The following is a 115,343-nucleotide window of genomic DNA, read 5'->3' as shown; positions in this document are numbered from 1 at the left end:
CAGTCCCCAGAAAAAATGTGCCAGCTCCAAACGCGATAATTACAGCCCATAGAATAAACTTGATCAGCCAGGACTGGGAGTGTTTTCGAACAAAACTCAGCATGGATACGCCCTCAATAGTCTAGAAATTCCTGAAATAACACAACCTAAAATACTATCTAAACTGAGGCAAGTAAGCAAGTTTAGAAATCTTTTTGTTGTAAATGAGGGTGGATAAAGTGTCCCGGTGATGTCAGTGCCTGGAATAATTTAAACTGATTCTCCTCTCTCAATAGACGGAAAAAGAGTTTCATTATTTGACTTGCAATTGAGGGGTTCGATTGATATATAATAGGTATAGTAAAAACAAGAAGTTACCGCATTCCAACCCCGCTGATCCTTTAGGACATTCATTGTGTTCAACTTTTTCTGGGACCTGTTTTCCACAGAGCTTGCTATTGATCTTGGAACGGCCAACACCCTTATTTTTGTGAAAAACAAGGGGATTCTCCTGCGCGAACCCTCCGTGGTAGCCATTAACAATCAGACCAAGGAACCTCAGGCCGTCGGTGCCGAGGCCAAGCAGATGCTGGGGCGTGCTCCCGGAAGCATCGAAGCGATCCGCCCTATGAAGGATGGCGTCATCGCCAACTTTGATGTGACCGAAAAAATGATCAAACATTTTTTCGAGAAGGTGGGGAGCCGGAAAATGTTGGGCCGACCCCGGGTGGTGATTGCGGTCCCCTCAGGTATTACTCAGGTGGAGCGTCGCGCAGTACGTGACTCAGCCATCTCTGCAGGGGCACGGGAAGTTTTCCTGGTTGAAGAGCCCATGGCGGCTGCCATCGGTGTTGATCTCCCGATTGAAGAGCCCACTGGCAACATGATAATTGATATTGGTGGCGGTACCACTGAAGTGGCAATCATCTCCATGTCCGGGATCGTCTATAGTAAGTCGGTCCGGGTGGCAGGGGATGAAATGGATGAAGCTATCGTCAACTACGTAAAGCGAAAATACAATTTACTAATCGGTGAACGTACTGCCGAAGAAGTGAAAATCGAAATCGGATCCGCTTACCCCATGGAAAAGAGAATGACCAAAGAGGTCAAGGGGCGCGATCTGGTCGCGGGGATTCCCAAAACCTTGCTGATATCGGATGAAGAAGTGCGGGAAGCCCTCACTGAAACTTTCAGTACCATTGTTGAATCGGTCAAGATCGCGCTGGAACGCACACCCCCCGAGCTTGCGGCGGATATAGTCGACAAGGGTGTTGTCGTAGCAGGCGGAGGTTCCTTGATAAAAGGTCTTGAAATATTGCTTCGCGAGGCTACCGGCCTCCCCATTACTCTTGCAGAAGATCCCTTGTCAGCCGTGGCCTCAGGCGCAGGGAAACTGCTCAGCAATCACAAACTCCTAAAAAAAGTAACATTTTGACGTGTGGAAAAGAGGAATCAAAAGCAGGAAAAATACGATTGTCCTGATTTTGATTTTCCTGGTGGGATTTGCATTGATGACCGCAGACAGCAAGCGGCCAGATGGGGCCTATTTTTTTGAGTCTTTTATCCTCTTAGTTGTCTCACCCATCCAATCCGTAATAACCGGTACCCTCAGTTCTATTGAAGAAGTTTATGACCACTATTTTTCGCTCGTAGACGCCTCAAAAGAAAACGAACAACTCCATTCCGAGATAAACACCCTTAAGCGCGAAAACCATTTGTTAAAAGAAGAGGTTCGTCGGCTCAATCGAATAGGACAATTAATTGAGTACCAGGCCGCAAACTCTGGGGAATCTGTTGTAGCGACTGTGGTCGGCAAAGACGCGACGCAATGGGTGAAAACAATTTTCATAAACAAGGGAACCGATGACGGGGTTTACGAAAACCTGGCTGTAGTCACCAATTCCGGGGTGGTCGGGCATGTGATTCAGGCCGGGCCGCATTCCTCCAAGGTTTTGCTTCTCGTAGACAGGCGAAGCGCTGTGGATTCCCTTTTTCGAGAGTCCCGTGTCCCCGGGGTTGTTGTGGGTCTCGGTGTGGATACTTGCGAAATGAAATATGTTCCCATCACGGCCGATGTTAAGGCAGGAGATTGGGTCCTGTCCTCAGGACTGGGCGGTGTTTTTCCCAAAGGACTTGTGGTTGGGCGTGTGTTGAGTGTGGCCAAAAGCAAACAGGGATTGTTTCAGGAAATTAAAATCGCTCCCGGTGCGGATTTCTCCCGCCTGGAAGAGGTTTTGGTTCTGCTTCCCTGACGGAGAAAGTCGATGCCGGGTCTGATCCTTTTTGCATATGGAATCCTCTTGTTTTCAATACAGACCAGTCTCATGGACAAATTTGCTATCTCAGGGGTGACCCCGGATTTTGCCCTGATCGCGACTGTATTTTGTGCAGTGACATTTTCTCCCGGTCGTGGCTTTGCTGCAGGTTGTGTTCTCGGTTTTGTTCAGGATTGCCTTTCCGGCGGGTTGCTTGGAGTCAATACCCTTTCTAAAAGCCTCATTGCTCACACCTTCTGCCAATTAAAAGGAAAAATAATGGTGGAGGGACCTGTGCCGGTTTTTGTGTTTTTATTGGTTGCTTCCGTTTTTGATTCTCTAATATTTTTCGGTTCAACCCTGCTGTTGTTTCGTAATCCGCCTTCCCTGGAAACCTTTCTTGGTAACATGCCTGTTTACGTTTTATATAACGCAATAGTGGGTCCTTTTCTGATTTTGTTCTTTAACAGAAGTTTTCAGTGGTGGAACCAGAAACTCCAAACTTCATGAAGAATTCGACCTGATGGCCAATTATCTTTACAGCGCTGATGTTTCTGAAGGCGTACGCAAAAAAATCCGTATTTTTGTGATTCTGGTTGTGCTGTGTTTCATCATCCTCTGGACACGGGTCTGGTTTCTTCAAATATTGAAGGGAGAGGCTTTTAAAGGACAGTCGGAAAACAACCGGGTCCGCATGGTCTCCCTCCCAGCTTACCGTGGGAAGATATTGGACCGGAATGGTGAGACTCTGGTTTCAATCCGACCTTCTTTTAATTTATACATCACGCCAGAAGACACCCAGGATCTGGACAATACCCTGACCTATTTATCCAGTCAGGTGACTCTTGAAAAAGATGTTTTGATGAAAGAGATTGAGCGGGCAGCCCCTTTTCAAAACATTCTTGTTAAAAGAGACCTTCCCTGGAAACAAATTGCTTTCGTGGAAGAAAACAACCGGTTGTTACCTGGAGTCCATCTGAAAGTAGAACCACTTCGGGATTACGTTCATAAAGACCTGGCTGCTCATGTTCTGGGATACCTTGGGGAGGTGACCCGGAGCGGGCTCGAAGGCAAGGGGAAGGAAGATTATTCGCCTGGAGATTTAATTGGCAAAAAGGGAATGGAGTTATTGTTCGAAGATCAGTTGCGGGGGCAAAAAGGATATAAGGAGGTTGAAGTTGATGTGGCAGGACGCGAATTGGAAACACTACGCATGCTTCCGCCGCAAAGTGGCAACAACCTGACACTGACTCTTGATATTCGATTGCAACGGCTTGCAGAATCACTCATGACAGGTACGGAAGAAGAACCCAAACGCGGGTCTGTCGTTCTCATGAAAGTACAGACTGGAGAGGTGCTGGCCATGGTCAGCCAACCTTCTTTTGACCCTAACAGGTTCGCCTCTGGAATTTCGAGATCCGACTGGCGCGGCCTTTCCTTAAATAAAAACCATCCCCTGCAAAACCGCGCGATCGATGGCCAATATCCTCCCGGTTCGACTTTTAAGGTCGTCACCGCTTTGGCAGGCCTGGAAGAAAATATTGTAACCCCTGAAACCAGAATTTATTGTCCCGGTTCGTTCAGGCTGGGGCGTGGTTTTTATCGTTGCTGGAAAAGGGGAGGGCACGGACATGTTGATCTGCATGATGCATTGGTGCAGTCATGCGATGTTTATTTTTATACCGTTGGGCACCGGCTTGGAATTGATACTCTTGCAAAATACGCCCGAAAAATGGGTTTAGGCAGTCTGACAGGAATATTTTTGACAGGAGAAAAGCCGGGATTGGTCCCAACCTCCCAGTGGAAGTTAAACGCACGCAAGGAACCCTGGCAACCGGGAGAAACCATTTCAGTTTCTATTGGACAAGGTTTTAATCTGACAACCCCCATACAGCAGGCCCGTTTGATTGGAACGGTAGCAAACGGAGGAATGGTTCTTCGTCCTTACCTGATTCAAAAAGTAACAGACAATCAAGGTCGAACTTTAAAGGAAAACCTTCCGCAGATTCTTTACAGGATAGATGCCAATAAAAATTATTTTGAAAAGATACGAGAAGGTCTTCTCGGAGTAGTGAATGAGCCTCGGGGAACCGGGCGACGGGCTCGATTGAAAAATATCCAGGTTGCCGGAAAAACCGGGACCGCCCAGGTTGTCCGAATGAAAACCTACGAAAGTGAAGGTGAGAAGGGGGAGATTCCTTATGAGTTTAGAGATCATGCCTGGTTTTTTGCTTTTGCACCTTATGAGGAACCGGAAGTCGCGGTAGCGGTGATTGTAGAACATGGTGGACATGGTGGAGCTGCTGCTGCACCGATTGCCAAGGAACTTTTCTCTGAATACTTTAAGCATTACCCCCGTCCCACTGTAGAGCAAAATGTGACAAGTATGGCAATCAATCAGAATGTACAAAACAATATTCAGGAATAAAAATAATCCTTATTTGGTTTGCCCTTGAAAACGATGGGTGAATTGCGGACAATTGTAACCGATTCGGGGGCAGTCCGTTTTTATATAGTTTGATAGGGAGGATGAATCGTAGTGAAGGTAGTCACGAAAAACGGTCTTCCGCTTGGATTGGGTATCCGGGTTCAATCATCTGTCCGGGGAGAACAACATCGTGTGTCCATTCGTGGATGGATGGACAATCAATATATCATCGCAGATATCCCGAACTTCCATGGTGAGGTGATACGTCTTGCGCCCCAAACCGGGGTGACCATCAATTACACTATCGATGGGACATTTGTTTCCTTCAAGACTGCGGTTCTGCACACTTTCTACCAGGCAGTCAGCCTGATGATTCTGGATTTCCCCAGGAATTTTGAGACCTATAATCTACGCCGGCATCAGCGTCAAAGGGCGCATTTTCCGCTCGCATTTTCCATAGAGGAAAATGCGGTCTCGCCCAAGCAGGGGACCATTCGGGATATCAGCATTAAGGGGGCGCTTATTATTCATTCGGATATGTTGCAAAAAGGAGATCGTGTCTTTTTGAACTTCCAATTGCAAACTGGGAACCTGGCCAATTTACCCGCCGAGGTTCGCAACATCCGGGTAAATAAAAAGAATGGCAGTGAACAGTTTGTGTCCGGGCTTCAGTTCCTTCACCCGCACGACGACCAGGTCAGGGTTCTTCGAGAGTTTGTAGAAACCCGGTTGAACGACCGCCGCAACCTAAAACGAGCTTAACCCTCCCCGGCAACACCCAATTCACGATCGCGTATTTTTTTTACCCTGTCGCGTAATTCAGCAGCTCTTTCAAAATCCAGATCCTTGGCGGCCTGATACATCTGTTTTTCGAGCCGATCTGCCAGGGCAATCAGGTTTCCTCCGGATTCATATTCCTCCTCCTCTTCCTGAACTACCTGAACAGTAGCAGATGGTTCCATCATAGGCAGAATTTCCTGTATCGATTTTTTTATCGAAGCGGGCTTGATTCCGTGTTTCTTGTTGTATTCTTCCTGAATTGTCCTGCGGCGTTCCATTTCATCAATGGCTTTTTGCATTCCGGTGGTCACCTTGTCGGCATACATGATGACTCGCCCCGACACATTCCGAGCGGCACGACCCGAGGTCTGAATCAGCGACGTCGCCGAACGGAGGAAACCTTCCTTGTCCGCATCTAATATAGCAATGAGTGAGACTTCGGGAATGTCGAGACCTTCTCTTAACAGATTGATTCCGATGAGGGCATCGAATTCTCCAAGGCGCAGTTCCCGGATAATCTGCACACGTTCAATGGTGACGATGTCGGAGTGCAGGTATTTAACCTTCAAACCCATCTCCGTGTAGTGTTCAGTAAGATCTTCAGCAAAGCGTTTGGTGAGGGTTGTGATGAGGGTCCGTTCGTCTCGTTCAGCGCCTTTCAGAATTTCATTGTAAAGGTCGTCGACCTGACCTTTGACCGGACGGACATCTATAGGGGGATCAACCAGGCCAGTGGGTCTTACAATTAATTCAGCTACCTTTTTTCCCGATGTTTCGATTTCATATTCCCCCGGGGTGGCGGAAACGTAGATAACATGGTTCATTCGGTTTTCAAACTCTTCGTATTTTAGAGGCCTGTTGTCAAATGCGGAGGGAAGGCGAAAGCCGTATTTCACCAGGGTTTCTTTTCGCGCTCGATCGCCTTTATACATGGCGTTTAACTGCGGCAGAGTGACATGGCTTTCATCGATAATGATGAGTGCATCGTCTGGAAAATAATCCAGCAAGGTGGGTGGCGGTGTCCCGGGTTTGCGTCCGGTCAGGTGTCGCGAATAATTTTCGATTCCTGAGCAGTAACCCATCTCCCGGATCATTTCCAGGTCAAACATGGTTCTCTGTTCTATCCGTTGCGCTTCCAGTAATAAATTCTGTTGTCTGAATTCCTGGATGCGTTCCCGCAATTCCTCCTGGATCGCAACGATGGCTTCCTCAAGTTTATCCTTGGGGGTGGTGTAATGACTGGCCGGATAAATTGCAATACGATCGAGATCGCGCATGAAACTTCCCGTCAAGGGATCAAAAACCGACAGGCGTTCAATCTCGTCCCCAAAAAACTCGACTCTGATAGCCTCATTGCGTTCGTATACCGGTAGAATTTCCACCGTGTCTCCGCGTACCCGGAATGTTCCCCTCAAGAGATCAAAATCGTTTCGTTTGTATTGTATTTCGACCAGTTTTCGCAGGGCCTTGTCCCGGTCGAGGGTCATGCCGTTTTCAAGAAACAGCAGCATGCCATGATACGCTTCAGGTGAACCGAGGCCATAAATACAGGACACGCTGGCAACGATCACAACATCCCGCCTTTCAAAAAGGGCGTGTGTAGCGGAGTGGCGCATCTTGTCGATCTCATCGTTGATCGATGCGTCTTTCTCAATGAAAGTATCCGTTGTGGGCAGATACGCTTCTGGTTGGTAATAATCGTAATAACTGACAAAATACCCGGTGGAATTGTCGGGGAAAAATGTTTTAAACTCGTTGTAGAGTTGGGCGGCCAGGGTTTTATTATGGGCGATGACAATGGCTGGACGTTGCAGTTCCTGAATCACATTGGCGATCGTGAATGTCTTTCCTGAACCGGTTACTCCGAGAAGCGTTTGCCTGGAGGAACCCTCCTTCAGCCATTGTGTGAGTTGACGAATGGCGCCGGGTTGATCACCGTCGGGTTCGAAATCAGATACTATTTTGAAAGGATCCATGGAGTGCTTTGTCTGGCGTTGTGAGGGATAACGTGTTTATGCTAGAGTGTCCGGCTGGTGCCAGGAGTTTTATTCTCTCACATGGGGCGGGTGGTCCCGAAGGGAAAAATGACTACAGATATTGATGAATCACTAATAAAAACGGTCGAGGTTAACGGTACCCAGATCACGCTGGTAGGGACGGCGCATGTCTCCCATAAAAGTGTCGAACTGGTTGAGGCAAAAGTGGCCGAGGGTGGATACGATTGTATTGCCGTCGAGCTTTGTCCTCCTCGATATAAAAACCTGACCAACAATGATTGGTGGAAAAACCTGGATATATACCAGGTGCTGAAACAGGGACGGGGCAACCTCCTGTTGATCAATCTTGCCATGTCGGCCTATCAAAGAAGACTGGCGGATAAGGTAGGCATTGAACCTGGCCGTGAAATGTCCCGTGCGATTGAACTTGCCCAGGAAAATAATTTGCAGCTTGAAGTTGTGGACAGGGATATCTCGACTACCTTGTCTCGTATGTATCATCGCGTCACCTTCTGGCAGAAAATGAAGCTGGTCACCAGTCTCATTGCCAGTATTTTTGTTGGGGAAGAAGTGACCGAAGACCAGATCGAAGGCCTCAAGGAAGGTGACATGCTGCATTCCATGCTGGAGGAATTTGGTGAAGTGCTGCCTTCAGTCAAAACCGTTCTTATTGATGAACGTGATATTTATATGGTTGGAAAACTGGCAGCTCTTACCGAAGGTCCGGACGCCCCAAAGAGCATTCTTGCCATGGTGGGGGCAGGGCATCTTCCTGGAATGATGAAGGCTTTTGAAGCGATTCCCTCTACTGAAAAAATTGAAACGCTCGAACAAAAACCACCGCCTGGCAAAACAGGATATTACATTGGATGGGCCATTGCTATTGTGGTGCTCTCGATGTTTTTTGTCGGTTACAGCCGTTCGCCCGAAATGGGGTGGGATCTTGTGGTGACCTGGGTAGTGGTCAATGGCGGGATGAGTGCTCTAGGTGCAGCCATTGCACTGGCGCATCCCCTCACGATCTTGTCGGCTTTTGTTGCAGCCCCCATCACGTCGCTCAACCCGACTATTGGTGCCGGAATGGTGGTGGGGATCGTCGAGTCGCTGATCCGCAAACCTAAGGTCAGTGACTTTGAATCCATCAGGCAGGATGTGGCTCAATGGAGCCTTTGGTGGAAGAATGGAGTCATCCGGGTTTTTCTGATTTTCTTTCTGGCCAATCTGGGTTCCGCCATTGGTACCTGGGTCGCGGGTATTTCAATCGCTTCAAAAATTTTTGGGTGAGGCTCCATGAGGACCCTGTCGCCTAAAATTGCGGTGACTCCTCCAGCCATTTGTCGTATCCCTCATCTGCGAGATAATATCTCACGGCTTTTTCCTGAAACTGTGTTCAACGAATCTTCCCAGTATTTTGATGAAAAAGGACTGGTCCGTTTTGCGGGGGAAGCGGATGCATTACTGGTTGGTCGCGATCCGGTCACCGCCGCTGTTCTGGATCAGTTGCCCTCATTAAAAATTGTATCCAAATACGGAGTTGGTCTGGACAACATTGATGAGCCAGCCCTGGAGACCCGGAGTATTGCCCTGGGCTGGGAGGGAGGGGTGAATCGCCGTTCGGTTGCCGAGCTAACCCTCGCGTTTATGTTAAGCCTGTGTCACAACGTCTGGGTAACTGGCAGTTGTCTCAAGCAGGGTGAATGGTTTAAGGATGGCGGTACCGAACTAAGCGGAAAAACAATAGGCATTGTGGGATGCGGCAACGTTGGCCAGGAGGTGGTGCGCTTACTTAAACCTTTCGGATGCCGTGTTTTGGTAAGGGATATTCTGCCTATGTCTGATTTTTGCAGACAATTTTTGGCTGAAGAGGTTGGGTGGGAGCGGGTGATTTCAGAATCGGATATACTCACCTTGCATGTTCCGCTTGATGACAGCACGCGAAGCATGATTGATGAGCTCACTATCAATAAAATGAAACCGACCTCTTACCTGATCAATACCAGTCGAGGTGAGATTGTGGATGAATCGGCTTTGAAGGACGCCCTTTTAATTAAAAAACTGGGTGGTGCCGCCCTCGATGTTTTTTCACAGGAACCGCCCCAAGATTCTGAATTGATCTCTTTGCCCAATTTAATGGTGACCCCACATATAGGTGGCAATGCCAGGGAGGCGGTAGAGGCGATGGCACAGTCCGCTATCGCAAATCTACAAAAGTTTTTTGGAAAGGGTGAAGCGTGACAAGTGAGGACGATACTGAGCCAAAAGATGGCTATGAACGAGAGGATTGGCAAGGTTATTACGATCAGGATGATCTGCGGTGGGACCTGGGTGAAGTTTCCCCGCCTCTGAAACGTTTATGGGAAGAGGGGACACTCAAAACAGGACGGATGATCATCCCCGGATGTGGCCAGGGGCACGAAGTGATTTTTTTTGCACAACAGGGTTTTGATGTCACTGGTGTGGAGTATACCGAGGGTGGGATAAAGTTGTTGCAAGAAAACCTGGGGAAATCAAATCTCAATGCGGAAGTTGTGCATTCTGACTTTTTTGAACTCGATGCCTCTCACCATGGGCGCTACGACCTGATGCTGGAGCAAACTTTCTTTTGCGCGATTCACCCGCGAGATCGCACCCGATATGTTGAGATGGCTTTAAAGGTTTTGAAGCCCGGAGGGTTGCTTGCAGGCCTGTTTTATAATACCGGAGAAGAAGATGGCCCTCCATACAACACCACTGAAGAGGATGTGCGTCAAAACTTTTCCAACGGATTTGACATTGTTTGCCTCGAGAAATGTGATCATTCTATCGAACGCCGGGAAAATAAAGAGTTGCTGGCCGTCCTGCAAAAGCGTTGATTTTAAAAGACTCTCAAAAGCCTTGAAAACCCCCACCGAAATCTAAAGATAATATTTTTGGGTTGCTTCATCTGCTTGCTGTTGATAGTATCAATTGAACAGTTGATGAAATGAAAACTACTATCAAAGCTAAAAATAAACGAAATAAAAAGGTTCCGGTGGACGACTGTTCTTCCAGTCGCCACACTGGGAAAAAGAGGGAAAAGTTAACCGACTCCGTGATATTGGAGCGGGCGGCGGAGATATTTCGCGCTATTGGAGACACTCCTCGCCTGAGGATGCTGGAGCGCCTCGCTCATGAAGAGTGCTGTGTGACGGAACTGGCACAGGAATTTGAAGAGGAAATTTCGACGATCTCCCAACGATTACGGCTGTTGCGTCGGGAGAATCTGGTCAAACGTCGCCGGGAAGGTAAACATTATTTTTATAGCCTGGCGGATGGGCACGTGTTTAACCTTATTCAGACGGTGATTGAACACGCCAATGAAGACCATCGTTAAACCGGACTGAAGCGTTTCAGAGAAGTGATTTTAAGCAAAACCTCATTAACTCCAAAACTTGAGGAGGCTATCCATGAGTTGCGAAGAACATAAAGGACACGATCACCAGCATGGGGCCGACTGCGGTCATGTCGGTATCCGTCATGAAGGCCATGTCGATTATCTTCACGATGGGCACCTTCACAATGTCCATGAGGGGCACGTTGATGAGCATCGGCTGGAAGTAGGAAGTAGTAACCCTGCCGAATGCACACCGGATCATCGTTGTGACGATCATGACAGCGATCACCAGCATGGTGAGGGTTGTGGTCATGAAGCGGTTCCGCATGGCGACCATGTAGACTACCTGGTAGGCGGACACCTGCACCATCCGCATGGATCACATTGTGACAACCACGGACCTGTGCAGGTTGCTTAAAAAAATACAGGTTGTTTGGGGTTACTGCATTAACCGGGCGGCATCGATTGCACCGTAGGTGAACAGGATGTCAGCTCCTGCGCGGCGCATGCACATCAAGGATTCCAGCAGGCACTGGTCATAATCGAGCCAGCCTTTTTCCGCTGCTGCTTTCAACATAGCGTATTCACCGCTGACATGATAAGCCGCGATGGGGAGCTCAGAGTTCTCCCGCGCCATGCGAATGATGTCCAGGAAGGGCAGGCCCGGTTTAACCAGAAGCCAGTCTGCGCCTTCGGCTTCGTCCAGTTGAATTTCCCTTAATCCTTCCCTGTGATTGCGTACATCCATCTGGTAGGTTTTTTTATCGCCTCCACGTGGGGCCGAGTCGAGTGCGTCTCGAAACGGTCCATAAAAATAGGACGCGTATTTCAGACAATAGCTGCAGATTCCCACCTTGGTAAAATTTTCTTCATCCAGAGCTTCCCGAATAGCCAGGACGCGCCCATCCATCATGTCAGAAGGGGCGACGATATCGGCACCCGCGCGTGCCTGTTCCACTGCCATCCCGGCCAGGAGAGGCAGGGTTTCGTCGTTCAGGATTTCCCCGTCTTTCACCAGGCCATCGTGGCCGTCACTTGAATAAGGATCCAGCGCAACATCGGTGATGACCACCATATCCGGAATTTCAGATTTGATTTGCCTGATGGTTCGTTGCAGCAGCCCATCGGGATTCAAACTCTCCTTTCCATAAGGATCTTTCAGGGAATCCTCTATTACAGGGAATAGGGCGGTCCCGCGGATACCCAGGCTGTGGGCCTCCTTCAACTCTTTTATCAATTCATCCGGGCTGAGACGGCAAACTCCCGGCATGGAGCTGACTTCATTGCGGATGTTACTTCCTTCCTGGACAAAAGCCGGTAAAACCAGATTGTGGGGCGTCAGCCGGGTTTCTGCTACAAATTCACGAATACCCGGGCTGACCCGGTTTCTTCTGGGACGATCGATCATGGTGGCATCCTGATGAGATGTGATGGGCTGGACAAGTTGAGCACTGTTTCCTGCACCGATAGCTGAGTTTACAAAATATTCCGGTAAATACAAAACAGGAAAAGTAGTTCTAAAAACTTTACCTTTGATTTACCCGCACTTTGTTATTTTTTGAGATAAGTCCGGCAAATATTGACGAGGTGTTCTTTTGAAACTGGTTTTGTAAGGTATTCAGAAAATCCGGATTTAAGAGCCTTCTCCATGTCGGGTTTTTGTGCATTAGGACCCTTCAGATAATTTGTTGGTTCGGAACGGATCCGGTGTAGAGGATATTGCCCGATTCTTCCAGTGCTATTAAAGTTGCTTCCAGGACGGGTTCCTCACTGAAAGCCATGGTTCCTGTTCGAGAGAAAAGTAAACCCACCTTGATGGGGGCAGAATCCTTTCCCAACTCGGTGCAGGACACTGAGATAAAAAGTAAGGAGATACTTATTTTCCCGGAAAAATAATATTTGTATTGAGAAAGACTTTTTGAATAATGGGCCAAAAGGGGAATCTGGTTTTGGTTTTTCTTGATTTATAGTTTTATTCATTTAGGTTAAAGGAGGCTTATTGAAAAGCAAGGTTTTGATCAACTATGAATTACAGGGCGGATTTGGTCTTGTGACGCTGATTTTTCCGGAGGGAGGATTGTGAGAGTAATTCAAACTTGTATGGTTTTGTCTTTCACGATTTTTGTGCTGGCGTTGAGTGCCACGTTCTCTTTTGCAGATGAACCCGGAGATGCCGGGACGCAATGCAGTCAGGGGCATACCCTTTCCTGTATTACTCTTGGAATAGAAGCAGAAAAGCAAAAAGATCAGGACACCGCTCTTGCTTATTACCGGATGGCCTGCAAGGGCCACCCGACGACAAACCTCAGAGCCTGCACTCCACTACTGGCGTTGTCACGTGCCATGCGGGTCCTTAATAAGGAAGCAGAATTCCTGGAAGACCGTTGCGAAAAGGAAGGTTCGGATGTCTGTTTTTACCTTGGCAAAGAATATTACAGGATCAAGGAATTCAAGCGGGCTGTGAAGCACCTTGAGCCTCTATGCAAAGAAAGCTTTCAGCCAGCAGACAAACGTGACATCGGTCCCTGTTTTCACCTGGCGAGGAGTTTTCATTCCATGAATGATTACCGCAATGCACGGAAGTATTACCGGTTGGATTGCGGAGACAAAATCGAACGTGTGCACCCGAGCTGCGAGAATCTTAGAAATATCAATTTAATCTTTGCCCTCACACCTGAACGAGTAGGACCAAAGCCATTCCTTGTGAATACCAGTGAGCTTCTTTTTTTAGTCCTGTGTGGGCTACCAGGAATCGGTGTGCTGATCTGGTTTTTTGGGCGGCCTGGCGGACTCTGGTTTTTAAAATGGGGAGGACCCCTGGCTTTCATTGGATCCAGTATTACCTGGGGATTTTTTGTGGAGCGCCCGGATGTTATTGTCGGCGACCAGATCCTTCTCGTCCTGGTCCTGACTACGATGACAGGGCTCACTTTTTTTTCCTGGCAGGCACAACCAGAAACCATGAAAAAAGTTGAATCCTCTCCTTCCAGTTAGCTTGTAAATTCCCTGTTTATCTTTTTGGATTTGTCTGCTGGCAATCCTCCTTCAAGAGTGCTGACAAACTTCGCTTGAGGGCTCTATTCAGGTTGTATTGTTGCGCCCTGCTGGTAACCTGAAGGAACAAGTCTTTCTGGAGGTTGCCGCCATGTCTGTTCAATTTTCCCATTTGGATACCAGAGAAACCGAGACCACTGAATCTTTCTTCTTTCAAAATCTGATGGGCACGCGTTTGTCTGAAGATGTGCCTTCCAATGAAGGATACGATCCTATCCTTGAAGAGTCGCGGAGTGAAGAATGGCTTTCAGAACACTGGCGACAGCTTCGGGAAAACGACATGCAGTATGAAGAAGATGTTAACCAGTATCTTATTTTGACATTGGCGGAACTGGCAAATCCGAATTGTCTTGCGCGCGTCAACGAATGTATGGTCAGTCTGGATTCAGATGTCGGGCAGCAGGCGGTGGGTGAGCAGGAATCCACACGCCGTTATCAGTTGTATAAAATCAATGCAGATTTTTTACTGCTCTATCTTGGGTTGCTTGGGTCGGGACCCAGGACTCAAGGGGACGCCTATTTCGATAAAGGGCAGTGCTATTATTTTTCCGCCGCGACCAACCTTAAAGGAATGAAGGGAGGTCGGTCCGCATTGTCGGATGTGCTGGAAAAATTGTCCACGCGTTTTTCGCGCTATGTGAATATTTTACGCCTGATGAAAAACAGATCGGAAAACTATTTCAGCTTTTACAGCCGCATTTCCCAGGACAAACTCGACCGCCTCGGGGCTGACCTGACGCGTCAACTGCACGGACCGGGAAAGGCTTGAATTCTTTGTTTATGTGCTTTGAAATAAGGTTATTCCCAAGGATTAATTAACAAAGTACCTGTATTTTCAAATCCTGAAATGCTGCGCGTCATGATGTGCAGGCCGTTTTGCAAAGCGGTTGCGGCAATGAGGCTGTCACTAACGGGTGTCGATGTGCCTTTCCTCTGCGAAGCGACGAGAATCTCTCCCCAGATCTTCATAGTTTCGAAATCAACCTTCAAAATATTATTCGAATATTCAGTTTCAAGTAACGTGAGCTTGTTTTGCAGGTCTCGTTTTTTCTTACTTTCTTTTAGCAGATGAATTCCTTTGGTGATTTCGCCAATTGTTAAAACTGATAAATAGGTGTCGTTAGGTTTTAGTGCAGCAATGTGATTGCGTACCGTTTCAGAACCACCTTTGCGCCATAATTCTGAAACAACGCAGGTATCGAGCAAGACCTTCATAGGTCTATGTTTCGAGACGGAGATTTTTCGCGTTCAATATCCACTCCATTTAGGTCCACCTCGCAACCGAGTAGGAACTCGATGAAATTAGGTTTTTGGCTCGTCAGGTTTTGGTATTCATTTTCCGAAATCACAACGACCCGGGCATCCTCTAGGGATACAAGTTGTGGGCCTTCAGTCATGGCTTTGTTAACTAATTCACTGAAGCGGTTTTTGGCATCCGCCAGTATCCATTCCATTGCATAACCCTTAAATCCAAATCCAATCCAAGGCGAGGTTCTTCGCTTTGCTCAGAATGACATTGTGGTCCCAGTTTCTGACCTTTTAGAACGAAATTTGTCAAATTAAAGCCAATGCTTGAAAGATGCGCATTCAAAGTGAAAAAGGTCGCTTATTCGACTTAAATCTTTCTAGCGCCGCTCTTTTGCAGTTCTTTTGCAAAAATGACCGGTTTTCTTATATAATCAGGTACCGTATACAACTCTCGTTTATCAGCTTTATTGGGCTCGGTTGGGTATTGACGGGAAGTCATGTTTTGAATTTCTGGAGCAATATGAAAAGCACGTATTTTACCAAGTCCATAAGCGCGTTGATCGTTTTATTCTGGGTCTTTATCCCGGTTTCGGTGGTGTTTGCCAAGGGTGACCCGATTCGTGTGTCGGTCAGCATCCTGCCGCAGAAATATTTTGTTGAAAAGATCGGTGGTCAGCGGGTGACGGTTGAAGCTCTGGTGCGGCCAGGCCAGAAACCAGACACGCTCGATCTATCTCCGCGGCAAGTGGCGCATCTCGGTGACTCCCGCGTGTTTTTTCTGGTGGGTGTTCCATTTGAGAATCAATGGATCCCAAAAATCCAGGGTACACACCCTGACCTAAAGCTGGTGCCCCTTTATCAAGAGCACCGTGTTGCCAAGCGGACAGGCCGGGAAGAGGGTGAGCATTCGCATGCTGAAAACCCGCATCGGTGGCTCAATCCTCTCTGGGTAAAATCCGCAGCGAATATAATTTTAAAGACTCTGGTGGAAGAAGACCCGTCGTCAGCTTCTTATTTCAGAAGGAATCATCGCAAGTTCATAAAAGAGCTGGTCGGGCTGAATAAGGAAATCAAGGTGATGCTAAAGCCGGTGAAAGACAGGGCGTTTTTGACTTACCATCCCGCCTGGAATCATTTTGCAAATAGTTATGGCCTTAAAGAAATTCCAATCGAGATGGAAGGCCGAGAGCCGGGGCCTCGTGCCCTGAGCAAGGTGGTTCAATTGGGTCGCGACCACAATGTGAAAGTTATTTTTATTCAGAAACAATTTTCAAAAGATATTGTGGCCTCCGTGGCGCGTACTTTGGGTGCGAAGGTGGTCTCTGTGGACCCACTCGCGGAAAACTACACGACCAATATGCGGCAGGTGGCGCAGGCGTTTGTTGAGGCAATGCAGGAATGACCGACCCGATTGTTATACAAGAAGTATCTTTCAGTTATAACGGACCTCCTGTTCTGGAGCGCGTTAATCTCACAGTTCCTTCCGGAGAGTTTCTGGGACTTGTCGGCCCCAATGGTAGCGGCAAGAGTACTTTGCTCAAGCTGATTCTGGGTGTTCTGAAACCGCAAATTGGTGACATAAAACTGTTTGGGAAATCTCCCGAGCAGGGACGGGGTCGTATAGGCTACATGCCTCAGATCGCGCAGTTCGCACGCGATTTTCCGATCAGCGTAGAAGAAACGGTGCTGCTGGGTCGACTGGGCAAGACTTCCGCCTTTGGTTTTTTCCGCAAGCGTGACAAGGACATCGCCATGCAGGCGATGCGCGAAGTCGAAGTTGAGAACCTGCGCAAGCGGCCTATCGGAACACTTTCCGGTGGCCAGTTGCAGCGCGTTCTGATTGCCCGTGCTCTGGCCGGTGAGCCGGACCTTCTCATTCTCGATGAACCCACTGCCAACATCGATATGAGAAAAGAAGAAGATATTTTCGATCTTCTTCAAAAATTAAATGAGCGGGTGACGATCCTTGTGGTGTCGCATGACATCGGATTCATCTCTAAGTACATTCACCGGGTTGCCTGCCTCAACCGCACACTGCAGGTACACAAGACCACCGAAATCACCAACGACATCCTGCAAGGCATGTATGAACACCCGGTTCATCTGGTGGCGCATCAGCATCCCCCCTATGAAGGCCATTGATGGAGTTTTTTGACGCGCTTTCTGAATACGCGTTTATGCGTTATGCTCTGATTGGAGGGCTGCTGTCCAGCATCGCCTGCGGCATCGTCGGAACCTTTGTTGTCGTAAAGCGAATCAGCTACCTCGCCGGGGGAATTGCGCATTCAATTATCGGCGGGGTGGGGTTCGCTTATTTTCTGGAGTTCTCTCCAGTCATAGGGGCTTTGGGTGCTGCGGTCGGGTTTTCACTTTTACTGGGTATTGTCAGCCTGCGCCTCAAGGAATACGAAGACACGGTCATCAGTGCACTCTGGTCGCTTGGGATGGCCGTGGGTATTTTGTTCCTTTCCAAAACACCCGGCTACAATATGGACCTCATGCATTTCCTGTTTGGCAGTATACTGGTCATTGGCAACAGTGATCTGATGCTGATCATGGGGTTGGACCTTCTTGTTATCGTCGTTGTGCTGATGTTTTACAAACAGTTTGTGGCGGTATCTTTCGATGAAGAATTCGCGCGGTTACGTGGAGTCAACGTGGAACGGTTTTACCTTTTGTTCCTGATTCTGGTGGGATTGACCGTGGTCCTGTTCATCAAGATTGTTGGCGTAATTCTGGTGATAGCCTTGCTGACCCTGCCTGCAGCCATATCCGGTCATTATGTCCGCTCCATGAATAAAATGATGGTGATTGCGGTCATCTGTGGGATGGTGTTCACTTCAAGTGGTTTGTACGCATCCTATACCTATGACCTCCCTACCGGTTCCATGATTGTTGTGATAGCCGGAATTACTTACTTCTTATCTCTCGCCGGTTGTGCCTTGATGCGGCGAACACCCCTGCGTTAAAAAAAACAAACAATATGGGAAACAGACAATACAAGTCGGGTGAGTTACCAGTTACTCTTTTAGCAGGTTGCCTCGGAGCGGGGAAAACCACTCTGCTCAATCATATATTGACTCAGAACCATGGCAAGCGCATTGCCGTTGTTGAAAATGAATTTGGTGAGATACCGGTTGATCACGAACTGATTATTGGTGTCGACGATGATATTTTTGAAATGAGCAACGGCTGTATTTGCTGTTCCGTTCGAACCGATCTATTGGAAACCCTGGGCCGTCTTTTAAAAAAAGAAGACAGGTTCGATTACATATTAATTGAGGCCACAGGACTTGCTTCTCCCGGGCCCATTGCGCAGGCGTTTCTGGTGGATGAAGAAATGCCGCAGGAGTTGAAACTGGACGGTGTTGTCACTCTGGTGGATGCCCTGCATATCCAAACCCAATTGGAGGATATGGAAGTCGCTTGGGAGCAGATCGCTTTTTCCAGTGTTCTTGTGTTGAATAAGGTAAGTCTTGTGCCACCCCGAACCCTCCAGGAAGTTGAGCAAAAAATACGATCAATCAATCCGGAAGCTGCGATCCATAAAGTGAATCACGCCGAGGTGCCTCTGGATCAACTGCTCAACCTGGGTGGTTTTGAACTCACAGAAAGCATGTCCTTGGCCAAACCTGATGGTGAGCGTCTTGTCTGCGGAGAAGGGGATGGGCAGGCGGTGACTTCTGTCAGTCTGGAAATTCCCGGAAAGCTGGACGAGAACCGGTTCCAGATCTGGCTACAAATGCTGCTTATCGTTGAGGGAATGGACGTTTACCGTGCCAAGGGAATATTGGATTTACCTGAAAGCGATAGTCCTGCACTGTTTCAAAGTGTTTATCAAATGTACGAAAGCAGACCAGGTTCGGGCTGGAAAGGCAAAGAGCCGATGAATCGCGTTGTATTTATCGGGCGTCATCTGGATGCAGACAGGCTTTCAGCAGGTTTCCAGACTTGCCTTTTATAGTATTGGTTTTTTTATTGGCAATTGTTAGGAAACCGTTTGATTGGTCCCATCGGGTTGAAAAACGAACCTGAAACCGAATATCCTTTGAAAGTTATATGGTTCCTTGTTTGTCGACCCACAAGAAAATCTCATCTATGAAAAACAAAAAACAAATATTGGGAATCGTCCTGTTTCTGGGTTTATGCCTGTCCATTGGAGGGTGCAAGTCGCTCGAAACGGACCGGACCTTTAACAAGCCGGGCATGACGGTTTCGTTTCTCCGCCTTTACGAATTGGATGAAGACCTTGAAGATTTCCAGATTGACCATCCAGTAGAGGTCACGACCGAACAGGTACGCAATCACCTGCTTTCAATTTTTTATCAGGATATTTCCAGGCCTGATCAAAGGCCCATACCTGTTTTCACCATAGCCGATGTGAAAAAACTGGCAACAGGGCTGAAGGCGGCTCTCAACAGGGTAGAAGACGGTGACTATATCTATTTTGGATTCCAGGCGGAAAAAGGTGTGACCGAAGGAGAGATTTTTTCATCAGTAGGAAAAATACACTGGCGCTTCCTTCGTGTTAATGGGGTGGACTATTCAAACCATTTTCTGGGGACAACCAAGCCTACCTGGAGGTTGGTTAGGCGAACTTCAGGCCAATCGATCTATAAAGAAAAAACCGGGCTGATCAAGGTCACGAAAGAGAACTGGATCATTGTTGATATAAAGATGCCCAAATTCACTCGTAAACAGAAGTTAAGGAGCCGCAAGCCTGCATCGACCAAAAGGACTCCTTCAAAAAAACAAACTGAAATTCTCAATGTTCCCACTCATCAGTCCGGGCAGATCAAGGAAAAGTTGAAAAGCCTCAAAGAACTGTACGACAATGGTCTGATTGATGAGCAGGATTATCAGAAAAAGAAAAACGAAATTCTTAATCAAAATTTTTAAGTCTTTTGGTTTGTCCAGACATTAGCTTGTAACTCTCTCCCTCAACACATCGCTTCTTTTCCTGGATCCAGAAAAACCGCTTTTCCAAGACCTGTTCACCTGTAAACCATCGTAATTCCCTGATACTTTCACGCTCTCAATCAAATTAAATATAGCCCTAACACAGGGCTAACAAAATCTCTATAGCATCCGCTTGTGTTTAGTTATCCAGTGATTGGCCTGAAAATTGAATCAGGTCATTAATTCAAAGGAGGAAGGTTTTGACATGAGAACAACCTGGTTATGTTTGAGTATTTTGCTGGGTTCATTGGTTGCTGTTGTTCCGGTTCAAGCAGATATGTCTCAAGGAGAATTACGCTTGAAGGCGATGGAAGAAAAATTGAATGCCCTTCATGAACCGGATTTAAAAGTCAATTATGGGCCGCATGGAGTTAAATCGACAAAGGATGTGAAAGCCAGTTATGGGAAAAAGGGGTTTCGTTTGGAGACTGGCAACGAACTGTTTCAAACCAACCTGCAGTGGCGGGCACAAATGCGTTATTCCGGAGTTCATTCAAGCGATCCCAGGTCTCCTGGAGACTTCACCCGTCTGGGAACCAGTAATTTTGAACTGCGTCGGGTTCGAATGAAAATCGGAGGACATGGGTACAAGCCCTGGCTCAAATATTATTTTGAAGTTGATCTGCAGCCTTCCACCAACACCCTTGGCGGAAACCAGTCTCGCAACACCCGGTCCCGTGTTATCGACTGGCGTATCGATGTGCAGCCCTGGGATTTCCTGGGAATTCGCGTAGGTCAATGGAAGGTTAACTACAACCGTGAGCGTGTGGATTCATCTGGTCGTCAGCAGTTTGTTGAGCGGTCCATCGTCAATCGTCAATTCACCATCGATCGTCAGGTAGGTGTCATGGCACAGGGTCGTTTGTTTAAAGGCACCCATGCTGAATTGCGCTACTACGCTGGTGTATTTAATGGCGAAGGTAAAGGGGTAAACAACCCGGATGATAATCACATGTACATGGCCCGTATTCAATGGAACTTTCTGGGACGCGACCTTAAGTGGCGCCAGTCCGATGTCAAGTTTCATAAAAAACCTGCCGGAAGTCTGGCCTTCGCGACCGCCCACAACACGGGTGTTTGTACGCGCTGGAGCTCCAGTGGCTGTGGCAATCTCTCCCGCTATGTTGCTCCGGGAACTGCAGGGCAGCAGACTGAAGCGTATGAAATTGAGCAGTATTTAGAGGAGTTTGCATTTAAATGGCAGGGGCTTTCTCTTCAGCAGGAATACCATTGGAAGAATATCCGTGACACTGCGAACATCATCATGGTCAATAAGGACTATATGGATGGTGGTTATGGTCAGATCGGATATTTCCCACACGGCTTGATTTCGGCTGTCCCGGAAGGTCTGGAAGTGGCTTTCCGTTACGCTGTAGTCAATGAGCCTGACCGGAGCATCGTGCCCCAAGGTGTCTTCAACGAGAACATGCGTGAAGAATTCACCGGTGCTTTAAATTATTTCATAGCAGGACATAACAACAAGGTCACTTTGGATGTGTCCTACCTGAATCTACAGGATGCCTCTACCAATCGTTTTTATGACGATGGTCGTGTAAGGCTTCAGTGGGACATTTCCTTCTAATGAAACAGTAATTACAAACCCGGAGTTTTATTTCCGGTTTTAAAGCTTCACCTCCTCCTGAGAAGAGCCTGTATCCCTCACCGGGTACAGGCTCTTTTTTTTATTTTTGGAAAACTTTTTATATGAGTGGTGGATGGTAAAAACCTCTTGATTATGAAAGGGCTGTTGCATTATGATCCGCCCATGCGTATTTTTTTTATCGTATTAATATGGATACTCGGGCTTTCGTTGACTTCGCAGTCGGCCTTAGCCTCCCTTCATCATCACCATCCGGAGAAGGAAAAGAATCCATTTTCAAGGCCAGCCCATAAAATGGGGCATCTGCATTGCGTCCACAATGCGCTTCATCAGGGTAAACCCTGTCCCCATGTCAACGGGATGCCGATGGAGGCTCCGGTTGAACGCCGTTTGATTTCAAATTGTGGGGGGCCGGTTTCTGGTTTGCCCGTAAACCATTTTTCCTCCTTTTCGTTTTTCTGGGATGAAGTGTCATTGATATTGCTTGATAATCCCAGGCAGATCAATTTTGTCGTTTTTTGTGATCAACATCCGGGAAAATTAGTATTCGATCCTGCCATTCCCCCTCCGCAGCATTTCTAATTCTTTTTTTAAAATTTAGTTCTCCAAGTTAACGGGAAGGGCACGCCTAATTCCGCAATGCGCGGTTTTGTGCGTTCTTTCCTCCTCTTGAATTAGAAATGCATTTGTATCGAGTGAGGAAATTTCATGAAAACGAGACATATTGTTTGTGGGGTGATCTGCACCCTGGTTGCAGTGTTGTGTGCTTCCGCAGGATTCGCGGCTGACAAAGCTGCCAAAGTACAATCCATCCAGTTAAAAGAAGTATTTGTCACTGCCAACCGTGAAGAACAGCTTGAAAAGGATATTTCCCAATCTGTTGGTTCAGTGGGAACTGAAGCGATTGATGTGACCACCACTAATGGACTCCACGAGATAATGAACCGGATTCCCGGTGTGGTGGTCAAGAACCGTTTTGGATCAGATGACGTGGTTATTTCCGTTCGTGGTTCTGGTATTCGTTCGAACTTTGGCGTTCGAGGCGCGTTCATCATGATTGATGGAATTCCACTGACTGAGCCCGATGGCCAGACCCGGCTTGATGTAATTGACCTGGCTGCGGTTGAGCGGGTTGAGGTCGTCCGAGGGCCCGCTTCAATTATTTACGGAGGGAATACATCTGGTGGTGTTATCAATCTCATCACTAAAAAAGGTGAAGAGGGGTTTCATTCTGATAATCGCATTATGGGTGGCTCCTTTGGATTTTTCAAAGCCTACACCTCAGCGTATGGGACTGAAGGAAACTTTAGATACCACCTCGGCGCAAGCCACACACAAAAGGATGGGTATCGTGCCCATTCAAAGACAGAAGGGCAGCGCTTTAACGGTAACCTGGAATGGGAGCTTGACGATAAGTCTTCCCTGCAAATGATGTTGGCGGCTGCAGCAGTGGATATCAAAATTCCTGGAGGCATCACACGTGCGCAGATGCTGGCCAATCCAAGATCAGCTCTGGCTAATAACGTTACTAATGATTTCGCCAGGTATGATGACCGATTTCGTTATGGCGTAAAATACAGGCGGGAATTGACCGATCACCTCACCGGGTCCGTCACAGGTTACTGGGATTGGCGGAGATTGGACCATCCTATTTTCCAGTTTATTGAGATCGATCGCATAGCCACAGGTGGTGATTTCCGTTTGTCATATGACCGTCCTCTGTTTGGCCACGACAATAACATGGTGTTTGGGTACAACATCCAGTACCAATCGTCCGATACCCAGCGTTATCAAAATGCAGGTGGAAACCGGGGTGCCTTAACGGTTGATGAAGACACGGTTATTGATAACAGTGGTGTGTACTTCCAGGATCAGTTTTCCATCCTCCCCAATTTAAAACTCACAGGAGGGGCGCGCTGGAGTCTTGTTGAGTTTGATCTGACAGACGATTTCCCCGCAGATGGGAACCAGACTGGATTTCGGGATGTGGAAGAAGTGACGTATCATGTTGGTTTGAATTATCAACCGACAGAGGAAATCACCCTGTTTGCCAATCACAGCACTGCTTTTGAAACTCCAACGGAATCGGAATTCACCAGTGGTCTCACCGGTGGATTTATCAACCTCATGCCCATGCTGGTCGATAACTATGAAGTGGGTGTTCGGGCGGGGTTTGATGTTTTGGGAATGCCGGGCCAGGTTCAGGTGTCCTGGTTCCATATGGAGTTCGAAAACTTTCTTCTGCCGAGAACGGTGGGTTTTAGAACCACTTTTTCCAATGCTGGAACGGCTGAAAATGAAGGTGTCGAAGTGGGGTTGGCGATTGACCCTCTCCCGGACCTTCACTTTGAGACCACTTATGCATACAGCGATTTTGATTTCACTGCTGGCGCCTTTACAGGAAATCAAATGCCCGGACAGGCTCCACATATCGTATTCGGCCTGCTTGAGTACGATTTGTTTCTCCCGTGGGACATTATGCTGAAGCCTGGAGCAGAAGTCAGATGGAGTGATGGGTATTTTCTGGATGACATCAATACCGTAACGAACTCTTCTTTCACAACGCTTGCTCTCCGCCTGAATGCAGAGCGTGGAAACTTCGGTGCTTTCATCCGGGTGGACAATGTTGCGGATGAACTGTACAGCGATGGAAGTGGAATTAACTCTTCCGGAGGAAGGTTTTTTAATCCCGCAGATGGTCGGGCTGTATCCGGGGGAGTGAGTCTCAAGTTTTAATTTCTTTACCTGCTTAAGTGTCCCGGCAATTTCAGGGATCTTCTCCTAAGGAAATGGTGTTGCGGTATCTGATTGGATACCGTGACCTCATTCCTGGTGAGGAAAAAAATTTACAAAAATACATTGGAGATAAAATGAAAAACTTACTTTATAAAGGACCTCTGGTGTTTGCCCTTTTATTTTCTGGCGCCTGTTCATCTACATCGTCAACAGTTGAACCTCCGAAAATTGCTTCGATTGCCAGTTCACCCGTACATGAAAGTGATCTTGTTTGGGAGAGTACTCCGCGGGTTTTAGGGCCGGGTTCGGGGGCGCAGCTTTGGGTGCGTGCATCAGAATCAATCAACATGATCCACGCCATGCCTGGCGAAAAGGGTTCAAATCTTTATTATAAAAATTCCCATAATGAAGGTCACAGTTTTGAGCATGCAAAAATAATTAACAAAGTTCCAGGGGAAGTGAGCGCCCACGGAGAAAATAATCCCCAGCTTCGTATGGGACCGGGAATTGGTATTTATGCTTTGTGGGAAGGGGAACGTCAACTGAAATTTTCCCGTTCAATGAATTTTGGAAGAAGCTTCCTGCCTCCTGTTCAGGTAAACGATGATAAGGGGCCCAGCAGCCATTCTTTTTTTACTATGGAAACCTCCGCACGGGGTGAAATTTATGCTGCCTGGCTTGATGGACGCGACAAGGCTACCGAACCCCCGGGACATTCATCAATTTACCTGGCGCGCTCAATAGATCAAGGAGCTACATTTGGGAAAAATATAAAGGTTTCGGGGAATATCTGTCCGTGTTGCCGACCCGCTCTTGCAATTGATCCAAACGGGACGCTTTATTTGGCCTGGCGACATATATTAAAGGGGGATGAGCGTGTGATCGTAGTAGCATCTTCTTCTGATTCAGGGAAAACCTGGTCAGCTCCGGTTCCTGTTACCAAAAAAGGATGGGTTATCAATGGGTGTGCCCATTCGGGCCCGGCTATGAAATGGATTAAGGGAAAGCTTATTCTAACCTGGTACACCGCCGCTGAAAATAAAGCACGATTGTTGATGACCACTTCCAATGATGGAGGAAAAACATTTTCTTCACCGAGGTCCATTCATGGACCGGTGCTGGATCCAAACCATCCACATATGGCTGAAGTTGGAGGGGAAGCGTGGATTATTTTCCAAGGGCGCTACCCGGACAAACAGGATGGTTGGGGCGCTGCCATTCCCTGGGTGACTCGAGTAACAGCGGAGGGTAAGACTACAAAACCGCAGGCATTACCTGCAGGTGAAAATGGAATCGCTTATCCGCAATTGTTTCCAGGAAACGGGGGAAGATTGTATGCTGTGTGGATCGAGTTTGGGAAAAAAGGACCACAAATGATGCTCAGTCGAGGTCGGTTAAAACCTGGAAGTTAAGCTGGGTCAATCCAGAGTTTCATGAGTGCAACCAACTGGGCAAGTTGTTTGGCGGCAGCATTCAATTCTTTTATCTTTTTGGCGAACAGGTGTTTGTGAATGGACTGGCTGACTTCTTCGGTGAGGAGGTAGCCGTATCGAGTCCCGATGCCCGGTGGAGCGAATTCAATAGAACTTTCTTTTGCCGAGGGAGCTGTTGTTTCAGAGGGAAGAGCCTTTATATCTTCTACAAGCGTTTGTATACTTTCTCCATAGTTGCAAGTCATGCAGGATGCACTGTCTGTGCTGTAGTCGACTACAAGAAAAGACGGATTGCCTGAGTGAAAAGGGCAGGGTCCCAAAGAAACAAATCTTTGTCCTGTGTTTTTCAGGGAAGGCAAAAGGCTGGCCACCTGTTCCGCAAGGTGGGGTGAGATCATAAAATCCTCCGAAGGGTTGGTGGAGCGTAGCGGATATTTAGTGGCTCTAATCGACACCTGAAAAATTTCCAGGAAGTTTTGCCAGAGAAAAATTTTTAAGCTGGTTTCTGAAATGCTTCAAAAAGATCAGCCATGTCCATGGTGAAAACTCTGGAGGCTCCAAAACTCCTGACAATTCCCGGTTGTCTCAAATGCAGGACTGGCGTAAATCCAGTTTGGAAAACCGTTGGAGAAAAGAAAGCAGAAGGAACAGAATTTTCCTGAGGAGGAGGGGATGCTACAATACATCGGTAATGAAGGAGTGTTGTGCATCTCTCCTGAATTCACGGGAAGTCTACATCAAAAATTTTTATTTTTCTAGAAGGAAGGATTCAATTGTGAAAAACGATGGGAGCCTTAGTGAAGAAGGCAACAAAATGCTGGCTGAGTGGATTGGAATCCGAAAGGATTTGGAAAGCCGAAAGCAACAGCTCTCTGGTGAAGACCTAAGCAATTTGAAACTAATGGAAGCCGAACTGGATAATGCAAAACTTAAGGAAGCGGATTTAAGTACTACCTATTTGATCCGCGCTAATTTATCCGGAGCTGATTTGTCCGGCGCGGATTTATCCAACGCTGTCCTTGCAGAAGCAAACCTGACGGGTGCAAATTTTAGCGAAGCTGAAATGCTGGATACCTGGCTCAATGGTGCGGATTTATCCGGTGCGGTGAACCTTACCTGCGACCAGATCGAGGATGCCAATATTGATCGTGATACTAAACTCCCGGATTACATCAAAATTTCCTGGAACGACAACGGAACTTTTGACTGTTCTTCCTAGGTGTATGAATCTAAGAAAGGGTTTTTTTTAGTACTCAACAACGGATTGACCGGCATCGTCTACACTGATGCTGCCGCCCCAGGTGCACATCAGGGTGGAGTCGTCTGTCAGGGCAGGAAGGTTGTTGACCGTAATGGTCGGGCTTCCAACGATCCATGGTGAAACGGTCATGGGGACACAGGTGACAGGTGTATGAACGCCCAATGCTGCGGCCGTAGCCGCGGCCACCATGGGGTTGGAGCTCAGGTTGCATTGACCAAATGAGGCAACGTTCATATAAGGAACGTAATCCATAATGGTCGCCTGAGCGTTGTCGTCTGAGGTGATCATGGCGTTCAAAACAGTCAGGCTGCACGAACTCTGCCCGACAGAACCAGCACAGGAAATTGTTGCTCCGTCGCAAACCAGATAGCCCATGATTTTTCTCCCAATAAATGTTTTGTTCTGCAACGTTCACATCTATTGTAACACGCTGTAAAATTTTCAGGGGTGAGAAACTCCGACCATTGGAAAACCGGCTTTCAATGTAGAAAGTTGTAAAACCTTGTACGGCTCTCAAAGATAGAAAGCAAAGAGAAAAAAATGAAATCAACTAAACGAGCTGTTGTTCTTATTGGTCATGGTGGGGTGCCGAAAGACCTTCCAAGAGGCTGGGTAACTGAATTGAAACGGATGGAAAGCGAGCGTCGGGCAAAAGGCGGTGAACCCTCTCAAATGGAAATTGAGGCAGACCAAAAAATTCGTAATTGGCCAAGGACTCCGGAAAATGATCCCTACCGTATGGGACTTGAATCGTTGGCGGTCCAATTAGAATCCTTATTGGAAGATGAACGGTTGGTAGTGGCCTACAATGAGTTTTGCTCGCCATCCATTGAAATGGCGGTGACGGATCTTGCCAATGAAGGATTCAGTCAGATCGCTTTAGTGACCACCATGGTGACTCCGGGCGGGTCTCATGCTGATGGCGAAATCCCGGAAGAGGTGGCTAAATTGCAGAAACGTTTTCCCGATGCCCAGATTCGTTATGCCTGGCCCTTTGATCTTTCAAAGGTGGCAGAACTGATAAAATATCAAGTTTCTCAGATAGAGTTTTTCTCAGAATAAAATAGAGAAGAGAATTTATTGATCTATATCCAATCATCCAGATCAAATTGTTCTACGCATTCTGGACTTCTCATATCCATGAATAGATCGGATTCACTGAAATTGAAATGATAGGTCTCCAGTCTTTCGGTTTTTAATCCGGCTTCCTTGATTTTTTTTTCAATAGTCTCTGCTTCTTCAGCAGATCCATACTCAAGAACAACGGTAAATCCGGTTGCAGCCGTGAATTTAATGATATGACGGGGGTCGGACATGAAAACTCCTTATGAGGTACACCTGGTTTAATGATGAACTGTTGCTTGACATGCTTATACGCTGCTTTTAACTTGGAGAAGACTCTCCAATTTGAAAGGTTCCCGACCATCATATGCCTAAAAATAGAAAGTCGGTAAATAAAATTACTGGGTTGTATTGCCAATCTGAAGAGTGGCAAAGACGACAACGGTGTCATGATAGTGCTTTGATGCCTGATATGGGTTTTGATGCAATATTGATAGTCATGGTTTTTTTCATTTTTTTATTGTGTGGATTTTCAAACTCCCAGGCCACTCCATTATTCTCTGATCCACCATCCGGAACGCCGGTTTTCCCAGATTCTTCTGGAACGGTTATTCGTTCAAGAGCGGTACAGGTTGACTTGTCACAACTCAAGCTACCAAATGGTTTGCCTGTTTCTCCCGGAATAGATCTCACCCTCAATTTATTTCCCAATGAAAGCTACACGGCCCATATTGAAAGGGTGGAGTCGCATGTTTCCGGTGGTTATTCGTTGATAGGGAAGCTGAAAGGGCAGGCTCACAGTACGGTGATGTTAGCTGTGAATAATGACCAGGTTATGGGGACCGTCGTGACTGATGGGTTTCTCTGTCAGGTTCGTCCGGGGGAGGGGGGAGTCCATGGTATTTTCGATCTGGACCCATCTGCATTTCCACCGGGTGCTGATCCCATTGAGGTTCCTTCAGTGCAGGGACCTGAGTCTATGCAGGATAACCTGGCTGATGATGGATCGCTTCTGGATGTGCTGGTTGTCTACACTTCCGCTGCTCGGCAGGGAGCGGGATCGGCTGCCACCATGCAGACTTTAATTGATCTTGCTGAAACTGAAACAAATACAGCTTTTTCGAATAGTGGGGTCAATCACAGGATACGGGTGGTTCATACGGAAGAAGTGCCTTACAGTGAATCCGGATTTTCTTTTAGCGGGGCATTAAATGATTTAAGGGCGGGTAATGTTCCCAACGCATTGCCACTGCGAGAACAATATGGAGCGGATCTTGTCGTAATGCTGGTAGAAGGCAATAGTAACTTGTGCGGCATCGCATTTTTTATGAGCACAGTTACCAGTTCTTTTGCGTCGAGCGCGGTATCTGTAACCAAACGGAGTTGTGCCACAGGCAATTTTACGTTTGGCCATGAGATTGGTCACAATATGGGAGCGCGTCATCATCGGGAAGCGGACTCGAGTAACGGCCCATTTGATTTTAACCATGGTTATGCAGATTCTACTAATAATTTCAGGACGATCATGGCGACAACGGCGGGAAGCTGTTCCTCTTGCCCGCGAATTAATTATTGGTCCAACCCGGATGTGAATTTTGGCGGAAACCCGACGGGGATTGTAGAAGGAGGCCCCAATGCAGCAGATAACAGGAAGACTCTGAACCAGACTGCTGCAACAGTCGCGGCATTTCGCGAACACGCTCTTCCCATTGCCGGTGATTTTACTAATGCTGCCAGTGTTATGACGCCATATTGGCAAGCGGGTTCCGGCAACTATACTTTTATAGGGCTGACGCATCCCTCGCTTTCTGGAATGGCATCGGAGATCGGGGTCTCGGTAAAAGCCTTCCTTACTGATGGAGGCATCTTTGGACCTGTAGCCGAGTTTACTGTAAATGCGGGGACCACTTCGCGGCTATTCATTGTTCCCTCCAACCACCCAAGCCTTACCAGCGCCAATCTTCCAAATGCACAAATCATTACAGGGCACACTGCCACTGGTACGGGGGGACTTCGTATTGATCCGATCGCAACCAGTCCCAATACGGTAGTGCCTGGAGACGGGTTCCCCGATGTTACAATGCTGGCTTATTGGGGAGCAGTGGTTTTTGAAAGCGGCAACACCGGATTTGCTTTAGAATTCATAGGTGATCTGACCGACTCAGCATCTCATCCTGCAATGGCCGCGGGTCGTTTGCCCAGTGGAGTACGCTGACTCTGTAGTATCCCGAATAAATTTGATATCATTTTGCCCTTCTTTAATTAGGAGAAAATCTTGGGTAGCTCCCTTCAATTTGAAGAACCGCGAATTGGTATTCAGCTTTGGACCCGCTGGGTGGATGGACCTCTGACCTGTATTGATTTTTCTCCCGTGCATCACTGGACAACGCTTGGGTTTGACGATGGCGCTGTCCAGTTGATTGACGATCAGGGACATGAAGCTTGCCGTACTTCAATTGACATCCCAATCCATCACGTTCGGGTAGCTGACTACAAAAAAAGAATCATCACACTGGATGAACACAGTCGGCTGGTATTTCTGGATCTCAAGGGAAACAAACTCCATCAGCAGAATTTCAAGCATTACTGGACTTCTTTCGAAGTGAAGTCCAGTGGCATTGTGGTCTGGGGCTGGCGTTCCCCTCCTCGCAAGTTAAATTTCCAGGGACAGGAAATCCGCACCCTGAACGTTCCCAAACCCTGGAGAGTGGTGCGTGCGATAACGAATGAGGATATGTTTTTCGTTGTTCATAATCAGGTCACCCTCGGGGTGTATAAAGGAAATGGCGCGGAAATCTGGAGCGCTAACCATCCTGTTTCCATTGATCTTTCACGAGAAAATCCATCAGAGATTGCAGCCAGTGACCGTGGTGAAATGGTCGCAGTTTCTTGCTTCGAAAAAGGAGTATATGTTTATGACCTCAAGAAACGGACGCTGCAGCATATAGACCTTGATGCGATGGCATCGAAGGTTTCTGTAAGTGGAAACGGGCGCTGGATGTTACTGTCAGATGCTCTTGGAAAAATTTATCTGGTAGACCGCAATGCTACCATCGTCTGGCAAAAACAACTTCCTTCAAAAGTTTACTTTTGTAAACTGGATCGAAACGGTGACCGCGCATTGGTTTTAGAGGAAAGTGGGAGCATGACCTGTTTTGAATTTTCTGACAGTAAGCGGGAACGTTATGAGTTTCTAGAGTTAAGAAAAAAACAGGATGTTGTAAAGCCGCGGCAGATCTGGGAAAAAAAGGTGCCTCACTTTGAAGGAAACTGGACTGGTGTGCTTAAAGTTTCCGATGATGGACGTTATTTTTTATTTGGCATTCAAAAAGATTTTTATGTTTATAACGCGCAGGGAAACCAGATTTGGAACAAAACTTTTATGGTTCGGAAAGATAACGGCTGGATATCCGGTGATGGTGAAACCATCCTGCTGTCCAATCCGGAGGAGGTTTATTGTGCCCACCCATTATCAGATTTTGAAAACCATCTTACTTTTTATAAGGAGGGCATATCCGACCTTGGTCTTGACCATGCCAGTGGCAGGTTCATGGTGTTTCACAAAATGGGAGGGATTTCACTGTACAATAGGGGTGGTCGAAGAATCTGGAGGCGTAATCTGGACCGGAAGGTCAGCAAACTTCGCCTCAATACAGGTAAAAACCTGGCCGTATTTCAGGGAGTGGGCAAAACCCTGTATACGCTACATTTAAAAAGTTTGAAAGCTGGAAGAATTGTTCTCAACGCCCCGGTGTCGCGGCTGAGAGTCAGCTTGAGTTCTGTTTTTGCCGGAGATGATGAAGGGGTTTGCTATGGTATCGATTTTAACGGAAGCATTCGATGGACGCATGACTTAAAGCAACCGGTAAAACGAATCGTTCCCCTTGAGCGGGGGGTTGCTTTTATTTCAGAAAAGGGGAGAGTTGTCATTTTTCAGGACGATGGAGTTTTACTGGGAGAAAGCCAATTACGTTCCAATCGCTCAATCGTGACTTCCCAGCATGATGAGATACTGGAGTTGTCCCCGGAAGGGCAGTCTATCGGTTGTTACCGTTTATTGAAAAATGAGCGGATCTGGCAGCAGAAATTACCGGGTGGGATTCAGTCAATGGCAGTGGGTCACAAAGGCAACCGGGTAGCGGTTCTTTCAGAAAAAACCCTTCATGTGCTGCGGTTGTTGGATATTGCGGAAAACAAAGTGGATCGTAATTCATATTTGGAATTTTAAATCCGGGTGGTGTTGTAATGGACAAACTAAAGCACGAACTCAACCTTTCGATCCGGGCGCGTTATCCACTTCTTTATCTATTAAGCTGGGAAGAGGAACGGGCGCAAACTCTTCTTGAAGAAATTGGCCAGGCTACTGGAAAGGAGCTTGTGCTTTGGACGCGGACCACAGGTTTTCAACCGGCCCCTCAGTCGGAAGCCAATGAGCGGAAACCGGAAGAGGCTTTAAAGTCAATCGCCAAATCGGGCAAAAAAGCCATTTATGTTTTACGGGATTTTCATTCATTTCTTGAAGAGCCCGAAGTGGTTCGACGATTGCGTGATCTGGTTCATCAACTCAAGCGCAGTTACAAAACGGTGATATTGATTTCACCGGTGCTGAAGATCCCCCCGGAGCTCGAGAAGGATATTACGGTATTTGATCTTCCTCTTCCTGACACAAGAGAACTGGCCGCCTTGTTGCGTAACTTGCTGGAGCCTTACAGAAAATCAGACAAAGTGCAAGTGGACTTATCTTCCGAACTATTGGAGAAAGTAGTCCAGGCAACGACCGGCCTGACCCGTAATGAAGCGGAGAATGTTTATTCGAAAGCTCTCATACACAACCGCAACTTCACTGAAGATGATCTGCCGCTCATCATAGAAGAGAAAAAACAATTGATTAGAAAATCGGGCATCCTCGATTTTATTGGGCTCTCCACTCAGATGGGTGTTGTGGGGGGGCTAGGCAAGTTGAAAGAATGGCTGAGACAGCGTTCCCGCGCCTTCAGCAACAAGGCGCGTCAATATGGTTTGCCGGAGCCAAAGGGTGTGATGATGGTTGGAGTTCAGGGGTGTGGAAAAAGCCTGGCTGCGAAAGCCATCGCAACGGAATGGAACCTGCCGTTGCTCAGGATGGACGTAGGTAAAATTTTTGATTCCTATATAGGGAACTCCGAGGATAATATGCGTCAGGCCCTGGCCCAGGCAGAAGCGATGAGTCCGACCTGTCTATGGTTAGATGAGATCGAGAAGGGGTTTGCAGGAACCTCAAGTTCGGGGCAAGGGGATTCGGGGGTGACGGCTCGTGTTTTTGGAACTTTCCTGACCTGGATGCAGGAAAAAACACGTCCGGTTTTTGTGATCGCAACGGCCAATAATATAGAAGCGCTCCCACCGGAATTATTGCGCAAGGGACGTTTCGATGAAATCTTTTTTGTCGATTTACCGAAACACGAAGAGCGTGAGGAAATATTCAAAATTCACATCAAATTAAAAAAAAGGAATCCTGACAATTATAACTTGAGGTCACTCGCTGAAACTGCGGATCAGTTTAGTGGGGCTGAAATTCAGGAAGCTGTTGTTTCTGCAATGTATGCAGGTTTTGCAGAAAACAGGGAATTCGCGACGGAGGATATTTTGCAGGCTATTAAGGAGACAGTTCCTCTTGCTGTAACAGCTCAGGAGCGTATTGCAGAACTCCGGGAATGGGCTCGGCAAAGGGCCAGGCCCTCCTCCTGATACTGTAAGAAAGCTTAAGAATTGTGTTTCGTGTTTTTCAGCAAAATAAATTATACTGTAATCGTTAATTAGACAGACTTTTTAAATGAAGGACTGCTTTTCTAAAGGATCTTACGGGCCTTTAGAAATTTTAAATTCAGTCAGGCTCCTGTTCGATTGTCTATTTTCAAAAAGCTCTATTTTTAGCTACTGGTTTTACTGATAAGTTTATGAAACGGAGCCGCCGCTGTTTTCTATTTGCAATAGGAGGCGCGTATGTTGTGTCGAAAAATGAGAAGTACTTTGTTGACCGCTGGAATGGCTGCCTTTTTTTTCGGAGGTCCCGGGTTGATATTAGAATCGTGGGCTTTGTCCTTAAATGAAAAAAAGGAAATAGCGCTCGAAATTACCCAGTTGTTTAGGTCCGCCCGGGCTGTCATCTCTGAATACCAGCAAGAGATAAATGATTCCGATATTGGTGATAAAAACCTGCCTCCGGAAAAAGTGATTGAAGAGGCAAAACAACATTACGAAAGAGATACGGGTAAGGAATTTCGGTTGGCAGATGGAGCATCTCTAAAAGGGGTTGGGCAAAAAGCCATGCTCAATGCGATTGATGAGGTGATGAGTAATGCGCAACCTTTGATTAACGAGAGAGGGCGTGGCTATAAGGGGTTCCTGCCGGCAGTATTTGCCCGGCTAGTGGCGGATCGGTTTAATCGGTTGATGAAGCAAAAAGCGTTCATCAAGCTTACTGCGCCAAATAAATATATCCGTAACCGCTCAAACCAGCCGGATCGCTGGGAGGCAAGTATTATTGATAACAAGTTTGGAAAAACAAGATCAAGCGAGGAAAAACCCTTTGTTGAGGAGACGCGTCATCGCGGTCGATCAGCCTTCAGATTAATCATTCCTGAGTATTACAATAAAACATGCCTGCCCTGTCATGGAGGTAATCGAAATGAACGGGATATTACGGGAGCCAGAAAAGAAGGAGGAAAACTGGGTGAACTGGGTGGAGCAATAAGTTTTGTGATTTATAACTGACAGGTGAACATTTAAGCTGGTTTCCTGATAAGCGCTTCTTCTATCAGTTTAATTCCTTCTTCCCAGATTTCTTTTTCAAGTTCCAGTCCACTGATTTGAGTTTCTGATAATACAATCAGAAAGTCCTTTACTCTTTTAAACCGGTCCTCGGTTTGAGTCAGCGCCCAGTCTTCAAGATAATCTTCAAAGGTCTCGGACGGGTTGCGATTCAGGTTTTCCTGCGTTGTCCCCAGAAATTCACCGGCTTTCAGCATTTCTACGAACAGTTCCTGCGCCTCCGCCATCAAGGGACTCAGCTCATTCGGGGCAAAGCACTGCCGTTTCCGACACTCCTGCCTGAGATCATTGATTCCTTTCATCGTTTGACTGAGCTTCGCGCGCAACAAGCCAACGGTGCTTATCCACACTTCAAGGTTCTCTTGCGGGTTCATAAGCTTGAATCCTCCTTTGCAGGTGGACTGGTTTGAGTGGCAGATTTTTTTTCGGCAGGTGCCATATTTTCAGGTGAAGTCTTGGTCGATTCCTGAGCATCCTCATATCTTAACGAACCCAGGCCATAAACGGTAGCGGGAATACGTTCCTTCATTGTGATTTCTTTCGCAGCCATTTGAGCTTTCATAATGTCTGTGTATCGGCCCACTCGCACCGTGTACCAAAGTTGCTTTTGGTGGTCCCAGGCACTGACCAAAAATGCGGGGTATTGTTTGGCCTTAAGTTGATCCAGACGAATGCGAGCCAGATCTTTGTCCAGATAGGTCCCCACTTGTACGGAGTAAGTGATTTGGCTTTTACCCAGATCCTCGGGAGTGACAATCAGAGAAAGTGATTCCTTATTTTCTTTTTGTTTAGGCTGAGAGGTTGCATTTGCTGAGGCAAGTGGAGGCGTTGTCTTTTCAGGAGAAGGCTGAACTTCAGCAGGAGCGGGGTCAATTTTTTTCTCAGGACCTGCAGCCGTCTCACTCTGGAGGGCGGGTTGAATAGTTTTCTCAGGTGGAATGGTTTTGGTTTTTGTGGTTGCAGCATTTGCATCGTTTGCTTGAGGAGGAGGTTCAGGGGATAACCCGGCTGACTCTTTTGGCTTGTTGGGTTCTTTCGGAGAAAGCAATTTTTCGTTGGAATTTTTTTTTCTGTTTTCAGAGCTTTCCAATGTATTTTGTTCATTGGGTGTTGTGATATTGGAATCTTCTGGTTTAGGTGCGCCCTGGTCTTTGCCGGGGAGTTTGGCTAATAAATCGCCATCCGGGATTCCCACCGAATTCCCCCTCCATTGATTGCCCAGCCAGAACCCACCCGTGAATAGAAAAAGGGCAACTACAATCAAAACAACAAGGCGAATAATGAGTTTCATAAATTGAAGTTGTTTCCGGGATCAAAAGGGAGATTTAAAATCAGGAAGGGAAAGGTGAAAACGATGCGCATGGTTAGTTTCCGAAAATGAAATCCAGGATTTTTTCCAGCCATCCTTTTTCTTTCGGAGGAGTCCCGGGGGGCTCTTCAGGTTCGCCGCTGTCTTTATAAAATGTAGGAGGGCCCAGTGATTTTCCCTCTTTGAAACTTTGAATCTCTCTGGGTTTGCCGTTTACATGATAGCGAATGCGTTCGCCTTCCAACCGGTCGTTCTGAAAATGTGCTTTTTCTCGAATGCCACCTCCAGGGTAGTTTCCAATGCTGGGACCATGCCGCAAATCATTTACATAGGTTACTTTTGAGATTTCATTGTCTTGTCCATCATAGCCAATGACCTCTCCCTGAAGCCTGTCCTGAACATAGTTTCTTTTTACGAGAAGTTTTTCCTGCTCACTATAAATGAGTTGCTCACCATGTCGCTTTCCTGCACGGTATTGAGTGCTGCTGGATAAAACTCCCTTGTTGTATCTAAGTAAAGCCCCTTCAAGCTTTCCATTCTTTATTGTGAGCTGTTTGCTGATTGTGCCATTAAAATCGAATTGTGTGACAGGTCCCTCCAAAACTCCATTTACATAATGCTCTTTACGGATGAGCTTCCCTTCCTTGTCATAGATTTTTGCTTCTCCATGTTTTTTGTTTTCTTTTAGTGGAAAGCGTTTAAGGAGCGTTCCGTCTTTGCCTTCAACTTTTTTATCAGCGGGAGTTGAGGGTTTCCCATTGCCTTCAGAAGCCTTAGATGCTTTTGGTGGCGTTTTGTCCAGACCTTCGGTAGATTTTTCCTGTGACAGGGCCATACGATTACCCCAGTGAGACGGTACTTCCGGAAACGGCAGCTTCAACATCTGCTGATGCTGTGACATTCATACCACTGACCGTTGCTTCATTGGTAGCGGTTACAGAAACATCGCCATCCGATTCGACTGTTACGTCGCCACCTGCCGAGTTGGTAAGGTCACCATCGGATTCGTTTTTCAAATCTCCACTTGCGGTGACTGTAATGTCACCATCGGATTCTTCTGACAGGTCTCCACCTGCTGTCGTGGAAACATCGCCATCAACCTCATTACTGTAGTCACCACTGACAGCGAGTTCATAATTGTCATCAGTGGAAATAGATATCTTGCCCGTCACCTCAATGGTGAGGTCGCCTTCTACTGTGATTTTGTAATCACCATCCACCTTGACTGTGTAATCACCTTCGTTAGTTCGCGTTTCATCTCCAGACACCGTGATTTCGCGGTCCCCTCCAATGGTGGTGGTTTCATTGCCCTCGGTGACTTCAAATGTCCGGTCTCCCTTCGAGACGGTGAGAGTGTCGTTTTCTTCTTCAATTGTAGTGGTGCGGTTTTTTGTGATGGTGCGGGTTTCATCATTCAGGACTTCGATGTTCATATCTTTTTGGGCGTGAACAAATATTTCCTCTTCGTCTGCTTTGTCTTCAAACCGGAGTTCATTGAAACCTTCAGCATCTTTGGAAGAATCCGATTTGATTGTGCTTTGTGTTTGATTGGCAGGCAATTCGTAGGGTACCGTCTGGTCGGCATTGTAAACACAGCCTGTTATCAGTGGCCGGTCCGGATCACCATTCAGGAAGCTCACCACCACTTCCATGTCGATACGGGGAATAAAAATATTTCCCCAGCTTTTTCCAGCCCATCCCTGTGTGACCCGTATCCAACAGGAACTGTCTTCATTGTAGGTGCCTTCCTGATCCCAATGAAACTGGACTTTAACCCGACCGTACTTGTCTGTGTAGATTTCTTCTCCAGCTTTTCCGACCACCAATGCGGTTTGAGTCCCAACAATTCGCGGTTTTGGTGTTTCTGTTGCAGGACGAAATGGTGTGTCTGCCGGGAAGGCGACAAAGGAGTTGTGGTAGGAGTCCTGGGTTGCTGTGAAGTTCACACTATAGATCATATAGGTGTCGTTGATGTCTTCCCGCTCGTGCTCTTCCAGGGTGAATTTGTAACCCGAACGAAAGTCCCTGCAATTACTCTGTCCATTAACAAGTCGCACTGGGTATTCCAATGACTCCATCCTGATTTTTGCTTTACTGTCTCCCTTGGCCGATTTTGTAAAACCGCCCGGATATTCATAAACTCTAAGGTCTGTTGTTTTATGCTCTTTTAATGCATCAACATCGGATACCAGCAGGTCGGTCGCAGGGGTTTCAAAGTCAAAGTCGTCCATCGCATATTTTCCTGTCGCGACGGATTTTTCCAAAGAGATCTGGCTGACTGTATCATCCTCGATCATGGAACTATCCGGAGGGCTCATACTGACGGTTGGTACTCCAGGGCATTCCGGGTGGGCGGTGGAATCATCAGACAGAATCAGGGTATGTTTATCCTCGGCGTGATCGAAGTAATAACAGATGCCATTGTCTTCCATCAGGCGTTGCACAAAGTTATACGCTGTTTCCTGGTATTGAACGCAGTATTCAACTTCCTCGTAAGTACCGGTCAGGCTGTCCTTGTAATCAGTGAAGCCCAGGTCGTCGAATACTTTGGTGATAATGTCTGGAATTTTCATTTCCTGGAATATCCGGCTGTCACGTGTCAGGTGTAATTGCCAGAGCCATGGACGAATTTCTGCAAAGTACTTACACTCGGTTCCATCGTACGCACCCTGAATAAAGCGCGTGCAGATGCCGTGAAAATATTTTTTTTCACCCGTGCTCAAGTCCATGGTGATGGTGATGTCTTCGCCCACTATCTTGTCAAAATCCAGTTCGTATTCCTGCGAAACCATTTCCAGGTAGAAAAAATAGGGTTCTGAAATTTTTCCCTCTCCATGGAATGTTTTCAGCAGGAGCTTGTCTGCCCCCAGTGGAGTGGTGAGTTTAAGGCTCAGGTTTTCGTCATCGTATTTTGCCATTTACGTGTTCCTTATCTCGTAGGCAAAGTTGCCATCCGGGTTCAAAGTTACCTGCACTGTCTCGACACTGGTGCCTTCCGCCATTTTTTCCAACATCGTTTTCCCTAGATCGGGCAATAGTGTGTGGGTCAGAATATGATCTACATTGCGGGCGCCGGATTCGACTTCAGTGCATCGTTCCACTACAGCCTCGATAACAGAATCGTCAAAATTTAGTTTTGCACGGTGGTTGTCCTCAAAACGACCCTGGATTTTGGCGAGCTTTAGGCGAGTGATGTCGCGTATTTCTCCGTCACCGAGAGGAAAGTAGGGAACAATCACCGTACGTCCAAGAAAAGCAGGTTTGAAGGTTTTGAGCAGTTCGGGTCTGAGGGCTTTTTCAAGGTCACCGGCTGAAGGTGACGGGCCACCGTTCTGGCAAAGACTCATAATCACATCGCTTCCAGCATTCGAGGTCAACAGGATCACGGTGTTTTTGAAATCAACCTGCACTCCTTCGCTGTCTTCCATTTCTCCTTTATCGAACACCTGGTAAAAAAGCTCGACCACATCATTGTGCGCTTTTTCAATCTCATCAAGCAGCACCACACTATAGGGTGCGCGACGTACAGCTTCGGTGAGCACTCCACCCTGACCGAAACCAACGTAACCTGGTGGTGATCCCTTGAGATTGGAAACGGTGTACGATTCCTGGTATTCGGACATATTGATTTTGACCAGATTCCGTTCGCCACCGAAAAGCAAATCGGCCAGGGCCAGTGCCGTTTCTGTTTTTCCAACACCGCTTGGCCCTGCGAGAAGGAAAACTCCGACCGGCTTCTCCGGATCATCCAGATCTGCTCGAGAGGTGCGAATGCGCCTGCAGATGGCTTCAAGACCAGAGTCTTGTCCAATGACACGCTCCTGGAGATTGTTTTTCAGATCCAAAACATTCTGGATTTCGTTTGTGAGCATTTTACCAACAGGTATTCCCGTCCATCCTGAAATCACAGAGGCAACCACCCTTGAATCCACAAATACAGGAACCATGGGTTCTTCACCCTGGAAGGCCTCCAGTTTATTCTCAAGTGCTATTATTTTTTGGGCGGAGTCATTTTCTTCTTCGCGAAGCTCGTGAATTTCTTTTACCATGTCCTGCTCCTGGTACCAGCGTTTCTCCAACTGTTCCAGGTTTGATTGTGTGGATTTCAACTGCTCCTGCAGGTTTTCCAGACGATCCTTGTGTGAACGTCCTGCTGTTTCCTCACGCTTTAGAATTTCAATTTCCAGGCGTAACAATTCGATGCGTCGTTGGGCATCTTCCACTTTAGGAGGTGTAGCATTTTGTCCCAACCCAACCCGTGCACAGGCAGTATCCAGAACACTTATGGCCTTGTCGGGAAGTTGCCGGCCTGTAATGTAGCGGTCAGATAAAATCACGGCATCAGAAACCGCTTCGTCGAGGATAACGACCTCATGGTGCTTCTCAAGATGTTCGACGATCCCGCGAACCATATCGATGGCCACATCAGGTGACGGCTCATCCACCTTGACTACTTGAAATCTTCGGGTGAGTGCCGGGTCTTTTTCGAAATATTTTTTGTATTCTGACCACGTGGTGGCGGCAATAGTCCGCAATTCACCTCGAGCTAAGGCAGGTTTAAGCAGGTTTGCGGCGTCACTTTGCCCTTGTTGCCCCCCAGCTCCTGCGCCAATAAGGGTGTGGGCCTCATCGATAAACAGGATGATCGGGGTGGGTGACGCCTTGACTTCGTTGATAACCGATTTGAGACGATTCTCGAATTCTCCCTTAACACCTGCTCCCGCTTGTAACAACCCGAGATCGAGACTGTGGAGAGCAACTTGTTTTAAAGATGGGGGGACATCGCCCACCGCGATACGCAGGGCAAAACCCTCGGCTACGGCGGTTTTCCCTACGCCCGCCTCTCCGGTGAGGATCGGGTTATTCTGGCGACGACGTGTGAGGATGTCGATGACTTGCCGGATTTCAAAATCGCGCCCCTGGATGGGGTCGATCTGGCCTTCCCGTGCGCGCTCGGTCAGATTGATTGTGAATTGGTCAAGAGCGGGATTTTTGGATTTTGGATCCGAGGCCGCTTTGCTCTGGGTCGTTGGGTTTGAACCATTACCTTTTGTTCCCGCGTCTCCTCTTGGCGTAGCCGCCTTTGGTCCTGAATCTTCTACAGTTCCTTTGCAAAGTTCTTTTACATCCTGCCGTAATTTATGTCGAGGTATCTCAAGTAATGTTTTCGATGATTCAACGAGTACTCCACGAAGGGCCTCGTGACTAAGCAACCCGAGCAGGATAGCTCCGGATCTTATTTGGGGTTCCCCGAATACCAGGGAAGACATGATCCAGCCTTCTTCAAACATTTGCATAAGATGAAGAGAGAAAGCAGGGGTGCGATTGTTACCGCGATCAAACTGGTCGATAGCTGCCATGAGTTCACGGTTTATTTCACTAGCATCGAGGTCATAATATTTCAGGATGCGATTGAGGTCCGAGTCCGGAGTTTCGAGGAGTCTGACCAGGAAATGCTCCATCTCAACGTTATAATTGGTTTGGGAAACGCATAGCGCAGCTGCGGTTTCAAGACAGGTCCGGCAGGTGCCGTTGAGTTTGCCGATCAGTTCCTTGAGGTCAGTTTTCATGGTTCGGTTGGGCCTTTGAAGGGATTCTGTTAGGGGACAGGACCACCTGGTCGTCATCGTTGCGGAAAAAGCGGGTCCGGAGCCAGGAGGTCCAGCCGAGACGGGGACCTTGTCTGTGGCTCAAACGCGATGCAGGAACTTCGGCCGATTTCAGTTTTAATTGAACGTCAAAATCGAATTCATCGCCAGTGTAGAAGCGGGTTATTTCGCATAGGTGCTGGAATCCGGGATTGATAGGAAGGAAGTCTTCAAACTGGCGAAAAGTCAACGGACCGACAACCAGTCGGAATGAGCGTTCCTGGTCCCAGACCTTACTACCGAGAACGATGTTTTGACCCAGGCTCCTGTTCTTTCCGAAAATGCCAATGGAGGTCAATTGATCCTCTTCGAGAGTATACCACCTTCCTGTAAGTGACTTCCCTTTCACCGGAATATTAAAAAAATGGGAAGTGATATTTTCCAATCCTGCAAGAGACCGGGGTTTGAGAGCCAAGAGCCCTGTGTAATACAACAAGGATTTGTCCGGAGATTGCATCCGGTTTTTCAACCCCCCGGTTCCCAGGCCCATTAAGGCAAGAAAATATTTGTGGAAGGCGTTGTTTCCCGGTTCCTTGTTGTCAAAACCCAGGTGCATGGTTTTGCGAACACGGTAGAGGAGTGAAATCAGCCGGTGATTGAAAATGTCCAGGAAATCGCGAAGCGCCGTGTCATCATGTTTCAGTCTTTCCAGCAACACCTCAGTGTAGGTGTGGGGAAGGGGACCGAGCGCTCCCGCAAGACTCATGATGTTCACCTTCATTTCAACGGCATCGCCCTCTTGCTCAGGCGGAATAACCTCTTCAACTTCGTTGGGTGGAAAGTCGAGTCCGGTTTTCCCCCTGAACTTTACTACGATCTTCGAGGGATCGGAGCCTTCTCCAGCAGGAATGCGTTCGGGGTGAAGGGACTCCAGCAAACGAACCGCCTGGAAAAACTCAAAGGCGTGTCCTTCTGCGTAGAGCCAGTCTTCTAAAGAACGATCTTTTCGCCAACCATAGGTTGCCATCGTTTCCAGGTTCCGTCGCGCTGGGCGCTTTTAATGATCAGTTGGGTAAAGGAGTTAACAGATGCGTAGAGTGCAAAAAACCTGTTTAGAGTTGAGGCCATTAAGAACGCGCTGTTGCCGACGTAGGCTTTCTCATCGAACGTAAGCGTGATTTCTGTGCCCCGGCAAAATCCACGCCAGGCTTCATGACCCGCTCGTCTAACAACTTTTCTGCATTGCATGTCGCGCAATCCCTGAACTTGTTGTTCGGAGGATTGCCGATTTGAAAAACTGTACAAACGGAGAATTTCCTTGAGGGCTGCGAGGCTGCCTGCGCCTCCATCTGAAAAGGAAAGGTGATTCAAGGATAAATGGGAAATGAGTTTCCACAGAGTTTCCCCTCTCATGGCCGGGGTCAACTGCGGCGTGGGTTTCCTGAGGCAGCGGATGAATTGTAAGGGCGCGGCCTCCTCAATTTGCAATTTTGCGTTATCCGGTAACTGCTCCGCCAGATCCCTGTTGGTACACAGGGTGTGCGCGAAAATGATTTCAGATGGGGGTTGCCGGGGATTGAACTTGAGATCGACGAATCTCAAAATCATTTCTGTGCCAGGCAGATCTTTCCTCCCCGTAGGTTGGCGTGCAGCGTACCAAAACGCATCCTGGCCTTTGCTCGTCATTTCATGATTGAATGAATAGAAAGGAGCATAGTCGCGTGTTTCATCTTTGGGGTCAGAGGACCCTGAAACTTTGAGAATGGAGTGGATTTCTGTAATGCGCTCGCGCCTGTGATCCGGTTGAATGCGGTATTCAGTTTCTCTTCCTTCAAGGCGGATGGGTTCTGATGTTTTGGTAAACAAATTGATGATTGGCGTGCAACCAAGACAAAATGTTTTTGGTGTGATCACCATACGGTCGCGTGGTTTGCGATCCAGCAGGATGAGCAGGTCGACGGTTTTTTTTGATGTGATTCGATTCAGATGTTTCACGCGGAAAAACATATAGTTTTCCGGGAAGGTAAAATATTCCTGCACCATGCGATAGCCAGGGTGCGCCAGGCGATTAAAAGGAAGAATGTCTTCATCCGGTTCAAACCCGACGGGCGTTATGCTTTCCTCAGGAAGAAAAACCGGTGTTTTTGAATTTTCAGCCAGTAAGCCGACCTGCCGGACATTGCAAAAGAGTAATTCGTAAATTTCATGACAGGTGGAAGACTCGTCGTTGAGGTAGAAAACCAGGTTGTCCAGTTTCAACTTGTCCAGAGGGGCCCCATTGGTGGAGATTCGTAATCGCAGGACGGTAGCGATGTCTGAAACCTGATCAAGAAACTCGTATTTGTCGGTCGATTCGAAAACCGCTTCTTTTACTTCAAGTGGCCACAGGGTGACCGGGTAGCAGGTACGGAACCGGCAGATTTCACCCTGTCCTGTGGTTGAAAACAAAGGAGTTTGTTTTTTGATGAGATGGCCGCTGGTCAAAAGGCCCTGCTCCGGGTCCGGTTGAAATTGCGCGATGCTCATGGATGGCACCGGGTTCATGAAATGGGGATACAGGACATTCAATAAAGCTGAACTGACTTCGGGAAACTCGTTCTCGATAGAAATCTGGATACGTGCTGTCAGGAATGCGAAAGCTTCGATGAGCCTTTCGATATTGGGGTCCTGGCTATGCTCGGTGCCAAGCTCAAGTCGGCCGGCGACTTTTGGATATTTTTCGGCAAAGGCCTGCCCCATTTTTCGGAGGTAGGTCAGTTCTCTTTGGAAATAAAGTAGGTGATCGTCCTGGCTATTCAGCATTCACAGTCACTTTGCCGGTGTCGTTTCGGATGGCGATGGGAAACGAAACGGGTTCTCGGATGTGATCCAACTGGACCATGCCTTCAATTCGGACCACGATTGATCGTTCATTCGGGACAGCTTCATCAACCGTGACTTGGACTTGTTGAAGGCGGGGTTCATAACGGATGATGGCTTCTTTTATGGTTCGGGCGATGGTGATGTGATCGTCCTCGGCATTTGGGTTCATGCCTGTGGTGTCGGCAACCCCATAATCAATAACACTTCGGTTGCGTGTTTTAAGGTTGGATTTGGAAACGATGCATCGGGTGTTGAGTACCCGGTCCAGTTCACGAATGATGGAGAGAAATAATTCGTCTTTTGTGTAGGTCCGCTGTGGACGGGGCTCCTCGTCCGAATTGAGGTCTGTGTCGACCAGACGGTCGAGAAGCCCCGCACGTGCGGGATCGTGTTTCGATTTACGTGGCCAAAGATCCTTAGACCGCTTCATTCTTGAACAGGTCCCAACCGGATTCTTTGTTCCCTTCCTTACCGCCGCCGCCTTCTTTCTGCGGCAGGTAATTCCAGGTGATCTTTGCATAATTAAACGAGATCGACTCATTTGGAATATCACCCGCGCCACCAGAAACAGAATAGTTTGTGATGATAGCGTCGGACAGAACATATTTAATGTACTCAATCGGCGTAGGTTTGGCACTGGTTGTATCCGAACGCCAGCATGAGATTGTGATTTTTTTGAGTGCCCGGCCGGTACAACAAGCCGATGCGATGTCCGGGGTTCCAATGTCCATTGATTTGGTTACGGAGAAATCGGACAGGTAAACCCGTTCAACCGTTGCGCCACCAGCCGTACTGCGGGTGGCGGCTGCAGGTTGATTGGCCGCAAAGGAGTAAGAGTGGATTTCAAACCAGCCCTTGTGATCCTTGTCGGTGGATTCTCCCTTGATCCCATCTATCTCCATATACATGTCACCAGCCATGTATGACTCCTTTCATATTAAAGGTCATTTGGATGCCTCATATTTAGAATGACAACCAACCCGGGCTGCAACAAAGTGCAACCCGGGTAGTATATCAGTTTTTAGCCACCAGCGGGAGGCGGCAGTTCCGCCACCAGACGGATCGATGCCGTTAATTCTTCCAACTGGAAGTGCGGGCGAAGGAACACAACGGCGTTGTAGCAGCCAGGTTTTCCGGGGATTTCCGTTACATCCACGCGGGCTTCCCTGAGCGGGTACTTCGCTTTGGTTTCCTGGCCTGCTTCATCACTCAACAGGACGTAGCTTGCTATCCAGTTGTTGAGGTAAGAAGCAACATTGTCTTTCGTCATAAAACTACCGACTTTGTCCCGCATGATCGATTTGAGATAGTGGGCAAAGCGTGAGGCATTCAATACATAAGGCAACAGAGCTGACAAGCGCGCGTTGGCGTTTGCCGCATCCAGATTGTAGACCTTGGGTTTATTAGTTGTTGCTCCACCAAAGAAGGCCGCATAATCCGTGCCTTTACAATGGCACAAGGAGATGAAACCCAGATCGTTCAGTTCCTTTTCCCGGCGGTCAGTAATGGAAATTTCAGTAGGGCACTTGAGCGCAATATCTCCCTCATCGGTTTTGAAGGTGTGGGTGGGCAGGCCTTCGACCTTACCGCCCCCTTCAACACCGCGAATTGCAGCGACCCAGCCGTGTAATGAAAATGCGTTTGTGATCCGCTCGGTTAATACCCAGGCCGAGTTGGTCCATGCGTATTTGTTGTGATCCCGACCGTCGACATCTTCTCGGAAGTCGAGACCTTCTACAGGGACTGTGTCCGGTCCATAGGGCAGGCGGATCAATGCGCGCGGCAGGGTGAGAGTCACATAACGGGAATCTTCTGACTCACGGAACGAGCGCCATTTGATAAGCTCAGCACTTTCGAAAATTTTTGCAAGATCCCGGGGAACACCCAGATCGGTGTAACTGTCGAGATCAAACAGGCGTGGATGAGCAGCCGCAATAAAGGGAGAATGTGCCGCTGCAGCCACCTGCGAGATCTTTTCAAGCAATGCCATGTCCTGTGGATGGCGGGTGAATTCGTAGTCACCGACCAGCATGCTGTAGGGGTGCCCGCCAAAAGTACCGTATTCTTCTTCGTAGACCTTTTTGAACATCGCGCTCTGGTCAAACTCGACCGCTTTTTCAAGGTCTTTCAGAAGGTCTTTTTTGGAAACGTTCATCAACCGGAGTTTCAGGGTTGTGCTTGTTTCCGAGTTCATAACGAGATAGTTCATACCGCGCCAGGAGCTTTCCAATTGCTGGAAAGCTTCGTTGTGCATGATTTCGTTGAGCTGATTTGTAATGAGCTCATCGATCTGGGCAATACGGTTACTGATCATCGCCACGGTGTCGGCGTTGACGGTCATACCCTCGTCCAGAATTTGTGTTGCAAATTCGGCAACGAGGTCCTTGGCGTAATCCAATTGGGATTCGTCACGGGCGATACGGCCGTTTTGAATGATATTGTCGACGAGGCTCAATTCTTCTGCTGTGGCTCCGCCTTCTGCACTGGTTTCTTCAGCCATTAGCCTTCTCCTCCTTCCTCGCCTTCCGCTCCTTCGCCTTCTTCATCGGCAGGGCGGGCGGCTTTCATTTCGTTCAGACCTTCGGTGTTTTCGACAACTTCACCCAACAGACGGTCGAGTTCATCATTACCATCCAGTTTGGTGAGAAGGTCGCTCAGCTTCTGGCGTGCTTCATATAATTTGCGCAGTGCAGGGACCTGTTTGACGACTTCAACTGGTTCAAAGTCATCCATGTGACGGAGTTTCAATTCCACATTGAGTTGGGAATCGTCATCCAGAATGGTATTTTTGACCCGCATGGTCAGACGCGGCTCGATTGATGCCATGATCTCGTTAAAGTTATCCCGATCAATTTCGACAAACTTGCGTTCCTTGAGTAGCGGCAGCGGTTCTTCGGGATTTCCCGAAAGGTCCGCCAGGATTCCGACAACGAACGGAAGTTCTTTCATTTCGATCGCACCCAGGGTTTCCACATCATAAGTGATCTGGACTCTGGGTGGCCGAACCCGGCCTAATTTATGCTGGATACTTTCAGCCATATCCCCTCCTTTTTAGAGGTTTCCATCTGGTTAGTAAAAAGGTAAAAACTCTTATAAAAAAACACTGAAAATCTAAATTCCATCCCCATTGAAATTAATCGTCTGTTTCCTCTGGCCCTGTTCCCAGTCCCAGAAGGTCGTAAATGAATCGAAGATCGTTATCGTCGCGCACTATTTCTATCAATAACTGATCGAGGGTCATGTCCCCCCATGAAACCGCTCGCCGGACGAGGTGAGGTGTGGGGCTGTGTGGCTCGGTACGTTCGAGATAATCCGCAACCTCAGTGAGCAAACGATAGGCTTCGCTTCTGGACCTGATTTTCCCTGGGGGGCCAGACACACCGTTACTCTGAGTGGTTTCATCCTTGTTTCCCAGGTTTTCCAAGCCAGTGTTTTTCTGTTCTACATCAAGGGCCTCGTTATCCACGGATTCGGTTCCCTCCTCGATAGATTGTGCCGGCTGACCAACGGGCTGGGGGTCAATTTCTTCAGCCTCAATTCCCTGCCGGTTCAGGATCTCTTCCAGCAGCCGGTTGATAGACCGCAGAGCTTCCCTGTACTCCAGCAGACTGGGGGATTCCTTTCCGCATTTGTCGTCCAGGTATCCTTCAAGGTTCCTCAGCCGGTCTCGTGATCCTTGCACCTGGGTTGCCAGTTCCCGGTAGAATTCTGGCGGCGTATGGTCACAACTCGCAAAAAAACGATTGTAGTTGAGCTCTGATTCGAGATTTTCCCGGGCTTTTTGATTTTTCCTTGCCTCATTCTCGTTGCGTGCTGCTATTTCATAGTCTGCAAATGTAACCGGTACATGCTCGCTCAGTTTTGGAGCAGACAAGGGAATCAATTTTAATTGGATCGTAAGTTTGGAATTGATCCATTCAAACGGGCGGACCCTGGCGTCAAAGTCTTCTTCATCAATCTGGGGGTACACCGTATCCCAAAAATGTTGGCACAAACGAAACAACACCTCCAGGCCGTGTCGGATTCCTTCAAACCCGTAACGGTAAGTCCAGGCTTCGAGCAGCCAGGCTGCTATCTGGAGGTCCTTGGTGCGTGTTTCCAGGGCCTCCACTGAATGCTGGATGACCAGGTCCCAGTCGGCTTGCTTCAGGTCTGTTTCCCAGACACCCTGTTCGAGTCTGGGATCGTCCCGTTTCCGTGCGTCCTGTATTTTGTCGTAGGTGCCCTCGTACCTGAGGGACTCACCTTCGGGCTTATCTTCACTGATGGGGGCATCAAGTTTTTCCCAACCCACCCACCGAGGTGTTACCGAAATGGTCATAGATCAGAGCCTGCCTGTTTCTGGTTGACCTCATATGATTTTTTCTGGCTCCGATAACCCCTTTGCGAAGTACTGAAAAGGATTGTGGTTGCCATAGTTTTTCCGTGTCTTTTCAAATTTTCTTTTCGCCCTAACTATTGAGGCCGTTTTTAAGTAAAGGGGCCTCAAAAGGCAGTGCCGGTAAAATGACCCTTTCTTTTGTTTTGGGCGATTTAACCACCACCCGGACAAAGAACCGGGTTTCCCCGGATTTGGGGGTAAAGACTTCTTTTTGCATTCGGTCTTCATCCCGCTCAAGGGTTTTAACCTTGAATCGCAAAGTATGAGGCATAGGATCACCCAACGGTCCAAAATCTTCTACTCCCGCTTCGTGGCGCGAAAGTAGTTGAATCAATGACCATTGATTATCGTATTCGAAGGTGACCGTCCGCTTGTCGACTTGAGCACCGAACCAGTCCCCCGAAGACACGGGGACATCCGGAGAGTCTTTGGCCCACCGAAAAGATAGCCGAATGGGATCGCCGAGATCCCAATTTAGTGGCGTTTTCTTTTTCCGGTGATCCTGAACTGTCTCACCCTTGGTTTCGAACTTCCATTCGATAACCTGGTTGGCCCCACTCTCCGCACTTCGGTTCACTCGGAAATCAACATCCAGTGCATAGGCTGGCAATTCTGATTTTTCCAGAGTGAGATACGGCGCGAAAAAAGGCCGCGCTTCTTCCATTAGATATATGAATTCTAAAGCATTATCTCTCGAATGTCCAAATTTTGTGCTCTTCTCAAGCTGTCCCAGACTGTGATCCAGATAGCGGTCCAGCAGGTGATAAAACTTTCTGAGGTCAACCGGGTCGGCTTCATTTATGATCGAATTTTCGCCTAGTGGTGCAAACGGGTATTTACCCGCAATCCGATTGTTAAAAAAGGCCTGGACTATAGAATAGTCACGCAGAACTTCATCCCGGGCCAGCAGGCGGCATTGATCGGATAATTCCTTTTTCAACAGATACAGGTTTTTCCCAAAAAAGTCCCGGGCCGTTCGTTTAAGGTCTTCAAGCGGGATTTTCTGCCGACAATTTTCAGGGGTAATGGTTTCCATTTCCACCTTGATGAAACGCTCCAGAAGGGTGAGCGTATTACTGGTTCTTTTAGCATCGTATCTGTCCAGTTCCACCAGAATCCGATGCCATTTGGTGACCAGTCTTTCCTCGAGCTGGCCGCGCTTTATAGTGCGGTTCACCAGGAAGTTCACCAAGGGTTCCGAATACTGTCGGGCCAGGTATTTAATTCGTTCCCTCTGAATTGACAGATAGTAGGACAGCTCTTTGTCGTCCAACGCGTCATAGGCTTCCAGAGAAGCAGGCGTTAGCCCAGTCCACCAGGAGAAGTTCCCATCCTTGAATTCATACAACCCTTCGGTTTCCAGTACCCGGTCAACATTATTGAGCAGGTGATAACCGTGGCGAGTCACCAGATTGAACAGGGACCGGGACGATTCGGTGAAATCCAGCTCAAAGAAAATATCCATGAGACGCCCAAGAAGCGGAGCCGATTTTTTGAAACTTCTTATTTCAGTAGCCAATTCTTCTTCTTTGCGATTAAAGGCGAACTGCTCGCGTACGGGTTTGAACGTCTGGCTTTTGGCCACCAGTCTGTTCATGCTCGATTCGAGCTTTTTCATTGAGGCGCGCTGCACTCTGGTTTTCAGGGAATCCGGAAACAGAGGCAACGTGTTTCGCTCAAAATCCTGGTAGTCCTGGTAAAGATCTACAGTGGACGCTAGAATTTTCGGATTCCATGTAAGACGGTCATTTGGTGCAATTTCCGCTACCAGCTCCTCTCCTTCGTCCTCAACAGTCATGAAATCATGACTCAGGAATTGTTGAAGGGCATCTTCAACTTTCTTTACCCCTTCACCAGGTTCCATTTTGATTTTGCTGTTTTCCTGTTTGAGAAGCGGGCCTGTGAGGGATGTGCTTTGTCTCAGTAGTTTTAAAGAAAAGTCTTCGAATCCTGCTTTACCCATTTCTTGAATTTCATCTCTGAGTTCTGGCCCAAGGAAAGGGGAGGTCCCGATAGAAGCCAGCAACTCGTTAAATTTGGGCCCGAGGTTTAGTTTTGATTGGCCCATCCAGGCGAATTCGGGTCGTGCAATGAGTTTTTTCATTTCGAGAATTTTTACAAGCAGAGCTTCAAAGCTCCCATTTCTGTTTCTGCCAAATGCCCGTGATCGATCCCCGTAGTTGTTTTCCAGATCCTTCGAAAAATTTTCCAGGTGAGCGAGAAAATTATTTTCTTCATATAACCTGATAAACAAATCCTGTGAAAGTCCTCTGACTTTTGGAATTGCTTCAAGATAACGGGTGATGGTCGGATCGTAGGAACTGTATTCGACCAGTTTTAAGGCGTTATGGTAATACGAAGCGTTTTTATAAAAATCTTCTGGAAGATCAAAGTTGAACAGAAACTTAACAACTTCGCCTAGTTGCGATAGGTTTTCGCTGTTTTGCAGTCCATTGTAAAGCTTGGCGATTCCCCAAAGCTTTTCGAGTTCAAGGACCACTTTTCTCAAGCGTTGCATTTCTGGGATTTCTTCCAGTTTTACTGGAACAGTGATCAGTTCCTGACCCTCAATGGGTTTTTCAAAATCCTGATCTTCTACGCCCTGGAGGGTTTCTTTAATTTTATCTTCCAGCTTGAAATAGAGTGATTTCAGAATGATTTTGTCATAGGCGATTACCATGGATTGGCGAATATCAGAATCTAGATCGCTAAACCAGGACCAGGGAATGAAAACGTTGGTCAGGCTACTGGTGTTGATATTCGTCATTCCATTGAGCAGGTCAACCGCCATTTTATTAAAGGCCAACTCCTCTTCCGGGCCACGCACTTTCAAAAATCTCAGCTTTTTGTCGATATCCTCTAAAAGAGGGTTCAAAGTTGCTTTTTCTTTTCCGAGATCGTTGTAGCTCCACCACAAACCTAGTGACCAGATCACAGCAATACCGATTAAAGCGGCTCGCAAACTCCAGGTCAGCCGGTTCCTCCATAAAAATATTTTTGCGGTTGGACGGGCCAGTCTAAATTCAGGAAATATTTTTTGTTCAAACAGATCTTTTAAAAAAGCCAGACGCTTGGGACCCTTTGATGATGGAGAAGAGGCTAAACTTCGCTCTTTCAAAAGGGCCGGTTCAAGGTCGTCCGTATTTTCTTCGGAGACCTGTTTGGTCTGGGAAAGGTTTTGCATGGGAACCGATGAACCTTGTGTTGCATCCCCAACAAAAAACATTCCACGGAAAAAGAGGGCTTCATGATAGACGCTTTGCTTGAATATATGATTCGTGTAGGTGCGGAGCGGCTCCATCATGGTGCTGAAGTCGCTGGGGAACATGAAGAAGTCATCGGAATCATGGACCTGAATGCCGTCAACGATGACTTCGATTTGAGTCTGGTACAGGTTTTTGTATAAATTTTCGAAAGCTTCGTCTATCCAGACCGAGGAATAGGCTGTGTCCAGAGTGTAGGGGTTGGACCATCCCAGGACATCCTGTTGCAGTCCTTTTGGCAACTCTCCGCAGAAACTTTTAAAGCCCCGGACATGATCGCATTTGGTGACCATCAGGTAGACCGGGAGCCGCATTCCCAAAACCTTCTGGGCACTGACCATTTTATCGAACAGGGCCGCTGCTTTATCGCCTACCTTGATGACACGTTCGTTCAGTGTTTCGGGTGGCCCAACAAGATCAGTGGCAGGAATGGTCAGGATAATTCCATCAATGGGTCTCTGGGGACGATGGCTTTGTAGCAGTTTTAGTAGCTTTCTCCATCCCCTGTGGTCGGTAGGGTGGCCATCAGTACGGAGGACATAATCGCCATCGACATCGATAACAATACCCTGGTCGAAAAACCACCATTTCCACCCCTCCCGACTGCCTTCCATGTTTTCCTGGGGGGCACCGAGCGGCAGGGTGATGTCTGTGTGATGGAGAGCTTCTGTTTTGCCCGAACCGGTTTCACCAATCAGCAGGAACCAGGGAATCTGGTAGCGATGATGGCGACCATAAACATTGGCTTTAAGAGTAGCCATTGCGCGACGCATATTGCGTCTCAACCTGAACCAGGATGCAGACCGATGACTTCGCTGGTTGCCGATGGTCTGGGTGGATTCTTCTTCGTCCTCCATCCCGTCGGCCTTCCGGTTCTTTATTTTGTAATAGACGAAATACAAGAGGCCCAGCAATAGCAAAACGCCCAGGGTATGGGGAATCCAGTACGAAATGGATTTGAACGTACTGTATGCCTGGTCCAGGGTTGGGTTCATTTTATGTTCGCCTGATATCTAATCACGCTTCATCCAGTATCAATTGAATAATCGTTTCCAATTCATTGGTCATGACATGCCAGATATTTTGTGAGACCAGCAGCAACACTGCCAGCAATAGGGCAAGATAGAGAAACCATTTTTGAGGGTGCTCCAGTTTCAGCCCAACCCCTTCACCTATATTGTGAAGGTAGGCTTCCGGGCAGAAATGTTTGGACTCGCTTAAAATGTCGGGGGATCGGTGGAAAATAAAATTGAACAGTTCTCTTCGGTAAAAATCGAGGCGCTCCATTCCCTTTTCCTCACCCCGGAAACGTCCCTGAAAACCGAAGGCCAGGGCCATCAGGTATACCTTGGCGAGGTCAGCCTGCACTGGATCTCGATGTTTCAGCAGCTTGTCCACCTTCTGAAAGAAGATGTCACCTGCGGCATGGGACTGGAAAAGTTTGGTTTCGAGGAGGTTGGTGTACCAGGCTTCCCGACCTTCCCAGTCGAGCTGAAGAAATATTTCATCGGCTAATGCAGCCATGACAAATTGGGCGTCCTTGTACAATTCCCGGACATATTCACCCCCGAAACGATTGGCAGAAATTTCCTGTTGCTCGAGGAGGTATAGCAACCGCTGCCAGACCAGATTGGCCATGTTCTGGGACTCGTCTTCGGTAATGGCCTCTACTTCATTTACTTCGCCGGAACTTTCCTCTTCTACGGACTCTACGGAGCCTTCCGGAAATGCCATTGCCGGTTGGGTTGCCGCAGGTGTGGTTGCAGGGCTGTTCATCCAGCCTGTGGTCGCTATCTGTTGTTTCAAGCGAATGACTTCGTGGTAAAACTCACGAAAACGGGCCAACAGGAAAGAATCGCCCATCTGGACTATTCCGTTCATGGGAATGCCTTGGCTTAAGAGTTTTTTGCCTATTACATTTATTATCGGTTGGAACTATTTATACCATAATTAATTAAAATTTCAATAAACTTTTTTGAATATTCGATTGAAATAAAAGGATTTATAGCATATTGGCAAAATACCGGTTGCAGGCGAAAAACCTCAGTTCCCGAGCCACCTGGAAAAGAAAGATCGGATTCCTGTTGGGAAGGATGGAGTCAAACGGGAGGTGATATTGGTAAGTTCGCCAGGCGTTATTTTCAAATGATTTGCCAGCCAGATATGCAGGTCTTTTTCCAGATTCTGGTTGCCTGACCAACCTTTATGTAACCTTCTAACTTCTTTTGAAATAGGATTTTGTGGCGATATCATTGGTGAAAAGAGGGGGGCTTCAGGCGGGACTTTTCCTATTCTTTGAATGGCATAGGCGAACAGGAGAAGCATCGATTGATTGAGGGATCTGCCATGGGCTGAAATATCGCGGTGAAATTCATTCAGGCCCTTTTTTAGAAAGGGTTTTCCGGCTTCCTTGTAAGTTGTGATCAATCCCTCCCAATAGCGCTGTGAAACCTGGTCCGGGAGCGCCGGTTCTCCAAAACCTACACAGCTGTCCAAATCAATTAAACAGGCCCGAAAACCGGACTTGGATGGGGAAATAAACACATTTTTGAAGTCCAGGTCCGGGTACCAGAACTCCAGGCGGTGCAGGTTGGAGAAAGTTCCATAAATGCTTATGATTAAATGATTTTTCTGCTCTATTTGTAGCCCCTCAACGCCAAAAAACTCTTTTGTTTTCCCTTTTTGGAGTATCTGGCTCAAAATTTCACCTTGGAGCCACTCAAAAAAGGCAAAGTATTCTTTTTTTCCCTCAAAAAGTGCCAATACAGTTGGGGTGTTGTGAAGTTTTTTGCCTTTAATGGTTTTTAGCAGATCCCACCCGGCAGGTTTCTCACTGAAACGTTTAACAAAAATTGGGCCAGAATCAGAGGACCACACGCCGAACCGTGTCAGGGGTGATGATTGATGCTGCCAGCATATGACATCAGGATTGAAATCGAGTTTTTTATTGCCGATTTTAACCAGCATTGATCCGCCCAAGCCAGGCCAGTGTTTTGTCGTCCTGGGTTTTTGGAAGGGTTGATCCAATTGCCTTACGGAACCCGGCAAAACTTTTGGGGGATAAAAAGAATTCGGGAGGGAGGGTATTTTGAAGGTGCTGAAAGGTTTCGCGTGTACCATCCGTTGCCAGAGCAACCAGGTGAACGTTTTGACTTTCAAAGTTTTCAGGGGAAGGCACGGAAACAGAAAACTGTAAGTGGTTGTTTTCCAGTTTCAGTCGGAGTGTCACGGCCCCCTTTTTTAGGGCGAAAAACTGGAGCAACCCGTTGGGATTACTCATAAGATACGAATCCCCAATACTGATACCGGTAAGCTGACCTTTTGAATCCAGGCAGGCTGAGGAGAATGTCGAAGCAAATTCAAAAAAGATATTGGCTTTTTCTGCGCCGCCCGATTGATTTTGCCATGCTGAAAGTTTTTGTTTTAAATCGGAAGCTGCATGTTGATCGTGCTTCAACTTGGAGTTCCATGAGTCAGTGGTTAATCTCACAGCATTATCGAAAAGATTGGAAATTAATACCGGCGTAACGGGAGACTCTTCCGGGTGTTCTAAAATTTGCCCGGTGAAATAACGACCAAGATCCTGGGCAAGGGTGCGTGAAGAGTACCCACCGATGGAGTGCATGTCGCTGGCTCCATCCGCAACCCACATCCAGCCGGTGTTCCCACCTACCATCAAGATTCCCCCGGAATCTTCTCCCAGTTCAACATTGTGAGGAGAATTGTCTTCCAGTGTCTTTTTTCTTGGGCCGGATGACGAAAGAACTTCTCCAATAAGTGTGCAGGAATTTTTGAGTTCCATAAAAGGAGTCAAGTGCCTTGCGATGAGGAGGTTTCAGACTGGGGGGCGGGTGTGTCAACGATGGACTCTTCTTTGTCAGATGGGTTTTCGGAGTCGACTCCAGTTTCTGCCGGACCGGCCCCGGATTCTCCCGCTTCTTCCAGGTCGCTTTCGGGTTCTGTTATTTCAAGGCCCTTTTGTTCCACATGAAGGCAGGCCGAGCAGAACCCTGATGCACCTGAAGCCATACGGAAAATTCCACGAAGCGTTTGTACCCGCTCGGGTGAATCGATCAGAAAAAATCCGTTGGCAGGTCCGTGTTTGGGGCAGGTGCAGGCCAGTCCCTGCATTTGGGAAACACCTTTCGCATCTTTTTCACCGATGAACGCTGTGATCAAAACAGATTGTTCATCACCGGCAAACGGATTTTTGATGGCGGAGGTGACATTGTGTTCACCATCCGTGTATATGAGCGCTCGCACATTAGGGATGTCAATAAACTCTTCCCTTTCCTCGCTACCTCGAACGACAGGATGGATAACCGGTTTGAAATCTGTGGGTCCGCCAAAACCGGAGAGGTCTCCGCCGATGAATGCCTGTTTAATTTCATACGCCAACTGAACAGCTGAGTTGATATTTGTGAAACGGGCATCGGGTGTTTCGTTTTCAAGAGTTTTTTGAATGGAGTCGGCCAACGCTTCTGGTGTGTCGTGTTCTTTAAAAATATCTTCCACACTTTTTATTGAGACCAGCTTTGGTTCTCCACCAAACACAGCTAACGCCAGGTAGGCACTTTCGCGATGGGTCATGGACTTTAATGACCAGATTCCGCCCGCTGCATTCATGGCGACCAGTTTGTAACGTGTGCCAGGATAATCACTCTCAGGAAAAGCCGGTTCGTTCATTGAAAACGAGCCGTCCATCATCAGGATGCACAGTCCCGCTTCGTTTCCGAACTCAAGGGGAGTCAGTCCGGAGTCATCGGCGGATTTAGCCGAACCTTTTTCCCGAAGCCAGCCTGTACCAAACTCGCATTCCGGCTGGTTGGTGCAAAAACCGTCAGCAGTTATGGTGTCGTACTCTTTATTGCACTGACTGCAAATGTATTGGGGCATGTCGGAAGCCTGGAATTAAACGGATCGGTTGAAACGTCACCAGTTTAATTTAACCAGGAGGGAAAAACAAACAAAGGCAAATCAGGACCGTATCTCCCCCTGTTTATTACCAAAGTGAATACGGGTGCCGTTTAACAAAGGAACTGTTTTGTGGGGAGGAACATCGAGAGTTTCGTCCTGCGGTGTGGTCATGACCCACTTGTCTCTCGAAATGTTTTTGAGTCCCCAGATTCCGGGTTTGTCCGGGTGCTGATTGACCTCGGCAACAGGCAGGGAAAAATCATAAAGTTTCTGGTCATCGACGTGGTGCGGGAATACATGGGTGTCATGGTTCAGCATGATAATGGATTTTTCAATCCGGATACGGGGGGGCAGGGGAATAGGTTTTTGGCAGGACCAGCAGGCTCCGCTGGATTGAGCGCCTTCTCCAAGCGATTCCCGATCATAAACATTTTCGGTCCCACAATCTGCGCAATACAAAATGGAGTCCCGCAGGCGTATCAGGGTGTTACGCCATTCGCTTTCCCGCACGCGTCTGGATGGGTCATGCAGGCCTTCAGTGAAGGCACGTACAAATAATTTCCGCAAAAACTCTGGATACACGGGCCAGAATGCCAGGGGATTTTTCTGAAACTCTTTGTGTGGACGATTGGTTTTGTTTTCGGGGTCGAAAATAAAAACCGGGTTTTCACCATAGAGGCGTGTCATTGCAGGCAGGTCCAGGCATTTGATCTCAACCTCTCGTTTGCCTTCCAGCGGATGGTGAACCATGAACATATAGAACAGGAGGACTGACAGAGAGAATAAATCCGTTTGTGTGCTGGGCCACGCTTCACCTCGAACCACCTCAGGTGCCATGAAACGTGGCGTTCCGAGAACGCTGCCTTTTTCTTCGTGATCCACACTGACATTATCGTTGTCGCAGATCAGGACTTCGCCGGTATCGGCATCGAAAAAAACATTTCCGAACGCAATGTCCCGGTAGCACATCCCGCGTGCATGCAATTGAAGAAAACTACTGGCAAGGTTCATGCCTGCCGTGGCCAGAATACGAAAAGTTGGATCGATTCGTCCTTTCATCAAGTCGGCGATGCCCTGGTAACGCGGGTCACGTAACGGCATGAGATAGCCATAGTGAGGCAAGTCCGGAGTGGTGACAATATCCAGAGGCCAGAGAAAAGAACGATCCGGAGGTCCTTTTGCCACCAGCATTTCAAGAGCCTTACGCTGTTGAGAGGTGGCGACCTGGGGGTGGTACCATTTTAGAGCTACGGGCTGGTTGTTTAATCGGGCTTCATACACTTCGCCTTGCCCCCCGGAACCGAGCAAGCGTTTTACCTTGCAGGTCAGTCCTGAGGTTTGTGCGATCAGTTCGCGTTTTGTGTCGAGTATTTGGCTCATTTCGGGTCCGCCGCCTTTTCAGGTTTCATCCAGCGGACACGGCTTTTAAGATCTAATCCCCAGGCTCCTTTGACATTTCCTGTCAGGGTGCAGTTGTCGAAAAAACCGTTTGAGTATTTTGCAGCGATTACACCTTTCCTTTTATTCAGAACGATTCCGCAGTGTTCGAACTCTGCATTAGCCTGAGTGGCAACTTCAACTCCACAGCCATCATTTCGGGAAATTTCGCAATGGCGGAATTTACCGTTCCCGCCTTCCAGAAGATGTACACCGTGACGCTGGTTGTTGCGAAGTGTGCAATATGAAAAGAAAGGCAACCCTTCTTGTTTTATTTCGGTTCCGGAAAGGTGGTTGTCGAATACTTCGCAATGTTTGAATTTTCCTCTGCCACCTTCGTACACAGCAATTCCGCAGTCATGGTTCCCATAGATCTGGCAGTCTTTCAAGCGGGGATCACCGCTTTGTTTTACTGTTAATCCTGGAGCAGCGTTGGCAAAAATGCGGCAGGAGGTGAATTGACCGGCTCCATTTTTATAGATAAAGACTCCGCCACTTTTACCACCGTGAATCCGGCATTCTATGAATTCGGGGTCACTGTGTTTTTTGATTTCCACACCGGAAAATCGATTGGCGAAGATTTCGCATTGTTTGAACGAACCTTTTGCCTGGTCGTAGATGAAAACGCCTCCATTTCCGTCGTGGATTTTGCATTGGACCAGTTGCGGCTGGGCCTGTTCTTTAAGCTCAATTCCAGCAAGACCGTTTTCAAAAATGTCGCATTCTTCAAGGCGTCCAAGGCCCTGCTCAAATACGATCAATCCGCTTTCCTTGTTGTGGTGGATCGTGCAATTGACCAGGGTGGGGTCCGCTTGTTGTTTTATTGCGACACCCGCAGCCTGATTTCCACTGATATCGCAGGCACGGAGTACTCCGCGTCCTTCTTTATAAATAAAAACTCCCGCTGTTTTACCGTCGCGGATGCGGCAAGCTGTCAGACGAGGATCACCCTGATTGAAAATTTCAATACCCGCACAGTGGTTGTCATGCAGGTCGCATTCTTCTAGTACACCTTTTCCATTCTGATAAACGAGTACGCCGCCACGCCCGTGATGAATGACACAGCGTCTGAGTACAGGGTCCCCTTCATCCTGAATGACGACTGCTGCTTTCGACATTTTGGAAATGTCACAATCTTCAAAAACGCCCAGTCCACCATCAGTGACAACAATTCCGTTTTCTTTTCCACTATGGATTTTACAGTTCCTGAACAGGGGATTGGCTTGCTCCCTGATATGGATTGTGGTGGAGGTGTGCCCTGATATTTCGCAATCCTCGAACCGCCCCTGTCCTCCTTTGGAAATAACAATACCCTGCAACAGGCCATTGCGGATTTTACATTGTCTAATGGTGGGTTGAGTGCCTGGTCCTTCGATTGAAACACAAGGTCCTGAAGCGGATACGATTTCACAGTTTTCGATCAACAGTTCTCCCCGGGGGATGTTTACCGTGGGTTCCTGGGAGTTGGACTGTGCAGCGGAAGCGCGTAACGTCAAACCCCTTACCGCTGCTTTTCCAGTCTCCATTTTGATCGTTGGTTTTCCCTGCCCGATGAGGACAATCTCATGTGAGGGACCCTCACCAACAACTTCTATCGATTTGTTGAGTGTGACCGATTCCTTGTAAATTCCAGGCAGGATTTTGACCTTCCCACCTTCTGCGCAAGCCTGCAACGCGGCATTAATAGATTTAAAGTCGGCATCCCCGCGTTTGGATACAGTGACACGATTCGGTAATTTCGGATCTGGAATTGCTGTTGGATGGACGGTTTCAACAGGGACGGGTGTTGGTGTTTCCGGGAAGAGGGAGGATTGTTCCGGAGCTCGTTCAACCTTTTCAATTTTTAATTCGTCTGCAGTGATAATGTTTAGGGCAAGTGCCCAGGTTTCTACCGCCCAACGTGCAGCAGGTTCTGAAAGTGCAAGGTTTTCTTTCAAGCGTTGAATCAGTTTCATCACAAGAAGGTCCCGGGGTGCACTGGGGTGAGAAGCGCGCAGATCTGAGGCGATACCTTCTTTCAGGGCACTAACGAGGACAAATATCTCCCGGCGGTATTTCCCACAAAAATCGCGGAGCAATCCTTCAATACGTTTGGGTTCATCACAGAGCCCGATTCCGTAGTCATCGAGAATGGATTTCAGCTGTTGTCGAGGCAGGGGGTGCATTTATTCTGTAGACAGTTGTGTCGTTTTAAGGGTTTCGACCTCAGGCAGGTTTACGACTGAATTGGACAGAATGCCGAGGGTGATGTCATCACCGCTGCCAACCTGCGTGGTTTCTTCAAGCCAGTCGCCAAGGTGACGCTCGATATAATCAAGACCGTCGGTGCGGATGATGTCCAGAATATCCGGCCCGACCCTTAAAAACTCTTCATCATTTTTAAATGAATTCGCATAGCCATCTGTGGATACAAGTATCAATTCAGGAATCTGTCTGTCTCCGAATTGAATACTCAATCGGACATCCTGAGCCGCTTTGCGCGCGCATAGAGACGTTGTGGCATTACCGATCAGCCTGGGGTCATCGGGGAGAGGTCGCTCTGTTTTTCCGTCGGAATACACGTTGAGCATGTCACCATCACCAAGCTGTAAATACAGCCGGTAGGATTGAGTGACGAGTACACCTAGCGCTGTCGCCCCATAGGCCAGGAAAGGGTTAAGTATTGGGGGTTCTCCCTCGTTTTTTTCCTGATAGACGTAAAGGGTCTCAATTTCTTCGTTTGAAAATTGGTTTGTTGTCAGATGATCCAGAACGGTGCGTTTCCATCGGTATTCCAGTTCGCGTGGAAGGTTTTTACGGGCATCCTGTTCAAGAGCCTTGAATTGACTACTCGGGAACAATTGTCGGGCAAAGTCAGTCAGACAGGTGGAAATGGCATCCACCGCAAATGCGGCACCGGTTTCGCTCCTGAAACTGCGTTGACTGCCGTGACCGTCTGATAACGCCATGACCAAAGGCAGCCCATCACTTTCTCCTGAAGACCAGAGTATTGCATCCTGGTTGGGCCTGTTATCCCGGATATGCGAGGCACCTCTAACGCTTTTCCCGAACGCCCGCCAGGCGGAGTCAGGTTCTGTTTTCACCAGATGTCTCCGGCGGAAATAGCCTCAGTATTCGAGTCATGTGCCTTGGGAATGGGAACATTACCCAGGGTCTGGGTGTCTTCCGTCTGGCTTGTCGGTGCCGAAGCGGCTTTCAAAACGACCGTAGAGGTCCATTTGATTTTATTTTTGAGCGCTTCTGGATTGTTCGCCTGCAAAGGTTGGAACTCTGGATTTCCAATGAACTTTTGCAATACCTCGTGATCGGCATCTTCACCGATGGCAATTGCGACCCTTACCGCCTTTTTGCCCCAGGGTTCATGGAGCAGGGTTTTCAATCCTGCATTGAAATCGTCAGTAGGTTGACCATCTGAAATGAGAACCAGAACAGGAGGCAAGGCACGGTCTGTCATGGGAGGAATGCGAAGTTGCTCAGCCACCATGTTGAGCGCCTGACCCAGGTCTGTTACGCCGTCTGCATTGAGGTTTTCCCATTTAAAATCGGCAATGGGTGTTGGTTGGGTGATGTGCCACTGGGCTCCAGTACTGAAACGCAAGGCACGTACCAATACCTGGGCATTCGGGTTTTCATCGGCCACTTCCTGCATGTGTGGGATGGCTTCACGAATGGCATTGTTGAGAGCCTGAATTTTACCGTCCACTCCCATGGAACCTGAGCAGTCGGCTATCCAGATGAAATGCAGTGGCCGGGTGGCCATTTCGCCACCGGGTCGTCGGTTCATGTGGAGTCTCCTTGCGGTGAGGGGTTTATAAGGGGATCTCAATTATTTCGGAAGTTTCCGTTTCGGCAGCTTGCCCCACCAAAAAATCGGAGCGGGCTCGTGACCAGAAGTAATTTTTGAGATACCCATTAGAGAACCATTGAGATGAGCCGTCGCTTAGGACGAGCGGCTTCAGGTGTTGGCTTTTACGTAGAGCAGAATTTCCATAGGACGTCCAGCATCCGTTTTGTCTGCAGTGTTGAAAATCTGAAGGGGTTGTTCGGGTTCAATAAAGTCCGGATCGACTGTAAGTTGAAACAACACCACTCCGCGCGCCGGGATGATGTCGCGGTCGCCTTCGATGGGTTTGCGTTCTGGACCCAGTATGCGTTTTTCCCTCATGGAAGGGATTTTATTGACGGTCCCAATCCAGCTTTTTTCTATCCAGCTAACAAGGTCTTTTTCTCCCATTCCGGAAGGTCCGCGTACTCCCAGATAAACGTGTTTTTGTTTCATCCAGGCTTCGGAAAAGTTCAGAGCAAACAGGTTGTCGACCCAGGTAAACGGGTAACCGGTATAGGCTTCGTTGATGCCTTCTTCGATCATGCGGAAAATGAATTCACGTGCTGTATCGAAAGAAAACCGAATGTCGTTGTGATTGTATGCAGGAAGAACCGGTGGCACCATTCCAGTACCGAGAGCCGCCATTTCCCCAACCAGCCCGCATAATGAAACGTACAGTGGGAAGGGATGTGACACGCCGGTATTCAATACAGCCTCGAACTGAGGTAGATTAGCCACCAGGCTTTTAATGGTGTTTTTTGTTTCGAGAATCATAGGTGCGCCCGCCGATGACGACGGCGACTGCACCTGTTCCGAAAGGTAAATGGCTTTTTCACGCAGCCGCTGGGAAATCTGTTGGCACAATTCCCCCAATGGAGAACCTAATGAGATGGCCAGGCTTGGGGGAAGGTAGTCTGTTTGGGCAAATGTCTCATTTTTGTATGTGACTTCAGCGAGAGGAAAACTCACGTATTTTTGCGGTGGCTCGTCTGTGGCGAGAAGCAGGAGCCGGGGTTTTAATCTGGGTATGGGGATTTCGTTGTCTCCGGTATTTTCATCGGAGACGGGCCTCCCTTCAATGGAGTCGAAGCGTGCCAGGTCGCCCTTGAAAGAGGTCCCTACTTTTTTTTCCGGAAGGGCGAGGTGGATCAATAGGGGGGTGGTCCGGATGTCTTCAGCAAACTCTTCCAACTCTATTTCGAGGGCCGATGTGTCGTCTAAATGCCCATGTTCTACAATCAGGCCATCAGGCAGGATCGCCTCTAGCTCCAGGATCCGGAATTTACCACTGACCAGCAGGACAGGGTCGATTTTTAAACGACGGACTCCCCAATGAAACGGGTTGGAAGACATTAAATGATAATGCAGTAATTCCTCATGACGTGAGGCCGATTGCTGGAAGTGCTGGGGGGCCAGCATCATGCCCTCATGCCACTGAATTGGAAATGGAATTCTGCGTGCGTCGACCATTATTCCGGTCCTTTAAATTTGCGCCTGATAACAGACAGGTTACTGTTCAGGTTCCCTGGGTTACGGTGACCTGGAAACTTTCTTCGTTAAACTCAATGAAGATATTTTTTAGCGGATCAAACCGGGCCCGGTGATCGCCTTCTGTAAAGTAGCGAGCAAAAATTAACCCAGCTTCCGCTTTGACACGAATCGGCAAGATCAGGTCAGGAACTTTTTGACCTGGAGTCCATTCCCATTCCCAGGATTCAAACCCGGTTCGTTTCGGATAGTCCCGTTTAAATTGTTCCCTCTTTTGAAACCATTCATCCGCCGGTAATTCCATCAATTTTTTGAGAAGCTCAGAATCGTTGACCAGCACAAGATCCACCATCAACGGTTGGTTATGGTTGGCTTGTTCGCTGATAGCGACCTGCACGTTCAAGTCTCCACCAAATAAGGCCATGGTTCGTGCCCCTACATTGCATCCGTTGAGTATGAGGGCCAGAAAAAGGATCATGAGCAAAAGAAAACTTTGCCTGGCTGATCCTTGGTTCCGTGGTTTTGGGGTGTCGGAAAACATGGTCTCCTTCAATTCAGGGAAATAACGGTGAGCGAGCTTCCGGATTGTAGGAAGCGGGTGGCCTAAGGAATCCGTGCAGAAAGCATGGCAGGGGGATCCATCCGATTGATTCTGGAACGTGGTTAATGAGGTTCCATAATCTTCCGGTTGGATTTTCAGACCGAGAGAAAGCTCTCTCATCCTACCGGCATATGCTAATTTATCCGATCGGGTAATGTCAAGAAAATCCTTTTAAAATCAATGGATTTCCTCTTGCTGGCCCAGGCTTTTTAGAGGGTTTTTCCTTCAGTAAAAAATGACCAGAGTCAGGATAAGCAGGCATCCTGTGATGAGCGGCCAGAACATCAGTTTTGGAATCAGATTGTCTTCATACTGGATCAATTTGAGCTGGATATCCCATGAAAACAGGATGGCGTTTACGGTGACCATCAAGGTAGCGATGTACATGACAAAATAAAAGTACTCCAGATACAGGATTCCTTCTGACGCGAGAGTGCCACGCAGATCTATATGGGCGAGGATGATTACGAATATCAAGGCGGCGCAGGAAGCGAGGATATCCTGGGCGTTAAAATTGAGCCAACTGCTTTTTTCAGAATGCTTTGTTCCGATCATGAGGAGACCGAACAGCATGAAGGAAACGACAATGATCGGGATCAGGTTCGAAATGAAGGGGCCAAGAAAGTTGCGTCGCGAAACGATATTAAAATACATTTCTGGAAGAGTTTCATGACCGCGGTGACTGATTTTGCCAAAGTCAGTGGTGAAGGTGTTGTACTTGTAATCGAAATAGCTTTCCTGGAAAGTCCATCCCGGAAGAAATAAATCTTTCTCCAGGCCAGGCAGAGAGGTTGGGTTGATCAGAGTGTACGCTTCCAGATCTGGTATAAGGATAACATTATTATTAAAATCTTTTGACCATAACCGAATCCTGATATTTACCTTGTCAAAAGGGTAATGCGAATAATCGAACCTTTCCCTGAGCACAACGCGGAAATACCATTGGACTGTCTCGGTATCACTATCCTTGCGCCGGAACTGCTCCTCGATATCAACATCGTCGGAAGAAGACAACTCAGGAAATAAAAAGCCACGCTCGATATTGTCATGCTCTCCCAGTGTGAACTTTTGCCAGAGGTAGCCCGTGAGGATTGTGTTGTTCGCATTCGCAAACTCCATTGACTGGACGAACAATCCGGTGGGAATAAAAACCGGTGGATGCCCGGTGCTGTCTCCCATGGATTTTTTGAGAGAGGTTACAAAATTGTCCAGACCTGCACGATCGACAATTGTGACGACACGTTTCTCTTCATTGATAGGATCGCGAATGGTCAAATGCCAAATGAATGCAATGCCGCACATGAACAGGACCGAAATGGTCAGCATCAGGGTCCAGATGCGACGCAACCCGCCGAGATAAGCCCGAGTGAGAAGGACCGACAATAAAGACAGGACGATCACCGCGCTCATGGCGATCCAGATTTCCTGCTGCCTCAATTGCTGCGTGTTGGCACCAATTTTCTCGCGCACAAAGACAACCACCATGGACCAGCCTGTCGATGGTATAGGTTCAAAAAACATCCACGACAACTGACCCGTAGCGGGGTTGACATGTTCAACGGATCCACTTTTCCCAGTGATGACCTGGGCTCCGACCATTCGCAACGTGCCATCCTTTTGCTGGTCGGCAAGATCAAAAAGGCTCAGTCCCGATTTGACATATTTTTCGATTGGGTGAGAAAGAAAGCGGCCTTTTTTTGAAAGGATAAATCCGTAACCGGTTTTTCCAAGGTCTAGTGACCCAACCAGGTTTTTTATCTGATTCAGAAGTAACTGAAGGAACACCACCCCTGCGGGTTCTCCACGGCGGTTGTTTCCCGGTTTGTAAAATGGAACTCCATAGCGGGCTACGATATCTCCGGACTCCGGGTCCAGTTCCGGCTCTGTCCAGATTGGGCTACGATTGGCGAAAGGAATTGAATACCAGTCGTGTTCCTGCAGAGTGTAATCGTAAAGGGATTCAACCTGCATGAAATTCAGGCTGGAGCCTTCACGGATGTACATGGGAGCAAAAAGGCGAATTTCTGGATCGTATTGATTGGGGGCATAGGCGACTCCTGCACCTCGAATACCGGTGTTGTTATCGAGAATCTTCCGCAACCTGGGAAGTAACTCTTTCCGGTCAACAACACCTTCGCTTAACTCATTGGCAAGGCTGTCTGCCAAAGGAGTGATAGCAGTCAACAAAGTGTCAATTTCTTCTGCTGAATGACTTGTGATCAGGCTGGCATTGGTTTTAGCAACCTGGATTGCCTGTTCTTTGTTGTTGAGATATTGGAACCAAAGGGAGGAAGACAATAACAGGCCCAAAACAGAAAGGCTTGAAAAAACCCTGAACAGGAGTTTTGGTGAAAATCTCTTTTTACCAGTGTCGGCTAATTCAACCTGTCGTGGATCATTGAGCCGTTTCCTGGATGTTTCATTCAGGTCCGGAGGCTGGTTCATCATCACCCTCTCTAACCATTGCCCAGAACAGGAAGGGTTACGGTGTAAACGTTTCCTTTTTCTTCACGCCGAGAAACTTCCAGATTGCCACTGTGGGTTTTGATGATATTGATCGAATATTGTAAAGGCAGGCTGGTTTCCTTGTCCTCGTTTGCGGAGTTGCCCGATACCGGATCAAATAATGATTCAAGATACCCGGGAGCCATACTGTTTCCATTGTCCAGAATATAAATTTTTACCCAATCTGCTTCCGCTTCTGTTGCGATCATTATTTCTCCGGTATGGTCCGCAATACTTTCTTCTGAATGCCGGATCAAATTTTGTAATGCCTGATGGATTTGATCAGAAACCGCATCGATTTTGGGTAGATTATCTGCGTAATGTTTTTCAATCTTGATGCGTCGGTTTTCAAACACTTTCTGATTAAGAGTGAGGATGTCTTCCAGTGCTTCGTTTACATCCAGCGGTCCGCCAATTCCTGAATGAGGCCGATAAAATTCCTTTAATTGCTTAAACCCCTCCCCAATACGGCGGCATTTTCTTTCGAGCAAATCGAACAGCGCTTTCTGGTGGTCACTCAGCTGAACCATACTGCGTAAGGATTTCACAAGCTGTTGCACGCCAAACACGGGTGAATTGAAATCGTGCGCGGTGGTGATGGTCTGGTTACCCACCTCTGTTAATTGCTCGGCCAGTGGGAATCGTTTTTGCGGGCGGGCAAGGTCAAGAGGTTGATCGGGGGAAACCGGCTGATCCTGTTTTGCGGTTGGTGCAGATGGAAGGTGCCTCTCCTGTCTGGTGTCGACTTGTGGTACATAGTGCATGATCACAATCAAAAGGTCTTCGTCTTCGCCGTGTGCGTGATTGATGGCGATGTTCAGTTGTACCGGAGTTCCATTTTTACGTAGCCCGAATGTGGTCCTTTGAAGGGAGGCGTTCGAAGTGCCGGATGTTCCTGCTGCCTGGATGAGCCATGAGGAAGAACCCCCGCTATAGGCCTCTGGCAATATGCCTGAGACATTTTCTCCACAAATGTCGTCGGCTTCATATCCAAGAATGAATTCGGCGGCAGGGTTGAAAGAAACAATGGTGCCATCGGTTTTCAATGCCATGATGCCGACCGGGGCTTGCTGGATAAGGGTTCTCTGGCGGTTGGTGTCCCGATTGGACTCGGATTCCTGTTGTCTTAAGTGAATCAACTGGGCCAACAGGTCACAGATGCCCTGCATGTCCTCCAGGAAATCTTTATCAGGTTTGGCGGCAGTTTTTCCATAACATTCAAATATGCCCACGACCTTCTGCTGGTAAATGAGGGGAAAGGCCCAGGCCGAGGCGAGCCCAAGGCCGCGGGCCAGACTGGCGCGATCAAAGGTGCTTTTTTCACCCAGATCGTTAAGCCAGACCGGGGCGCGGTTTTCAGTGACCAGTCCTGGAAATCCAATCCCTTTCGAAAACGTCATTTCTTCAGAAACTTTTCGAAAATTTTGTGAGGATTCCGGATTGTCAAAATGCCAGATACCCGCGCTTACCAGAGATTCCTGATGCTCCAGGTCGGGTTTAATTAAATGGCCCACCGACCAGTTATGGAGGTTGCAAAGATGATCAATGGAAGTTTGAAGGGCTTCTTCCAGCGAAACCGAGCGATAAGCAGCTTCCGCAAGTCCTTTGTATAGCCCAAGAAAGTTTTGCATGCGTTTCAAAACGCGGTCGGCACGTTTGCGATTTAAAATGCGTCCCATTTGATGGCCTACCTGGGCCATAAACTCTAAAAGCTCCTGATCCTGCTTGTGCTCTTTAAGTGAAAAAAACTCCAGGACACCTAAAACTTCAGTGCCCATGAGGATAGGAAAGGCGAATCCGCTTTTTATTTCAGCACGCCGTGCCTCCCTTGCTCTTACAGGTAAAATGTCCTCTTCTACCTGGTTGGTCCAGTAGGGTGCAGATGTTTGAAAAACACGACCCGGCAAATCTTCACCCCGAGGCAGACGCGTGACTTCCGTCAGTTTCCTCAGGTTCCGTAACAGTGCTGTTTCGCTGTTGTGGTGAATGGGGGAGCAGAGTAAATCGCCTGACGCATCTTCCGCCGGAACAAACAAATTTGCCATTGGCCAGTCGAGCCCGGTGCAGATCTGATCGAGGCAGGTTTGAAGAGCCTCATCATGGCTCGCTGCCCGACTGGAGGTGTGGGCGAGGTCTTCCAGCATTTGCAGATAAGTGGACTGTTTTTTTAGTGTTGCCTCGGTATGTTTAAGTCCGGTGATGTTGCCACCGATCCCTAAAATACCGATTACTTCCTCCTGATGATTGAGCCTTGGGGAAAGGGTCAACTGCACCCAGATTCGTTTTCCTTCACGGGTGATTTCTTCTACTTCAAAGCTGGTTCCTCGTTTAGTCTTTACGATCTGCATGGCTTTTTCTGCAGCAAGGTCACGGGATGGCCCGTCTTCGGGATAGAGGATATTGACTGTTTCCTTATTGACCATTTCTTCGGCCTTGTAACCTAGTAAATTTTCAGCACCCTGATTCCAGTAAAGGATTTTGCCATTCAGGTCCGTTGATACAATGGAAATGTCAGTGGGGCTTCCCAGAATACTTGTCAGGAATTCATTGGAATCCTGCAGCTCTTTTTCAAAAGCCTGGCGTTTACTGATTTCGGCTTCAACGGCTTTTAGGGCGTTTTCAAGGTCCGAAGTGCGTTCTTGGACCCGGTTTTCCAATTCGTCCTTGGCATCCTGGATTTCCTTTTCAGCCCTTATGCGTTCGCTAATGTCCCTGACTATTACGATTGTGAGACTCCGGTTTTCGAAAGCCACTTGGCTGTAATTGAGCTCCATTGGAAAGATAGAGCCATCCGCCCGGATACCCGATAGTTCTTTTCTGGTGGAGAGTGCGTCAAAATCGGTGAATGAATCCGAGGGCTCTTCGTCAGATTCTATTTCTGAATTGTCATCCTGATGGGCAATGAGAATTTTAAACTGGCTGCCAATCACTTCGTTGTCCTTGTAACCAAAAATTCTCTCCGCCGCGTTGTTAAACGATTCGATCGATCCCTCGGAGTCAATAGTGAGAATGGCGTCGACCACGTTGTCGAGAACAGCCGTTATCTGGTTTTCACGTTCGCGTATCTGGTGAGCAAGCTGGAGAGCCCGGGTGCGTCCCCGAGTTTGTGCTACAGAAAATGCCAGGAAAAAAACAAGAATGAGCGCAAGAGTATTGACTACCAGGAACCGCGTCGACCGGAAAGACTCGAAAGCTTCATCCACATCCATTTCGGTAGTGAGTCCCAGACCCAGCTCAGAATCCCACAGCCACACTCCAACAACCGGTGTTCCACGGTAATCCCGGTAACCTTCCATATTGGCACCACTTTCATGGTCCAGAGCGCTTACGGCCATTTGGGTCAGGGGTTGTTTCTCTCTTGAAACAGTAGGGCGAAAGCCGTCAACCAGGCTTCCGCCCGGGTCCCGTATGTCGACATTAAGAATGGCACCTTGCCCGGGTCTTAAAAGACCGGTCTGGATCAGGTGTTGTTCAAAGCGGCTCTCGGTTAGCAGTTTCCCGTCACCACCAAACCCATAGGTTTCACCTGATAAACCCATGCGGCCCAATTGGGGAATGCGAGTGAAATCCTTGTTTGGATCAATTCTGAGCGCCAGGGCACCCAGAACCTGTTCTCCCACATTCCGGACAGGACCAACCACAAACATCGTCGGTTGATTTTTTTCATATTCCCCAAAAGGGTTGGGGAGCAGGACTTCAGATACCATGGGTAAACTCACCAGGACTTCACCTTCAAAAACCCGCTTGAGATAATCACCATTTCTGGAAAGGATGTGCTTTCCACCAACCAGAGCATCTTCCGTTGCTCCAAGGATCACCCCATGGGGGTTGATCACAGCAAACCCGAGGTAACCTTGTCGGGTTAAAGTTTCACGGAAGAGGGAGCGTAATTCATTGAGTTGAGGGCTGGAAAGAAGGTCCTGGCGGGAGGTTTTCCGGGAGTTTACTGTCGCCTGAACTATTTGTTGCAATCGCGGTTGGTCGATAATTGCAGAAATATCGGCCTTTCGTTCACCTGCCCATATATGAAGGGCTTCGTGCGTCGTGTTTAGAACTGTATTGAGGGTGCTTTCCAGATCATCCCTGGTTTTTTCCTCAATTTGCTCCAAAGACCACCAGGACAAGAGGACAACCAGCAATAGCAATATCAGGCCCAGGAAGAGTCCTCGACCCATATCGGCCCATCCGGACTGGGATTTGGGCTCCCCTTCTATTTGCGATGACAGGGAGGTTTCCATGCCGTCCGGATTGCTTTGTAGAGGAATCTCACTTCGCAATCCCCACTCCTTCAATTGTGTGGTTTTTCTTGGGATAATATTGGCATTTTAACAATTTTGCTCGTCAAATCAATGCTTTATATCAAAATGACTTTGCTTAAGGGCCTGAATTTTGCCGGGTTACAGGACCATAAGGTTTCTCAATCTTTCATTTGTTTACTGTCAATTTTCAATCTAAAATTCCATGTCAGGATTTAACCTTATGTGTTTTTTTTGTGTTAAAAGGGGCTTCGGCTTACCCTTTTAAACCAAAAAATAACAGAAGTTGGGGAAGGTTTTGATTGGCAGTTGGAGGCACTACAGATGTTTAGGGGTCTTTAAGTATTTTAGTAAACAATAAAAAAATCCATTCCGGTCCTCGTTGGCCTATTAACCTTGCCCTGCATAACCTGTTAAAAAACAATGATTAAGTCATGTTTGGGGAGCCTGGATGTTTTGGTTGTTTTTAGTAGTTAATACAAGGAAGTTATTCTTTAAATTAAGAATCTGTTGACTGCTTGACCCCGACAATCCAGGCGGTAAAGTTTGCTGTGCAGGGTGAGATTGGAAGGAGCGGATGACTCGCCACAATTACCTGTGAATTTATCCATAAAAATGTATATTTATTTGCTGGTATTGACCAAAACCGGGTCAGGTTATGTCAGAATGCGTTCGATCCGACCAATGACCGGGAATGGATTTACGACTTATCGTTTTGCCTCGCAGTGTATTTGTGGGGAAAGAGGTTTGTCCCGTTTAATTTATATCCAAGAGTAAATACCGGCCTCCCGGTAAAGAATAGGTAAAGCTCGCTCCTATTCCAGAAATTAATAGTCATCTAATAAATCAGGATTCTTAACAAAAACCTGCTTCTTCTGGTTGAGAGAAAGTAAGGTTTTGTCCAGAGACCCTCAGTTTCAGGTGGTCTCAATTTTAATAGTGAATTGACGGGTTCCCAATATACTTGGGAACTTTTCAATGAAGGCGCCGGGTTTTCTGAAAATTAGAATCCCGGTATGGCTCATCGGGGGAGCCAATAGTTTAATGGTCCTCCACTTCAAAAGGTGTTTGTATGAACCGTTTGAAACCGCAAGGTGAATTTACGCAGAAAAAACCAAAATATCTTACCCGTCTCCATCAGGTTCCGGAACTCAATGACCATGAGAGGGATGACCTGCAAGACGTGAACGATAAATTTATTTTCCGTTCCAACGATTATTACAATTCACTCATCGACTGGAATGATCCTCACGACCCGATCCGCAAGATTGTGATCCCGGAAGTGCAGGAGTTGGAAGAATGGGGGCAGTTGGACGCATCAGGTGAAGAAGAATACACCGTGGCTCCGGGAATCGAACACAAATACGATTCCACCGCTCTATTGTTGGTCAACGAAGTTTGCGCCGCCTATTGTCGGTTCTGTTTCCGCAAACGTCTCTTTATGGACGAAAACGATGAGGTGACGAAAGACATTACCGGTGGCCTGGCTTACATCAAAGAGCATAAGGAAATTAACAACGTGCTTTTAACGGGCGGGGATCCACTTATCATGTCGACTTCCAAGCTTGAACCGATTATTCAAAAGCTCCGGGAAGTGGACCATGTGCGCATCATCCGAATCGGTACCAAGATTCCAGCTTTCAATCCAATGCGAATTTATAACGACGAGAGCTTGCGCGAGATGTTCCGTAAATACAGCACTACCGAGAAGCGTATTTATATAATGGCGCACTTCAACCATCCGCGGGAATTGACTCCGGAGGCAATTCGAGGCTTGAACTTCCTGATGGAATCAGGAGCCATTGTGCTTAACCAGACTCCGATGATCGCAGGTGTAAACGACGATCCAAAAACTCTTGGAAATTTGTTCAATGAATTGTCTTACATCGGTGTGCCTCCATACTATGTCTTTCATTGCAGGCCAACCCTGGGCAACAAGCCTTACACAATGCCTGTTGAACGTGCCTATGAAATTTTTGAAAGAGCCAGAACCTATTGCTCGGGACTTGGCAAGAGAGCCAGGTTTGTGATGTCGCATAATTCAGGAAAAATAGAATGCGTTGGGTTAACAGGGAAAAATATTTATTTCCGTTACCAGCGGGCAGCAGACAATCATAATTCCGCACGCTTCATGGTGTTCAAGCGAAATCCCGAGGCCTACTGGTTCGACGATTACACCGAATTGGTCGACGATGGTTCGGTGTGGGGTGAGGAATCTGAAGATGCCTGGGAAATGGACGACTTGATGAACGCTGTATAAAAAAGTTGAATTTTTGAATTATCTCCCGCGCCTTTATGGCGCGGGTTTTTTTTTGCCAGAAACACCTTTCTATCAAAGAAAATTCCGGGGTTTTCACACACGATTTATTAAGAGACAATAGTTCTGGAGGGTGATTCAGAAGAGGATCTAATTTTTATTGAAAGGAATTTCCATGCCTCGCTTTTCAATATTGTTTTTTACCGGTTTGTTGACTATCCCTGTATTGCTTCCCTTGCATGCAATGGCCCATGAAAACGTGCCCTCTCAGGAAGGAAGTGCAGAAACAGAGCCCATGGGAGAACAGGTCAGGGAAATTGGCCAGGAAATGACCCGGGTTTTCATTCAGAAACTTCAGGAATTTCTGGATGCCGAGTTGCAGCGTTTGCGCGAATCAACTCCTAAAACCCGAAAGGAACTCCAAACCCAACTGGACCAGATCGAATCCCAATTGAAGGCACACCCCAATGATGCCCCTGCTCATATGGAGGTTGGAGAAGTCTATGACCGTCTCGGTGATGGAGCCAATGCAATCATCCACATGAAAAAAGCGGAGTCGCTCGAAAAATCCCGCGGTAACGTAAAAGGGCTTGCAGAAGCTCGCCGTAACTTGCGTCGCTATTTTTCTAAATATGATTTTAAGCCAGAAGACTTTGATCTCGGCGATTGATCCGGACTCTTCTTAAACAGGTAAAAAATAAGGGCTTGATGGAAAAATTTGCCCTTATTGATTGGTTTCGGCCTTGTCACTCAGGTCCCGCCTTTTAACCCATTGATATCATTGGTATTTTTCGTTTGTCGTCCCTCCCGTCTTTGGCATCAACTTTGCTTTTAAATTAATGAAAAGAATGGTTTAGAGACATTTCGCTGGTCGGGTTCAAGCCGAATCAGGAAAAAGTCGATAGGAATTCCGACGAGAGGTGTGCGTGACCCCTCCTTTATGCCATTCAAAATTAATCGTCGCAAAGTTTGCGGAGTCTCCCCGCCCGTGCTGTTTTCCTTGAGAAACCCATTGCCTCGTTTTCCCAAATCTTGCTGGATTTCGGGATTTCTGCTTCTGGGATTTTTGATACTAATTCCAAGCGCTGCGTTTTCCCAGATATTGCCGAGGACGGTGGAGCCTGAACGTTTTGACAAACGGTTCGAACGCCCCACTCTCCCAAAAGCACAGCCCAGGAAACAGGTTCCTGTTCCCCGCAAACCCAACCTTCAAAAAAAGAAAAAGAAACCTGAGGTCCGGTTCGTTCTTCGCAGGATCAAACTTGAGGGAGTCACAGCCTACAAGCGGGGTGAATTGAGTCAGGTTTATCGACGCTATCTTGATCGGTCAGTCAATCTGAGTGTGGTCCAGTATATTGCCGATGCGCTCACTGCAAAATATCGAAACGATGGCTACATCCTGAGCCAGGTTCTGGTTCCACCGCAAAAAGTGGGTGCCAAAGGTGAAATGCGTCTCAAGGTCATTGAGGGACATATTGAAAAAGTGACCTTTCAGGGAAAACCCCAGGGGCCGACTCGCGTCCTCAAATTATTTCGAAAGCGCATCCTGCAATCGCGGCCCCTTAACTCAAAAGTTCTCGAACGCAACCTGTTGCTCATCAATGATCAACCCGGTATGCGGGCCAGATCAGTGTTGAAACCCTCCGATACCAATCCCGGAACGGCTCAACTGACCATCATATTGGAACACAAGCCGGTCGATGCGCATGTTGGTTTCGATAACCGGGGTTCACAATTTAACGGGCCGATCCAATTCAACGCAGGTGTTTCAGTTAACAGCATGCTCAAACTTTATGAGCGTCTGCAACTCAACGGAATCCTGACAACCCAGACGGATGAGCTGCGTTACTTCAGTGGTTCTGTCGATCTGCCCATCACGATAGAAGGCACACGCCTGTTCATCGCAGGGTCCCTGGCTTCATCTCAACCCGGTGGTGGTCTCGAAGTGTTTCAGGTGGACGGCGACAGTAGCTCCTTCAGTTTTCAGTTGTCCCATCCTATCTGGCGGACGCGCGAGCGTAACCTCACAGCATCCTTCGGATTTGGAATGATCAATTCTGAAACCCAGTTAGTCGGGATCACAACTGCTGAGGATCGTGTCCGATATTTTCGAGCAGGACTTACATTTGATTTCGCTGACCGGTTGCAGGGCATCAACATCATCAGTGCCCGGATCACTCAGGGGGTGAACGCCTTGGGTGCTCGTGAAACCGGTTCTGCATTTTTGTCCCGTCAATTCGGTCGCACAGACTTCACCCGCCTTGAGGGAGAGGTGACCCGTTTCCAGAGATTGGCTCCGCGTTGGAATTTAATGCTGTCCACTGCATGGCAGGTGGGTTTCGATGACATGCTGGCTTCCCAGGAATTTACAGCGGGAGGGCCTCGCTTCTTGAGAGCTTATGATTCCTCGGAAATTGCAGGAGACGGGGGTGTGTCTCTCATTGCAGAGGTTCAGTACACACACGCCTTCAATGAGAAATGGATAAAAAGTCTGCAGCCTTATCTCTTTTTTGATTACGGGGCGGTATTTCACAAGCACGAGTTCAATCGCATGGTTTTCTTTGAAGACCTGAAATCATCAGGGGCCGGGGTGCGTGCCACGTTCACACCCTGGCTTTCAGGTTATGGGGAATTGGCCATTCCCATCGACAAAATTGTGTCCTCAGAAGGTGACCGTGACCCACGCCTGTTTTTTGGGCTGACAGCGCGTTACTGATAGCGGTGCAAGAAGGATTGATAAATGGGACAAAACGCAAAAAAATTTAAAACGGGTCAGATCACACGCTACCTTGATTTGAGGATATCCCTTATGGCACCTGCATTTTCGGGCTTTTTGACCGATAAGAAAAAGATGAGAAACCGCAGATCTCCCAAAACAAATCCAAGGCTAAAAAAGACCTCGCTCCTGAGTCATCTTAAATTGTGTCCGGCTTCCTGCGCGCATCTTTGGGTTGCTCTGCTGTCTTTTGCAGTCACGTTTTTTCCTGTTCAAGTTCATGCGCTCCCATCCGGGGGAACCGTTCAGGGGGGAACGGCTTCAATTCAATCCGGCGGCTCCGGCTCTCTCAATATCAATCAACAATCTGAACGCGCGATTATCGACTGGATCCATTTCAACATTCAATCGGGCGAGCATGTGAATTTCGACATGCCCTCGGCAGATTCAGTCAACCTGAGTCGTGTCACGGGTGGCAATGCATCGGAAATTTTTGGCAAGCTCACCTCCAATGGTCAATTGTTCCTGGTGAACCCTAATGGGATCCTGTTCGGGCAGGGTTCGCAGGTGGATGTCAACGGACTGGTGGCGACGACCAGTGATATCAGTAACCAGGATTTCATGGCGGGACGGTACAACTTCAACATCGCCTCACCTTTCAACAGCTCGGTTGTGAATCGGGGAACCATCACAGTAAAACAGGGTGGACTCGCCGCTTTTGTTGCACCGGGTGTTGAAAACAGCGGCATCATCAACGCACAACTTGGGCGCGTCTCGCTTCATTCAGGTAAGACATTCACGCTTGATTTATATGGCGACCAACTGGTCAACCTGGGCCTGGATTCGGAAGTGACCGAACAGGTGTTAGGGCCGAACGGTCAGCCCCTGTCATCACTTGTCACCAATAGCGGGGAAATTTTTGCAGATGGCGGACGCGTGACACTGGGTGTGAACGCGGCACGTGATCTGGTGGACCATGCGATCAACATGTCGGGCCTGATTCAGGCTCAATCCATTGCAGAAAAAAACGGCGAAATTTATTTGATGGGTGGTGAGACCGGAACGGTCAATGTTACCGGAACACTCGATGCGTCGGGTTACGGTGAAGATGAGACGGGCGGCGTTATCCACGTGCTAGGGGATCGAGTATTTCTTGATGGCTATGGTTTTATCGACATCTCTGGTGATGCAGGCGGTGGAACCCTTCTATTCGGTGGTGATTATCAGGGCAATGGCACCGTGCAAAATGCGACCGATACCTTTGTCGGGTCTGATGCCAGTATCTGGGCCGATGCGATGAACACGGGCAATGGCGGCCGCGCCATTTTCTGGGCAGATCGACGCAATTATTTCCTCGGGCGAGTGCGGGCCAGAGGCGGCGCTCTGTCTGGTGATGGTGGTTTCGTTGAAGTTTCCGGTAAGGAAACACTGTTTTTTGACGGTCAAGTCGACACCACCGCTCTCAATGGTGAAACGGGAACGTTACTCTTAGACCCGGACAACATTACGATAAAAAGTGGCATCCTGGGAGAACCGGGTGATACGAGTTTGCCGGATATCGCTGCCAGTGGAGGAATTTCTTTCACGGTTTCTGAATTAGCGCTGGAGAGTCAATCCGCGACAACTAATATCAATCTGCTTGCCGAAGACAATATTTTTATCGAAGACCTGACCACGGATAACAGAATAAGCTTCCGCCAAACAGCCGGAAACCGGGTAAGTTTAATTGCCAAAAATGGAAATATTGAATTTCAGGATGTGAATGATGAAATCAGTACTCAGGGAGGAGATATTATTTTAAAGGCCGGGGGCGATATGATGCTCGGGCATATTAATGCTGGGACTGGCACGGTTTCGATTTTTGGAAAGGATGAGGGCATTATAAGTCTGGGAGCCGCGACCGGAGGTCTTCGGATCGACAATACGGAATTGTCAAATATTACAGCCGGGAATCTGATTATTGGCGGTACAACAGATTTCGAAGGCAGGGCTGGAAGGATTGATGTGAACGGAGTCAGTTCGGGGCCAATGGTAACTGGAACAACTATTCTAAGAGCAGTAAATCCAGTAAAGGGAAGTTTTGGTGGGGTGCTGCCTGCAGGTTCAGTAAACTTTGGAAACAACGCTTCAAATTTTTTAAACAGTTCTCTTGTCGTCGAAGCGCTTGAAGGTGTCACGGTTAATTCTGATTTGACTGCTGGCGGGAGCTTATCCCTTGATGGGGATGTAAATAATATAAATGATCCCTCAACGCTTAATATTCCTGATAGTTTAAATCTTGCTGCAGGGATTTCACTGTCCTCTGCTACGGGAACACTGACTTTAAAAGGAACAACAGGGGGGATCATAGGGGCCGGTGCATTGACGTTGAACGGCGCCAATGGGATTGTATTGGATGACAGTATAACGACGGCAGGAGACCTGACATTTAATGACAATGTGGGCATGACCGGTTCGGCCAATTTTATTAATGCCGGTGCCAACAAAATAATTTTTCAGAACAATGCCAATCGGCTGGAAGCTGGCAACGGAAATAATGGACTCACCCTAAACAGTGACCTGGACTTTACAGGGGCTGGCCCTTTCACCATCAATGCCGATGTCGATGGTAATCGTACGGGAAGCTTTTTCCTTTCAGGAGGGAAAACCATTAACACGATGGGGCAGGCACTGGACATCACAGCATCAAACATGATGCTTGACGGTAGCCTGGACAGTGGTGGTGCTTCAACAACGATCCGATCCACCAATGCCAATGGTGTTGATCTGGCACTTGCAAATAATCCCGGTCGTTTCCGTCTGGACGATACGGAGCTGGGCCGAATCACTGCAGGCAGTTTGAGTGTGGATGCCACCGTTGGAACTCTCACCGCCAATGGAGTGGATCACACCACTCATCTTGCCAATATCGCAAACGGAGTTTCCCTGACCGGCAACACGATTGTTTTTGAGGGCGCGGACTCATCATTCAACAGCCTGACGGTTAATGGAATTGCCAATATCAAGGATGGCGTTGATTTGTCCACTGCGGCGGGCTCCATGACATTCAGTAATGCCTTGACTGTAGATGCCAATGCCAATCCCGTTATTTTAGGAGCAACCGGCGGCAATATCTTTTTCAATAACTCGCTCAATGGCGGAGCTGATGTACAGGTCAATTCCGGTGCAGGCACCTCAACCTTTGGCGGCAGTGTAGGCAATACCACTGCCTTGTACTCACTTACCGTTACAGGAAACACCACATTGAATGGTTCGGCCCTCAATACCTCCAACGGAAACGTGACCTTCAACAACAACGTCACACTCGGCAATACGGTCAACATCAACACCGGGGCTGGTGGGGGCGATGTGAATTTTTCAGGAACAATTGAAGGGGCCGCTCCGGGAGATCAGGGCCTGACCGTTAGTACCGGCACGGGGACCTCTACGTTCCAGGGGAACGTGGGTTCCACAACATCTCTGAGCTCGGTCATTGTGTCGGGCAACTCAACCATAAACGGAGATGTCACCGTACAGAATGGACCGGTTTCTTTTAACAATAACCTGACCCTGGGCGGAAACAGTACGATCAGTTCAGGGGTTGGAGGAATCAACCTCAATGCCGTGGATGGCAGTCAGGATCTGGTACTGAACTCCGGGGGAGGCGGGATCAACCTGGATGGCAATATCGGGTTCAACACGGCACTGACATCGCTTAACGTTACCGGTGCCAGTACGATCAGCGGGGCAAGCATCAACACGGCCAATGGAGATGTGACATTTAATAGCGGGGTCACGCTCGATACCGGTGCGGTCAATATAAATACCGGAATCGGTGGGGGAAATATCCAGATTGGTGCCATAGACGGGGCGCAGGACCTTGCGCTCAACTCGGGGACCGGGACAATATCACTCAATGGTTCCGTCGGTGACACGACTACATTGAACAGCCTGTCTGCAACCGGAACGACCACCATCGCCCGGTCCACACTGGAAACCAACAACGGCATCACCTTCAATGGAAACGTCACCGCAAACTCCGGCCTCGATCTTAATGCGGATGCGGACAATACGGGTGTCGGTACTTTCGATCAGCAGGCGGGAACATTGAACACCAACGGCAATGCCCTGTCCATCACCGCCCGGGATATTAACCTGGCCGGCGGAACCAACTCTGGCGCAGGGATTACGACCATCATTGCTTCACAGAATCAGGGGATGAGCCTGGGTGATGCCAATGAAGTGGGGGACTTCCGTCTCAGTAACCCAGAGCTTGGCAATTTTGCCACCACCGGAGGATTTGTCTTTGGCAATGGTACCGGAAGGATAACAGTCGATAACGTCAACAACACGCTGAACAATACAGTCAATGGATCGACGGTTTTATTTAATGGAGGCAGTTCTTCTTTCGGTTTATTGACGGTAAATGGCCCGACCACAATCGCCGGGGTTAACATTACGACGAATAACATGGGTATGAGTTTTAACAATACTCTTTCTTTAACTAATGGGTCTGTCCAATTATCTACTGGTGGTGGCGGAGGCGACTTAACATTGGATGGCAATGTAGATGGCGGACAGAATCTGACTCTCACCTCGGGAACCGGGAATGTGATTTTCGGTGGTTCGGTCGGTGCGACTACAAGGTTGAACAGTTTGACGGTAAATGGCACAACCACGTTTTCCGGAGCTTCTCTTCTGACCAACAACGGAATCACATTTAATGGAATGGTTACCGCCAGTAATGCTTCGGGTTTCAACCTGAATGCCGGTGGTGGAACTTTCACGCAACAGTCAGGCTCTCTTTCAACAGGCGGCAACGCCCTTTCGATTACGGCTCAGGATTTTAATCTGACCGGAACACTTAATTCAGGAGGGGGCACAACCACACTCATCGCATCACAGAATCAGGACATGAGCCTTGGGGACGCAACTGGCGGGTTGCGCCTGGACAACACGGAACTGGGCCAGATCACGGCAGGTGGTTTTGTGTTCGGCAACGGCACAGGAGGGATCACAGTAAATAATGTGACCAACAATGCCGGTACCACATTAAATGGAACAATGTTGACGTTTAATGGAATGAATTCTTCCTTTGGATCCCTGATCGCAAACGGGACAACCACAATTGATGGTGGTGTGGATATTGCCACAACAGCGGGTTCGATGACGTTCAATAACGCAGTGACCGCCAACGCTGATGCCAGCCCCGTGTTGCTTAGCGCAACCGGTGGCAACATTGCCTTTAACAACACACTTGATGGTGGGGCGAACGTTCAGGTCAATTCAGGCGCAGGAACCACAATTTTTGGTGGGAACATCGGCAGCACGACCGCGCTGGATCAGTTGACGGTAACCGGTACCAGTCAAATGAATGGAGATACGATTCGCACCAACAATGGGGTGACTGTCAGTGGAAACTTAACTGGAAACGGTAACCTGACGGTCAATTCAGATGTGGATGCAGACGGGACCGGTACCTTCAACCAGACCGCGGGTGTCATCACCAACACCAACGGTGACCTCAACCTGACAGCAGCCGATGTGACCCTGAACGGAACTGCGGTGAATGTTGGTGCCGGTAAGATGACCGTTGTCGATTCCCAGAGTGGGACCATAGGTCTGGGCAATGCAAATTGTGGGGGTGCCTGTGGACTGACATTAGACGGAAATGAATTGGATAAAATTGTAGCCTGGGATCTTGAAATAGGAACAGATACAGGAGGTGCTGTTTTTGTTGATGGTGTTACCGGGGCCCAAAGCGAAGAAATTCTGTTAATGGACATCCATTCCGGAGGAATGGCTACCTTTGATAATCAGTCGGAGTTTCGCAACATCATATTGTCTGCAGATGACATTGCGGTAAACGGTCAATTGAGCGTGGGCGATGGTGTTTTTGGGCTGCGAACTTCTGATGGTGGGGCACTGGGCGTTGGTACTGCCGTGGGTGATATGACCCTGGATACTACTGAATTGGCGTTTTTGCGTGCGGGTTTTTTATCTTTGTTTACAACCGGTAATGCCACTTTGGGGAATGTGACAATCAACTCTGCCAACATCACTCAGGAGTTTGATGTGTGGGGCAGAGGGCTCAACTTGCAAGGGCCACTTGTGTCACCAATAAATACCACTCTACGAGCCTTCGGTGCAGGGCAGGGGATTGTGCTTAACGATTCGGGCAACTTTTTCGGGGGTTCGCTCAACCTGTTCACTGGTTCAGGCGGTAATGTTTCAATATCCAATCTCTTCAATAACGGACAGACGGTTCGTCTTGGCGATTCCAATATAGGCGGGGCATTCAGCCTGAGTACTCCACAGGCGATCCAGTTTGTTGGTGGTGTCGACGCCAACGGTCCAGTGGTTGTGAGCAGCACTTCTAGCGGTATCGGGTTTGACGATGGAGCGTTCCTGAATGCGGGGATGGGCACGCTACGCTTAAACTCAGCTGGTAACCTGACATTGGGGCAGCTGGTAAGCGACAGTAGTTCCCTTCACGCAATTCATCTGGAAGTCGGAGGGGCGGTGATTGATGGCGGTGATATTGGTGGTGAAGACATCATCGCTGCAAACGGAGGATTGTTTGCACGCACCACTAATGGTTTTGGTACAGAAGATAACCCGATTGAAACGCGCATTCATACGCTGGACCTCACCAACTCAACCAACGGAGACATTGCATTTTTTGAAACCGATTCACTGCATCTTGCCAACCTGACTCAGGGAAGTAATGGTGATATTTTTGGATCCTATAATGGGATGTTATCCGGTACTGACAATATCGAAATAATTATTGGGCGGTTTTTTATCAAGGATCGCGCCTCCGGGCTCACCCTCAGTCAGGAGCTGGGCGATACAGGAAAGGATCGCGATGCCTTGTCCATTGAACGGACGATCGATAACATTATTGATTTGGAATTTGCCAGCGGCTCAAACCGCTTCGACTGGGATCCGGCTGAGGGTTCACCTGCAGGAAAGATAAAAGATTCGGGTTCTCCAGGTGGTGAGCACCTTGGAGATTTATTTGGCGAGCCTTTTCCCCTTGTGGAAGTGAAGGAAGGTAATCCAGAAGACGGTGACCTGGCTCATCTGGAGAATGTGTGGCATTGGAATGATTTTAATGTGGAAAATATTAAGGAAACGGATTCCCGGGAGAAGAAAAAAGCGGTGAAGAAAAAACGGGCTAAAAAAGAAAAGAAAACCGCTTCCAAACCGCGCAAGCGCCGTCAGGATAAAAAAGATTCCGGCATTCTTTCCTTTTTCAAAAAAGCGGGTTCTATTCTGTCATTTAAATAAATTGAAACTGCTTCCTGAGTCTACAGGTCGGGGTCGGGTTTTCTACCCTGTATACCCTTCAATTTCGGTGAGGTCGGCACCCTCAAAAGTTGCGCCTTTGGTATTGGCTCCGGTGAGATTGGCCCGATAGAGTTTGGCTCCATTCAGGTTGGCCTTGCTCAAATCGGCTTTCGAGAAATCAGCCTGATCGAGTGCAGCGCGATGAAGATCAGAGTTTACCAAACGGGCTCCTTTAAAATTTGCCCTATTGATCCGTGATCCTGCGAAATCCGCATTTTCCATATCTGCCTCTTCCGCCTGGGTCTGTCTTAAATCGGCACCTGTAAAAAAGGAATTTTTGGCACGTGCCCGGTTGAGTATTGCTTCATTTAAATTGGCTCTGCTGAGATCGGCATTTTCCAAATTGGCTTCAGAGAAATCGGCTCCTTTTAAAATCCCGCCACTCAGGTCGACACTTTCGAGCTGTGTCTGATTGAGACGCGCACGCGTGAGATCTACTCCGGCAAGTCTGGCATTCTTTAGGGTGGCCTCGTTTAGTTTAATGCGTTGCATTTTTGCACCTTCCAAAACAACTCCTACCAGGCTGGCCTGATGGCAGTCGGCGATATCGAGCACAGATTCTGTAAGGTTGGAACCGTCCAGTGTGGCCCGTCTTAGAATGGAGCCATTGAATTTTGATCTGCTGAGATCGACTCCCAGAATTTTACAATCGGAAAGATCAGCGCCCGTCAGATCGGCACGCATCATTTTAGTGTTTTTGAACAATGCCTGTGCCAGTCGGGCTCCCTTGATCTGGGCTCTTGTCAGATTGGCATCGGTAAAATTCACCTCAAAAAAGTTGGCAGCGGCCATTTTTGAATCTGACAGATCGACATGGCGCATGTCTGCTCCTTTGAAGTTGGAGCGGTTGAGATCAGCTCCTGTCATGTTTGCTTTAGTCAATACCGCCCTGATGAACCTCGCCTTCCCCATTTCCGATTCCATCAGATTGGCTTCTGTCAGGTCGGCTTCATGAAATTCTGATTTGCGCATGTCTGCGCGTTCCAGGTTGGCTTTGTTAAGTTTTGCACCTTTGAGGCAGGTCGAGATCAGAATGGCATCCTGTAAATTGGCTTCAACCATCTCTGCGTTTTCCATATTGGACTCGGACAGGTCTGCATCGTGCAGGTCGCAACCCTTCAATTTTGTTCCGATCATGTCTATTCCGTAAAATTGCAGACCGGAAAGATCAAGACCTTCCAGATCAAGATCGGAAAGGGTGGGGCGCTCTTCTTCAGGCTCACCTTCTTCTTCGGGTTCCCCGTCTTCTCCACTGGATACTTCATCCTCGGTTTCGCCTTCTTTTTCAGTTGCCTCGTCTTCCGTTGATTCGGTTGTGGATGCAGCAATTTCTTTATCATCTGCAGGAGGGGCTTCTTCTGATGTTTCTTCTTCGGGTTTTGCCGAATCTTCCTGTTCCGCTTCCTCTTCTTCCCGTTCGCGGATTTCCCGCATTTTTTCGAGCAGTTCTTCTACTTCTTCCCGGGTCAGGTCGGGCATGATTACTTCCTTTATGCTATTAGGTAGCCGGGTTTTCGGCTCTAAAATCGATAGTTTAGATTGAATGCAAACTAGAACCATAGCCCACGGTTGAACGGAACGCAAGGGGGAGAATACGGAAATTCTGAAACGCAGAGCAGATAGGGGGCTGAACAGGGTTTAATGAGGAGTACTGTATAATGAAATACCTATAATTCAGGGATCAGGATGACGCTTTCACTTGAAGACGAGTTTGGTGATCTTCTACAAAAGGCCCGGGACGGCAAGGCGATGTCTCAGCGGGACCTGGCGCGGGCTGCCGGAATACCGGAATCCGAAATCGACCGGATGGAACGGTATGAACTGACTCCTCGGGATGACCAGATAGTTGAACTGGCAAAAGTCCTGGATCTCGATGCGACAGCATTGAAGATCATTGCCAGGGAACAATGGGTTCCAAAAACACCGGTGGTCGATCCCTCATTCGAGCTAACTTGTATGGAAGTTTTTATGGGTGCTTATCCGGTTAAATGCTATCTCGTTACCTGTCCGAAAACGAAAGAATCTGTGGTGATTGACACAGGGGCCAACCCTGAAACGATCATCAAAACAGTGCGTGAAAAAAATGTGAACGTATCCCGCATCCTGCTGACTCATAATCACCCCGATCACGCCTGGGGGTTGGGAGAGCTGGACAAGGCTTTTGAGTGTCCGACCTGGATTGGAAAAATGGAGCCTAAGCCGCGGGGTAGTCGAGACCTTAGAGTGATTAAAGATGAAGGCGAATTAATACTGGGACAGTTAATAATAGAAACTTTAAACACTCCGGGGCATACGCCGGGAGGCGTATCCTACAAAATCCATAATACGGTTTTTTCCGGAGATTGTATATTTGCAGGTTCCATGGGGAGGGCTAATTCTTCCTGGCGGGATCTGTATGATTCAATTACCGAAAAGTTACTCAGTCTTCCTGATAGAACGGTTTTGCATCCGGGGCACGGGCCTGCTACTACCGTTGGTGAAGAAAATCGTCATAACCCCTTTTTCTGTCACCGCAATTAACCTCGAGCCTTGCATAGGAAAACGTAGGGTCGGTGTTCCCTCGAAAATTAAAGTTTAAAAAATAGATATTCAGTGCTGAATAAGAGTAACCAACCCATGTGGTTTCATGGACCCGGAAAAAGTAAATTACCATTACACCGATGATCTTCCCACCAAACCGTTACCGCCGGACACTCGTGTTCTAGTGACTGGGGCAAATGGTTATGTTGGGCGGCGTCTTGTTCCGGAACTCTTGTTTAGAGGGTATCGAGTCCGATGTATGTTGCGTACCCAAACCGTGGCTCCCATTCTTAAACATCCAAACCTTGAGTATGTGTATGCTGATGGTCGCAACCCGGAACAACTGGATAGAGCGATGGAAGGAATGGAAGTTGCTTATTATCTGATGCATAGCCTCCGACTCGACAAAAGAGAGTTTAGCGGGGCTGAAAAGGAAGTGGCGCGCAATTTTGTTCAAGCTGCCAACAAATGGGAATTAGAACGAATTGTTTATCTGGGGGGACTGGGAGAAACCAGTAAGGAGATTTCACCTCACCTTTCAAGCCGTATTGAAGTCGGTGCCATTTTGTCTGAAGCCCGGTGCACTGTGGTGAGGGTGCGAGCGGCAATTATTCTGGGGACAGGTAGTGCATCGTACGAACTTATCAAGTCACTTGTTTTACATCACCGGTGGATTCCTTTTCTTTCAGAGTTTAACTCCAGGTGCCAACCGATCGCAGTCCGGGATGTCATTAAGTATCTGGTTGGACTAATGGAGTTACCCGATTTGGAAACCGGGAAATACCCTATTGGTGGCCAGGACGTATTGACCTATCGGGAACTGGTGAAACGATTCGCCAAAATCATGAAACGAAAGATTGGTTTTATCGATGTTGGGTGGGTGCCTGTTCCTGTTTTTATTATGATTCGGATATTTGGCTGGTGGATGCATTTGATCAGCCCTGTTTCAGTAAATATTGTGACTCTTTTGCTGGAGAGTTTACGTACCGATGTGGTATGCCCGGATAATTATGTACGGGAGTTAATTCCCTTCGAACCACTTGATTTTAATACTGCTGTAATTTGGGCTCTTGAAAAAGAAAAAAACAGGAAAGTATTTTCCCATTGGACCGACGTTCCTCCTGAAAATATGGGAGATTTAATGCCGATTTGCGAGTATGAGTCCACAGATTTTGTGATTGATGAGCATTCTATCGACATTCCAGAAGAGCCCCAAAAAGTTTTCGATATCGTGTGCCGGATTGGTGGAAAGCATGGTTGGTTGCACGGAAACTTTTTGTGGGAAATTCGAGGTTGGATTGACCGGCTCCTGGGGGGGGTCGGGCTGCATCGTGGCAGGCGTGATGACCAGGAATTGCGATTGGGAGATTCTGTGGATTTCTGGCGGGTCGAAATCCTGGAGCCGCCAAGGGAATTATTATTGAGAGCTGAGTTGATGTCGCCTGGGTTTTCCTGGTTACAATTCAGTCTGGTACCTTTATCCTCTGGTGGCACCCGTCTTACTCTGAAAGCTCATTTTATTCCGTACCGTTTCTGGGGCCAATTATATTGGGGATTCATGCAAAGCTTCCACACCTATATTTTCAAGGGCATGCTCAATTATTTTTATCGACAGGCTGTGAATGCTGATAAATAAACGCAATCTCCGAACAGAGGGAAGCAGGATCAGAACCCGGAACAGCGTGCTTCTTATCCATATTGTGAAGTGGCGAACGGTATGATATTCTCCTGCTTTTCCAAAGGCAAAACTATGAAAATTAAACAGTTGTTTTTATCTTTCGCAGTGCTTATTTTCGGCCTCAGCCTTTTGGCCTGTTCCGATTCCAAGCCCCCAAAAAAGAAACTAAAAATTCCCAGATTGTTTCTCCTGTCAGGAGTAGCGGATACCGGAAAGGAACCCTCGTTTCTCGTTTCCGATGATTTTAATAATGATAGCAATCTGGATCTGCTGGTAGCCAATAGCGCTGAGCATACCCTGTCGTATTTAAAAGGCAATGGGGATGGTTCTTTCAAGGAAGGAATCAAGCTCAAGGCAGGAGCAGACCCGATCTGTATCGCGGTTGCAGATTTCAACAACGATAAGCTTCCGGACTTTGCTGAACTGAATTACCAGGATCAGACGATTCACGTTTTTATAAATACAGGAAACTCTTTCCGCGATACGGGAGAAATCCTCAAACCCGGAAAGATTCCAATCAATCTTACCGCGGCGGATTTTAATGGTGATGGGCTGACGGATCTGGTGGTCTCTCTACGGTTCCACAAAGTGGCATTTTTGTGGGGAAAGGGCAACGGTTTATTCAGCGAGCCAGAACATCACCCCGTCAAAGGGCAGCCTACAGGAATCATTTCCGGTGATTATGATAACGATGGCATTCTGGATATGGCGGTGGCTCTGGCCGGGACAGGGAAAACGGGTATCCAATTGTTCTGGGGTAAAGGCGGAGGAAAATTTCTGCCTTCAAATCTATTTAGAGGAGGAAGGCAGCCGCTAACGATAATTAACCTTGATGCCAATAATGACGGTTACATGGATTTGCTCACTTCCAGCAACTCATTCCATGCCATCACCATGATCCTCAACAATAAGGATCGTACCTTTAAGGCACTTGAAGATTTTTCTGCCGGGGAGTTTCCAAAGTTTGTCGCTTCCTATGACTTTACAGGTGACAATATTCCGGATCTTGCGATATCAAATGCAACTAATGATACGATTTCAGTCTTGCTGGGGTTTGGTGACGGAACGTTCACTTATCCGGCCAAGGAGCATCGTGTTGAAGAGTATCCTCAGGGTATAGTGGTGGGGGATTTTAACAAGGATGGCAAAATGGATATCGCTGTATCCTGCCGTGATAAGAACATGATCAATGTTCTGACCAAGCGCAACCTGCCTCAGGGTTTTTCGATTTACCAGCCTGAACCTGAACCTGAAGCCGAACCAAGCTGATTGTTCAGGCTAATTCTTTTGATGAACCATCTGCAAACACTCCCAGAAGATGGGAAGCGCCTAGTTTACGAGCTACACCAAGGGCATTGGCGTAACCCTCCATATGGTGGTTGGCCATCGGTACAATGACCCAGTCGTAAGCGGCCTGCCTGATTCTGGATTCGAGTTCAGGTGGAAATTGTTCTGGGGAGAAAAAACCATCTCCATAGGAGAAAGTTTTACGTACCGCAGGGTGTTCATTGAAATGATCGAGGATAACGTTCTGCCCCAGCAGATCGGTTGCCTGGCCAGCCTTGTTTTGTAACGTGTCCAGAAGGATAGAAATCATCCATGTCCGAACGCTTCGTAAAGTCAGGACACGACTTCCAGGTTTGATTGGGTTTAGAGATTTTTCAAGTTCTGATTTTAAAGATGCGCTGCGGGCTTTTTCTTTTCCCCTGTCGAATGCCTGCAGGGCAGCTTGAAAAGATGCCTGGATTTTTTCCGCAGGGTAGTGGGGGTAGTTCACACAAACCTGGCCATTGCCATCAAAATCGTCGTAACTTTCGATCTGTTTCAACCACCCTTTAGCCTTCACGCTTTCGTAGAAATCCGTCCCTGGCTGAGGGGTGTTGATTGAAACCTGAACTTCGTCCAAAAGCCCGAGGCTGGTGAGGTCATAAACCAGGTCAACGGTTTTACGGTCTTCCTCCTCACTGGAACCGAGACCCCCGACACTGATGGTACCGTAAAACATAAGTCCGAGATCTTTTCCCACTCTCAGCATGCGCCACATTTTTTCGAGGTCGTGTTTTTTTCCTAGAGTCATGGATCCGGCTACAGCATCGCTGCCGGTTTCAATACCAAATCGGATTTTATAATACCCGGCCTGTTTCATTTCACGCATAGCCTCCGGGTCCAGCGATGCGTATTCGCACATAGCTTCGTATTTGAGGTGGCCCAGCCCTTCAGCTCTGATAGCCTGGGCCAGTGCGATATTGTAGCTGGGCCGGATGTTGTGCGCTTCTTCATCAAAGAAGACCCCTTCCATCTCAGGATATTTTGAATGAAGGGTGCCGATTTCTTTGACGACATCGTGGACATCTCGCGGGCGCCAGTTGAGTTCATCGTAATACAGGGTAGCCGCTGCGCAAAAATTGCAACGCCTGGGGCATCCACGCGAGCCATACATTTGAATTTGCCGATAAATACAATTGGGTTCGTGGTAATCCATCCGGCTGACGTCATTGTCTTCAGGGAAAGGCAGAGCGTTCACATCAATCAGACCGGCTCGTTCATTCGGATAAACCCCGGGAAGACCTGCGGCCTCTTTGCCACTAATTATATCGAGCACAGTAAATTCGTATTCACCGAGGCAGACATGTTCTGCTACCTGGGAGACTTCCTCGGGACGCGCCATCGGGTGTTGACCTGTGAAAATCACCCGGGTGCCAAACTCTTTTTGAGCTGCCTGTGCAAGCCGTTTATCCTCACCCCAGGTGCGCGAAGAGCTTTCCATGATCAGCCAGTCTGGCTGTTCCTTTTCCAGATGGGTGAAGTAAGTTTCAAAATCCCAGCCATTTAGAATACCGTCCAGGAATTTTACGTTGTGATTCGTTTCCCGCTTCAGCAGGCTGGAAGTGTAGGCCAGTTCCCAGGGGTAGTACCCACAATTAGTATGATTTTTGACACCGAGCGACCAGCGCGAAGGAACGTGTACCAAATGGTATCCGTTTTGGTCTACCCCGACGGAATTTGCTACGACGATGTTCATTCAGAGGAACCTTTTGGTTTGGTGCTGGAAGACCTTTTTGCAAAAATGCGTCGATAACCAGCTTCTCCTGCCATGGAAAAGCCGACAATGACTAATTGAATAAAGGCGGTCAGAATGTTGAGGGCAACCCATCCTATCGCTGTTTGTTCCCGCAACCTGTTTTTAAAAATCTGACTTAAAGTCAGGTGTTTAAATGTCCCGGCCGGAAAATAGCCTCGTATTTCTTTCGCACCGGTGGACCAGGCCAGGGATTCGACATTGGCGTAACCCCAGCCTTTTTCGATATTGTACAAAACGGCTGCAAGGTCAAAATTTTGTTCATGCAAATATTTTCGTTTTCCGATCCCGTAAGAAAAAATAGATATGTGTTTGCCCTCAGGAAGGGGCAGAATCTGGTAATCCGCACTCCCAACCAGACTATCTTTCATCTCGTCTGGATGCGCGGTCAGGATTGTGAAAGTTGCCTCCGGAAATTCATTTCGAAGGGACTCGAGAGTTTTCTTGAAAACACGGGATGCCGACTGGATGATCAGTATTTTTTTGGGGCGAAGTTTTGAATTTCGAACGGGGTTTGATAAGTCTGGAGTATCCCGTGTTTTGGTTTCCATGCAGTAAATCATCAGGGTGAAAGGTGACCATTAACCCTTTACTTCAAAAGGGATTCTAAGCCTCGTATCGGAAAATATCAAAGAAAACTTGAGAATCGACTCCCATCCCTCTTCTGTTTGCGGCATGGGTAGATTCAGGAAATTAAAACTGTGTAGATTCTGACTCTCTGGTTACAATTCATTTGATACTACCGGGCTTTTTAACAGAACCTGAACTTTCCTCAACTGTTGAAATTTTCGGAGAAAACCAATTAACTATTTAAAAAATAAATAGTTATGTCGTTAAGGATGTTTTTTTAGATTATGAATTTAAATTCCTTGAATAGTATCTCCGTAAATGGTGCGGTCAGGAGTTTTTGGCCTTGGGGAAGCGGATTGGTGTTGTGGGATTTTGGGGACAGGAATTGTTTGAGTATTAGCTTAGGTGAACCAATTCGGAAAAATGAATTTAAAAACGGGGTTCCTTTTCTGCCTGGTAAGGGGAACTGTACCAGCAAACCCGTTGTGTTTTCGGAAACCTGAGAGTTTTCTGTCCTTAGCCTGATTTTGAACTGTATATTGTTACGAAAACGTGTAAAACAAATGTGTATATCCTTCCTTCTTTGTTCCCTTTAATTTAGACTACGCTTTTGCCAACAGAAGCTAATGATTTGTGATGGGTGTTATGGAATCTGAAAGTACACAGGAAGAATCAAAAGGCGGGTTTTTCTCGCGTTTGAAAAAAGGCCTTGTCAAGACCCGAAAAAATATCAGTGGGAGTCTTGAGAACCTGGTGCAGGGTCGAGCCAAAGTCGGCCCCGAACTGCTACAGGAGATTGAAGAGGCGTTGTTGGTATCCGATGCGGGGCTGGGCACCACCAGTAAAATTATTGAGGCACTTGAATCCGAGGTGTCGGAAAACCGGATCCGGGAATCTGACGAAGTCATGGCGCGTCTCAAAGCCATGATGGTCGAAATTCTGGAAGGACCGGGAAAAGAGACAGATTACTCAGAGCATGCGCCCTACGTGATCCTGGTCATTGGCATCAATGGGTCTGGCAAAACAACCACCATAGGGAAATTGGCCTCTCATTGGAATGATGGTGGTCATAAGGTATTGCTGGCTGCGGGAGATACTTTCCGGGCAGCGGCCATTGATCAGTTAAAAACCTGGGCAGACCGGACTGGAGTATCCATTATCAGCCAACCTCACGGTGCAGATCCTTCCGCTGTTGCCTTTGATGCCGTGCAAGCGGCAGTGTCCCGAAAGATGGACCGGGTATTGGTGGACACCGCCGGGCGTTTACAGACCAACGCCAACCTCATGGAAGAGTTAAAAAAGATCAAGCGCGTGATTGGCAAGGTTCATGAAGGGGCACCACACGCCACCTGGCTGGTGCTGGATGCCGGTATAGGTCAGAACAGTATTTCCCAGGCCAAACTGTTCCATGAAGCACTGGGAGTGGATGGCCTTATCATGACCAAACTAGACGGAACTTCCAAAGGCGGGGTGTTGCTCAACATCACCGACACGATGGGGCTGCCGGTAAAATTCATTGGAGTAGGGGAGGGTGCGGACGATTTGCAACCCTTCAACGCCTCAGAATTTGTTGATGCACTCCTGAGCCGCGATAGCGAAAACTAATCCAGAAAAAATGGAGGCGCCGGGCGGATTCGAACCGCCGATAAAGGTTTTGCAGACCTCTGCCTTAGCCACTTGGCCACGGCGCCGCTGGGTATGTTTTAGGGGGAAATGAGGGAAAGGAAGGAGCGGGAGAAGGGATTTGAACCCTCGACCTCAACCTTGGCAAGGTTGCACTCTACCACTGAGTTACTCCCGCATATTGCTTTGTAACTTCCTTTGATCGCGTACAATTATAGGGTCCCGACCCCGATTGTCAAACCCTAATTTTAACAAAGCTGAAGCTGCAAAGATGCAGATGGGTTTTTGTTCAGCTTTTGGACGGAAACCTGTTTTCGGTCCCCTTCATCAGCCGTGAAATGTTGGCATGATGCCGGATGATGACGAGAACCGCCACAACACTCGCCAGGGCTGCATAGGCCTGTTCCATAGAAAAAAAGAAAGCCAGAAGTGGAATAGTGGCCGCTGCCACTATTGAACTAAGAGAAACAAAATTCCACATCCAGAGGCTGACCCCAAATACAGCCATTGATGCCAACGTGGGGATCGGCATCAGGTAGAGAAAAATACCCAGGCCCGTGGCCACACCCTTGCCACCCCTGAATTTGAGGAAAACCGGGAACAGGTGGCCTAGAAAAGCGAGCAACCCGGCAATGGCTATGTGAACCGGATTGGTTTGGAGGGCATCGGCAAGTGCCACGGCTGCGACACCTTTCAATGCATCGCCAACAAGCGTGAGCACTCCGAGTTTTTTACCAAGAGTTCGCGCAACGTTGGTCGCTCCAATATTGCCACTTCCGTGCTTGCGCAAATCGACCTTGTTGAGGCGCGCGAAGATGACGCCAAAGGGAATCGATCCGAGCAGGTAGGCGGTGAGGCACAGAATGATAAGCAGGTTCATGGTGAGAATGGTGGTTTGAAATCAGACCAGGTGGTCTTCCATATGTTCTTCGTCGCTGCGGCTACGCAGCCGGGCTTTGGCCCGCTTTTCAATCTGACGGACCCGCTCCCGGGACAATCCGAGCTCTTTTCCAATTTCCTCCAGTGTTTTGGCATCCCCATTAAAACCAAAGCGGAGGCGGAGGATTTTTTCTTCCCGCTCATTGAGGTGTTTCAAAAGCGAGTTCACCTTGGCAGACAGGGATTCCCGCATCATCTGGTCATCGTAGGGAATAAACTCCGGGTTTTCGAGAAGGTCAATGTATTCGGTCACTTCATCTTTTTTTAGTGGAGTGTCGAGCGAAAGGTGGGTGCGGTAGGCACGCATGATGTTTTCAATTTCCTCGACACTGAGACCCATATCCTTTGCGACTTCTGCAGACGTGGGTTCGCGTTCCAGATCCTGCGCCATACTTGTGAATTTACGTTCTATTTTATAAAGTTTACCGGCTTGTTTGACGGGGAGTTTCACCGTGCCAGATTGTTCTGCCAGGAAATGAAGGATGGCCTGCCGAATCCACCAGACAGCATAGGTGATGAACTTGACGTGGTGACTTTCATCAAACCGCTTGGCAGCTTGAATGAGTCCAATATTGCCTTCTTCAATCAGGTCCTGCATTGGGACCCCGCAACCCCGGTAGCGGTTGGCAACAGTAACCACATATTTCAAATTACGCTTCACCAGCTCCTGCATGGATTGGGTATTGCCCTCACGAATCTGAATGGCCAGGTTGGCTTCTTCTTCACGCGACAAGGGTTTGAGCTGACTGATATCTGAAAGGTATTGGTTAAGGGTGTCGCCTGAGGATGAATTGGCCTCAGCTTTTTTGGACTTTTTTGAGGTGCGGGACACCTTCGATTTTGATTTCTTTTTGTCAGCCATTTGGGTTTTTCGCCCCACTGTCAGTTTATCTTAGCTGTCGTAAACGAGCCCGCGCATCTTGCCGAAATTCGCTTCGGGGGTGTTCCTTTAACAGCTTTTTATAATAGGTTTTGGCTTCCTGATAACTTTCCTCTTCGTAATACGACTCTCCCAGTAAAAAAATCACTTCATCCAGGAACCGTTGCTCAGGAAACTCCTCCAGAATAGTTTTGAACCGGAGAATTGCTGACTGGTAGGCATTGGTCCTGAAATAAAATCGCCCGACCTCCAGCTCATTCTGTGCCAGGTTGTCGATACATTCCTGAATTCTTTTCTGTCCTTTTTTAGAATAAGGCGATTTCGGGTAGATTTGCACCAGTTTTTCAAACTCGGATTTTGCTGCATGGGTAAAGCTCTGGTCTCTAAGTGAAATATCTATTTGCCTGAATTCGGCCATAGCCTTGAGGTATTGAGCCCGGGGAGCCAGTTTGTGTGCCGGGTAAAGTTCAACAAATCTATTTAAATTAAACTTTGCCTCCTGCCATTGCTCTTGTCTATAATGAACTTCCGCCAGCAACAGTTGGGAGATGATCCGCTCCTTACTGTCGGGAGAATCCTCCATTAACTGGGTCAGGCTATTCTGGGCATCTTCAAAGTTGTTATGCCTGATTTCATTTTTTGCCTTCTTAAGCAATTTCTGCGGTGGAATGAATTTTCGTTCTGTGCTGGTGCATCCAGATCCTGCGGCCCAGAAAATCAGGAAAAATCCCAGCCATATTGCGGTGTTTTTGTGTTGTAGAATCATCTCTAGTGGGGACGTTTGGAATTAAGCTGAAATTAGTTTACCATGGTTTAGCCAGTGATTTGTACTGCTGGGTCCTGCTCTTGTTTAAGTTTAAAAATAACAACTCATGAGACCTTTGCTATGTCGCTGCAAATATTGGCGACCTGAAAAAAGTGCTCACGAAAGGAAATAAATGACCAACCGGATTTTCCGGGTTTCAATTCCCGCCCTGGTTCTCACCTTCCTCGCAACAGCCTCATCCGCCCTGGCTCAACAAAAAGCTCCGGTCGTCACAACAAACTGGAGCCTGATTTCTATTTTCCAAAAAGGTGGATGGATGATGTACCCCATCACCTTGTGCTCGATTTTTGTTGTTGGGATCGGGATCGAGCGTGCCTACAGCCTTCGTCGTAAAAATATTATCAATCCCGATTTCCTTAGGAAAGTTCGTACCCACTGGAACTGGAAGGATATTCAGTTGGGCTTGCAGCTATGCAAGACTTACGACAATGCTCTGGCTCGAATTCTCAAAGCGGGGTTATTAAGGTTTGGTGGCAAGGTTGATGAAATTGAACGGGCGATTGAAGGTGCTGGCCAACACGAAGCCTCGCTCCTGACCTCTAACCTGAGATTACTGGGTGCAGTGGCGAATATCACCCCCATGCTCGGGTTGCTCGGTACGGTGTTCGGCATGATCAAGGCTTTCAACGTTATATCACAAAGCGGGACCGGAAACCCCGGGCTTGTTGCCAGTGGTATTTCTGAAGCTCTGATCACAACCGCTGCCGGTATGCTGGTGGGCATTCCTGCCCTGGCCTTGTACCATTATTTTCGAGGACGGATTGACAGCTTCGTTTTTGAAATGGAAGAGATATCAGTGCAATTGGTTGAAGAGTTGAATTACGAGATGGTCCGTAATAGAAAACTGGAACAACAAAAGGATGTCGAAGGCCGGGGTAGTAAATCCCGCGTTCCTTAGGTACTTAACGAGTCACCCATTATGCATTTTAAAAGAGAAGAAGAGGATAGTTTTGCGTTGGAACTCACCCCGTTGATCGACGTGGTGTTTTTGTTGCTCATTTTTTTCATGGTGTCCACCGCGTTTGTCGATTTTCCCCGCCGCATGGAAATTGCCTTGCCCACATCCAAGTCCTCATCCGAAGATAAGCAACCCAGCAAGATGGAAATCGAGATGACAGTCAATAAGCAGATTTTTCTCGATGGAAAACTGGTCACCATTTCCGAACTGGAAAAAAGGGTGACGGATCTCCCACGTCCCGAAAAACTGAATGTCCTGATCCGGGCCGACAAAAACCTGGATTTCGGAAACATAGTGGAGGTGATGGGGATACTTCAGAATGCGAAGGTTGTGGATATCGGGGTTGCTACTAAATAAGCAATCTTTCAAAAAATAATTTCAGATTACTTTTTTGGAGGTCTGGCAGGTCAGGATAATATTCGGGCCTGCGGTTTTCCTCGTGTCACAATCCAGTTATTCAGCCAACTGATTTCGTGGGGTTTTAGAAAAGCCAGGACGTGATGCGGAGTTGGATGGTCTTCGTCGTTGATCATCGTGCAATAGTTTCGTTCGACAAATGCCGCCACATGCGCCTTGAACTGAGGAAACTTGGGGTAAAGCTCGCAGAAAATTTCTGTGTGATATTCCTTGTCAGGGTTGTCCGGGTTAAACTTTTGCAGTTTGGGTGAAAGTTTTAAATTGAAATCTGCTTTGATTACAACTCCCACAGAGCCCTCCTTAGAGAAGAGTTTTTACGAGTCTATTTTGAGGGACACGATGGAACCGGGGCAAGCATTTATTTGGGAAAAGCGGGCTGAAAACAGGTGGTGGTTGAGTTGATTGCTTGTAAGTCCTTATAATATCAGCTGGCTACGCGATCCTTGTCGAGATTTTCGGCGCAATTTTTGCCTGATTAATGAAAGGGCCTTGTTGGAAATTTTTCCTGAGTTACCTCTGATCTGAACTGTTATTTCTGACCTCAAATGGGAAGTTTTGAATGAAACTTACAAAAATTGAATTAAAAAAAACTGACCAACTTTTGAAATTTATTGACCGAAGCCCGACTCCCTTTCATGCGGTGAATGAACTTGGAAACTTGCTTGGTGAAGCCGGCTTTGAACGAATTTGGGAGGAAGATTCATGGAACCTGAAAAAAGGCGGATGCTACTTCCTGACTCGAAATGAATCTTCCCTTATAGCATTTGCGGTTGGAACCAAGCCGGTAGAAGAAAACGGGTTTTGTATAGTCGGGGCACATACCGATAGTCCTAACCTGCGGCTAAAGCCCAACCCTGTTTATGATAATGCCGGTTACACTCAATTGGGTGTGGAGGTATATGGGGGTGCGTTGCTGGGAACCTGGACAGACCGGGATCTGGGGCTCTCAGGAAGGCTGGTTATAAAATCGAAAACCAGGGGAACCGAATCGAGGTTGATCAAAATAGACAGTCCTTTGTTGCGCATACCGCAACTGGCCATTCACCTCAATCGTAACGTCAATGAGAAAGGTTTGTTGCTGAATGCCCAGCAACATTTACCTCCTGTGTTTGGCTTGACGGGAGCAGGAAATAAACTGGAGCAGGATTTCCGCGAACTTATTGCCAGAGAAGCCAAAGTTAAATCAGCCGAGATTTTAGGTGTCGATCTGATGTTGCATGATATCCAACCCTCAGCTATTGGGGGTCCCAATGATGAATTTATTTTTGCTCCGCGACTGGACAATCTTGCTTCCTGCCATGCGGCGACTCTGGCGTTGATCGAGGCTCCAAAGAAGACGGCAGCCACTCGCGTTCTGGCTTTTTATGACAATGAAGAGGTTGGAAGCGAGACGGCGCAGGGAGGCGCCTCGCCGTTTTTAAGCGATACACTGGAACGGTTGACCCTGGGAACGGAAGATCCTCGCCAGGCTTACATGAGAGCCGTAGCCCAGTCCTTTTTTATTTCGGCGGACATGGCCCATGCGGTCCATCCCAATTATGCGGACATGCACGATTCAAGGCATTGGCCTGCAATAAATTCGGGACCGGTGATCAAGACAAACGCCGGACAGCGCTATGCCACTGACGGGGAAACCGGTGCCCGTTTTTCGACGCTGTGCCAGAAAGCGGAAATACCTGTTCAGCAATTCGCTATGCGATCAGATCTCCGTTGCGGCAGTACGATTGGGCCAATCACGGCAGCCAACCTTGGCATCAGAACTGTGGATATTGGCAACCCCATGTTGTCCATGCATTCCATCCGGGAGATGGCAGGGACAAAAGATCACCCAGCGCTGATCAGGGTGTTCAAGGAGTTTTTTAAAGGGGAGTTTTAAACTTTTGGAAAAATCCAGTTAAGCGGAAAAAATATACTGAAGGTTCAGCCTAAAGTACGCTTGATGGTTTCGATGATGCGTGAACTGATACGGCTCCAGCTCACACGTTCATCTTTGGAGACTTGAACTTCATTCCCGATAATCCACACGCTGGCAACCCCTTTGATTTTAAAAAGAGCTGAGGCAAGAGGGTTTTCCTGGGCAATATCAGGATTCGGGTAAGTGTCTCCGGTTCCCGGTGGCAGCAGTTCCCGGTCCAGTTTGAAAATCACGGAGTCGCTGTTGCGTGTTGTTTCCAATGTCACGTCTACGGTCATGGTGATGCCTTTTTTACTGAGTGTGTCATTAAAAATCGTTCAAATGCTAAACGAAATTTATACGGTGATCTTAAATAAGTCAATATTTTCTATTTTTCCGATTATTCTTTTTTGTAGCCAAATTTTTTCCGCGCCTGCTCCAGGGTCTCCTGGGTGGCCAAGGCCGGTTGTTTTAAACCCTGTGCCTCAAAAAGGCTGACAGCTTTTTCCAGATTTGCAATGACGAGCATCTTGAACGGCGGGCCTTTGTCGAAATTCAGGAAAGCCCAACCCAGATTGCCATGGGCTTCGGCGTTTTCCGGGTCGCGGTGAACGACGTAATTGAGGTGGCCGATGGCTTCCTCCCACCTCTCCATTAGATTGTAGATGTTTCCCAGGCTGAACCGGATATTCAGGTTGTCCGGTTCAAGTCGATGTGCTGCCTCAAATGCTCCTGCCGCCTGGGGGAATTGCCCAAGTCGCTTATAGGCGATACCCATATTGTAAAAAGGGCCTGTGGCGTCCGGGTTGATTCGAATGGCTTTCAGGTAAGCGTCGACAGCCGCATCATAATTCCCCTCACGGCTCAGTGTGTTTCCCTTGAGATACCAGTCGAGTGCCTCATCCGCATGTCCAGGGGAGACACACGCTAAAACGAAGAGCAGAGATAAAATATAGATCAAACGTTTCATGTTATCCCCTTCAGAGCCGTTGTGGTGTTCATAAAAATTTTAACCCAATCCAATCCGGGCCCGCAAGCACCTAAATGAGAGCCAAAGGTTTAAGTCTATTGACTGGCTTTTATCGGGAAGAAAGACAAAGAACTTTTGATGTATTGGCGTCAGTTATTAGATGAATCCCTTGTATTGACAACCAGATACCCAATAACGGTTCTCGTGCCGGGTCAGTTTGATCGAACACCCAAGCGCTCTGGAGATATTTTTGTCAGTTAACATGTCCTTTTTTTTCCCCTGGCTAAAGACTTCCCCTTTTTTCAGATAGAGAACATGGGTTATGGAAGGAAGAATTTCCTCAACGTGGTGTGTGACATAAATCAGGCGGGTTCCTGTTTGGGATAGCATTTCAAGAGCTGCCAGGAATCCTTCCCGGGTAGGGATATCAAGACCTGCACAGGGTTCATCCAGCACCAGTAGTTCCGGTTTGGCCACCAGGGCCCTGGCAAGCAAAACTCTCCGCTGCTCACCGTAGGAAAGGGAATAAAAATGTTTACGTGCTAGAGCCGCAATACCAAGGAACCTCATCATTTCCTTTGCAGACCGGGTTTGCTGTGAAGTTTCCTTTTCCCACAAACCAATGGTTGAAAAAAAACCTGTGATCACTACCTCCAGAGCCGTGGGATTTTGGTCGTAGTTTTGCTGGAATTCAGCTGAAACAAATCCAATACGTTCCCTGATTTCAGCCAGGCCACGCCAGACGTGGGAACCAAACCAGGAAACGCGGCCTCCTTCCAGCGGTAGCAGTTCTCCAAAAATCAGTTTCAACAGTGTGGTTTTGCCGGAGCCGTTATTTCCAAACAGAACCCAGTTTTCCTTGGGGCGGTGGGTCCAGGAAACGTTTTTCAGTGCGGTGTGGTTTTTTAGAACAACGGTAGCATTTTCGATTTGGATTAGAAAACGGGGCATGGCCGGGATCAGGCGAGTTGCTGGGCGGTACCGTTGACAAAATCGACCAGCGGGGAATCGGGTCGATACAGGATACGATTGACAGCTGCGTATTCCTGGCTGATCCGGAACAGGTTTTTCAGCGGAAACCCAAGCAGGTCGCAAAGCACCACACGATTGACCCCACCGTGGGCCACAATGGCGATAGTTTCTCCCAGATGTTTCTGGGCAATTTCATGAAAGCGGGGCAGGACACGGTTGGACAGGTCCAGAAAAGATTCACCGCCGTCGGCCTGAAATGTATCCGGGTTTTGAAACCGTTGTTCAAGCATACCGGGGTGTTTTTCATTCAATTCCTTGACTGACATCCCTTCCCATTTACCAAATGAGAGCTCTCTAAGCTCCGGACAGTAGGAAGGTGTCAGGTCATGCGGGTTGGATATCAGGTCAGCCCCTTCGCTTGTGCGCTTGAGATCACTGGAGTAAACCGCATTAACAGGAAACGCGGAAAACTGGTTTGCCAACACCTGCGACTGGGCACGACCCCGGTCCGAGAGATCAACATCGAAATGTCCATTGAGGCAGATGTTGTGTGCGTTGGCAACCTCTCCATGCCTCATCAGGTACAAGGTGCATAGAGATGGGTCTGCTTGTGTATTTGGGTCAGGAATATAGGACACGATAGTTCGGTGAGGTTAAAACCAAAAAAAAAGATGGCAGAAAGATTCTGCCATCTTCTTAAGTATACGGTTCACACCCTTATTGCCAGGAACCTGTTCACCAGCTAACAGGGGTCAGAAACTTTCTGGATCAACCACCACCAGAGGTGAAGGGCCAGAAACATCCGAGGTAGCAGTACTTCAGACCCTGGACTTTCATGAGGGCGTTGTTGATACCGAAGTAGTACAGGAACATCGCAGCTTGTGCAATAACGTACCAGACGATAGCAACACCCATGTTTCCTTTTTTGGGTTCGTCTTCGATAATTTCGTCTTGTGCCATGGAAATGGGTTCTCCACTAAAAGTTAAAAAATTCTTTTAAATAGATTGTGTCAGGTTACCGCCAAACGGAAGCAAACCAGTAGAAAAACCAGAGACAGAACACGCAAGTGGCGATGTAAATATAGGGACCGGATTTTTCTTTAAATTTTTGCAGCATTCGGCTTTCCTTGAATTAGATTAATGATTTAGCAGTTTTGCAAAATCTGGTAATCGCTTGTAGCTGATTAACCGCCCGGTGGCAAACCGATTAAGAAAACAGCCCTTTATTCTTGACACTCCGCATTTGCGGGTGATAGTTTACGCTAACTTTTTAACTAATGAGGAGCTTATGGCCAGCAAAGACGGAAAACTGTTTGATACTATTGTTTTGATAGGTCTGGGTGTTAATGGCCTGATGGCACTCTATCTCCTGCTCATGTATTTCGAAGTCATCTGAACGGGCGAAATTTATCATAGCCCCAGTGATTGGTCAAGGGTAAAAATCAACCACCCTCATTCCAGGGGGCACCCTCTAACTCCCCGGATTTGACCGTTTTAACTGCCTGCCGGGTTTGCCGGGTAAAATACATAAAGCATCAGGTAGGTGGCTGTACTGGTGCATAAAATGAGTGCAAAAACCACCATGGTAATTCGGCCTAAAATCCGGTGCCGTGTGGCACCATCCGGCAACAGTTTCTCGATCAGTTTTTCAATACTGACTATGAGCACAAAGGTTAGAAATATAAGGCCATAGGCCATTTGTGCCTGCCAGGGGAACTGATCTCTTGCAACCCATTGCAGGAGGTGGTTGGCTGCCCCAATGCCAAGAATTCCCAAAACCAGCCGCCTGAATTTCTGTGGGGAAACCTTCATTGGTCCCGATTTCAAGGCCCATTCCCCATTTTCTTTATTGCTCGCCCGAAACCCCTCCCAGATCATATAGAAAGTGAGAATAAAACCAAACAGCACCAGAATCAGGTGTGTATTTAATACAGGGAGAAATACGCCCTCGTAGGTTTCCACGGGGCCCCCAAACCCTTCCTTGCCCTCAAATGCCAGTGCTCCCAATGACCGTGCATAATAATAACCCACGAAGTACAGGACCATGGAAACCATGGAGATCAGGATCAGCTTGTGGTGACGGGTACCGTACCCTTTTTTAGCCATGCCCCAGGCAATAAGAAACAGCGTGGTGAACACGACAGCCAGAAGATAGCTGATGTCTGCCCCTATCGTTCCGGTGCTGACAATAAAACCAGGAGTTTTTAAGAATTCATTCATGATAGTGGGGACAAAGTTGGGTCAGCTGTCGCTTTTGCCAAGGATCAAGGTTCCGCCGTAAAACTCTCCGATCCCCAGGATTGTCCAGTAGAGCAGGGTCTCCATACCCATGGTTGTGAAAAACTGGAACACCACCAGGGTGATGGTGGCCATCCCGAGCAATTGCAGGGCACGGCCGAAAAAATAGCGGACGGAGTTCATGGCCTGAGTTATTTTTTCAGTTGGGCTCGAATGGTTTTGTTCGCTTCCATGAGCTGATTGATGTGATTCAATCCAAAATTGTAGATGGTTTCGCGAACTTGTTTTAGCACGATCCCCCCTGCAATTGTCATCGCCCCTGTGGATTGAGGCAGGTTTTCTTCCTTGGGATCATTTCGTACTGTTTCGTATTCGTCCTGAACTTTTTTATCATTAAACAAGTCGTCCAAGGGATAGCTGTAAAGTAGCTTGACGTAGTCGCGCTCCTTCTCACTGTCTTTTTTGGAGTCCCAAACAATATTTTCCATTTCGATAGAGACCGGCTTGTCTTTTTCTGAATTGACTTTGTTTTTTATCTCCAGAAAATAATTTTTCATTTCATCGTCATCTTTGATCTCGTCTTGGGGAATTTTGGAACTGATTTCAAACTCCAGGGAGTTCCCATTGAGATGCGGGCGGCTGATCTCATAAGTGATGTTTGCACTGTTAAAGCGGCGGCCTTTCTTTTTGGTGTATTTTGTTTGCAAAGTTTCAATCAGTCCGTTGATTGCATCAGTTGCGGCCTGATTGAATAAAATGCCTTTCAATGTTGACATGTACTCCTCCTAAACGGCTATCATTATCGAAAAAATCAGAATGACGGTCTTGGGTGTGGAAAGACCGGTAAGTTCAGTTTGAAATTGCCAAACCTGCATTATGTCTCAAAACCCCAGTCAAGAAAACCCCCTGTTTAAGTCAGGAGGTATGCAATTGGGTTACAGGTCGGATGTTTTCTGGTCGGATGGGATCGAGGCCTCCTTAATGGGGGCTTCTTTTTCCTGGTTTTTCATGAAATTGGGGGCTCCATTATCCTGGAAAGTATAACGTATCTGTACGCAGCCCGGTTCCTTGTTGGCACAATAAAACCCGAGAAACTGGACCTTGGCATACCGGCCATCGGCCGCCTTCACAATATAAACGTGTTTGCGGGGGGTCAGCTTGTGCGTAATATAGTTGTAACTATACCATTGAGCCAGTGCCTCGTTTTTGGTTTCGGTACGGGTCGACTGGTCGGCCACAAAGGGCCGGTTCGGTACCTGGTCAACGGAATCAAAGTCGACTTCACCGAGATCAAGCACTCCTCCCTTACCAAATTTGTTGGTTGCGCCTCCATTGGTCAATACGTTTCCGCGGCGAAACGCAAGGTCCCACTCCCGTGAACTCTTGTCAAATATATCGACCTGCTTGCCACGGGAAAAGTCGAAATAGGTCCAATCTTCTTCAGAGGTCGCATTTATCATGGCAAACTTGGACTCCTTTAAATGGGAAGGAGGCTGAGGTTTGGCTTCCTCATTCGCTTCCATAAATGCGGGAGCTTTGCGGCGCGGCTCTACGCTTGAGGAACCCATGAACTCATTTAACTGAACGAATTTATGAGGCAGCCAGAACAGCCCCATAAGCAACAAGGAGATGCAAAGGTTGAGGATGAAAAGGTTGCGCCACATTTTGCGCTTTTTTTCTTTCTCCGGATCTTTAGGCTCCGCTAAAGTAGCTGATTGTTGGAAAGGTTCGCTCATGATGATCTTCTCGCTTTACTTGCCTGATGATGTGATTTTTGTTTCAGAAAAATCCTTGAGGACTTTACTGACAACCATTTGGGTGAATTCCCGTTTGTTAAGCCAACGCAGTTTTCCGAACTGGATATTGCGAATGGAAGGCTTCTGGGATCCTACAAAGCGCGCACCCCAAATTGCTTCGCCGGTCCTGGTGCTAATAAGATAGGCACCAAACTCCAGCGCCACCCCGGGGCTTCGTGATGGTTTGTTGTCCTGATCGTAAAAAGTATTGCCGTAGCGGGTCACTGCGCCGATCATGACGGCATCAATTTTGTCTGCAGAATAAGGCAAGTCGTAGGTGGTGGTGCTTTGTGCATTCACCTTGCCAGCTTTCAGCGCCTGTGGAGAATTACCAGACGTGGTTGCTCCGGAATTGCGAAGACTCTCAGGAGTGGTCATCATCTTCATCTGGTATTCTTCAACCATTTTTTTTGGGTGAATAACCGCGTACCTGCCAGCGGTTTCCAATTCAGAGGATACGTGTTCCGCAACCAGGCTGCCGGCCTCTTCGTTCTTGTCCATTCCTTTGGTTTTATTTTCAAACTTGATGACCCCAATACGCCTCACGCCCTTAAATGCTTCAGGGTTGAATACCTTGCTTTGAACCTGATCATCCGGCTCAACTTCAAGAAGTTGCTTGTAGTAGAGAGGATATCGGTCCTCTTTCATGAATTTTTCAAGATACTCGGGGTACGGGTGATCCAGGTTGAGTTTTGGGTTTAAAGTCGGGTTCAACTCTTTCAACATCGGTTCATGAGACTGATTGGTCGGGTTGTAGGTATGCGAATCGTAAATGGGGCGACGCGAACCGTCGTCAATTTCAAAAGCATCGCCGATAGGGATTCCAAGAGCAGGGGAACCCCAGATGGTTGTGATTAGAAAAAGTGAGCCGAAAATCAGTGGCTGGCAGGATTTGTGTTTTGTTTGCATAGGGTTGTATTCAACCATTTTTGGGAAAAGGAAAGGGCAGGAAGAAGACCGGAATTTGATCCAGGTTTTTTACCTATAGGGTACGATCACCACCTGCGACTCAGAACCGAACTACTAATGTAACATACCGCCGCCAAATAGGGCGAGGTCCCGTTAACACTTTGAAACAATGATAGCATAAGGTAAAGTGAATGAAAATGACAAAGGGATGAAACTCATCGGGTCTTACTTGGTTGTTCTGTTGAATTTTTATTTTAAAATTAACTACTTATAGGGGTACCTTAATCTTTTGCTTGAGGTGTTCTCTTGATGGCTAAATGAAAACAAACTTGGAAAGCGTAGGAGGGTTCCCACCAGCTGTTTTGCCATGGCTTCTTGGCGGAATTGTTTTGATCGCGGCCGCTGGATTTTTTTGGGGACTGTGGCCAAAGTGGCAAGTGCTCCAAATGGGAGCTTCTGACAACCGGTTTGGAAACATACCAGAAAGAATCGTCGCGGTATTTAAAATCGCATTTGGCCAGTCCAAAATGTTCAAAGACAAAGGACCGGGTTGGATGCATGCCCTGATTTTCTGGGGATTTCTGATTCTTCTCCTGAGAGCTTTCGAGTTTTTTCTTTGGGGATTTTTTCCTTCTCTTTATTCGGCAGAAGGCGCCACGGGTTCATCGTTTTTCTGGCAATCATATTATTACCTTAAAGATACCGTTGTTGTCCTGATTTCGTTTGCCTGCTTATATGGCTTGTACCGTCGTCTGATCGTTAAACCCAAGCGACTGACTTTATCGGGAGAAGGTCTCCTGATTCTTGTTCTGATCCTGATCATCATGTCCTCGGACCTTGCCTTCGACCGAATACCTTACCCGGAAGTCAAGATTGCAGCATGGTGGACCCATATTCTGACGATCCTGATTTTCGTCAACCTCCTGCCGAGATCGAAGCATTTTCATATCGTTACCTCCATCCCCAATGTATTTTTCTCCAGAGCCGGAAGTCCTGGCAATGGTATCAAGCGACTGGACTTTGAGGCAGAGGATGAAGAGGAATTCGGTGTTACCCGGATTGAAACGTTCACCTGGAAACAAATGCTGGATTTGCACACCTGCACAGAATGCGGACGGTGCGATGTCTTCTGCCCGGCTTTGAACAGCGGTAAACCCTTGTCTCCCAAAACACTCACAGTCAATTTACGCGATCACCTCAACGCAATGTCTCCAGAGTTGCTCGCCACTCCCAAAGACCAGCGCGAAGAAATTGAACGGACCAAACTTCTTGGGGAAGTGTTGAATGATGAAACAATCTGGTCTTGCACCACCTGTGGGGCGTGCGAAGAGGAATGCCCGGTGATGATCGAATACGTCAACAAAGTGGTCGACCTCAGGCGAGGCCTGGTAATGATGGAGGACCGCTACCCCCACGAACTGGGGCAGGCGTTTCGCTCTCTGGAAACACACTCGAACCCATGGGGATTTCCCGCCAACACCCGCGCTGACTGGGCGAAAGAAGCGGGTTTGCCAGAGTGGGATAAAAACAACCCGACGGAATATCTGTATTTTGTCGGGTGCAACGGGTCATTTGATAAACGCGGAAAAGCGATTTCAGAATCGGTCGCCCGTGCGCTTCAAACTGCGGGTGTCTCTTTTTCGGTTCTGGGTAACAGGGAAGGGTGTACCGGAGACCCGGCGCGTCGCCTGGGAAATGAGTATTTATTCGATATGCTGGCCCAACAGAATGTGGAGACTTTCAAAGAAGAAAATGTTTTAAAAATTGTGACCCACTGCCCGCATTGTTTCAATTCCTTAAAAAATGAATACCCGGAGTTTGGTGCTCGATTGGAAGTGATTCATCATTCGCAGCTGTTGGAATCCCTGGCGGCTGAAGGAAAAATTCAACAAGCCCGTGTTGAAGGTAAAACCGTCGTCCACGATTCCTGTTACATGGGGCGGCACAATGGGGAATACGATGCAGTTCGGAATGTTTTAGCACCGGCGCAGGGTGACGTGTTGGAAGTCGAGAATAGTCGCGAACGCGGGACCTGCTGCGGCGCTGGTGGAGCACGGTTTTTGCTGGAAGAAAACATTGGCACACGAATGAATGAACAGCGCCTTGATGAATTGATGGTTGAGGAACCGGATACGATCGCGGTCTCCTGTCCTTACTGCGTGCTCATGCTGGAGGATGCTGCAAAATCACGTGGACAAAATATAAAGGTAAAGGATATTTCTGAGATGATTGTGGAGAGTTGATAGCGCCTAAATAATTATTGGCGATCTGTTACAATGCGCCTGCACTAACCCAAAATGAAAGTTGTCCAGATGAACGAATCGAATGAAAAAGAGAACGAAGGCGCTACTCCTGCGAACTTCATCCATAAAATAATTGAGGACGACTTGAGCCGGGGAAAGAACGAGGGCCGCGTCCACACTCGTTTTCCTCCGGAACCCAACGGATTTCTCCATATCGGGCACGCCAAATCAATCTGTCTGAACTTTGGTTTGGCAAAGGAGTTTGGTGGAAAATGCAACCTGCGTTTTGATGACACCAACCCGGTCAAGGAAGAGCAGAAGTATATCGATGCGATTAAGGGAGATGTGCGCTGGCTGGGCTTCAAATGGGAAGAGCCGGAGTGTTATACCTCCGATTACTTCGACCAGCTTTACCAGTGGGCGGTGCAGTTGATTGAGCAGGGCGATGCCTACGTGGATGATCAGACGGCTGATGAAATTCGCGAAACCCGCGGCACTCTTAAAGAACCGGGAAAGGAAAGCCCTTTTCGAAACCGAACCGTTGAGGAAAACCTCGACCTGTTTGAACGGATGAAGCAGGGCGAGTTCGACGGCGGACAAAAGGTGCTCCGTGCCAAAATAGACATGGCTTCCGGCAATCTGAATATGCGCGATCCGGTGCTGTACCGCATTTTAAAAGCGACTCACCCACGCACGGGTGACGCCTGGTGTATTTACCCGATGTACGACTGGGCACACGGGCAGAGTGATTCGGTTGAAAATATCACGCATTCCATTTGTACGTTGGAGTTTGAAGACCACCGCCCGCTTTACGACTGGTGCCTGGATAAACTCGATGTGTTTCATCCGAGACAGTACGAATTTGCGCGGCTGCAATTGTCTTACACGATGTTGAGCAAGCGGGTGCTCATCCAGTTGGTCAACGAGGGGACTGTCAGCGGTTGGGACGATCCCCGTATGCCGACTATTTCCGGACTGAAGAGACGCGGCTATACACCAGAATCCATCCGTGATTTCTGTGATCGGATTGGCGTGGCCAAGGCGAACAGTACAGTGGAAATCGCACAACTCGAACACTGTTTACGCGAAGAACTCAATAAGACCGCACATCGCGTGATGGCCGTACTCAATCCACTGAAGCTCGTTATCACCAATTACCCGGAAGGGCAGGTCGACGAATTCGATTCCGAGAATAATCCTGAAAATGAAGCCGATGGTCACCGCAAGGTGCCGTTCAGTCGCGAGGTCTATATCGATGGGGACGATTTTAAAGAAGACCCACCGAAGAAATTCTTCCGTCTGTCACCTGGCAAAGAAGTTCGACTCAAGCACGCCTGCGTTGTTCGTTGCGATGAAGTGATCAAGGATGAAGCGGGCAATATTGTTGAACTGCATTGCAGTTATGATCCCGATACCTTCGGAGGCGGCAACCCCAAAGACGGGCGCAAGATCAAAGGCACCCTCCAATGGGTGTCGGTGCAACATGCGGTCAATGCCGAAGTGAGATTATACGATCATCTTTTCACGCATGAAGCACCCTGGGATACCAAAGCTTGTCCGGAGTTGAAAGACGGTCTTAATCCGGAATCGCTCAAGGTTATAAAAAACGCGAAAGTAGAGCCTGTACTTGAAAACTCCAAGCCAGGAGAGCGTTTCCAGTTTTTAAGGATGGGATATTTCTGTGTTGATCCGGACTCCAAACCCGGCACTCTTGTGTTCAATCGCACCGTGACGTTGAAAGACACCTGGGGTAAAATGGTTAAGAAAGGCAAAGCTGGTTGAATTCAGGAGGTGTGTCATGGCCTACCCGCGCAGTCCGTTAGACACTATTGGTGGTATGTATCATTTCGCCAGGATGGTCGATAAGATCTGGCTGAATTTCAGTGGTGACCTGCCAGACGACTATAAAGAACGTCTCGGTAAGGGAATGGATGGATATCTTTGCAAGTTTCTTGGTGTGAAATACAGCGATGTGGCTGCTCAGGTTGAAGCCGGAAAGGGTGACGAGGAAATCCTGGAATGGTGCTACGAAAATGGAACTCCCCGTACAGACTTTGACCGGTTGTTGTTCAATAAATTCCTGGAAAAACTGGGTTGGCGAGATGAAGACAACGGGATCACAAAGCGACTCCAGGACTACAAGAGCGACGATGGGCTTGCTGACCGTAATGATATTGAAACTATTTTTGATTTGATTGAAGTGAACGAAGGACGGAAGGATTAGGAAAAAATTTTAAACTAATTCGAGCAACTCTTTAGCTGAGATTCCGTGTTGGCCTGGGTGCCTGCAAAGGTTTTCATCAGGTCCTGAAATTCTTTTGAACCGCGCAGGTGTTTCTCCATAAACTCTCTCATCTTGGGCCAGTCCGGGTGGTTCTGGTTTTTTCTTTTTAATTCAAATATCTGACTTAACTGCTCTTGATTATATGTATCTGCCTTTAAAAAACCTTCCTGATCTTCCTCGGTCCAGTCAAAATTACGAAACTGGGACAGTTCATTTGTAGAAATTCGGTCAATATTGTGATCGACAAGGTATTTTAATCGGTTGCTGCGGTTTTTTCCCAATGCAACCTGGAAGTCGTGCTGCAATGTGGCCAGGGTGTTCAGGTCCGCTTGCTTGGAAATGATGATATCCCGCATCTGTCCTTGAAAACTGATCTTCTGGTTCAGATCTTCATCGGCGACCTTTTTCAGACAGGTCGCAAGGTCTGATGCGTTGGCCAGAGGCGTAAAAGCCAGTAAAAGGGCAATTGCGGTAACGACCGAAGTTTTGAAATGTGGAACAGGCATGAATAGAGGCTAACCCAGCCGGGCCATTAAATCAACACAAACCGACCGCGTGCTTCAGGCGTGCCAGACTTCTGTCTTTCCCGAGCAGCAGGACGACATCGTAGATGCCGGGGCTGGCAGTGCCTCCGGTGAGAGCCACGCGCATGGGTTGCGCGAGCTTTCCAAACTTGAGCCCGGCGTCTTCTGCAATTTTCTTGAGCAAGATCTCAAGTGCATCACTTTGAAGTGGTTCGGCCATGGTTTCAATACCGGTGATGACTGACTCCAACAGGGGTTTAGCTTCCGGTTTCAGAAATTTAGTGACGGCTTTCTCTTCGTATTCGATCGTTTCTTTAAAATAAAAGGTTCCCGCCTGAGCGACCTCGATTAGCGTCTTGCCTCTGGTTTTAAGGGCTGGCATGGCGCGGATGATGTCATCTTTCGGGAAACTATGGCCTTCTTCCAGAATCCCCCCTTTTACCAGAAACGGCTCGATCAGCGTGGCCAGGTTTGAATCCGGTGTGGCTTGTATGGTCTGTTCGTTAACCCAAAGCAGTTTTTCAGGATTAAATACTGCGGCAGAGGTGGTGATGGAATCCATTGAAAAATGCTGGATCAATTCGTCGCGCGAAAATAGTTCCTGATCGCCATGCGACCAGCCCAACCGCGCAAGATAATTGACGAGGGCATCGGGCAGAAAGCCATCGTCTCGATAAGCGAGCGTTGAAGTGGCTCCATGCCGTTTGGACAAGCGTTTTTTATCGTTGCCGAGAATCATCGAGATATGGGCGAATTTCGGTCGCGGCAGACCCAGCGCGTCAAAGATCAGTATCTGTTTTGGAGTGTTCGATAAATGGTCGTCGCCTCTTATCACGTGGGTGATGTTCATATCAGCATCATCAACCACTACAACAAAGTTATAGGTGGGGGTGCCGTCGGTCCGTTGCAGGATGAAGTCGTCGAGTTCGGTGTTGTCCCAACTGATATTGCCACGAAGCAGATCATTGAAGACGGTGTTGCCTTTTAATGGAGACTTCAAGCGGATGACGTGGGGTTCATCGGGTTGATCTTCACGGTTGCGGCAAAGCCCATCGTACATAGGGTTTTTGCCTTCAGCCTGCAATTGTTTGCGAAGTTCTTCGACTCTTTCTGCTGAGCAGTAACAGCGGTAGGCCTGACCGTTGTCGAGCAAGGTCTGGATTTTCCGATTGTATAAATCCTGGCGCTCGGTCTGTCTATAGGGTCCTTCATCATGATCCAGCCCGAGCCAGGCCATCGCGGCCAGAATTTCCTGTATGGACTCATCGGTTGATCGCGAGGCATCGGTGTCTTCTATGCGCAGGACGAAGGTGCCCCCCTGATTACGGGCATAAAGCCAATTGAACAGGGCCGTCCTCACTCCTCCGATATGGAGATAGCCGGTAGGGCTGGGGGCAAATCGCACGCGTACTTTATCGTTCATGAACCAACTCCGGTGATTTAGGACGGATAGCTTAGCAAATTAAAGGCAGGATTTTAAGTTTAGGCCAAAATAAAAGGCCGGCTCGTGAGAGCCGGCCTTCCCCTGGGTAAGGGATGTATTGCTCGCAGTCGTGAGGGGACTGCGTTATTTCCAAAAACTTTTTAAACGTAAGTACAAGACTTAGTTACAAGCAATTGAAACAGGGTTGGTTCCCGTGTTGGTAAACCGTACGAGACCTGCAATGTCCCCGATGCTGTCGCCACGGCTGAAAGCAGTCTGTTTGGTCAGGACAACTTTGTTACGTCCCATGGAACCCATAACTTCAATACCGGTTTTTCCGTGGTCCGTGGTATTGAGAGAACGGTTGTCGTCAGCTGGCCCAAGAGTCAGCGGAACGGTGGTAGCATTTGCGGATTTCCAGACAACCAGGCTGCCGGTACCGCGATCGTTGCTGGTATAGCCGAATTTTTCGGTAGCTGCATTCGGAATGTTAGCAACTTCAACGGTGATGGAGTTAGCGTTGTTACATTCGGTAGATTCGCCTGGGTTGATGGTGCCCGCTTGAGCGGATACCGCCGAACCTGCAAAAAACAGGGCGGTGAGGATAAGAACTTTTTTCATTGCTTGCTCTCCTTTCAAAGGCAAGGGTTAAGAAACTTACTAATCAAACCAACATTGAACGGGAATGAGCGACTTGAATTATAGTTTGACGTTTACTTTTCACTTACGCAGTTTTTAAGGGAACTACGTTGAGGGAAAAGCACCGTTCCTTTTCCGGTTGCTGCTCTGGAGAAAGGAAGTAACAGATCGAATATTCACCCTCCCGGGGAAACTCTAAACTTACGGTTTGACCCGCCATTACAGTTTGTATCCTGGCAATTTCTGCTCCGGATTCAATTTGTGATATGGATGTCTGGTGCAATGAGAAACCCCAATCGTTCTTTAAAGTCACAGGTGAATCCTGAAAAACTTTAACGGGGGCATCAAAGCTTACTTTGTTGAGTTTAATTAGATGCCTGGGTTCTTTAGCGAGGGCTGGAGAGACGACAAGTAGATATATCAGGATAAGAATTAAAGCATTGACTAAAAATGCAGATTTTCCCAAACCTCTGGCAAGACCCATAATACCTCCCGATTCTCAATTCTAAAAGGCATTCCACAGGGGATTTGTCTATGGGCATAACGCCGCCGAAGACAGGCCTTCTAATAATGTTACAGGCCAGATTTTAGTGAAGAATGGGAATGGAGGATATCAGTGGTTGGCTTTATTTCATGTAGGAAAAACACCTTCCACGATCTCAGTTTTGCCTACACGGCGGAGAAGGTATTGCCTGGAATCTTGCGGTCTTTTTTCTATATCAGCTGATTTTCGATTGCATAGTAAATAATTTCTGCATTTTTTTTCATTTTCAGTTTTTCCAGAATGCGGGTGCGGTAGGTGCTGATTGTTTTAACGCTGAGAGATAATTCTTCTCCAATTTCAGTGAGAGTTTTGCCAGAGGCAATCATGAGAAAGACCTGGTATTCGCGGTCAGAAAGCAGTTCATGCAGTGGTTTGTCTGTTTGGAGAAAGTCGAATGCCAGTTTTTCGGTGACCTTTGGGGTGGCGAATTTGCCACCACCTGCCACCTTGCGCACGGCTTCCAGGATAGTGTCCATATTGCTGTCCTTGGTGAGGTAGCCCGCAACACCGGCTTTGAAAAAGCGAACAGCGTACTGGTCTTCAGGGTACATGCTGAGAACAAGAAGAGGGACTTTCGGAAATTCTTCCTGCATTTGTCGAACCACTTCCAGTCCGTGTTTGTCTGGTAAGGCAATGTCAAGCAGGACCAGGCTGGGTTTACACTTCTTGACCAGGTTGACGGCTCCATGTCCCGAATCGGCCTCCCCGATCACTTCGATATCATTGGTTTCTGAAAAGGCATTTTTTAATCCTCTGCGGAAAAGAGGATGGTCGTCCACTATCAGGAGGGTGATAGGTTTTCTTCTGGTTGCTAAGTTGTTCATGTTGTCTCCGTGTGAATTTGGATCGTCACTGTGGTTCCCTTGTTTTCCTCGCCCTGGATATCCACTTTGCCACCCCAGGGCAAAACGCGTTCCTTCATTCCCAGTATACCAAGAGATTTCGAATCGGAAATCTTGCTTGATTTGATTCCTTTTCCATTGTCAGCTACTTTTAGAATCACATGACCATTGACCTGTTTCAGACATACACTAACTTGTGAGGCCTGTGCGTGTCGTACGATATTGGTCAGCGTTTCCTGAAAGATCCGGAACAATGCTGTTGCCTGTTCCGGAGTTAGCAATTTGGGCAAATTGTGCACCTGTACAATGCAATCAATGCCTGTGCGTTTTTCAAAGTCCTGAGCCTGCCACTCAATCGCATCCTGCAACCCGAGGTCGTCGAGTACAGGAGGACGCAAGTCCATCACTAATTGTTTTACAGCAGGCAGAGTGCCATCTACAAGTTCCAATAGTCGTTGAGTATTTTCTCTAAGGGCTGGGGCAATGCGGTGCAGCTTTTTATCGAGCAGGTCCAGCTCGAGTTTTAGTGTAGTTAAAACCTGCCCTAACTGGTCGTGGAACTCCCGTGCGATACGTGAACGCTCTTCTTCGCGGATGTTTTGTAGCCGGTGGTACAGGTTTCGCAGTTGATCTTCGGATTTGAGGATATTTTTTTCTGCTGTTATCCTCTCAGCAGCTATTCCTAATAAATTGGCGAGAGTTTCTATCAGATGTCGCTCTTCCTTAAGGAATGGACCTTCGTGGGTTTGTGGCTTTTCTTTGCTATAAAAAACCTCAAGAGTACCCCTTTGAATGCCGGATACAAAAATCGGCGCTGAAATCATCCAGGGTGAACCCTCGAAAAGAGGTGACCCGTAAGTTTGGTTGTCGAATCGAACTTTGA

The 115,343-nt window shown here is 47.9% G+C and carries 98 protein-coding genes and 2 tRNA genes (2 of these 100 cut by a window edge); 41 read left to right on the top strand and 59 right to left on the bottom strand.

The window, feature by feature from the left end:
• Window positions 1-103, bottom strand: partial view of a hypothetical protein gene (locus G3M70_00755; GenBank protein ID QPJ60495.1) — the 5' portion only. It extends 1,832 nt beyond the left edge of the window; the window shows 103 of its 1,935 coding nt (coding positions 1-103); the start codon lies at window positions 101-103; its stop codon lies off the left edge, out of view.
• Window positions 104-394: 291 nt separating this feature from the next.
• Between G3M70_00755 and G3M70_00750 the strand changes: the two genes are divergently transcribed.
• The 5 genes from G3M70_00750 (at window position 395) to G3M70_00730 (ending at window position 5,424) form a co-directional block, all read left to right on the top strand.
• The gene (locus G3M70_00750; protein QPJ60494.1) at window positions 395-1,414 is read left to right on the top strand and encodes a rod shape-determining protein; all 1,020 of its coding nucleotides are present in this window, start codon (window positions 395-397) and stop codon (window positions 1,412-1,414) included.
• A 1-nt stretch (window position 1,415) separates the two neighbouring features.
• Window positions 1,416-2,231 carry a rod shape-determining protein MreC gene (mreC, locus tag G3M70_00745; protein QPJ60493.1) on the top strand — a complete coding sequence of 272 codons (816 nt, stop codon included), beginning with the start codon at window positions 1,416-1,418 and terminating at the stop codon, window positions 2,229-2,231.
• A gap of 12 nt (window positions 2,232-2,243) precedes the next feature.
• Window positions 2,244-2,744, top strand: a complete 501-nt coding sequence (gene mreD, locus G3M70_00740) for a rod shape-determining protein MreD (protein QPJ60492.1) — start codon at window positions 2,244-2,246, stop codon at window positions 2,742-2,744.
• Window positions 2,745-2,757: 13 nt separating this feature from the next.
• Window positions 2,758-4,662, top strand: a complete 1,905-nt coding sequence (gene mrdA, locus G3M70_00735) for a penicillin-binding protein 2 (protein ID QPJ60491.1) — start codon at window positions 2,758-2,760, stop codon at window positions 4,660-4,662.
• 111 nt (window positions 4,663-4,773) lie between these two features.
• A complete protein-coding gene (locus G3M70_00730) occupies window positions 4,774-5,424 on the top strand; it encodes a flagellar brake protein (GenBank protein QPJ60490.1) in 651 nt (216 codons plus the stop codon).
• On the opposite strand, the gene uvrB is transcribed toward G3M70_00730, so the two are convergent.
• Window positions 5,421-7,418, bottom strand: a complete 1,998-nt coding sequence (uvrB, locus tag G3M70_00725) for an excinuclease ABC subunit UvrB (GenBank protein QPJ60489.1) — start codon at window positions 7,416-7,418, stop codon at window positions 5,421-5,423. The genes G3M70_00730 and uvrB overlap by 4 nt on opposite strands.
• A 108-nt stretch (window positions 7,419-7,526) precedes the next feature.
• Between uvrB and G3M70_00720 the strand changes: the two genes are divergently transcribed.
• The 5 genes from G3M70_00720 to G3M70_00700 all read left to right on the top strand — a co-directional run bounded on the left by G3M70_00720 (window position 7,527) and on the right by G3M70_00700 (window position 11,209).
• Window positions 7,527-8,723: a TraB/GumN family protein gene (locus G3M70_00720; GenBank protein ID QPJ60488.1), complete on the top strand. Its 1,197-nt coding sequence runs from the start codon at window positions 7,527-7,529 to the stop codon at window positions 8,721-8,723.
• Between the two features lie 6 nt (window positions 8,724-8,729).
• Window positions 8,730-9,674 carry a phosphoglycerate dehydrogenase gene (locus G3M70_00715; protein QPJ60487.1) on the top strand — a complete coding sequence of 315 codons (945 nt, stop codon included), beginning with the start codon at window positions 8,730-8,732 and terminating at the stop codon, window positions 9,672-9,674.
• Window positions 9,671-10,291, top strand: a complete 621-nt coding sequence (locus G3M70_00710) for a methyltransferase domain-containing protein (protein ID QPJ60486.1) — start codon at window positions 9,671-9,673, stop codon at window positions 10,289-10,291. The genes G3M70_00715 and G3M70_00710 overlap by 4 nt, the downstream gene beginning before the upstream one ends.
• A gap of 110 nt (window positions 10,292-10,401) precedes the next feature.
• On the top strand, window positions 10,402-10,791 hold the full coding sequence (locus G3M70_00705) for a helix-turn-helix transcriptional regulator (protein ID QPJ60485.1): 390 nt from the start codon (window positions 10,402-10,404) through the stop codon (window positions 10,789-10,791).
• 73 nt (window positions 10,792-10,864) lie between these two features.
• The gene (locus G3M70_00700) at window positions 10,865-11,209 is read left to right on the top strand and encodes a hypothetical protein (protein QPJ60484.1); all 345 of its coding nucleotides are present in this window, start codon (window positions 10,865-10,867) and stop codon (window positions 11,207-11,209) included.
• 21 nt (window positions 11,210-11,230) lie between these two features.
• Here G3M70_00700 and hemB read toward each other — a convergent pair whose 3' ends face one another.
• Entirely contained in the window at window positions 11,231-12,199 is a 969-nt protein-coding gene (hemB, locus tag G3M70_00695; protein QPJ60483.1) for a porphobilinogen synthase, read from the bottom strand.
• 268 nt (window positions 12,200-12,467) lie between these two features.
• Entirely contained in the window at window positions 12,468-12,734 is a 267-nt protein-coding gene (locus tag G3M70_00690) for a transporter substrate-binding protein (protein QPJ63659.1), read from the bottom strand.
• Window positions 12,735-12,870: 136 nt separating this feature from the next.
• On the opposite strand from G3M70_00690, the gene G3M70_00685 reads away from it, so the two are divergent.
• Both G3M70_00685 and G3M70_00680 read left to right on the top strand, forming a co-directional pair.
• On the top strand, window positions 12,871-13,785 hold the full coding sequence (locus G3M70_00685) for a tetratricopeptide repeat protein (GenBank protein QPJ60482.1): 915 nt from the start codon (window positions 12,871-12,873) through the stop codon (window positions 13,783-13,785).
• Between the two features lie 151 nt (window positions 13,786-13,936).
• Complete coding sequence (locus G3M70_00680; protein ID QPJ60481.1) at window positions 13,937-14,614, top strand: hypothetical protein; 678 nt, start codon at window positions 13,937-13,939, stop codon at window positions 14,612-14,614.
• 29 nt (window positions 14,615-14,643) lie between these two features.
• Here G3M70_00680 and G3M70_00675 read toward each other — a convergent pair whose 3' ends face one another.
• Both G3M70_00675 and G3M70_00670 read right to left on the bottom strand, forming a co-directional pair.
• Entirely contained in the window at window positions 14,644-15,060 is a 417-nt protein-coding gene (locus G3M70_00675; protein ID QPJ60480.1) for a type II toxin-antitoxin system VapC family toxin, read from the bottom strand.
• Window positions 15,057-15,299, bottom strand: coding sequence for a type II toxin-antitoxin system prevent-host-death family antitoxin (locus G3M70_00670; protein ID QPJ60479.1), 243 nt, complete (start codon window positions 15,297-15,299; stop codon window positions 15,057-15,059). Before G3M70_00670 ends, G3M70_00675 begins: the two co-directional genes overlap by 4 nt.
• A 314-nt stretch (window positions 15,300-15,613) precedes the next feature.
• Here G3M70_00670 and G3M70_00665 point away from each other — a divergent pair, with 314 nt between their 5' ends.
• The 9 genes from G3M70_00665 to G3M70_00625 all read left to right on the top strand — a co-directional run bounded on the left by G3M70_00665 (window position 15,614) and on the right by G3M70_00625 (window position 25,800).
• Window positions 15,614-16,495, top strand: a complete 882-nt coding sequence (locus G3M70_00665; protein QPJ60478.1) for a zinc ABC transporter solute-binding protein — start codon at window positions 15,614-15,616, stop codon at window positions 16,493-16,495.
• Window positions 16,492-17,235: an ABC transporter ATP-binding protein gene (locus tag G3M70_00660; GenBank protein ID QPJ60477.1), complete on the top strand. Its 744-nt coding sequence runs from the start codon at window positions 16,492-16,494 to the stop codon at window positions 17,233-17,235. The genes G3M70_00665 and G3M70_00660 overlap by 4 nt, the downstream gene beginning before the upstream one ends.
• Window positions 17,235-18,062, top strand: a complete 828-nt coding sequence (locus tag G3M70_00655) for a metal ABC transporter permease (GenBank protein QPJ60476.1) — start codon at window positions 17,235-17,237, stop codon at window positions 18,060-18,062. Before G3M70_00660 ends, G3M70_00655 begins: the two co-directional genes overlap by 1 nt.
• A gap of 14 nt (window positions 18,063-18,076) precedes the next feature.
• Window positions 18,077-19,057 carry a GTP-binding protein gene (locus G3M70_00650; GenBank protein QPJ60475.1) on the top strand — a complete coding sequence of 327 codons (981 nt, stop codon included), beginning with the start codon at window positions 18,077-18,079 and terminating at the stop codon, window positions 19,055-19,057.
• 713 nt (window positions 19,058-19,770) lie between these two features.
• The gene (locus tag G3M70_00645) at window positions 19,771-19,992 is read left to right on the top strand and encodes an SHOCT domain-containing protein (GenBank protein QPJ63658.1); all 222 of its coding nucleotides are present in this window, start codon (window positions 19,771-19,773) and stop codon (window positions 19,990-19,992) included.
• Between the two features lie 265 nt (window positions 19,993-20,257).
• The gene (locus G3M70_00640) at window positions 20,258-21,634 is read left to right on the top strand and encodes a porin (protein QPJ60474.1); all 1,377 of its coding nucleotides are present in this window, start codon (window positions 20,258-20,260) and stop codon (window positions 21,632-21,634) included.
• A gap of 183 nt (window positions 21,635-21,817) precedes the next feature.
• Window positions 21,818-22,234 carry a hypothetical protein gene (locus G3M70_00635; GenBank protein ID QPJ60473.1) on the top strand — a complete coding sequence of 139 codons (417 nt, stop codon included), beginning with the start codon at window positions 21,818-21,820 and terminating at the stop codon, window positions 22,232-22,234.
• A 126-nt stretch (window positions 22,235-22,360) separates the two neighbouring features.
• Window positions 22,361-24,388, top strand: a complete 2,028-nt coding sequence (locus G3M70_00630) for a TonB-dependent receptor (protein QPJ60472.1) — start codon at window positions 22,361-22,363, stop codon at window positions 24,386-24,388.
• Window positions 24,389-24,522: 134 nt separating this feature from the next.
• Entirely contained in the window at window positions 24,523-25,800 is a 1,278-nt protein-coding gene (locus tag G3M70_00625) for an exo-alpha-sialidase (protein ID QPJ60471.1), read from the top strand.
• On the opposite strand, the gene G3M70_00620 is transcribed toward G3M70_00625, so the two are convergent.
• Complete coding sequence (locus G3M70_00620) at window positions 25,797-26,219, bottom strand: hypothetical protein (protein ID QPJ60470.1); 423 nt, start codon at window positions 26,217-26,219, stop codon at window positions 25,797-25,799. The genes G3M70_00625 and G3M70_00620 overlap by 4 nt on opposite strands.
• A gap of 416 nt (window positions 26,220-26,635) precedes the next feature.
• On the opposite strand from G3M70_00620, the gene G3M70_00615 reads away from it, so the two are divergent.
• Entirely contained in the window at window positions 26,636-27,040 is a 405-nt protein-coding gene (locus G3M70_00615) for a pentapeptide repeat-containing protein (GenBank protein QPJ63657.1), read from the top strand.
• A gap of 27 nt (window positions 27,041-27,067) precedes the next feature.
• On the opposite strand, the gene G3M70_00610 is transcribed toward G3M70_00615, so the two are convergent.
• Window positions 27,068-27,457 (bottom strand): DUF4280 domain-containing protein, encoded by a 390-nt coding sequence (locus tag G3M70_00610; GenBank protein QPJ60469.1) that lies wholly within the window; start codon window positions 27,455-27,457, stop codon window positions 27,068-27,070.
• 165 nt (window positions 27,458-27,622) lie between these two features.
• Between G3M70_00610 and G3M70_00605 the strand changes: the two genes are divergently transcribed.
• Window positions 27,623-28,144 (top strand): hypothetical protein, encoded by a 522-nt coding sequence (locus tag G3M70_00605; GenBank protein ID QPJ60468.1) that lies wholly within the window; start codon window positions 27,623-27,625, stop codon window positions 28,142-28,144.
• A gap of 23 nt (window positions 28,145-28,167) precedes the next feature.
• Here the strand turns inward: G3M70_00605 and G3M70_00600 are convergent, their stop codons facing one another.
• A complete protein-coding gene (locus tag G3M70_00600) occupies window positions 28,168-28,398 on the bottom strand; it encodes a hypothetical protein (GenBank protein ID QPJ60467.1) in 231 nt (76 codons plus the stop codon).
• 209 nt (window positions 28,399-28,607) lie between these two features.
• Here G3M70_00600 and G3M70_00595 point away from each other — a divergent pair, with 209 nt between their 5' ends.
• From G3M70_00595 to G3M70_00580, 4 genes are all read left to right on the top strand, one after another.
• Window positions 28,608-30,359, top strand: coding sequence for a hypothetical protein (locus G3M70_00595; GenBank protein QPJ60466.1), 1,752 nt, complete (start codon window positions 28,608-28,610; stop codon window positions 30,357-30,359).
• Between the two features lie 60 nt (window positions 30,360-30,419).
• The gene (locus G3M70_00590) at window positions 30,420-32,372 is read left to right on the top strand and encodes a PQQ-binding-like beta-propeller repeat protein (GenBank protein QPJ60465.1); all 1,953 of its coding nucleotides are present in this window, start codon (window positions 30,420-30,422) and stop codon (window positions 32,370-32,372) included.
• Window positions 32,373-32,389: 17 nt separating this feature from the next.
• The gene (locus tag G3M70_00585; protein ID QPJ60464.1) at window positions 32,390-33,871 is read left to right on the top strand and encodes an AAA family ATPase; all 1,482 of its coding nucleotides are present in this window, start codon (window positions 32,390-32,392) and stop codon (window positions 33,869-33,871) included.
• A gap of 255 nt (window positions 33,872-34,126) precedes the next feature.
• A complete protein-coding gene (locus G3M70_00580) occupies window positions 34,127-34,897 on the top strand; it encodes a DUF3365 domain-containing protein (protein QPJ60463.1) in 771 nt (256 codons plus the stop codon).
• An 11-nt stretch (window positions 34,898-34,908) separates the two neighbouring features.
• Here the strand turns inward: G3M70_00580 and G3M70_00575 are convergent, their stop codons facing one another.
• The 25 genes from G3M70_00575 to G3M70_00455 form a co-directional block, all read right to left on the bottom strand.
• The gene (locus G3M70_00575; protein ID QPJ60462.1) at window positions 34,909-35,328 is read right to left on the bottom strand and encodes a hypothetical protein; all 420 of its coding nucleotides are present in this window, start codon (window positions 35,326-35,328) and stop codon (window positions 34,909-34,911) included.
• Complete coding sequence (locus tag G3M70_00570; protein QPJ60461.1) at window positions 35,325-36,245, bottom strand: hypothetical protein; 921 nt, start codon at window positions 36,243-36,245, stop codon at window positions 35,325-35,327. Before G3M70_00570 ends, G3M70_00575 begins: the two co-directional genes overlap by 4 nt.
• A 73-nt stretch (window positions 36,246-36,318) precedes the next feature.
• The gene (locus tag G3M70_00565; GenBank protein QPJ60460.1) at window positions 36,319-37,098 is read right to left on the bottom strand and encodes a hypothetical protein; all 780 of its coding nucleotides are present in this window, start codon (window positions 37,096-37,098) and stop codon (window positions 36,319-36,321) included.
• Between the two features lie 4 nt (window positions 37,099-37,102).
• Entirely contained in the window at window positions 37,103-39,181 is a 2,079-nt protein-coding gene (gene tssI, locus G3M70_00560; GenBank protein ID QPJ60459.1) for a type VI secretion system tip protein VgrG, read from the bottom strand.
• Window positions 39,182-41,833: a type VI secretion system ATPase TssH gene (gene tssH / locus G3M70_00555; protein ID QPJ60458.1), complete on the bottom strand. Its 2,652-nt coding sequence runs from the start codon at window positions 41,831-41,833 to the stop codon at window positions 39,182-39,184.
• On the bottom strand, window positions 41,823-42,878 hold the full coding sequence (gene tssG, locus G3M70_00550; protein QPJ60457.1) for a type VI secretion system baseplate subunit TssG: 1,056 nt from the start codon (window positions 42,876-42,878) through the stop codon (window positions 41,823-41,825). The genes tssH and tssG overlap by 11 nt, the downstream gene beginning before the upstream one ends.
• A complete protein-coding gene (tssF, locus tag G3M70_00545) occupies window positions 42,842-44,653 on the bottom strand; it encodes a type VI secretion system baseplate subunit TssF (protein ID QPJ60456.1) in 1,812 nt (603 codons plus the stop codon). The genes tssG and tssF overlap by 37 nt, the downstream gene beginning before the upstream one ends.
• A complete protein-coding gene (gene tssE, locus G3M70_00540; GenBank protein ID QPJ60455.1) occupies window positions 44,643-45,143 on the bottom strand; it encodes a type VI secretion system baseplate subunit TssE in 501 nt (166 codons plus the stop codon). The genes tssF and tssE overlap by 11 nt, the downstream gene beginning before the upstream one ends.
• Window positions 45,130-45,633 carry a type VI secretion system tube protein Hcp gene (locus G3M70_00535; GenBank protein QPJ60454.1) on the bottom strand — a complete coding sequence of 168 codons (504 nt, stop codon included), beginning with the start codon at window positions 45,631-45,633 and terminating at the stop codon, window positions 45,130-45,132. Before G3M70_00535 ends, tssE begins: the two co-directional genes overlap by 14 nt.
• 101 nt (window positions 45,634-45,734) lie before the next feature.
• Window positions 45,735-47,213, bottom strand: coding sequence for a type VI secretion system contractile sheath large subunit (gene tssC, locus G3M70_00530; protein QPJ60453.1), 1,479 nt, complete (start codon window positions 47,211-47,213; stop codon window positions 45,735-45,737).
• Entirely contained in the window at window positions 47,213-47,752 is a 540-nt protein-coding gene (gene tssB / locus G3M70_00525; protein QPJ60452.1) for a type VI secretion system contractile sheath small subunit, read from the bottom strand. The genes tssC and tssB overlap by 1 nt, the downstream gene beginning before the upstream one ends.
• A 94-nt stretch (window positions 47,753-47,846) precedes the next feature.
• The gene (tssA, locus tag G3M70_00520) at window positions 47,847-49,034 is read right to left on the bottom strand and encodes a type VI secretion system protein TssA (GenBank protein ID QPJ60451.1); all 1,188 of its coding nucleotides are present in this window, start codon (window positions 49,032-49,034) and stop codon (window positions 47,847-47,849) included.
• Between the two features lie 130 nt (window positions 49,035-49,164).
• Window positions 49,165-53,352: a hypothetical protein gene (locus G3M70_00515; protein QPJ60450.1), complete on the bottom strand. Its 4,188-nt coding sequence runs from the start codon at window positions 53,350-53,352 to the stop codon at window positions 49,165-49,167.
• A gap of 22 nt (window positions 53,353-53,374) precedes the next feature.
• Window positions 53,375-54,238, bottom strand: a complete 864-nt coding sequence (locus G3M70_00510; GenBank protein QPJ60449.1) for a DotU family type IV/VI secretion system protein — start codon at window positions 54,236-54,238, stop codon at window positions 53,375-53,377.
• 162 nt (window positions 54,239-54,400) lie between these two features.
• Window positions 54,401-55,324 (bottom strand): hypothetical protein, encoded by a 924-nt coding sequence (locus G3M70_00505; protein QPJ60448.1) that lies wholly within the window; start codon window positions 55,322-55,324, stop codon window positions 54,401-54,403.
• Window positions 55,314-56,159: a hypothetical protein gene (locus G3M70_00500; GenBank protein QPJ60447.1), complete on the bottom strand. Its 846-nt coding sequence runs from the start codon at window positions 56,157-56,159 to the stop codon at window positions 55,314-55,316. Before G3M70_00500 ends, G3M70_00505 begins: the two co-directional genes overlap by 11 nt.
• 8 nt (window positions 56,160-56,167) lie before the next feature.
• A complete protein-coding gene (locus G3M70_00495; protein QPJ60446.1) occupies window positions 56,168-57,253 on the bottom strand; it encodes a hypothetical protein in 1,086 nt (361 codons plus the stop codon).
• 81 nt (window positions 57,254-57,334) lie between these two features.
• The gene (locus G3M70_00490; GenBank protein ID QPJ60445.1) at window positions 57,335-58,654 is read right to left on the bottom strand and encodes a protein kinase; all 1,320 of its coding nucleotides are present in this window, start codon (window positions 58,652-58,654) and stop codon (window positions 57,335-57,337) included.
• Window positions 58,651-60,876 carry a hypothetical protein gene (locus tag G3M70_00485; GenBank protein QPJ60444.1) on the bottom strand — a complete coding sequence of 742 codons (2,226 nt, stop codon included), beginning with the start codon at window positions 60,874-60,876 and terminating at the stop codon, window positions 58,651-58,653. Before G3M70_00485 ends, G3M70_00490 begins: the two co-directional genes overlap by 4 nt.
• Complete coding sequence (locus G3M70_00480; protein QPJ60443.1) at window positions 60,877-61,794, bottom strand: protein phosphatase 2C domain-containing protein; 918 nt, start codon at window positions 61,792-61,794, stop codon at window positions 60,877-60,879.
• Complete coding sequence (locus tag G3M70_00475) at window positions 61,791-62,420, bottom strand: VWA domain-containing protein (GenBank protein QPJ63656.1); 630 nt, start codon at window positions 62,418-62,420, stop codon at window positions 61,791-61,793. Before G3M70_00475 ends, G3M70_00480 begins: the two co-directional genes overlap by 4 nt.
• A gap of 246 nt (window positions 62,421-62,666) precedes the next feature.
• The gene (locus tag G3M70_00470) at window positions 62,667-64,007 is read right to left on the bottom strand and encodes a type VI secretion system baseplate subunit TssK (GenBank protein QPJ60442.1); all 1,341 of its coding nucleotides are present in this window, start codon (window positions 64,005-64,007) and stop codon (window positions 62,667-62,669) included.
• 46 nt (window positions 64,008-64,053) lie between these two features.
• The gene (locus tag G3M70_00465) at window positions 64,054-64,746 is read right to left on the bottom strand and encodes a hypothetical protein (GenBank protein ID QPJ60441.1); all 693 of its coding nucleotides are present in this window, start codon (window positions 64,744-64,746) and stop codon (window positions 64,054-64,056) included.
• Between the two features lie 105 nt (window positions 64,747-64,851).
• Entirely contained in the window at window positions 64,852-67,074 is a 2,223-nt protein-coding gene (locus G3M70_00460) for a hypothetical protein (protein QPJ60440.1), read from the bottom strand.
• 8 nt (window positions 67,075-67,082) lie between these two features.
• The gene (locus G3M70_00455) at window positions 67,083-71,408 is read right to left on the bottom strand and encodes a PAS domain S-box protein (GenBank protein QPJ60439.1); all 4,326 of its coding nucleotides are present in this window, start codon (window positions 71,406-71,408) and stop codon (window positions 67,083-67,085) included.
• Between the two features lie 1,051 nt (window positions 71,409-72,459).
• Here G3M70_00455 and G3M70_00450 point away from each other — a divergent pair.
• The 4 genes from G3M70_00450 to G3M70_00435 all read left to right on the top strand — a co-directional run bounded on the left by G3M70_00450 (window position 72,460) and on the right by G3M70_00435 (window position 83,632).
• Window positions 72,460-73,647, top strand: coding sequence for a KamA family radical SAM protein (locus tag G3M70_00450; GenBank protein QPJ60438.1), 1,188 nt, complete (start codon window positions 72,460-72,462; stop codon window positions 73,645-73,647).
• 172 nt (window positions 73,648-73,819) lie between these two features.
• Window positions 73,820-74,314: a hypothetical protein gene (locus tag G3M70_00445; protein ID QPJ60437.1), complete on the top strand. Its 495-nt coding sequence runs from the start codon at window positions 73,820-73,822 to the stop codon at window positions 74,312-74,314.
• 444 nt (window positions 74,315-74,758) lie between these two features.
• Window positions 74,759-76,360: a ShlB/FhaC/HecB family hemolysin secretion/activation protein gene (locus G3M70_00440; protein ID QPJ60436.1), complete on the top strand. Its 1,602-nt coding sequence runs from the start codon at window positions 74,759-74,761 to the stop codon at window positions 76,358-76,360.
• 24 nt (window positions 76,361-76,384) lie between these two features.
• Window positions 76,385-83,632 carry a filamentous hemagglutinin N-terminal domain-containing protein gene (locus tag G3M70_00435; GenBank protein ID QPJ60435.1) on the top strand — a complete coding sequence of 2,416 codons (7,248 nt, stop codon included), beginning with the start codon at window positions 76,385-76,387 and terminating at the stop codon, window positions 83,630-83,632.
• Window positions 83,633-83,674: 42 nt separating this feature from the next.
• Here the strand turns inward: G3M70_00435 and G3M70_00430 are convergent, their stop codons facing one another.
• The gene (locus G3M70_00430) at window positions 83,675-85,171 is read right to left on the bottom strand and encodes a pentapeptide repeat-containing protein (GenBank protein QPJ60434.1); all 1,497 of its coding nucleotides are present in this window, start codon (window positions 85,169-85,171) and stop codon (window positions 83,675-83,677) included.
• A 207-nt stretch (window positions 85,172-85,378) separates the two neighbouring features.
• On the opposite strand from G3M70_00430, the gene G3M70_00425 reads away from it, so the two are divergent.
• From G3M70_00425 to G3M70_00415, 3 genes are all read left to right on the top strand, one after another.
• A complete protein-coding gene (locus G3M70_00425) occupies window positions 85,379-86,212 on the top strand; it encodes an MBL fold metallo-hydrolase (protein QPJ60433.1) in 834 nt (277 codons plus the stop codon).
• Window positions 86,213-86,318: 106 nt separating this feature from the next.
• Window positions 86,319-87,848 carry an SDR family oxidoreductase gene (locus G3M70_00420; protein QPJ60432.1) on the top strand — a complete coding sequence of 510 codons (1,530 nt, stop codon included), beginning with the start codon at window positions 86,319-86,321 and terminating at the stop codon, window positions 87,846-87,848.
• A 114-nt stretch (window positions 87,849-87,962) separates the two neighbouring features.
• Window positions 87,963-89,159 (top strand): VCBS repeat-containing protein, encoded by a 1,197-nt coding sequence (locus tag G3M70_00415; GenBank protein QPJ60431.1) that lies wholly within the window; start codon window positions 87,963-87,965, stop codon window positions 89,157-89,159.
• Window positions 89,160-89,163: 4 nt separating this feature from the next.
• Here the strand turns inward: G3M70_00415 and G3M70_00410 are convergent, their stop codons facing one another.
• Both G3M70_00410 and G3M70_00405 read right to left on the bottom strand, forming a co-directional pair.
• On the bottom strand, window positions 89,164-90,912 hold the full coding sequence (locus G3M70_00410) for a radical SAM protein (GenBank protein QPJ60430.1): 1,749 nt from the start codon (window positions 90,910-90,912) through the stop codon (window positions 89,164-89,166).
• The gene (locus G3M70_00405; GenBank protein QPJ60429.1) at window positions 90,909-91,520 is read right to left on the bottom strand and encodes a hypothetical protein; all 612 of its coding nucleotides are present in this window, start codon (window positions 91,518-91,520) and stop codon (window positions 90,909-90,911) included. The genes G3M70_00410 and G3M70_00405 overlap by 4 nt, the downstream gene beginning before the upstream one ends.
• 655 nt (window positions 91,521-92,175) lie before the next feature.
• Between G3M70_00405 and ftsY the strand changes: the two genes are divergently transcribed.
• Window positions 92,176-93,144 carry a signal recognition particle-docking protein FtsY gene (gene ftsY, locus G3M70_00400; protein QPJ60428.1) on the top strand — a complete coding sequence of 323 codons (969 nt, stop codon included), beginning with the start codon at window positions 92,176-92,178 and terminating at the stop codon, window positions 93,142-93,144.
• A gap of 11 nt (window positions 93,145-93,155) precedes the next feature.
• On the opposite strand, the gene G3M70_00395 is transcribed toward ftsY, so the two are convergent.
• From G3M70_00395 to G3M70_00375, 5 genes are all read right to left on the bottom strand, one after another.
• Window positions 93,156-93,230: transfer RNA gene (locus G3M70_00395), tRNA-Cys, on the bottom strand.
• Between the two features lie 38 nt (window positions 93,231-93,268).
• Window positions 93,269-93,340: transfer RNA gene (locus tag G3M70_00390), tRNA-Gly, on the bottom strand.
• Between the two features lie 111 nt (window positions 93,341-93,451).
• Window positions 93,452-94,042, bottom strand: coding sequence for a glycerol-3-phosphate 1-O-acyltransferase PlsY (gene plsY / locus G3M70_00385; protein QPJ60427.1), 591 nt, complete (start codon window positions 94,040-94,042; stop codon window positions 93,452-93,454).
• A gap of 21 nt (window positions 94,043-94,063) precedes the next feature.
• On the bottom strand, window positions 94,064-94,963 hold the full coding sequence (locus G3M70_00380) for an RNA polymerase sigma factor RpoD/SigA (GenBank protein QPJ60426.1): 900 nt from the start codon (window positions 94,961-94,963) through the stop codon (window positions 94,064-94,066).
• 25 nt (window positions 94,964-94,988) lie between these two features.
• Entirely contained in the window at window positions 94,989-95,747 is a 759-nt protein-coding gene (locus G3M70_00375; GenBank protein ID QPJ60425.1) for an outer membrane protein assembly factor BamD, read from the bottom strand.
• 172 nt (window positions 95,748-95,919) lie between these two features.
• On the opposite strand from G3M70_00375, the gene G3M70_00370 reads away from it, so the two are divergent.
• Both G3M70_00370 and G3M70_00365 read left to right on the top strand, forming a co-directional pair.
• Window positions 95,920-96,705 (top strand): MotA/TolQ/ExbB proton channel family protein, encoded by a 786-nt coding sequence (locus G3M70_00370; protein QPJ60424.1) that lies wholly within the window; start codon window positions 95,920-95,922, stop codon window positions 96,703-96,705.
• A gap of 21 nt (window positions 96,706-96,726) precedes the next feature.
• Window positions 96,727-97,122, top strand: coding sequence for a biopolymer transporter ExbD (locus G3M70_00365; protein QPJ60423.1), 396 nt, complete (start codon window positions 96,727-96,729; stop codon window positions 97,120-97,122).
• A 50-nt stretch (window positions 97,123-97,172) separates the two neighbouring features.
• On the opposite strand, the gene G3M70_00360 is transcribed toward G3M70_00365, so the two are convergent.
• Entirely contained in the window at window positions 97,173-97,472 is a 300-nt protein-coding gene (locus tag G3M70_00360; GenBank protein QPJ60422.1) for a hypothetical protein, read from the bottom strand.
• Window positions 97,473-97,741: 269 nt separating this feature from the next.
• Here G3M70_00360 and G3M70_00355 point away from each other — a divergent pair, with 269 nt between their 5' ends.
• Complete coding sequence (locus tag G3M70_00355) at window positions 97,742-99,058, top strand: M18 family aminopeptidase (GenBank protein QPJ60421.1); 1,317 nt, start codon at window positions 97,742-97,744, stop codon at window positions 99,056-99,058.
• A gap of 44 nt (window positions 99,059-99,102) precedes the next feature.
• Here G3M70_00355 and G3M70_00350 read toward each other — a convergent pair whose 3' ends face one another.
• The 10 genes from G3M70_00350 to G3M70_00305 form a co-directional block, all read right to left on the bottom strand.
• Window positions 99,103-99,375, bottom strand: a complete 273-nt coding sequence (locus G3M70_00350; protein QPJ60420.1) for a hypothetical protein — start codon at window positions 99,373-99,375, stop codon at window positions 99,103-99,105.
• 101 nt (window positions 99,376-99,476) lie between these two features.
• Window positions 99,477-100,046 carry a tetratricopeptide repeat protein gene (locus tag G3M70_00345; GenBank protein QPJ60419.1) on the bottom strand — a complete coding sequence of 190 codons (570 nt, stop codon included), beginning with the start codon at window positions 100,044-100,046 and terminating at the stop codon, window positions 99,477-99,479.
• Between the two features lie 156 nt (window positions 100,047-100,202).
• Entirely contained in the window at window positions 100,203-100,997 is a 795-nt protein-coding gene (locus G3M70_00340; protein QPJ60418.1) for an ATP-binding cassette domain-containing protein, read from the bottom strand.
• 8 nt (window positions 100,998-101,005) lie between these two features.
• Window positions 101,006-101,596 (bottom strand): histidine phosphatase family protein, encoded by a 591-nt coding sequence (locus G3M70_00335; GenBank protein QPJ63655.1) that lies wholly within the window; start codon window positions 101,594-101,596, stop codon window positions 101,006-101,008.
• A gap of 190 nt (window positions 101,597-101,786) precedes the next feature.
• Complete coding sequence (locus G3M70_00330; GenBank protein QPJ60355.1) at window positions 101,787-101,978, bottom strand: hypothetical protein; 192 nt, start codon at window positions 101,976-101,978, stop codon at window positions 101,787-101,789.
• A 534-nt stretch (window positions 101,979-102,512) separates the two neighbouring features.
• Entirely contained in the window at window positions 102,513-103,238 is a 726-nt protein-coding gene (locus G3M70_00325) for a DUF420 domain-containing protein (protein QPJ60417.1), read from the bottom strand.
• 21 nt (window positions 103,239-103,259) lie between these two features.
• Entirely contained in the window at window positions 103,260-103,439 is a 180-nt protein-coding gene (locus G3M70_00320; GenBank protein ID QPJ60416.1) for a hypothetical protein, read from the bottom strand.
• A gap of 8 nt (window positions 103,440-103,447) precedes the next feature.
• Window positions 103,448-104,032 carry a hypothetical protein gene (locus tag G3M70_00315; protein ID QPJ60415.1) on the bottom strand — a complete coding sequence of 195 codons (585 nt, stop codon included), beginning with the start codon at window positions 104,030-104,032 and terminating at the stop codon, window positions 103,448-103,450.
• Window positions 104,033-104,191: 159 nt separating this feature from the next.
• Window positions 104,192-104,992, bottom strand: a complete 801-nt coding sequence (locus G3M70_00310) for a hypothetical protein (GenBank protein QPJ60414.1) — start codon at window positions 104,990-104,992, stop codon at window positions 104,192-104,194.
• 15 nt (window positions 104,993-105,007) lie between these two features.
• Window positions 105,008-105,961: a hypothetical protein gene (locus G3M70_00305; GenBank protein ID QPJ60413.1), complete on the bottom strand. Its 954-nt coding sequence runs from the start codon at window positions 105,959-105,961 to the stop codon at window positions 105,008-105,010.
• 317 nt (window positions 105,962-106,278) lie between these two features.
• On the opposite strand from G3M70_00305, the gene G3M70_00300 reads away from it, so the two are divergent.
• From G3M70_00300 to G3M70_00290, 3 genes are all read left to right on the top strand, one after another.
• Window positions 106,279-108,204 (top strand): (Fe-S)-binding protein, encoded by a 1,926-nt coding sequence (locus G3M70_00300; protein QPJ60412.1) that lies wholly within the window; start codon window positions 106,279-106,281, stop codon window positions 108,202-108,204.
• A 69-nt stretch (window positions 108,205-108,273) separates the two neighbouring features.
• Window positions 108,274-109,986: a glutamine--tRNA ligase/YqeY domain fusion protein gene (locus G3M70_00295; protein ID QPJ60411.1), complete on the top strand. Its 1,713-nt coding sequence runs from the start codon at window positions 108,274-108,276 to the stop codon at window positions 109,984-109,986.
• A 16-nt stretch (window positions 109,987-110,002) separates the two neighbouring features.
• Window positions 110,003-110,428, top strand: a complete 426-nt coding sequence (locus G3M70_00290) for a DUF5069 domain-containing protein (protein QPJ60410.1) — start codon at window positions 110,003-110,005, stop codon at window positions 110,426-110,428.
• 14 nt (window positions 110,429-110,442) lie between these two features.
• Here G3M70_00290 and G3M70_00285 read toward each other — a convergent pair whose 3' ends face one another.
• The 6 genes from G3M70_00285 to G3M70_00260 all read right to left on the bottom strand — a co-directional run.
• Window positions 110,443-110,994, bottom strand: a complete 552-nt coding sequence (locus tag G3M70_00285; GenBank protein ID QPJ60409.1) for a hypothetical protein — start codon at window positions 110,992-110,994, stop codon at window positions 110,443-110,445.
• Window positions 110,995-111,025: 31 nt separating this feature from the next.
• Complete coding sequence (gene gltX / locus G3M70_00280) at window positions 111,026-112,435, bottom strand: glutamate--tRNA ligase (GenBank protein ID QPJ60408.1); 1,410 nt, start codon at window positions 112,433-112,435, stop codon at window positions 111,026-111,028.
• A gap of 180 nt (window positions 112,436-112,615) precedes the next feature.
• The gene (locus G3M70_00275; GenBank protein QPJ60407.1) at window positions 112,616-113,056 is read right to left on the bottom strand and encodes a hypothetical protein; all 441 of its coding nucleotides are present in this window, start codon (window positions 113,054-113,056) and stop codon (window positions 112,616-112,618) included.
• Window positions 113,057-113,159: 103 nt separating this feature from the next.
• The gene (locus G3M70_00270; GenBank protein QPJ60406.1) at window positions 113,160-113,558 is read right to left on the bottom strand and encodes a hypothetical protein; all 399 of its coding nucleotides are present in this window, start codon (window positions 113,556-113,558) and stop codon (window positions 113,160-113,162) included.
• Window positions 113,559-113,788: 230 nt separating this feature from the next.
• Window positions 113,789-114,442, bottom strand: coding sequence for a response regulator transcription factor (locus G3M70_00265; protein ID QPJ60405.1), 654 nt, complete (start codon window positions 114,440-114,442; stop codon window positions 113,789-113,791).
• A protein-coding gene (locus G3M70_00260) for a GAF domain-containing protein (protein ID QPJ60404.1) crosses the window boundary here: on the bottom strand, window positions 114,439-115,343 show its final stretch. Its footprint extends 1,105 nt past the window's final position; only the last 905 of its 2,010 coding nucleotides appear in the window; its start codon lies beyond the right edge, outside the window; it ends in the stop codon at window positions 114,439-114,441. The genes G3M70_00265 and G3M70_00260 overlap by 4 nt, the downstream gene beginning before the upstream one ends.

Source organism: Candidatus Nitronauta litoralis (assembly GCA_015698285.1).
Classification (GTDB): Bacteria; Nitrospinota; Nitrospinia; order Nitrospinales; family Nitrospinaceae; genus Nitronauta; species Nitronauta litoralis.
This window is presented reverse-complemented; position numbering and strand designations above follow the sequence as displayed.

Coding starts and splice junctions, on each gene's coding strand:
- G3M70_00285 (QPJ60409.1), bottom strand. CDS start 110,994: ATGCCTGTTCCACATTTCAAAACTTCGGTCGTTACCGCAATTGCCCTT.
- G3M70_00640 (QPJ60474.1), top strand. CDS start 20,258: ATGAGAACAACCTGGTTATGTTTGAGTATTTTGCTGGGTTCATTGGTT.
- ftsY (QPJ60428.1), top strand. CDS start 92,176: ATGGGTGTTATGGAATCTGAAAGTACACAGGAAGAATCAAAAGGCGGG.
- G3M70_00715 (QPJ60487.1), top strand. CDS start 8,730: ATGAGGACCCTGTCGCCTAAAATTGCGGTGACTCCTCCAGCCATTTGT.
- G3M70_00670 (QPJ60479.1), bottom strand. CDS start 15,299: ATGGAATGGATACTGGCGGATGCCAAAAACCGCTTCAGTGAATTAGTT.
- G3M70_00495 (QPJ60446.1), bottom strand. CDS start 57,253: ATGCCCCAATACATTTGCAGTCAGTGCAATAAAGAGTACGACACCATA.
- G3M70_00720 (QPJ60488.1), top strand. CDS start 7,527: ATGACTACAGATATTGATGAATCACTAATAAAAACGGTCGAGGTTAAC.
- G3M70_00635 (QPJ60473.1), top strand. CDS start 21,818: ATGCGTATTTTTTTTATCGTATTAATATGGATACTCGGGCTTTCGTTG.
- tssI (QPJ60459.1), bottom strand. CDS start 39,181: ATGGCAAAATACGATGACGAAAACCTGAGCCTTAAACTCACCACTCCA.
- G3M70_00380 (QPJ60426.1), bottom strand. CDS start 94,963: ATGGCTGACAAAAAGAAATCAAAATCGAAGGTGTCCCGCACCTCAAAA.
- G3M70_00600 (QPJ60467.1), bottom strand. CDS start 28,398: ATGTCCGACCCCCGTCATATCATTAAATTCACGGCTGCAACCGGATTT.
- G3M70_00425 (QPJ60433.1), top strand. CDS start 85,379: ATGACGCTTTCACTTGAAGACGAGTTTGGTGATCTTCTACAAAAGGCC.
- gltX (QPJ60408.1), bottom strand. CDS start 112,435: ATGAACGATAAAGTACGCGTGCGATTTGCCCCCAGCCCTACCGGCTAT.
- plsY (QPJ60427.1), bottom strand. CDS start 94,042: ATGAACCTGCTTATCATTCTGTGCCTCACCGCCTACCTGCTCGGATCG.
- G3M70_00335 (QPJ63655.1), bottom strand. CDS start 101,596: ATGAGGCATGGAGAGGTTGCCAACGCACACAACATCTGCCTCAATGGA.
- G3M70_00450 (QPJ60438.1), top strand. CDS start 72,460: ATGAACCGTTTGAAACCGCAAGGTGAATTTACGCAGAAAAAACCAAAA.
- G3M70_00665 (QPJ60478.1), top strand. CDS start 15,614: ATGAAAAGCACGTATTTTACCAAGTCCATAAGCGCGTTGATCGTTTTA.
- tssF (QPJ60456.1), bottom strand. CDS start 44,653: ATGCTGAATAGCCAGGACGATCACCTACTTTATTTCCAAAGAGAACTG.
- G3M70_00660 (QPJ60477.1), top strand. CDS start 16,492: ATGACCGACCCGATTGTTATACAAGAAGTATCTTTCAGTTATAACGGA.
- G3M70_00645 (QPJ63658.1), top strand. CDS start 19,771: ATGCCCAAATTCACTCGTAAACAGAAGTTAAGGAGCCGCAAGCCTGCA.
- G3M70_00500 (QPJ60447.1), bottom strand. CDS start 56,159: ATGGAACTCAAAAATTCCTGCACACTTATTGGAGAAGTTCTTTCGTCA.
- G3M70_00565 (QPJ60460.1), bottom strand. CDS start 37,098: ATGGCCCTGTCACAGGAAAAATCTACCGAAGGTCTGGACAAAACGCCA.
- G3M70_00325 (QPJ60417.1), bottom strand. CDS start 103,238: ATGAATGAATTCTTAAAAACTCCTGGTTTTATTGTCAGCACCGGAACG.
- G3M70_00270 (QPJ60406.1), bottom strand. CDS start 113,558: ATGGGTCTTGCCAGAGGTTTGGGAAAATCTGCATTTTTAGTCAATGCT.
- G3M70_00610 (QPJ60469.1), bottom strand. CDS start 27,457: ATGGGCTATCTGGTTTGCGACGGAGCAACAATTTCCTGTGCTGGTTCT.
- G3M70_00700 (QPJ60484.1), top strand. CDS start 10,865: ATGAGTTGCGAAGAACATAAAGGACACGATCACCAGCATGGGGCCGAC.
- G3M70_00290 (QPJ60410.1), top strand. CDS start 110,003: ATGGCCTACCCGCGCAGTCCGTTAGACACTATTGGTGGTATGTATCAT.
- G3M70_00330 (QPJ60355.1), bottom strand. CDS start 101,978: ATGGCACAAGACGAAATTATCGAAGACGAACCCAAAAAAGGAAACATG.
- G3M70_00515 (QPJ60450.1), bottom strand. CDS start 53,352: ATGAACCCAACCCTGGACCAGGCATACAGTACGTTCAAATCCATTTCG.
- G3M70_00705 (QPJ60485.1), top strand. CDS start 10,402: ATGAAAACTACTATCAAAGCTAAAAATAAACGAAATAAAAAGGTTCCG.
- G3M70_00630 (QPJ60472.1), top strand. CDS start 22,361: ATGAAAACGAGACATATTGTTTGTGGGGTGATCTGCACCCTGGTTGCA.
- G3M70_00595 (QPJ60466.1), top strand. CDS start 28,608: ATGCCTGATATGGGTTTTGATGCAATATTGATAGTCATGGTTTTTTTC.
- mrdA (QPJ60491.1), top strand. CDS start 2,758: ATGGCCAATTATCTTTACAGCGCTGATGTTTCTGAAGGCGTACGCAAA.
- G3M70_00405 (QPJ60429.1), bottom strand. CDS start 91,520: ATGGAAACCAAAACACGGGATACTCCAGACTTATCAAACCCCGTTCGA.
- G3M70_00675 (QPJ60480.1), bottom strand. CDS start 15,060: ATGAAGGTCTTGCTCGATACCTGCGTTGTTTCAGAATTATGGCGCAAA.
- G3M70_00575 (QPJ60462.1), bottom strand. CDS start 35,328: ATGAACCCGCAAGAGAACCTTGAAGTGTGGATAAGCACCGTTGGCTTG.
- G3M70_00650 (QPJ60475.1), top strand. CDS start 18,077: ATGGGAAACAGACAATACAAGTCGGGTGAGTTACCAGTTACTCTTTTA.
- G3M70_00430 (QPJ60434.1), bottom strand. CDS start 85,171: ATGCCCGACCTGACCCGGGAAGAAGTAGAAGAACTGCTCGAAAAAATG.
- G3M70_00305 (QPJ60413.1), bottom strand. CDS start 105,961: ATGCAAACAAAACACAAATCCTGCCAGCCACTGATTTTCGGCTCACTT.
- G3M70_00615 (QPJ63657.1), top strand. CDS start 26,636: ATGCTGGCTGAGTGGATTGGAATCCGAAAGGATTTGGAAAGCCGAAAG.
- G3M70_00655 (QPJ60476.1), top strand. CDS start 17,235: ATGGAGTTTTTTGACGCGCTTTCTGAATACGCGTTTATGCGTTATGCT.
- G3M70_00475 (QPJ63656.1), bottom strand. CDS start 62,420: ATGGGAGTGGACGGTAAAATTCAGGCTCTCAACAATGCCATTCGTGAA.
- tssH (QPJ60458.1), bottom strand. CDS start 41,833: ATGAAAACTGACCTCAAGGAACTGATCGGCAAACTCAACGGCACCTGC.
- G3M70_00535 (QPJ60454.1), bottom strand. CDS start 45,633: ATGGCTGGTGACATGTATATGGAGATAGATGGGATCAAGGGAGAATCC.
- tssB (QPJ60452.1), bottom strand. CDS start 47,752: ATGGCTGAAAGTATCCAGCATAAATTAGGCCGGGTTCGGCCACCCAGA.
- G3M70_00445 (QPJ60437.1), top strand. CDS start 73,820: ATGCCTCGCTTTTCAATATTGTTTTTTACCGGTTTGTTGACTATCCCT.
- G3M70_00355 (QPJ60421.1), top strand. CDS start 97,742: ATGAAACTTACAAAAATTGAATTAAAAAAAACTGACCAACTTTTGAAA.
- G3M70_00345 (QPJ60419.1), bottom strand. CDS start 100,046: ATGAAACGTTTGATCTATATTTTATCTCTGCTCTTCGTTTTAGCGTGT.
- G3M70_00410 (QPJ60430.1), bottom strand. CDS start 90,912: ATGAACATCGTCGTAGCAAATTCCGTCGGGGTAGACCAAAACGGATAC.
- G3M70_00470 (QPJ60442.1), bottom strand. CDS start 64,007: ATGGTCGACGCACGCAGAATTCCATTTCCAATTCAGTGGCATGAGGGC.
- G3M70_00680 (QPJ60481.1), top strand. CDS start 13,937: ATGTCTGTTCAATTTTCCCATTTGGATACCAGAGAAACCGAGACCACT.
- G3M70_00485 (QPJ60444.1), bottom strand. CDS start 60,876: ATGCACCCCCTGCCTCGACAACAGCTGAAATCCATTCTCGATGACTAC.
- G3M70_00505 (QPJ60448.1), bottom strand. CDS start 55,324: ATGCTGGTTAAAATCGGCAATAAAAAACTCGATTTCAATCCTGATGTC.
- G3M70_00350 (QPJ60420.1), bottom strand. CDS start 99,375: ATGACCGTAGACGTGACATTGGAAACAACACGCAACAGCGACTCCGTG.
- G3M70_00365 (QPJ60423.1), top strand. CDS start 96,727: ATGCATTTTAAAAGAGAAGAAGAGGATAGTTTTGCGTTGGAACTCACC.
- G3M70_00370 (QPJ60424.1), top strand. CDS start 95,920: ATGACCAACCGGATTTTCCGGGTTTCAATTCCCGCCCTGGTTCTCACC.
- tssC (QPJ60453.1), bottom strand. CDS start 47,213: ATGGCTGAAGAAACCAGTGCAGAAGGCGGAGCCACAGCAGAAGAATTG.
- G3M70_00580 (QPJ60463.1), top strand. CDS start 34,127: ATGTTGTGTCGAAAAATGAGAAGTACTTTGTTGACCGCTGGAATGGCT.
- G3M70_00375 (QPJ60425.1), bottom strand. CDS start 95,747: ATGATTCTACAACACAAAAACACCGCAATATGGCTGGGATTTTTCCTG.
- hemB (QPJ60483.1), bottom strand. CDS start 12,199: ATGATCGATCGTCCCAGAAGAAACCGGGTCAGCCCGGGTATTCGTGAA.
- G3M70_00300 (QPJ60412.1), top strand. CDS start 106,279: ATGAAAACAAACTTGGAAAGCGTAGGAGGGTTCCCACCAGCTGTTTTG.
- G3M70_00295 (QPJ60411.1), top strand. CDS start 108,274: ATGAACGAATCGAATGAAAAAGAGAACGAAGGCGCTACTCCTGCGAAC.
- G3M70_00265 (QPJ60405.1), bottom strand. CDS start 114,442: ATGAACAACTTAGCAACCAGAAGAAAACCTATCACCCTCCTGATAGTG.
- G3M70_00490 (QPJ60445.1), bottom strand. CDS start 58,654: ATGAGCCAAATACTCGACACAAAACGCGAACTGATCGCACAAACCTCA.
- tssE (QPJ60455.1), bottom strand. CDS start 45,143: ATGAAGCGGTCTAAGGATCTTTGGCCACGTAAATCGAAACACGATCCC.
- G3M70_00620 (QPJ60470.1), bottom strand. CDS start 26,219: ATGATCTCACCCCACCTTGCGGAACAGGTGGCCAGCCTTTTGCCTTCC.
- G3M70_00320 (QPJ60416.1), bottom strand. CDS start 103,439: ATGAACTCCGTCCGCTATTTTTTCGGCCGTGCCCTGCAATTGCTCGGG.
- G3M70_00510 (QPJ60449.1), bottom strand. CDS start 54,238: ATGAACGGAATAGTCCAGATGGGCGATTCTTTCCTGTTGGCCCGTTTT.
- G3M70_00465 (QPJ60441.1), bottom strand. CDS start 64,746: ATGAGAGAGCTTTCTCTCGGTCTGAAAATCCAACCGGAAGATTATGGA.
- uvrB (QPJ60489.1), bottom strand. CDS start 7,418: ATGGATCCTTTCAAAATAGTATCTGATTTCGAACCCGACGGTGATCAA.
- G3M70_00310 (QPJ60414.1), bottom strand. CDS start 104,992: ATGAGCGAACCTTTCCAACAATCAGCTACTTTAGCGGAGCCTAAAGAT.
- G3M70_00340 (QPJ60418.1), bottom strand. CDS start 100,997: ATGCCCCGTTTTCTAATCCAAATCGAAAATGCTACCGTTGTTCTAAAA.
- G3M70_00420 (QPJ60432.1), top strand. CDS start 86,319: ATGGACCCGGAAAAAGTAAATTACCATTACACCGATGATCTTCCCACC.
- G3M70_00570 (QPJ60461.1), bottom strand. CDS start 36,245: ATGAAACTCATTATTCGCCTTGTTGTTTTGATTGTAGTTGCCCTTTTT.
- G3M70_00435 (QPJ60435.1), top strand. CDS start 76,385: ATGGGACAAAACGCAAAAAAATTTAAAACGGGTCAGATCACACGCTAC.
- G3M70_00625 (QPJ60471.1), top strand. CDS start 24,523: ATGAAAAACTTACTTTATAAAGGACCTCTGGTGTTTGCCCTTTTATTT.
- mreD (QPJ60492.1), top strand. CDS start 2,244: ATGCCGGGTCTGATCCTTTTTGCATATGGAATCCTCTTGTTTTCAATA.
- G3M70_00275 (QPJ60407.1), bottom strand. CDS start 113,056: ATGAAAAAAGTTCTTATCCTCACCGCCCTGTTTTTTGCAGGTTCGGCG.
- G3M70_00585 (QPJ60464.1), top strand. CDS start 32,390: ATGGACAAACTAAAGCACGAACTCAACCTTTCGATCCGGGCGCGTTAT.
- tssG (QPJ60457.1), bottom strand. CDS start 42,878: ATGGCAACCTATGGTTGGCGAAAAGATCGTTCTTTAGAAGACTGGCTC.
- G3M70_00315 (QPJ60415.1), bottom strand. CDS start 104,032: ATGTCAACATTGAAAGGCATTTTATTCAATCAGGCCGCAACTGATGCA.
- G3M70_00415 (QPJ60431.1), top strand. CDS start 87,963: ATGAAAATTAAACAGTTGTTTTTATCTTTCGCAGTGCTTATTTTCGGC.
- G3M70_00605 (QPJ60468.1), top strand. CDS start 27,623: ATGAAATCAACTAAACGAGCTGTTGTTCTTATTGGTCATGGTGGGGTG.
- G3M70_00460 (QPJ60440.1), bottom strand. CDS start 67,074: ATGATGAACCAGCCTCCGGACCTGAATGAAACATCCAGGAAACGGCTC.
- tssA (QPJ60451.1), bottom strand. CDS start 49,034: ATGACCATTTCGGTAACACCTCGGTGGGTGGGTTGGGAAAAACTTGAT.